We start from the raw sequence: 115343 nt of genomic DNA on the forward strand, positions 1-115343 counted from the left end.
ACTGCGACTACTGATCCAATACCGCACCGAGGTGTTCACCACCCACACCATCGAGGCCCTCACCACCGCGCTGCAACACATCCTCACCGCGATGACCACCGACCCCACCACACCGGCAACCACCCTGACCACCCACACCCCCACCGGATCCACCCCGCCACCACAACCACCCCCACCGCCAGGACCGCACACCCCCGCACCGAACACCACCCATCACCACCCCCTGACCGACACCCTGACCAGCATCTACACCCACACCCTGAACATCGACCACATCCACCCCGACGACAACATCTTCGACCACGGCGCCAACTCCCTGACCGCCATCACCCTCCAACACGCCATCAACACCACCCTGAACCGCAACCTCCCCCTGGCCACCATCATCAACGCACCCACCATCAACACCCTCACCCAACACCTCTGAACACCCGCACGGAATCGGCCGCGCGGGAGCGGGTTTCAGGGGGCGGCGGCGGTCACCACATGCCGGGAACGAGCCGGTACCGGACCTTCTGTGTGTACTCCTGGTACCCCTGCAGTTCATCCCGCAGCAGGCCTTCTTCGTCGCGGATGCGCACCGTGATCACCACGACGAAGAGGATGACGAAGATCAGCCCCCAGTACGACCCGAGTGCCAGCGGAATACCGACCATCACAAGGAGATTGCCGGTGTACATGGGGTGGCGCATCAGCCCGTACAGGCCGGTCGAGACCACGGTCTGACCTTCCTCCACCCGGACGACCGCGGCCGCGTAGCTGTTCTGGATGATCACGAGCGAGACGACGAACAAGCCGAGCGCGGCCACGATCAGACCCACCACGCAGACCGCCGTGGGTACCCGCGACCACCCGAAGCGATGGTCCAGCGCGCTGACGACGAACTGGGCGCCGACAGCCAGCCAGAGGCCCGCCATCACGCCCTTCTGGACGCTTCGGCCCTCTTCGGTCGGCCCGCCGCGCAGTCTGCGCTCGAGCGCAGCGGGATTCCTGCGCATCAGATAGATCGACGGGAAGCAGGTCGACACCACGTACATGACCGCGAGGAGCGCCCATGCCTGCCAGTAATCGATCGTCCACGCCGGGATGAAGGACAACGCGCCGTAGATGGCGAGTCCGACAAGACCAGACAACAACATCTTGGGACCGGGACTCACGGAACCTCCTCATGATCGCGCGGATCGGCGCAGGCCGCCGAGACTGCCGGAGCTATCGGACTATTGAAGGACGGTGAACGACTCGAGCGCCGGGGTCGGCGGTCAGGCGGCATCTACGGGTACGAGCTCGTCGTGCAACATCCCCGCCAGATCACGCACCGTGGTCGTCATGTCCTTGGGACTCACCCGCACCCCCGTTTCGCTCTCGATGCGAGTGCGCAACTCGAGTGCTCCCAGGGAGTCCATCCCGTACTCGGCCAGCGGGCGGTCGGGGTCCACGCTGCGCCGCAGGATCAAGCTCACCTGGTCGGAGATCAGCCGTCGCAGTCGGACCGGCCACTCCTCGACGGGGAGCTCGTCGAGCTCGGCACGGAATTTGCTTGTCCCCGAGGCATTCTGTGCAGACGACCGGAACGCCTCCGCGAATGGGCTGTGCGCCGCGAACGCGTCAAGCCAGGGGGCACCCATGATCGGCGCATACCCGGTGTAACCCCGGTCATGGCGGAGCAGCGCGTCGAATGCGTACGCGCCCTCCTCTGGCGCGATCGCCACCCCGGAACCCTGCGCCAGAGCCGTGCCCGCACCGATCTCGCCCCAGGCGCCCCACGCGATCGCCGTCGCCGGAAGGCCCAGCGAGCGCCGCCACTGGGTGAACGCGTCCAGCCAGCTGTTGGCTGCCGCGTAGGCACCCTGTCCCGGCGAGCCCACCAGGGCGGCCGCCGAGGAGAAGGAGCAGAACCAGTCCAGAGGCTGGCCGTCGGTCGCCGCGTGGAGATTCCACGCACCCGCGACCTTGGCCGTCCAGTCGTGCTCGAGCAGTTCGTCGGTGATGTTGGCCAGCGTGGCGTCCTCGATCACCGCCGCGGCGTGCAGCACACCTCGGACGGGCAGCCCGCCGGCAGTGGCCGTCGCGACCAGCCGCTCCGCCGTGCCGGACTCGGCGATGTCCGCCGACTCGACGACCACGTCTGCGCCGTGGGCCCCCATCCGCTCGATCGCCGCCAGCGCCTCGGGCGATGGCTGCGACCTCGACGACAGCACGATCCGCCCGCAGCCGGCCGCGGCCATCTTCTCGGCGAGGAACAGTCCGAGCCCACCGAGCCCGCCGGTGATCACGTACGCACCGTCACCGCGGAACACCGGAGCCTGCGCCGGCGGCACCACGACGCGGCTGTGCCCGGTGTGCGGCACCTCGAGCACGAGCTTGCCGGTGTGATTGGCACCGCTCATCACCCGGATGGCGGTCGCCGCGTCACCGAGCGGGTAGCGCGTGCACTCCGGCTTCGGCAACGAGCCGTCCGCGGTGAGCTGGTACACCGTTCTCAGCAGCTCACGGATCCGCCCCGGATGGCTCACCGACATCAACGCCAGGTCCACGGCGTAGAAGGAGAGATTCCGCCGGAACGGGAACAGCCCCAGCCGGGTGTCGCCATAGATGTCACGCTTGCCGATCTCGACGAAGCGGCCGCCGAACGCCAACAGCTCGAGGCCGGCCTTCTGAGCGGCCCCGGTGACGGAGTTGAGCACGATGTCCACCCCGTACCCGTCGGTGTCTCGTCGGATCTCGTCGGCGAAATCGGTGCTGCGCGAATCGTAGACGTGCTCGATACCCCTGTCGCGCAGTAGCTGTCGCCGTTGCTCGCTGCCGGCGGTCGCATAGATCTCTGCGCCGGCGGCACGGGCGATGGCGATGGCCGCCTGTCCCACACCACCGGTGCCGGAGTGGATCAGCACCTTGTCTCCGGAGGAGATGCGGGCCATGTCGTTGAGTCCGTACCAGGCCGTGGCGGTGGCGATCGTCAACGCGGCGGCGTCCACGTCGCCCAGTCCGTCCGGCAGCGCCACCGCCAGGTCGGCGTCGCACGTGATGAAGGTGCCCCAGCACCCGTTCGCGGACAGACCGCCGACATGGTCGCCGACCGCGAGATCGGTCACTCCCGGCCCGACGGCCGTGACCTCGCCGGCGAAGTCGATGCCCAGCTGCGGAAGTCGCCCTTCGAATGAGGGGTAGCGACCGAACGCCACCAGGACGTCGGCGAAGTTGATGCTGGACGCGTTCACCGCGACCTCGATCTGGCCGGGCCCCGGCGCCACCCGCTCGGTGGTGACCAGTTCGGCCGACTCGAGGTCGCCCGGCGTACGGATCTGCAGCCGCACGCCCGCACTGTCGAGATCGACGACGGCGCTGCGCCGTTCCTCGGGGAGCAGGGGGGTGGGCGTCAACCGCGCGACGTACCACTTGCCGTCCCGCCACGCGGTCTCGTCCTCTTCGGACCCGCTGAGAAGCTGCTGCGCCAGTCGCTCGGCGTCGGGCGTCTCGTCCACGTCGATCTGCGTGGCGCGCAGGTGCGGATGCTCGGTGCCGATCACCCTCAACAAGCCGCGGATGCCCGCCTGCTCCAGGTTCAGCTGGTCGTCGGCCGCCACCGCCTGAGCGGAGCGCGTCACGACGAAGAGCCGGGGCGGCTCGCCGGTGGTCTCCGGCAGTTCGCGGGTGATCCGCACCAGATGCCGGACATAGTCGCGGCCCAGTTGCGGCGTCTGGTCGTCGGAGTGGCCGTTGCGGGGTCCGGTGAGGACCACCACCCCGGTCAGCCCGCCGCGCAGGTGATCCTTCAATTCGTCGGTGTTCGAACCGAAGTCGCCGTGCTGCGGCCAGACCATGGTGGTGCACGCGGCGCCGGAGGTCTTCAGAGCATCGGTCAGTGCCGTGGAGACGACGTCGGCGGTCGGGCTGGTGCTGATCAGCAGCCACGATCCGCCGTCGGCGTACTCCACCTCGGGTAGTTCCCGGTGCCGCCACTCGATGGTCAGCAGCCGGTCGGCGAAGGTCCGGTCCTGCTGCGCCGCATCGGAGACGCCGGTGCCCAGCAGCAGACCCTGGACGGCGAGCAGCACCTTTCCGTGCTCGTCGAGCAGGTCGATGTCGGCCTCGACACCGGAGGCATCGGCCTTGGTGACCCGGGTGTGGCAGTAGTGGATGTTGCGGGCGGCGCCATAGGAGCGCAGCCGGCGGATACCAAGGGGCAGCCCGAGTGCGCCCTCACCCAGAGCCCGCACCTTCGGATGGGCTTCGACCGACTGGAAACATGCGTCGAGGAGTGCCGGGTGGACTCCATAGGCATCCTGTTGCGAGCGGATCTGCCGGGGCAGCGCGACTTCGGCCACCACGGTGTCGGAGTTCTCGGCAGAGGTGTGCACGTCACCGAGACCCGAGAAGGCCTGACCGTACTGGACGCCCCGGGCGTCCATCCGCCGGCGCACGGCGTCTCCGTCCTCGGCGTCCGGGTGCGCGGCGAGCAGTTCGGCGACGTCGTAGGACGGTGGCTCCTGCTCTTCGGCTGCGTGCAGGATCGCCGACGCCTGCCGCGTCTGTTCGCCCGATTGCGTGGTCTCCACCGTGAAGTCGACGACTCCGGGCGCGGACACCGAGGCGGACGCGCCGACGGTGGTCTGCTCGTCGAGGAGCAGCGCCTGCTCGAACTTGACGTCCCGCACGTCGACGGGTCCGTCGAACACGACCTGAGCTGCTGCCAGCGCCATCTCGCAGTAGGCGGCCCCGGGCAGCACGGCCACGTTGCGGACCTCGTGATCAGCGAGCCAGGGCTGGGCGGCGGTGCCGACCTCGCCCTGCCACACATGACGTTCCGGCTCTTCCTGCAGGCGAACGTGTTCGCCCAGCAGAGGATGTACGGAGACCGTGCACGCGCCGTGCGTGATGATCTCCTGCGCGCCGCCGGTCAGCCAGTGCTTCTGGTGGGTCCAAGTGGGCAGCGGCGCATCGACCAGCCGGCCGTTCGGGTAGAGCACGGAGAAGTCGACGGCCGCACCGGCAGCGTGCGTGTCGGCGACAAAATTGCGAAGACCGTGCGGCAGTTGCTGTTCGCGGCGCATACCGGCCAGTGCGACCAGCGGTGCGTCGACACTCTGGGCGGTCTGCTCGAGTGCGCGAACCAGCAGAGGGTGCGGTGACAGCTCGGCGAAGACGCGGTGGCCGTCTTCCATCGCGGCCTGCACCGCCGTGGCGAAGCGCACCATGCGGCGGCAGTTGTCGGCCCAGTAGCGGGCATTGAACGCGGGCTGCTCGCGGGGGTCGAACGAGGTCGCGGAGTAGAACGGGATCTCCGGCTTCATCGGCGCGAGATCCTTGAGTGCGTCCTTGAGCTCACCGAGGATCGGGTCGACCTGCGGCGAGTGGAAGGCCACGTCGGTGGGCACCTCGCGGGCCATCACATCGCGTTCCTCCCAGCCCGCGACCAGGTCGTGCACCGTCTGGGCGGCGCCGGCGATCACCGTGGACTGCGGTGAGGACACCACGGCCACCACCACGTCCTTGACGCCCCGCGCCGTCAACTCGGAGAGCACCTGTTTGGCAGGCAATTCCACGGCGGCGGTGGCCCCGGCGCCCGCCACCTTCGTCATGAGCCGGGAACGCCGGCAGACGACGCGCGCGCCGTCCTCCGGCGAGAGCGCGCCGGCGACGACGGCGGCCGCGGCCTCTCCGAGCGAATGCCCGACGACCGCAGCCGGCCGGACGCCGTAGGACTTCAGCGTGGCCGCGAGGGCGACCTGCATGGCGTAGAGCGTCGGCTGTACCCGGTCCTGTCCGGTGACGGTCTGGGTCGCCGACATCGCCTCTGTCACAGAGAATCCGGACTCACCGGCGATCACCGGCTCGATCTGGGCCACGGTCGCCGCGAACACCGGTTCGTTCGCCAGCAGTTGCGCACCCATTCCCGCCCACTGTGAGCCCTGGCCGGAGAACACCCAGACCGGGCCGCGATCGTCGCGTCCGACCGCCGGCTGATACGGGGCGTCACCGTCGGCGACCTCGCGTAGGGCCGCGACGAGTTCGCCCGCGTTGCTCGCGACGACAGCCGTGCGCACCGGTCGATGCGCACGCCGGCGCGCCAAGGTGTAGGCGAGATCCGCCGGGGAGACGTCCTCGTTCGCCGCCACCCAGTCGGCGAGTCGGCCTGCAGTGCGGCGTAATTCGTCGGCCGACGTGGAGGAGAGGTTGAACAGGAGCGGAGCGGTGCCCGACGACTGGGCGGATTGCTCCTGGCTCTGGGGAGCCTGTTCGAGGATGGCGTGGACGTTGGTACCCGAGACGCCGTAGGCCGACACCGCCGCACGCCGGGGCGCGTCGCCCTTGCTCGGCCAAGCCGAATTCGCTTGCGGTACGAACAGATTGGTCGGGATCTCTGCCATCACGTCAGGCAGACGTTCGAAGTGCAGGTTCTGGGGGACGACGCCACCCTGCAGCGACAGCACCGTCTTGATCAGCCCGATGGCCCCGGACGCGGACTGTGTGTGCCCGAAGTTGGTCTTCGACGACGCCAGCGCACACGGACCGTCGACGCCGTACACCTCGGCGAGGCTGGCGTATTCGATCGGATCGCCGGTCGGGGTCCCGGTGCCGTGCGCCTCCACCATGCCCACGCTGGTGGGGTCGACGCCCGCCGCGGTCAGCGCGTCGCGGTAGGCCGCGACCTGCGCGGTCCGCGACGGAGTTGCGATGTTCACGGTGCGACCGTCCTGGTTCGCAGCCGTGCCGCGGATGACGGCCAGGATCCGGTCTCCGTCGCGCTGCGCGTCCGACAACCGCTTGAGCACGACGACGGCGCAGCCTTCACCGGCCACGAAGCCGTCGGCAGCCACGTCGAACGCGTGGCAGCGTCCAGTCGGGGACAGCATCCCCTCAGCCGATCCCGCCGCCCACTTGCGGGGGTCCAGTGCCAGCGTCACACCGCCGGCGAAGGTGAGGTCACTCTCACCCTCGTGCAGGCTGCGGCAGGCCAGGTGCACGGCGGTCAGGCCCGAGGAACATGCGGTGTCCACTGTCAGCGCGGGACCGCGGAGCCCGAGGGCGTAGGCGATGCGGCCGGACGCCAGGCTGGGGTTGTTCGCGATGAAGCCGTAGGGCTTCTCCACGGCGCCGGCTTCGGCGGCCACCAACTGATAGTCGGTGTGGGTCAGCCCCACGTAGACACCGGTCACCGATTCGGCCATGGCCTCCCGGCTGAGACCCGCGTGTTCCATGGCTTCCCATGACGTCTCGAGAAGGAGCCGGTGCTGGGGATCGCTGACGGTCGCCTCGCGGTCGCCCATGCCGAAGAACTCGGAATCGAAGCCGGCCACGTCATCGAGGAAGGCGCCCCATTTCGACACCGATCGACCCGGCACACCGGGCTCCGGGTCGTAGTAATCCTCGGCATCCCATCGGTCGGCGGGGATCTCTGTGACGAGGTCCTCGCCTCGAAGCAAGGCGTCCCACAGCCGTTCAGGGGAGTCGATCCCGCCCGGAAGTCGACAGGCCATTCCGATGACGGCAACCGGGGTGACGACCTGACGCGCCCCCGATCGCGCAGAAACGGTGGAATCCGATTCTGACAGCGAATTCCGGCCGGTGTCGAGCGAAGTCATCTGTCCCCCATTGTCAACGCCGGCAACGGCATTGCCGCAGCCGGAGTGAAGCTCTTGCGCTTGCAACTTCTACCAGGAATCGAAGTGGATGTCGCGACGGCGTTCCCCTACGTTTCCCGCGTCCAGCAAGCTACTGCCAGCAAAGACGTTAATTGCGGCCGGGGGAGTTGTCTCGGGTTCCGCACAATCCATCGCCGGGCGGGTATCGGCGACAAGAACTTTGCCAGACCTTCCCGGGTCGGCGAAACCGCGACCCAAGAGCGGTCAGATATCGACGGACCCGAGGTTGCTCGTGTCACCCCTTCTCACCGGCTGGCCACCGCCACTTCCCAACGGCCGCGGAGATTGAAGGCACTTCTGCGCACCTCGACACGGATGTCCGGATCGGCGTAGCGGGCCAGCGTCCGCAGCGCCGAGGGACTGTAGGCGCGCAATGCGCTGATGTATCCGTCATGCACGACCGGGAAGACCAATGCGAGTGGGAGCAGCAGCGGTGACTGCAGGATGTGCCGCCAGGGAGGCAACCGCGGCAGGTCGATGATCAGCAGCTTGTCGGCGACCCGGGTGCCCTCCGCGAACACCCGCGCTGCCGGTCGGGGTGGCAGGTGGTGGAAGGACTGCGCGAAGACGACGAGGTCGTAACTGCGGTCCGGAGAGTCGATCTCGGTCGCGTCCATCTCGCGAACAGTGGCACGCGGGTGGCTGCCGAGATCGCCTGCGGCGATGTCGGCCACGGAGGTGGCATCGATGTCGGTGACCGTGACCCGAGCGGACTCGTGCAGCGCGAGTATCGCCCGCGACAGTCCACCGTGGCCGGCGCCCAACTCGAGGATGCGGGGATCGGGTATGCCGCGGATCTCGTCCAGCACGATGCCCGCCATCAGGTCGTGCTGGCCCAGCCGCTTCTCGCCGCGATCCAGCGCCCGGATCACGCGTCGCTTCCGGTCATCGGCATCGTCGCGGTCGAGATACTCCAGACGGTCGGTCTGCATCCGGCGGTCGAGCCAAGAGGCGTCGGGGCCGCCGCGGGGCATGTTGTCGATGTCGAGTGTCTCGCTCACCATGCGACCCATCATGGACGACCGCCCGAGCAAATTGCGTCCGAGCCCTCGAAACGCTGACCGAATGCGGTCTCGGTACTATTCCGGGGCTGTCCGCATTGGGATATCGAGTTGTCGAAGGACTGACATGACCGCACACGTCGAGCAGCTGGAATTTCAGGCAGAAGCGCGCCAACTGCTGGATCTGATGATCCACTCGGTGTACTCGAACAAGGACTCCTTCCTCCGCGAGTTGATCTCGAACTCCTCGGATGCGCTCGACAAGCTGCGGCTGGAGTCGCTGCGGAACAAGGACCTGGACGTCGACGCCTCTGATCTGCACATCGAGCTCGAGGTGGACGAGGAGCAACGCCTGCTGACCGTCCGGGACAACGGCATCGGTATGACGCGCGCGGAAGTCGTCGACCTGATCGGCACCCTCGCGAAGTCGGGCACCGCGGAGGTTCGTCGCAAGCTGCGGGAGGCCAAGAACGCCGCCGCCTCCGAGGAACTCATCGGCCAGTTCGGCATCGGTTTCTACTCGACGTTCATGGTCGCCGACGAGGTCGTGCTGCTCACCCGCAAGGCAGGCGAAAGCGACGCGACCCGGTGGGTGTCCAGCGGTGACGGCACCTACACCGTCGAGTCCGTCGACGACGCCCCGCAGGGAACGTCGGTCACACTGCACCTCAAGCCCGAGGACGCCGAGGACGAGCTGCACGACTACACCTCGGAGCGGAAGCTCCGGGAGCTGGTCAAGAAGTACTCCGACTTCATCGCCTGGCCCATCCGCATGCAGGTCGAGCGGCGCAGCCCTTCCACCGAGGAGGGCGGCGAAGAGCAGGTCACCGTCGAGACGCAGACCCTCAACTCCATGAAGGCGCTGTGGACCAAGTCCAAAGACGAGGTGCCCGAGGACGAGTACAAGGAGTTCTACAAGCACGTCGCGCACGCGTGGGACGACCCGCTCGAGGTCATCGCGATGAAGGCCGAGGGCACCTTCGAATATCAAGCCCTGCTGTTCATCCCCTCGCACGCACCGTTCGACCTGTTCACCCGCGACGCAAGGACCGGGGTGCAGCTCTACGTCAAGCGCGTGTTCGTGATGGACGACTGTGATCAGCTCATCGCGAGCTACCTGCGTTTCGTCAAGGGGGTCGTCGACGCAGAGGACATGTCTCTGAACGTCTCCCGCGAGATCCTCCAGCAGGACCGGCAGCTCACCGCGATTCGGCGCCGGCTCACCAAGAAGGTGCTCTCGACGATCAAGAGCATGCAGTCCGAGCGGCCACAGGACTACGCCACCCTGTGGACGCAGTTCGGTGCGGTCCTCAAGGAGGGCCTGATGTCGGATGTGGACAACCAGGACACCCTGCTGCGCATCTCGTCGTTCGCCTCGACGCACAGCGAGGACGAGCTGACGACGCTGACCTCGTATGTCGAGCGGATGAAGGACGGTCAGGAACAGATCTTCTACGCCACCGGACAGTCGCGTGAGCAGCTCCTCAAGTCCCCGCATCTCGAGGCGTTCAAGGCGAAGGGCTATGAGGTGCTGCTGCTCACCGACCCGGTCGACGAGGTCTGGGTCGGTTCGGTGATGGACTTCGACGGCAAGCCCCTGCAATCCGTCGCCAAGGGTGAGGTCGACCTCGACTCCGACGACGAGAAGGCCGCGCACGAAGAGGAGCGCGAGGAACAGCAACGGGATTTCGAGGACCTGCTGAACTGGTTGAAAGAGACTCTGACCGAACATGTCAAGGAAGTGCGGTTGTCGACGCGACTGACCGAGTCGCCGGCCTGCCTGATCACCGACAACTTCGGCATCACGCCGGCGCTCGCCCGGATGTACAAGGCATCGGGACAGGCGGTACCCGTCGGAAAGCGCATCCTCGAACTCAATCCGAAGCACGCACTCGTCACCGGCCTGCAACAGGCGCATCAGAGCCGCGGCGCCGATGACCCCACTCTCGGCGAGACTGCCGAACTGCTCTACGGCACTGCACTTCTGGCCGAGGGCGACGTCCCCGACGACCCGGCGAGGTTCGCCGGGTTGCTCGCCAACCGACTGTCGCGCACCGTATAGCGCCCGTCACACCGTGCGAAGGTGGTGCCAAGTGAGCCAGCAAACGTCATTCCGGCGTGTTCGGAGAGTCGTCGCGGTAGGTTGTGCACGTGACTGAGACCTCTATTCCCAGTGTGCTGCTCGAACGTGCGAGCCTGCAGCCCAATGAGACGGCATTCACGTTCGTCGACTATGACAAGGACTGGAACGGCGTCGCGGAGAGCCTGACGTGGTCACAGCTCTACCGGCGCACAGTGAACGTCGCCAACCGTCTCGAGGAGTGCGGATCCGAGGGTGACCGCGCCGTCATCCTCGCGCCGCAGGGAATGGATTACGTCGTCGCCTTCCTCGGCGCGCTGCAGGCCGGCCAGATCGCGGTCCCGCTCTCGGTGCCGATGGGCGGAGCCACCGACGAGCGGGTGAGTTCGGTGATGACCGACGCATCGCCTGCGGTGCTGCTCACCACGTCGGCGGTCGCCGGCGTCGTCGGCGAATACGCCGGGCCGCTGGCAGACGGGCCCGCCCCGGCCGTGGTCGAGATCGACTCGCTGGACCTCGACGGACCCATGGGTTCCGGTGCAGGCCGAGAGGACTTCCCGGACACCGCCTTCCTGCAGTACACGTCCGGTTCCACCCGTACGCCCGCCGGCGTCGTGATGTCGCACAGCAACATCCTGGCCAACTTCGGACAGTGGACCACGGGTTACTTCTCGGACCACGGGAACACGGCGCCGGCCGGAACCACCGTGGTGTCGTGGCTGCCGTTCTATCACGACATGGGTCTGTACCTGGGGGTGTGCGCACCGGTGCTCCTGGGCATCCCCGCCGTCCTCACCAGCCCGGTGGCGTTCCTGCAACGCCCCGCCCGGTGGATGCAGATGGCGGCAGGCAACACCAAGGCCTACACCGCGGGCCCGAACTTCGCCTTCGAGGTGGCGGCGCGCAAGACCTCGGATGACGACATGTCCGGACTCGACCTCTCCGACGTCCAGGTCATCGCCACCGGTGCGGAGCGGGTGCACCCGGCCACCCTGGAGCGCTTCACCCAGCGGTTCACGCCGCTGGGCCTGGACGCATCGGTGATCCGGCCCTCGTACGGACTCGCCGAGGCGACCGTTTACGTCACGACGAACACCGACCCCGCGCCGCCGTCGATCGTGCGCTTCGAATCGGAGAAGTTGACGGCGGGCAAGGCCGAGCGCAGCGCGGACAAAGGCGGCACGCCGCTGGTCAGCTACGGAATACCGACGTCACCGATGGTGCGCATCGTTGATCCCGACACCGGCACCGAGTGCCCGGCCGGCACCGTCGGAGAGATCTGGGTGCACGGCGACAACGTCGCGAAGGGTTACTGGCAGAAACCGGAGGAGACCGCCAAGACCTTCGGCGCCTCGATCGTCTCGCCGTCCACCGGGACGCCGGAGGGTCCGTGGCTGCGCACCGGGGACTCGGGCTTCCTGTCCGAGGACGAGATGTTCATCATCGGCCGTATCAAGGATCTCCTGATCGTCTACGGCCGCAACCACTCTCCCGACGACATCGAGGCGACGGTCCAGGAGATCTCGCGAGGCCGCTGCGCGGCGATCGCGGTCCCGGACAGTCAGACCGAGAAGCTCGTGGTGATCGTCGAGGTCAGGAAGCGGGGCACGACCGACGACGAGGCGGCCGAGCACCTGAACCGGCTCAAAGGCGAGGTGGCGTCGGCGATCTCGAACACGCACGGACTCAGCGTGGCCGATCTGGTGCTGGTGGGCCCCGGTTCGATTCCGATCACGACGAGCGGAAAGGTCCGGCGGGCGTCCTGTGTCGAGCAGTACCGACACGGTCAGTTCGCCCGCGCGGACGCTTAGCCGCCCGTCGCCCCGCTACTTCTCGATCGAGTCGATCTCCACCTCGGCGGTGGCCTGGATCAGGGCCAGGAGTTCCTTGTCCAGGCCCGGCGCGAACTCCTCGCGGCGCTCCGGCGCGATGGTGATGGGAACGCCCTCGGGCATGATCGCGGTGCTGAGTTCGGTGCCGTCGTTCGAGGGCGAGGCGCCGCGGTAGAGCTTGGCCGCCTGGCTCGCGTCGTCGGCGTCGAAGGTGTACTGGATGCTCTGCAGCCCGCGGTCGAGCAGCTTCTTCACCTCGGGGAACTTCTCGGCATTCGTCTTCGGGATCGGCAGCACCGCGCCCCAGTTCACGCCGAGACTCTCGAGTGCCTTCGCGAAGGCGTTCTCGTGGGCCTGATCGCGCACGATCAGGTAGGAGATGGTCGAGCGCGCCGTCTTGTTGTCGGTCATCTCGTAGATGCGGCACTTCTGCAGCCGCCCGGTCGACTCGAGCATCAGGTTGTAGAGCAGGTCGAGCACCAGATTGCCGCTGTTGTACACATAGGACCCCAGCCACGGATTTCCTGCTGCGTCGACCGGCATCGCACCCTGTGCGCCGACCAGATAGTGGTGAATGTTGCTGTGGTCCAACGCGATCTTCAGCGGCGTCGCGCCCTTGGCCCCCGGCTTGTCCACCGGATCGGTCGGCTTGCCCTTGTATTCGGGAGACCCGTCGAGGAGCCGGGAGATGGTCGTGCCGATCAGCTCCACGTGGCTGATCTCCTCGGTGCCGACGCCCTGCAGCAGGTCCTTGTAGGGCTTGGCCGTCACGTCGCCGCGGAAGTTCATGCTCTGGAACAGGTACTGCATCATCGTGCGCATCTCGCCGAACTGGCCGCCGAGGCCCTCCTGCAGTGCGTTCGCGGCAGCGGGATCCGGTTCGTCGACGGCGATCTCGTTGATCAGTTGCTGGGTGTGAAGGTACATCGTGCTCTCTCCCTGTGGTCGCCACCGCCCGTGGAGTTGGGCAGCGCGTAGAGGACTACCCAATCCCTGGAGTCGAACCCGAATGTGTCCCACCAATCTTGAGATTGCCCGCGGACGCCACCGGGTACTGCTGGACGGACCGATCATCGAGAAGGAGCGCAGCAAATGACGTCCCAGGAACCGACCACACCCGCCACCGAGGCCGCCGACGACGAGGTACTCGCACCGGCCACACCCGGCGCGGAGGCACTTCCGGCGGATGACTCCGGCGACTCCGCACAGAAGTAGCCGACGTAGAACGCAGAACGGGTCGCTGTGTGAACAGCGACCCGTTCTGATGTGCGCCTGGTCAGGCCTGCTTGGAGTAACGGATGAGGAAGGCGGCCGACACCACCGCCGCACCGCCGCCGACCGCGACCCAGATCACCGCCGAGAAGATCAGCGACGCCGCCGAGAACCCGACTCCGGAGAGCACCGACGCCGAGTACAGCAGCCAGAACACACGGTAGAGAGACCACAGTGCGGTCATTCCGGCGAAGATGCCGAGCACCAGGCTGGGGGTGCGCTCGACCCGGTCGACCTGCTCCTGGACGCGGGTGGGGATGATGTTCATCGCTTGCTTCCTTTCGTCATGCGCGCCGCTGCGGCGTCGCCATGACGGCAAGTGAAGTCGCGGGACGCGGCTACCGATCCCAAGTCGGTCGAGCGCCGGCCACGCCGAGTGCCACCGTGAGTTCGAAGACCGTGCGTGGATCGTCGAGCCGGTCGCCGTAGAGCTCCCGCAGCTGGGTCATCCGGTACCGGACGGTCTGAGCGTGCACGAACAGGTCGGCGGCGACGGCTTCGCGCTGCCCCTGATGAAGCACCCAGGACCGCAGGGTCTCGGTGAGCCGTTCGGCGGCGCTGGGACGCAGCCGCTCCAGGGGGGCGAGCACCTGTCGACGCAGGTCGTCGGCTGCTTCCCGGTCGGCGGTGAGGATGAGTTCCGCCAGGTGGTCGTCGGTGTCCACCACGTCGACGTCGTCGGGCACCGACAGGTCGCGCGCCCGCAGCGCACGCCGGTACGAGGACTGCACCAGCGACCACGGCCGGGCGGGGCCCACGAAGGCCCGCCTTCCCTGTAGCGCCGACCGCAACTGTCGGCGCGACCGGCCGTCCAGGTCGGGAACCAGGAGCACGGCCAGTGCATCGGCGGGCTCCACACCGGGCAGATCGACGGTGAGTTGCAGTGTCGCCTGCCCGAACCTCACCGCCAGGCCGCGAATGTGCTTCTCGGCCAACACGATAGCGGTCAACGTGGCCGGCGGCTGCCAACCCGCCCGCTCCGCGCTGGCCCGCAGCGTCTCGGCCGGCTCGCCGTCGAGCAACTGGAGTGCCAGCCGCTCCAGATAGCGTTGCCGGACCCGACCGCTGACGGCCAGTTCGTCGGCATGCCCGGCCACACTCGACGCCGACAGCTCGTCGATGAAGGCGAACACCATCTCGGCGAAGCGTGCGACGGCCTCGGCGGTCAGGCCGGCGCCGACCGCGGCCGCGGACAGTTCACGCCAGGCGACCCGCGCGCCGACGCGATAGGCCGACAGCAGGGCATCCATGGAGCGGCCCTGGCGCGCCTCACCGCGGCCCAACTCGTAGGCGCCGTCGAGTGCGGGCGACAGCGTCTCCGCCAGGTCTGAATCCTCGGCACGCACGGCCAGCCGCAGGAAGGCGCCGAGCGCCATCTGCACGGCGTTCTCGATGTTGCGGCCCATCCGACCGCTGAAGGCGTCGGCATAGCTGGGGACCTCGACGGTCACCGCACTGACGGTGCGCTCCGCCATCTGCGGGAGCACCGCCAGCAGCGCCGAACCGACGTCCTGGCCCAACTCCAAGCCCGCGAACCGGGCGCCTTCGTCAAAAACTAGTCCTCACGAACAAATTCGTAGTCGGTATTCACCCTTGATGACCAAGAGTTTATACCGCTGACTCAGCGAGAGTGGTGACATGACAACCACGGCACCCCGACCCACCGCGGTCGGCGCGATGCGTGACCGGATCCTGCGGCTCGCCGAGCGGGTGACCACGCCGCTCGTCCCCACCGACTACCTCGACGTCATCGACCCGCTTCGATCCCCGACCGACCTGCGCGGGCGCATCGTCGCGGTGCACCCCGAGACGCGGGACGCGGTCAGCCTGATCATCAAGCCGGGCCGCGCGTGGCGCGGTCATGTACCGGGCCAGTACGTCCGGATCGGTGTCGACGTCGACGGCGTCCGGCAGTGGCGGGCCTACTCACTGACGTCGGTCGCCGGCCGTCCCGACGGCCACATCGCCATCACCGTCAAGTCGACGCCCGGCGGCGTCGTCAGCAACCACCTGGTCCGGCGCGCCACCGTGGGCACCGTCGTGCAGCTCGAGCAGGCGGCCGGCGACTTCACTCTCGGCGTACGGCCGCCGGCGCGAATCCTGTTCGTCACCGCGGGCAGCGGCATCACCCCGGTGATGGGCATGCTGCGCAACCTTCCCGACGGGTCCGACGTGGTGGTGGTGCATTCCGCACGGACCGCCGAGGATGCCGTCTTCGGAGGTGAGCTCCGGATGATGGCGAGCCGGGGCCGGATCTCGCTCCTCGAGCGGCACACCGATCTCGACGGCAGGCTCGACGTCGCCGACATCGCCCGCCTGGTCGGCGACTTCGCCGACCGGCAGACCTGGGCGTGCGGCCCCGCCGGGATGCTCGACGCGCTGCAGGCGCGCTGGGACGCCGACGGGATCGCAGACCGCCTGCACATCGAGCGGTTCCAGACCGCCGTGATCGCCGCCGGTGACGGCGGCACCGTGACGTTCGCGAAGTCCGACACCACCGTTCACGCCGACGGCGCACAGAGCCTGCTCGACGCCGGTGAGGCCGCCGGTGTGCTGATGCCCTCCGGCTGCCGGATGGGCGTGTGCTTCGGCTGCGTCGTCCCGCTGCGCCGCGGTGCCGTGCGCGACCTGCGCAGCGGCGACGTGACAACGGCGGCGCCGGGCGACGGCGTGGCCATCCAGACCTGTGTGTCCGCCGCCGCGGGCGCCTGCGACATCGACCTCTGAGGGAGCACCGACATGACCGCCCTGCAACGCAAGCACGACAATCCGATCGCGCACCTGAGCGCGGAGGACATCGAGACTCTCGGCGCCGAACTGGATGCCATCCGCGCCCAGGTGATCGCCGGCCGCGGGGAGCGCGACGCCGCCTACATCCGCACGGTCATCGACGCGCAGCGCAAGCTCGAATTGACCAGCCGCGCACTGCTGCTGTTCTCGCTGTTCCCCCCGTTCTGGGTGGCGGGAACCGCCGGCCTGGCCGTCTCCAAGATCGTCGAGAACATGGAGATCGGTCACAACGTGATGCACGGCCAGTGGGACTGGATGCGCGACAGCAAGATTCACTCGACGACCTGGGAATGGGACAGCGCGTCGCCTTCGGAGATGTGGAAGCACTCACACAACGAGCTGCACCACACTTACACCAACGTCCTCGGCAAGGATCAGGACCTGGGCTACGGCATCATGCGGGTCGACGAAGACCAGCGCTGGAAGCCCTTCTACCTCGCCCAGCCGCTGACGAACTTCGTCAACGCCTGCATCTTCCAGTACGGCATCGCCGGGTACGACCTGCAGATCGGCAGGTACCTGAAAGGCAAGACCGACAAGGACGTGTTCCGCCGCCAGGCCAGGGACGTCCTGTTCAAGATCGGCAAGCAGATGCGCAAGGACTATGTGCTGCACCCGCTGCTGTCCGGTCCCTCGGCGGTCACCACGCTGACGGCCAACCTGACCGCCAACCTCGTCCGCAATCTGTGGACCCACTCGGTGATCATGTGCGGCCACTTCCCCGAGGGCGTGCAGACCTACGAGAAGACGTCCATCGAGGGTGAGACCCGCGGTGAGTGGTATCTGCGCCAGATGCTCGGCTCGGCCAACATATCCGGAAGCCCGGCAATGCATTTCATGACCGGGAACCTGTCGTTCCAGATCGAGCACCACCTGTTCCCCGATCTGCCGAGCAACCGGTACCAGGAGATCGCTCCGAAGGTCACCGAGCTGTTCGAGCGCTACGGACTCGACTACGTCAGCGGTCCGCTGCCCAAGCAGGTCGCCTCGGCGTGGAAGAAGGTGTTCCGGCTCTCGCTGCCGAACGACTTCGCGCGCAAGGCGACGACGGCCGTCAGCCCGGCGAACGTGACGCGGGCGGTGTTCGGGCGGGTGACTCCGACCCGGACCGCCGGCACGGCGGCGTGATCGTGGCAAACGAGGGACTTCACAGGACGGATATCCTATGACGATGGACCCGCTGAGCGAGGTCTCCGGCGAAGGGGCCGGGTGGTCGGCGCCGCACGAGGAGCTGCGTGCAGGCGCCCGCCCGGTGCTGCCGGGTGACGACCCGTTCTACCAGCCGCCGCCGGGATTCGAGCGCACCGCACCGGGCACCGTGCTGCGCTCGCGCGACGTGCAGCTGGCCTTCCTGGGATTGATCCCGCAGCGCTTCACGGCCACCCAGTTGCTGTACCGGACCACCGACCTGAACGACGGCGCATCCACCACCGTCACCACCGTGCTGACGCCGTCGGAGCGGACACCCGGCACGGCCTGCCCGATCCTGTCCTACCAGTGCGCCATCGACGCCGTGACGGGCCGCTGCTTCCCGTCGTACGCACTACGGCGGCGCGCGAAGGCGGCCGGCTCGCTCGCGCAGTTCGAGCTGCTGCTGATCGTCGCCGCACTCGCCGAGGGCTGGGCCGTCTCGGTACCCGACCACGGCGGGCCCCACGGTGTCTTCGGCGCTCCCTTCGAACCCGGGTACTGCGTGCTCGACGGCCTTCGTGCGGCACTCAACTTCGCACCCCTCGACCTCTCGGCGTCCGCGCCGATCGGCCTGTGGGGATACTCCGGGGGCGGGCTCGCGGCTGCCTGGGCCGCCGAGATGTACGACGGCTACGCACCGGAACTCAACATCGCCGGCGCCGTACTCGGTTCGCCCGTCGGTGATCTGGGCAGCACGTATCACCGCCTCAACGGCAAGTTCTTCTCCGGCCTGCCGACCATGGTGGTGGCCGCCCTGATGCACAGCTATCCCGACCTGAAGCGGGTCATGGACGAACACGCCAGCGCCGAGGGCAAGGCGCTGTTCGAGAAACTCACGAAGATGACGACCGCGCAGGCGGTGATGCGGCTGAGGAAGCAGGACATGGCCGGCATGCTGGACCACCCGCTCGAGGAGATCCTGCAGTTGCCCGAGGTCCAGCACGTCTTCGACAACATCAGACTCGGCATCGCCGCCCCGACCATGCCGGTGCTGATCGTGCAGGCGGTGCACGACCGCATCATCTCGGTCGACGACATCGACCGGCTGGCAGCCACGTACGCCGCCGGGGGCACGAACGTCACCTATCACCGGGACAAGTTCTGCGAGCACATCCTGCTGCACCCGTTGTCTGCGCCGATGGCGTTGCGGTGGCTGCGCGACCGCTTCGAGGGCAGGCCGGTCGACGACCACCGCCTGCGCACGACGTGGCCCACGGTGTTCAACCCGTCGACCTACCGCGGACTGGGCAGACTCGCCGTGGTGAGCGCCAAGGTGATCACCGGGCGTGGCGTCGAGCGTCGCTCCATCTCCGAGACCGACCGCTGACACGGCACCCTTGACAGAGGATTACTCGGTAACAGTAGAGTGATCCTCGTGCCGAGGCCGAGTGGTGACGCCCGGAACCGGCTGCTGACCACCGCCCGTCGCCGCTTCGCCGCCGATGGACCATTGTCGCCGACCCTCGACGAGGTGCGGCGCGAGGCCGCGGTCAGTGTCGGCGCTCTGTACCACCACTTCCCGGACAAGCAGGCCCTGGCGGCGGCGGTGTTCGCCCAGCTGATCGGCGAGTACCAGGAGGGATTCCTCGAGGCGCTCGTCAAGCAGCCCACCGCGGAGGGCGGCATCCGGGCGGGAGTGGCCCACCACCTGCGCTGGGTCGTCGCGCACCGCTCGGAAGCCGTACTGCTGCTGGGGGATCGGCTCGACAGCCCCGAGTTGCAGGACGCCAACCGCAGATTCTTCGCCGCCGTCGGCGACTGGTGGCGGCCCCACCACGCCTACGGAGTGCTGGGCCCGATGCAACCCGGGATCACGTCGGCCCTGTGGCTCGGCCCCGCACAGGAGTACAGCAGGTACTGGCTGGCAGGCACCGCCGCGAAGATCTCCGGCCGCACCGTCGACACGTTCGCCGCCGCCGCGTGGGCGGCCCTGAGACAACACCCCGAGGAGTGAGACCCGTGGCCGATGACCGTGTTTCGCTGTACCGCAAGATCCTCGCCGAGGGCGACGACCCGTCGGCCCCGGAGCGGGTGCACGTCGAGAGGCGCGGCGATCGCGCGGTGATCACCCTCGACGAACCGGACCGCCTCAATGTGCTGTCGGCGCCGCTGGTCCGCCAGCTGCGGCGCGCACTGGTACAGCTGGCCGACGACGTCGACGTCCGCACCGTCGTGCTGACCGGCGCCGACCCCGGCTTCAGTGCCGGTGGCGACCTGGAGATGATGCGCACCGCAATCGACCATCTCGACGCCGACGAGGGCGTCACCGACATCTGGCGGTGGATCCGGCGCGAATTCGGCGGCGTCGCAAGGACCATCGCCGGGTCGGACACCATCTTCGTCGCGGCGCTCAACGGGCCGGCCGCGGGCGTCGGACTGGCCTGGGCCCTGACGTGCGACGTCGTCATCGCCAGCGAGCGGGCGGTGCTGGTGCCGGCCTTCGGGCGGCTGGGACTCATCCCGGAGGTGGGCACCAGCTGGGCGCTCACCCGCAGGCTCGGCTACCAGGGTGCGCTGGCCTTCTTCCTGCGCGGCGAACACCTCGACGCGCGAACCGCCCTCGAACTCGGGCTGGTGCAGGAGGTGGTCGAGCACGACCGGCTGCTGCAGGCGGCCGACGACTGGTGCTCGCGCGTCGCCGAGCTGCCTGCCCACACGGTGGCGATGAGCAAGTCACTGCTGCGCGGAGCCGCCGACGCGAGCTGGCACCAGTCCTTGACGTTCGAGGAGTTCGCCGAGCCGAACTGCTTCTCCACCGCGGCATTCGCGGGCAGCGTCGGCGCAATGCTCGGACGCTGACCCGTCACCGGGGCACACCGCGTCGATGCACCGAAACGCCCACCACGGCGCTAAGCGAGCGCTTAGCATGGCGAGGGCCTCGTCGCTCTGACCGGCTCTCCTCGCACGGGAGGTTCGCCTTGCCGAATCAGCTCCACCACGTCGTCATGCGCAGCCATGCCGCCGAAACCTTCATCCGCTTCCTGACCGACGTCGTCGGGATGGAGGTTCAGGGCGCGTTCCACGTTCCCGGCGAGGTATTGCAGGCCACGTTGGGCTGGCCACCCTCCGACGGCGCCGAGGTGACGATGGTCGGCAGCGGTGACGCCGGCCTGATCGAGGTTCTCGACGTCCCTGCGCACCTCCGCGAGGTGGCGCCGGAGGGGCTCGCCGCACTGTCCTTCCTGACCGACGACTACCGCAACGTGCAGGACAGGGCCCGCACGATGACCGACGACGTCACGGTCCTCTTCGGCGACGTGCCCGGCGTCGACCTGTTCTTCTGCACCATGGGCGGCGTGCCGATGGAGTTCATGGGCGGCTACGACGCCGACAGCGCCGCGACGGTGGCGGCGAGCGGCGGAGCGCAGTGAGTCGACGTCCGGATCGGTGGTCACGGTGGACGATGCCGCGGCACTGACGGACATCGAGGCGATCAAGCTGCTGAAGGCCCGGTACTGCCGATACCTCGACGCCAAGGACTGGGTCGCGTGGCGAGACCTGCTGGGTGACGAGTTCACCAGCGAGATCGCGGGAACGGGAGGCAGGCAGACCGTCGGCGCCGACGAGTTCGTCGCCTACACCCGCAGAACCATCGGGAAGCCGTCGCAGCCGACCGTGCACCATGTGCACGCCCCGGAGATCACGATGACGTCGGCGACGACCGCCCACGGTGTGTGGGCGCTCAACGACGTCGTGCGCCTCATCCCGATGATGACCCTGCACGGCTACGGCCACTACCACGAGACCTACGAGAAGTGCGACAACCGTTGGCGCATCACCTCTTTGCGCCTCACCCGGCTACGCGAGGACGTCGCGATCTCACCACTGCCCGCCGCACTCGCCACCCGGCTACGCGTCGCCGCAGCGAGGCTGGCGCGCCGCACCTCGCGCATCGCACGGAGTTCTCCGACGAACGAAGAAGGCTGACATGAACAAGATTTCGGGACGCAGGGTCCTCGTCACCGGAGCCAGTGGGGTGGTGGCCTTCCCCGTCGCCGTCGAGCTCGCAAAGCACAACGAGGTGTATGCGGTCTCCCGGTTCTCCGATCCGGAGCAGAGTCGGCGCCTCGAGCAGGCGGGCGCCCACCCGATCCCGTTCGACCTCGCGAATCCCGACCTTTCGGCGCTGCCCGAGGCGGTCGACGTCGTGATCAACTACGCGGTGCTGCCGCCGACCCACCCGGACGCCTACGAGGTCAACGCGGGCGCCACCGGACGCCTGGCCCGGCGCTACCGCGACTGTGAGGCCTTCGTCCACGGCAGCACCGGATCGCTGTACGCCTATCAGGGCGAGCGTCCGCTGCGGGAGGACGACGCCTACGGCCTGCACGCGTCGGCGGAGAACTACGCCGCGAGCAAGATCGCGGCCGAATTCCTGGTGAGGCATCTGAGCACGGATTACCAACTGCCCGTGACCATCGTCCGCATCTTCTCGTTCTACGGTCCGCGTGGTGGCGGTGTCACCCAGCGGATCGACCAGATCATGCGCGGACAGCCGGTGAGCGTCTATCCCGGCGTGCGTAACGTGCACACCCCGCTGTACGAGGACGACTACGTCGAGAAGACCATCGCCGCGGCCGGAATCGCCGAGATCGGTGCGAACGTCGTCAACGTCGGTGGCACCGAACCGGTGACGACGCAGGAGTACTGCCGGATGGCCGGGGAAATCCTCGGCAGGGAGCCCATCTTCACGGAGAACAGCAAGGCGTGGCCGATCTGGGCCGACACGACGAAGATGGTCGAACTGCTCGGGCACAACAAGGTCTCGGTGCGCGACGGTGTCCGACGCACGATCGACGCGGCGCAGAACCGGCTCAACACCTCCCATCACGTCATCGGCGAACCGGCGCCCACCCGGTGATCACGTTCATCGTGCACCTGCGGGTGCCGCCCGAGAACGCCGCCGCATTCGAGAACCTGATGACCGTCGTCGCCGCCGACTCCAACGACCGCGAGCCGGGCGTCGCGTACTACGGCTTCGCCAAGAGCGTCGACGAGCCCGACACCTATGTGGCCGTCGAGGTGTACCGGGATCAGGCGGCCGTCGCCGCGCACGGTGCGGCCGAGTGGGTGACGGACTCGATACCGGAGATGTTGCGCCTCGTCGAGGGCATGCCACGGATCGAGCAGTACGTCAGTCCCGGTACCGAACCCGTCGCCACGCAGTTCGAGGAACTGACGTGACGGGAACCAGCCTGGCTGTCGTCAGCCGGTTCGGCACCGCACTGAACGAGAACAATCTGGACGAGGCCTGCGCGCTGTTGCACGAGGATCTCGTGGTGCACGAGGCAGGCGGCCTGCCCTACAGCGGGGACTATCACGGCCCGCAGGGTTTCGTGGACCTGCTGACGGCGATGACCGAGAACCTGGAACTGACCCCGGGACCGATCAACCGTGCGCCGCTGGACGACGACACCGTCGTGTCCCGGTTCCGGCTGCGGTTCACGGCGCGCCTGACCGGGCGATCCACCGAGATGAACCTAGTGGAGCTCTACACGGTCTCGGACGGACTGATCATCGCGCTCGACGTCTACTACAAGGACCCGTCGGCCGTGACGGCCCTGCTCGCGACGTAGCCCGCGGGTGATCGCCGAATTCTCCGGCCGCGATGTCGAGAACGGGCCGACGGCTCCGTCCCAGGGGTGAGCGACCGACTAGGGTCGCCACGTCGAAGGGAGAAACACATGGCCAAGTACCTGTTCCTGAAGCATTACCGGGGTGCACCCGCGTCGGTGAACGACGTGCCGATGGACCAGTGGACGCCCGCCGAGATCGACGCACACATGCAGTACATGCAGGACTTCGCCGACCGGCTCAAAGACAGCGGCGAATACGTCGACAGCCAGGCCCTGGCGGCCGACGGCGCCTGGGTCCGCTCCGACGGCGAGGGCAAGCCGCCCGTGACCGACGGGCCGTTCGCCGAGACGAAGGACCTGATCGCCGGCTTCATGATCATCGACGTCGACTCCTACGAGCGCGCCGTCGAGTTGGCCGGCGAGCTGTCCGCGGCGCCCGGTGCGGGAGGCCGACCGATCCACGAGTGGCTCGAGGTGCGGCCGTTCATGGGCTCTCCGGCGACCGTCACCGAGTAGTCGTGCGCACGGTGGACGAGGCGCGGCTGCGGGACCTGATCCCCCAGGTCCTGGCCGTCCTCGTGCACCGCGGCGCGGACTTCGCGACCGCCGAGGATGCCGTGCAGGAAGCCCTGATCAACGGCATCGAGACGTGGGCGGACCGGCCGCCCGACGACCCCAAGGGCTGGCTGATCACCACCGCGTGGCGCCGCTTCCTCGACCTGGCCCGGTCCGACGTCGCCCGGCGCGACCGGGAGACCCGGGTGTCCGAGGAGCCGCCACCCGGGCCGGCCGAAGCCGCCGACGACACGCTGGCGCTCTACTTCCTGTGCGCACATCCCAGCCTGAGCGCCGCATCCGCCGTCGCACTCACACTGCGCGCCGTCGGCGGGCTGACCACCCGCCAGATCGCCGAGGCCTACCTCGTCCCGGAAGCGACGATGGCTCAGCGCATCAGCCGCGCCAAGCGCACCGTCGCCGACGTCCGGCTCGACCGCCCCGGCGACCTGCGCACCGTGCTGCGGGTGCTCTATCTGGTGTTCAACGAGGGCTACGGCGGCGACGTGGACCTCGCGGCGGAGGCGATCCGGCTGGCCCGGCAGTTGGCCGGTTCCACCGACGACCCCGAGGTCGCCGGGCTGCTCGCGCTCTTCCTGCTCCACCATGCACGACGCTCGGCGCGGACCCGGGCCGACGGCAGCCTGGTGCCGCTCGCCGACCAGGACCGCGGCCTGTGGCGGCGCGACCTCATCGCCGAGGGCGTGGCCGTGCTGCAGGCGGCGCTGGCCCGTGACCGGCTGGGGGAGTATCAGGCCCAGGCCGCGATCGCGGCGCTGCACGCCGACGCACCCACCACCGGTGAGACCGACTGGCCGCAGATCGTCGAGTGGTACGACGAGCTCGTCGCGCTCACCGACACCCCGGTGGTGCGGCTCAATCGCGCGGTCGCCGTGGGCGAGGCGGACGGACCGCAGGCGGGTCTCGCCGCGCTCGCCGAGCTGGACCCGGGCCTGCCGCGGCACACCGCGGCGACCGCCTACCTGACCGAGAAGGCGGGCAACCTCGCCACCGCGGCCGAGCTCTACGTGATGGCCGCCGACCGGGCGCAGAACATCGCCGAGCGGAACCACCTCACGCTCTGCGCCGCCGCGCTGCGCCAGCGCATCGCTGCCGGGGATCGCCCAGCGCGGTGAGCACCCGGCCCGCGACACGGTCGGCGCTGCGAAGGACACCGGTGCGCCGCGCCGCGACGACGTGCCGGGTGACGGCGCCGAGCACCTGCCGACTGGAGCCACTGCGTGCGAGCAGCGCAGTGGTCGCCGCTCCGCACAGGAATCCGACCACGAAGACACCGCGGGTGCGGCGTCTGTTCCGCCTGGCGGCCACCGCGGCGACCAGCGTGCGCGCGGTGGCGAGCACGGCGAGCGCCAGCAGCAGCCACCCCAGTGCCGGTCCCACCGCCTGCATGGCGCCACCTCCCGCCGCCCCTGCGCGGGCCGCCCGGCCGATCAAACATCGGTTCGGTCTGCGGCGGAAGACCCTGCGCCGCTTCGTGACCCAATCGACCGCGAAGCGTTAACCGATGGGTGTCGGTGACAGACCGCCGTCGCACCGGCTCAGGCCTCACGCCGACGGCTCGTCCTGCCACTCTCTCCACGAGACACGATGTCGCACAACGTCGTCGGCCACCTCGGTGATGCGCCGATCGCGGGCGAACGCGTACGCCCGCATCCGCACCAGAGCCTCGCCCACCGACACCCCCAGGCGTTCGGCGATGACGCCCGCCGCGATGTGCACCTGTGACCTGGTGAAGGGGTCGGACTCCGTCAGCGCGGTCAACGTGGCTCCGTTGAGATCCTCGTCGTCGGCCACCCGATGTGACCACCGGGTGTACGTCGAGCCGATCACCGCACCGATGGCCGCCGCGCATCCGAGCGCCGCGTCGTACTCGTCGACGGTCATCGGGCCGGCGTCGCGCCGGTAGAGCTCCAGCACACCCACCGGCTGATCGCCCAGCCGCACCGGGAAGTTGAAGGCGGCGCCGACACCGAGCGCGACCGCCTCGCGGCAGAACACCGTCCAGCGCTCCTCATGTGCGAGGTCGGTGACGCACTTCGGCAGGCCGGTCCCGTAGCACTCCAGGCACGGACCCTCACCGAGTGCGAACTGGAGTTCGTCGATGCGCTGGGCGAGTGCGTCGGTCGCGAACACCAGCTCACGGCTGTTCGGTGCCTGGGAGAGCAGCGCGAGGCTGGCACCGTCGACTCTCGACCACCCCACCGCGCTGTCGCAGAACGGCGCCGTGGAGGCGAACAACGACGCGGGTTCATCGCGCCAGGCGCCGTCCGCGTCGTCATCACTGGCCCACGGCTCAGCCATCGCGACCTCGCGCGACGTCAGCAGCCATGGCCGGTATTTACCCTCCGGCGCGGCCCGTAATCCTGCGGCCGCGCGTCGTCCCGCCGAGTCCGAGGCTTGCCCGCGCGGCAGGCCGGGTACATGGCTGCGAACGACGGAAGTGGTGGGGGGTGAGGTCGTCGATGGAACCGGACTGTCCCAAGCGCATGGAGTTCGGGCCATGCGGCGGTGTGCGTCCCGACGGTCAGTGCGAGATGCGGCCGGGGCCGTGCGCGTTCCACGATGTGGTGCCGTGGTCCGGAGTGCCGCCCGTCGCCCGGCCGGCCCGGGCCCCGCGGGTGCTCACCGATTTCAGCGCCGTCCCGTTCGACCAGGCCGACATCGCTGCGACGGCGGCGATCCTCGCGGCGTCGTGTGACGCCGTGCTGGTCGGCGAGCACCAGAACAAACCCGATTTCCCGCCGACACTCATGGGCCGACTGCTGCTCGACGCTGGGGTGACGCCGTGGATCACCCTGTCGTGCCGGGACCGCAACCGCGTGGTGCTCGAACAGGAGCTGCGCGGACTGTGCGCCATCGGCGTCCCGACCGTGATGTGTGTGACCGGTGACGGCCGCGGTTACGACGTGCGGCCCGAGGTCACGCAGACCTTCGATCTCGACGGCCCGCGGTTGGTCGCGCTGGCCGCGTCGGCGGGCGCCGTCGCGGCGGTACCCGAGACACCGACCGCACCGCCCGTCTCCGCGCGGCCGCTGCGGCTGGTGCAGAAGCAGCGGGCGGGCGCCAGCATCGCGGTGCTCAACCACGTGCCGTTCCCCGCCGATGTCTCCGCCTTCATGGCGTCGGCCCGGTCAGCGGGCCTGCACATCCCGGTGGTCGCCGCGGTCGCGGTGTTCACCGACAGCATGTCCGCGTCCGTGCTGCAGAGCCTGCCCGGTCTCGACCTGGATCAGGACGTCGTCGCCGAGGTGCTCGGTGCGGCCGATCCGGTGGCGGCCGGGATCGACGCGGCCGTCGCGGAGGCCAGGGCGCTGCTGGCCATCGACGGCGTCGAGGGCGTCAACGTCTCGGGGCTGGCGTCGGCCGCAGGTGGCCACGTCGGCGCCGAGATCAAGGCCGAGGTGGGCCGCCGAATCCGGGAGGAGTTGTCGTGAGCGAGGCGATGGAGGCCGAGTTCGACACGGTCGCCGAGTGGACGGCCCAGGTGGCGGTGAAGCTGGGAGCGGAGTACCACGTTCCGGCGGGCTGCCGGGGCAGCGGGAGTCCCGCGGCGCTGGACTGGCTCGGCGAACACATGCGCCTGGCCCCGGGGCACCTGCTGGTGGACTGCGGAGCGGGAGTCGGTGGCCCCGCGGCTTATGCGGCACAGACGCATTCGGTGAAGCCCGTGCTGGTCGAACCCGAAGCAGGGGCGTGCCGCGCGGCGCGCACGCTCTTCGACCATCCGGTGCTGCGTGCGCTCGGGTCGGCGATGCCCGTCGCCGACGCGAGCGCCGACGCGGCCTGGTCCCTCGGTGTGCTCTGCACGACTCCGGATCAGCGCGCGCTGCTCGAGGACCTGCGGCGGGTGGTGCGGCCGGGCGGGCGGATCGGGCTGCTCGTCTTCATCGCCCACGGGGCCATCGCGAGCGATCAGCTCCCCGACAATCACTTCCCCACGGACGACGCACTCGATGACCTGCTGGCCGAGGCCGCCCTCGATGTCGAGCACCGCCTCAGCACCGCCGACCTGCCCGCCATCCCGAGCGACTGGGACGAGCGCGTCGATGCGGTGACCGATGCGCTCACCGAGCGGCACGGGCACGAGCGGGCCTGGCAGCTGGCCGAGCGGCAGAGCGCGACGATCGGGCGGCTACTCGGGGACGGGACGCTGACCGGCGAGCTGCTGGTGCTGCGGCACCCGTGACCGGCGGTCAGACCGGCGCGAGCCGGTCGGCCCACGGCATCGCCCGCTCGAGTTGGGCGGCCAGCCGGATCAGCGTCGACTCACCGGCGAGCGGCGCCACGAACTGCACGCCGAGCGGCAGGCCGTCGGCGGTCCAGTGCAGCGGCAGCGTGATCGCGGGCCTGCCGGTGAGATTCGCCAGCTGCGTGTACGGCACCCAGCCGAGGTTCTTGTCCACCATGTCGTCGACGATCCCGGTGAGACCCAGCAGTCGCGCGGTACGCGTCTTGATCAGCACATCGGCCCCCCGCTGTATCGCCACCGGAAGGTCGAACTCACCGACCTTCGGCGGCGGCGTCGCCAGGGACGGTGTCAGCAGCAGGTCGTAGGACTCGAAGTACGTCGTCAGCCGGCGGGTGTGGTCGTGGCGCCGCTGCACGGCGTCGACGTAGTCCACACTGCTGGTCGCCCGGCCGAGGGCGGCGAGGATCAGCGTGTCCCGCTCGAACTTGTCGTCACCGGCGCCTGTCCGCCGCTTGGCGTCGTCGAGCTCCCACGCGGTGTAGACGAACCACGTGAGCAGGAAGTCGCGGGCAAGTGCGGCGTCGTCGAACGGCGCCTGCGGCAGCTCCTCGACGTGGTGGCCGAGGTCGGTCAGGCTCTTGACCGCCGCCTCGACGGCGGCGAAGGCCTCCCGATGCGGTGCCGGGTTGATCGCCGACGGCACCCGCACCCCGATGCGCAGGGCGCCGGGCTCGGCATCCACGCACGACGCGAACGACGCGTCGGGCACGCCAGGAACGAACGGCCCGCCCGGTTCGCCGCCGGCGAGCACGTCGAGCATCGCGGCCGTGTCGCGCACGGTGCGGGACACGACGCCCTGCACGGCGGCGCCGTGCATCGACTCGCTCGTCGCCGGCCCCGACGGCGTGAGGCCGCGGCCCGGTTTGAGTCCGACCAGGCCGCAGCATGCCGCCGGGATGCGGATCGAGCCGCCGCCGTCGTTCGCGCCCGCGCAGGGCACGATTCCGGCGGCGACCGCGGCGGCCGACCCGCCCGACGAACCGCCGGGCGTGCGCTGCAGGTCCCACGGATTACGGGCCGGGCCCCAGGCGACCGGTTCGGTGATCCCCTTCGCCCCGAACTCCGGGGTGTTGGTCTTGCCGAAGATGACCAGGCCGGCGTCGATCCAGCGCTGCACCACCGTCGCGTGCTCGGTGGCGTTCGTCGACATCCACGCCCGGGAACCCGCCGAGGTGGGCAGGCCCGCAAAGTCCTGCGCCAGGTCCTTGATGAGGAACGGCACGCCGGCGAACGGCCCGCTCAGTTCGTCCGCCGCCCGGGCGTCGGCGGGGACGTCGCGCACGATCGCGTTGATCCGCGGATTCACCGCGGCCGCCCGGTCCCGCGCGAGGCGCAGCAGCTCCGCCGGGGTCACGTCGCCGTCGGCGACGAGCTTCGCCAGCGAGGTGGCGTCATGGGAGCGGTATTCGTCGAAGTCCACCGACAGACCGTATGTCGCGGAGTCCGCGCCCGTGGCGAGTACCTCCCTCCGGACCGGGTACTCACCGCTCACGGTTCTCGAGGAGGAAGCTCATGGCGAAGGATCACGGATCGAGCGTCAAGAACGACAAGCAGTACGAGGGTCTGCGCAAGAAGGGCATGAGCAAGTCGCGCGCGGCCGCCATCGCGAACACACCGGACGCGTCCAAGAAGGGCGGCAAGAAGTCGGGCGGGAAGAACTCGAAGTAGCGCTTACCCGCTCGCCCCGTGTGCCACGAATCGTGTCACGATGCCGCGGGGAGGGCAACGCCGGAGTCGTAAAGCCCACTCTGCGATCGGAATCCGCGACGTCGCCGGTGACGCGCAGGCCGGACCGCACCCGCCGAAGCGTCGGTCGGCGATTCGGGGCGCGGAACCGCTTGCTGCTCAACTGATTTCATCTCGTCGTGGCCCACCCTCGCCGGCCTGTCCGGGAGTGCGAGCGTGTGGATGGTGCGCAGCGTCTGCAGATACTGGTGCAGCAGCGACCCGGTGGTGTAGGGCAGGCCGAATCGCTCGCACAGTGGCCGCACGCGTCTGGCGATCGCGGCGTAGCGGTTGCTGGGCAGATCCGGGAAGAGGTGGTGCTCGATCTGGTAGCAGAGGTTCCCGCTGGCGAACGCCAGCAGTGGGCCGGCATCGAAGTTCGCGGAACCCAGCATCTGGCGGAGGTACCACTGCGGTTTGGTCTCTTCATCGAGCACCGCGGCGGCGAACTTCTCTGCACCGTCGGGAAAGTGGCCGCAGAAGATCACGACGTAGGCCCACAGGTTGCGGACGATGTTCGCGGCGACGTTCGCCCCGAGTGTGCGGCGCCATCGTGACCGGCCCAGCACCGGGAACATCACGTAGTCCTTGACCATCTGGCGGGTGAGCTTCCGCCGCGCGGCCCGGGAAAGGGCGGTCTTCTCGGACTGCGTCGTGGCGCGGTCCTGCGCGGCGTGCAGGTCGTGCTGGGCGATGCCCCACTCGAACCCGAGAGCCAGAATGACATTTCGCAGCGGCTGCAGCAGATGGCGGGGCTCCCACGGCTGGTCGCGGGTCATCCGAATCACGCCGTAGCCCAGGTCCTCGTCCACGTCGAGAACGTTGGTGAAGACGTGGTGGATGTAGTTGTGGGAGTAGCGCCACTGCGACGACGGGCCCGCCATGTCCCATTCCCACGTGTTGGAGTGGATCTCAGGGTCGTTCATCCAGTCCCACTGGCCGTGGCCGATGTTGTGCCCGATCTCCATGTTCTCGACGGTTTTCGCGAAAGCCAGCGCAGCGACCCCGGTGGCCCAGCCAATCTTGGAGCGGCTCGCCGCGATGAGCAGTCGTCCACCGATCTCCAACGTGCGCTGGAAGGCGATGGTGCGGCGAATGTAGGCGGCGTCGCGGGCGCCGAGGGACTCTTCGACCTCGAGGCGGATCGCGTCGAGCTCGGCTCCGAGCTCCGCCATGTCGGATTCGGTCAGGTGCGCGTACTGCGCGACGTCGGTGATGGCCATGAGGTGTCCTTGGTGTGAGGCAGCGGACCGTGACACGGCCGACCACGAATGAAGACGACGATCAAACGATTCCCACTGCCTGAGAATTCGGGACAGTGGGCGCGACTGACTGGGAGTCGCGGCGCCCACGCCTGTTGCCACGGGAATACCCGGACAGAGGGCGAGAAAACCCTTTCAACCGTTACGCCCTGCGCAGCGTCAACAGCGTGATCTCGCTGGGTGCGAACACCCGGAACGGTGGACCCCAGAAGCCGGTGCCACGGCTGGTGTAGAGCTGCGTGCGCTCGCCGTGCCTGCTCAGCCCCTGCACCACCGGCTGGTCCAGCCGGACCAGGAAGTTGAACGGCCAGATCTGCCCGCCGTGGGTGTGGCCCGAGATCTGCAGGTCGACGCCCGCCCGCACCGCGTGTGGCACCTGCTTGGGCTGGTGCGCCAGCAGCAGGACGGGCAGCGCCCGGTCGGCGCCTTCGAGCGCGGCCTGCAGATTCGCGCCGTGGCCGTGCACACCCGAGCCCGCCGCGGTAGCGTCGTCCACCCCGGCGACCACGAGCCGGTCACCGCCGCGCTCCACCACGACGTGCCGGTTGTGCAGCGCCGCCCAGCCGATCGACTCCATGTAGTCGAGCCAGCCCTGCGCCTCGGAGAAGTACTCGTGATTGCCGGTGACGTAGACGCGCGCCGACGCCGCCCGCACCGACGCCAGCGGGCTCGCCTGCGCCTCGCGCACCGCCACGGTTCCGTCGGCGATGTCGCCGACGTGACACGCCACGTCGGCGTCCAGCTCGTTGACCCGCTCCACCACCGCTGCCGACCAGCGCGCCCGGTCGATCGGCCCGTAGTGGGTGTCGGTGATCATCGCGACCCGCAGACCGTCCAGTCCGGCGCCCAGCCCGGCGATCCCGACGTCGACCCTGCGTACGCGGGGGACCCGCATCGCCTCGAAATGACCCCACCCCAGCAGCGCCACCACCACGGCCACCACCGCAGCGGCGACCACCCGCGAGCGCACCGGATCCTCGACACCGGCGATCACCAGCGCCAACTCCAGCAGGTGGCCGAGCACCGACCAGACGAACAGCACCCACGCGGCGCCGAGCAGTGCGTCCCCGGCGGCGGCCGCCCGGTCGAGGTGCCTGCGTCCGTGCCCGAGCATCATCAGCAACGGCAGCCCGGCGCAGGCCGCGACGAACAGCAGCGTGCCTGCCACCACGACGACCACCGGCCACGCCGCTCCGGCCGCCAGCAGTGTCCACCAGGGCACGCCGAACAGCAGCAGCAGGACGGCCAGCACGACCGCGTGGCGCCGCCATCGACGCCGGGGCCTGCGCGGTGGATCGTCGTTCTCGACCACGTCGGCCGGGGTGTCTGTCACTCCGTCGACGGTACCCACGTCGGCGCGCAGCTCACGTCCGCAGCAGTACCTTGACGACGTCACCGGTCCGGGCGGCCACGGCGCGGTAACCCTCCGGTGCGGAGTCCAGCGGCAGTTCGGTGGTGAAGATCCCGTCCACCTCCAGCCGGCCTGCCTGCAGCAGCGGGATCAGCTGCGGCCAGGTCTGCTGCACCGGCGCGGTGGTCATCCGCAGCGTGACGCTGCGCAGCAGGGCCATCGTCGCGGGGAACGGGAACGGCTGCAGATCGTGCACGCCGACCACCGACACGGTGCCGCCCGCGCGGACCGCGGTCAGCGCGTCGGCGATCGTGATGTCGTTGCCGACCGCGTCGATCACCGCGTCGACGCCGCGGCCGCCGGAGTGCTCCATCGCCGCGGTGGTCGCCGACGGCGCCACCGGCGTCGCCCCCATGGCCGCCGCGCGGTCACGGCGCTGAGGCACCGGATCAACCGCAAGGACCGTCGCGGCGCCCTGGAAGAGCGCGCTGCGCACGGCACAGAGCCCGACGGCGCCGAGGCCGATGACGACGACGCTGCCGCCTGCCGGGAAGTCGGCGCGCTGCGCCGCGGCCCAACCGGTCGCCAGGTTGTCGGTGAGCAGCAGGGCCTGCTCGTCGTCGATGCCGTCGGGGACGGCGAGCAGCTGGAAGTCCGCGGCCGGGACGGCCAGCAGCTCGGACTGCGCGCCACCGAGCACGCCGGTGCCGAAGATCTGCGGGCCGGAGTGACAGCGAATCGGGTCGAGTGTCGCGCAGCCCCCGCAGTGACCGCAGCCGGCCACCGAGGAGACCAGCACCCGGTCGCCCACCCGGACGGTCCGGACGTCGGGTCCGACGTCGACGACGGTGCCGACGGCCTCGTGGCCGAGCGCCACCGGCTCGAACATCGGGTAGTCGCCCTCGTAGAAGTGCAGGTCGGATCCGCAGATCCCGGACGCGCTCACCGCGACGACGGCGCCGTCGGGCTCCGGCAGGACCGGGTCGGGCAGGTGGTCCACCCGGATCGCCGCCGGTCCGTCGATCAGCACGCTACGCATGCCGCGCCACCTCCGAACCCGCCGTCACCGGGGCCGACCGCAGCACGAAGTCGTCCCAGATCGGCTCCCGGACCGCGGCGTGGTACTCGTAGAGCTTCCACGGGCTGACCGTGTGGATCTCGCCGAACGAGTTCTTGAAGTACGAGTGGGCGATCGAGGGATGCGCCCACACCGTCTGCCGGATCGCCTCCTGCGAGCGGCGCCGCCATTCCTCGGTGGCCTCCGGCGTCGGCTCCATCGAGTGCAGCCCGTCGGCCAGCCTGGCCAGGCACTGCCCGATGTAGCGCATCTGCAGTTCCGAGTTGAGGATCAGGCTGCCGCCGTGGGCCAGGTGCGTGCCGGGGCCGTAGGTGAGGAAGAAGTTCGGGAAGCCGGGCACGGTGATCCCGCGGTACGCGTAGGGCCGCTCACCCCACACCTCGCGCAGGTCCGCTCCGTCGCGGCCGGTGACGGTGATCGGCCACAGCACCTCGGTGGCGCGGAAGCCGGTGGCGTAGACGATCACGTCGGCCGGGTGCTCGTGCCCGTCCGCGGTGACGACACCGGTGGCGGTGATGCGTTCGATGGGTGTGCGGACCAGGTCGACGTTGTCGCGGCGCAGCGTCCGGATCCAGCTGCCGTTGTCCTGCAGCGTCCGCTTGCCGGTCGCCGGGTAGTCGGGCAGCACCTTCTCCAGCAGCGCGGTGTCGCCGTCGACCTGGGTGGTGATCCAGTCGGTGAACATCAGCCGCGCCATGGCGTTGATCTCGCTCACCGCGTGTTCCTGCGGCGTGTAGCCGGGATCGACGCGCGCCGCGTCGAGGCCCTTGTCGGCGCCGGGCCACAACACCAGGAAGCGGTACCAGCGGCTGTAGAAGGGCAGGTGCTCCATGGCCCACCGGGTGCCGTCGCCGACGCGGTCGTGGTACATCGGGTTGGGGAACATCCACTGTGCGGTGCGCTGGAACACCGTCAGGTGCGCGACGTCATCGGCGATCGCCGGTGCGATCTGGAAACCGCTGGCGCCCGCGCCGATCAGCGCCACCCGGCGGCCGGCCACGTCGACGCCGTGATCCCAGCAGGCGGAGTGGAAGGCCGGGCCGGTGAAGTCCGCCGCGCCGGGGATGTCGGGGACGTGCGGCCGGTTGAGCTGGCCGACGGCGCTGATGACGGCGCGCGCCGCCACCGTCGAGGTGGTGCCGTCCGCACCGCGCAGCGTCACCTGCCAGACGCCGCCGTCGTCGTCCCATGCCGCCTTGACCACCTCGGTCCGCCAGCGCACCTGCTCGGCGATGCCGTGCCGGGCCGCAACGTCGGCGAAGTACCGCCGCAGTTCTGGCTGTTCGGCGAAGTAGTGGCTCCACGCGTTGCTCGGCTCGAAGCTGTAGCAGTAGAAGTGGTTCGCCACGTCCACCCGGGCGCCCGGATAGGTGTTCTCCCACCACGTACCGCCGGGTCCGGCGTTCTTCTCGACCACCGTGAACGGCAGGCCCGCCTGCTTCAGTCGGATCGCCGCCAGCAGCCCCGACTCCCCGCACCCGATCACCAGCACCGGGAGGTCGGACGCGGCGACGGAATCGAGCGGCTGCGGGCGGCGCGGATCGGTGCCGTCGAGGTCGAGTTCCTCGGACATCAGCGGCAGGTACTCCTCACCCACCGGCTCGCAGGCGGCCCAGTCCATCATCCGCCTGATCACGGCCGGGTCCAGCGGCGCCGGCTCCGGGCAACCGCGGTCGCGGTAGTCGGTGATCACGTCGAGTGCCACCGCCCTGGCCCTGGCCCTGTCCTCCTCGGACATGAAGCCCTGGATCTCGTTGAGGAACAACCCGGCCTGGGCGAACTCGTCGAGGTAGCGGGTGTCACCGGTGATGTGCACCAGGCTGAGCAGCAGCGTGGGGACACTGACGTCGACCAGTGCCGCGGCGATGTCCTCGGTGGAGGTGGTGAACGGGGTGCCGGCATACCGACTCCGCATGGGTTCCTTCCCGGTGCATCGGCGATAAATACGCTACGCGCCGTATCGTAACGGGGCGGGGCTGGCCGGGGACCGGTTGAGACGCAATCGCCTAGATCGGGTGCGTCAACCCGGGCAGGCAGTTGATGAACGGGATGCACGGCGGCCGCGGCGGTGCCGGCGGGCCGGGCGGCTGGCCGGGGATCATGACCGGCTCCGTCAACGGCGCCGCGGGGTCGAAGTAGAAGCTGTGGCACACGTTCATGTCCCAGTCCGGGATGGGTTCCATCCCTGAACCGGGGCACCACAGCTGGCTGCAGGTGCCCTGGGCGTTGCATTGCATCGGCGGGCCTTCGGGCGGCGCACATGGCGGCGTGTTGGCGTTCGACGGCGAGCAGAATGGCGCCGCCGACGCCGTGTTCGCCGCCGGGCCCACCATGGCGAAGGTGAGACCGCCGGTGACGGCTGCCGCAGCGGCGAATCCCGCGACGACGTTGCGATTCATGACAGCTCCTTTCGGCGTGCCACCTGGTGGCAGGCGAGTGCCCCCATTACACGCCGATCGGCTGCCTACCGATCCCAACTTCGCCCCATCCGGCGGCCTGTCCAGCGCTGATGCCGACGCCGCGGCGTTGCCGTAGCGTGTTGGCCTGGCGCGGGGTGTAACGGCGCCTTCCGGTGCAACGATGCATCAGTGGTGTAGCGCAAAGACGCAGTGCACCAACGTAATCCGTCGTCCAGCTGTGCGGGGGCCAGCTCGTGTGACGGCGGCCACACCGACCCTTTAGGACCAGTGACAGGCCCCCGAGAGCACCTCACCGCAGACCTGCGCGCACCCCGGATACACCGGCGGACCGCGCTCGCGCTGCCTCCGCTGCTGGCAGCGGCCGCGATGCTCACCCAGCCCCCGCGGGCGGGCGCCGAGGCCGGCCGGTGGCCCGCCGAGCGAGCGCACCGCTGGTATCGCGCGCAGGGGTGGCTTGTCGGCGCCAATTACGTCACCTCGAACGCGATCAACCAGCTGGAGATGTTCGGTGCGGGCACCTTCGACCCGCGGCGCATCGACGCCGAACTGCGCGCAGCCCGGCTGATCGGATTCAACACCGCGCGGGTGTTTTTGCACGATCAGTTGTGGGCTCAGGACAAGGCGGGATTCCAGCGCCGGCTGTCGCACTTCGTGACGATCGCGGCGCGCCACCGCATCAAGCCGCTGTTCGTCCTCTTCGACTCCTGCTGGGACCCCTTTCCCGTGCTCGGCCGCCAGCGCGGGCCACGGCCGGGCGTGCACAACTCAGGCTGGGTGCAGAGCCCCGGTGCCGAGCGTCTCGGCGACCCCGGCTATCGGCGGGTGATGCGCGACTACGTCGTGGCGGTGCTGACCCGCTACCGCAACGACGCCAGGGTGCTCGGCTGGGATCTGTGGAACGAGCCGGACAACCTCGCCCCGCAGTACCACCAGGTGGAACGCCGCGACAAGCTCGACCTCGTCGCGGGGCTGCTCCCGCAGGTGTTCGGTTGGGCGCGTTCGGTGGACCCGGATCAGCCGCTGACGAGTGGTGTCTGGCAGGGCGAGTGGCGGGACCCGCTGCGCCGCAGCCCGATCGCCGCCATCCAGCTCGACAACTCCGACGTCATCAGCTTCCACAGCTACGACCATCCGGCCGGATTCGAGGGCCGGATCGGCGAACTGGCCCCGCTCGGGCGACCGATGCTGTGCACCGAGTACCTGGCCCGTTCGATGGGCAGCACCGTCGAAGGCGTCCTGCCGATCGCCAAGCGGCACAACGTCGGCGCGTACAACTGGGGTCTGGTGGCCGGGCGGAGCCAGACGATCTACCCCTGGGACTCCTGGGAGCGCCCGTATCCGGCCGACCCGCCGGTGTGGTTCCACGACCTGCTACACCCCGCGGGCCGGCCCTACCGGCACGACGAGATCCGCACGATCCGAGCGCTGACCGGCCGGCCGCGGCCCACCTGAGGTCACTGCACCGTGGCGGGGTCGCCCTGCGGGGCGGGCAGGTTCAGTGCGTTCACCGCGAAGTCGGCGGCCTGTTCGGTCATCCCGTTGGACTTGTAGGAGCTGTGCGCGGCCCTGTCCAGTCCGCCCGGGGCGCAGACCGGATCACCGGCGGCACACAACTGCAGCGTCTTCGGCTCATACGCCCGGCCGATCGCGATCGGTGGTGCGCTGTGGTCGACGAGGCCCGCGAACCAGCTGTCGGGCAGACCGAACAGCACCACCGCCGCGACATGGGGAGCGACCGAGGCCGGCAGCGGTCCACTGAGACCGGACGGCAGGACCACGCCCGCGGGCACGCTGTCCGAGGTCGTGTAGGCGGCGACCGCTGCGCCCTGGGAGTAGCCGCCGAGAACGATCCTGGTGTTCGGACAGGACGCCGCGATCGCCTCGACCTTGGCTGCGGTGTCGGCGACACCGTTGACGGCCGCCTGGAAGTCCAGTGACGCGGGGTAGTCGACGCCGTAGGCCTCGACGCTGCGGCCGGGCAGGCGGGCGTCGAGCGCATCGACGAACGCCTGGCCCGTCGCCCCGACACCGGGCGCCTCGAACGTCCCGCGGGCGAACACTGCCTCGACATCGGGGCACGACGGCGCGGCGGTGGCCACCCCGGCCGCCTGCGGTCCGAGCACGGCGGCGAACACCGCGACGCCGACGGCGAGTCTGCGGAACAGCGGCGGTACGGCGGTGGCTTTCGATGCGGCGCTGGTGGTCATGGCCGTTCCTTCCGGCAGGGGCTCTCGTGGTCGGCACAAGAGTCCCCCGCGCGGAGATTCAGCACATCGCCGCTGGCATCCGTGACGCGTACCGGCTAGCAGGAAAAGGTCAGCCCTGCGCGACCGCTTCGACGGGTTCGGACTCGCCGCCGGGCAGCTTGCCCACCACGAAGTCGGCGGCCTCGTTGACCATGCCGTTCACCACGTACGCGCCGTGGGCGCCGTTGTTCCCGCCGCCCGGCGAGCAGACGGGATCGTCGACGACGCACAGGTCGAGGGTCTTCGACACGTACTCCGAGCCGACATTGATCGGCGGGGCGCCGGTGTAGATCATCTGCAGGAAGCCGCTCGAGGGTTTACCGAACAGCGTCACCGCGGCGACGCGATCGGCCACTTCCCGCCCCATCGGCCCGGTCATTCCAGGCGGCGGTGTGTAGCCCTCGGGAACGGCGTCCTCGGTGATGTAGGCGGCCACCGCGGCGCCCTGGGAGTAACCGCCGAGCACGATCTCGGTGTCCGGGCAGTTCGCCGCGGTGGCGCGGACCCGGTTGCTGGCATCGATCACCCCGTCCGCAGCCGTGGCGAAGTCCAGCGAGGCGGGGTAGTTCACCGGGTAGACCTCGACCGACTTCCCCGGCGTCTTCGCCCGTAGCGCGTCGACGAACGCCTGCCCGACGCCGCCCACGCCTGCCGGCTCGAAGGTGCCTCGCGCGAAGACCACCTCCACGTTCGGACACGGCGCCGCAGCCGCCGGGGCGGCGACGACGACCGAACCCGCGACCGCCGTCACGGCGGGCACCAGGGCAGCGAACCAACGACCAACTTTTTTCATCCCGACCGCCTGATCTCGAAGTTGACTAACTGCCGGTGCGCTCACGGTGTTTGCACCCCGGCCAACAGCAGGGCCGGCGCTGGCCCTCCTCCAGTTCCTCACGGGTGCGCCGGATGCGGCGTTCCCGGGTCGCCTTCTGCTTGGCGTCCTCCACCCAGCAGATGAACTCGTTGCGCGCCAGCGGCGTGATGTCCTTCCACGCGGCGAGGGCGGTGGCGTCGTCGACCAATGCCTCGCGCAGGTCCGCGGGCAGCTTGTGCACCACCCCGCCGGGCACCCGCTGGCTGCTCACCGAACCAGCGTAACCCCGTCCGCGCCCCTCGTCATGACGTGGGAAGACCACCGCGACAGCACGTTACGGCCGGTCAATTTATTCCCGATTCCGGCAGCGAATTGTCAGCGGTTGTAGGGCTGCTCCTGAACCCAGTTGAAGCCCCGGTCGACGAGTGGGAACGTCGCCGGGTCCATCCGGGTGAACCACGCGTGGATGCGGTGACCGGCGAAGTCCTCGCCGTCGATCACGATCCTGTCGGTGCTGCCCGCATCGGGCCACCAGTACGTGAGCCGGATCGTCGCCGGTGTCTCCTCGTAGGACCCCAGTTCGATCCGGTTGGTCAGATCGATGAAGTGGGTGCGCGCGTCGATGGTCCCGCCGAACACCTCGAACGAGTCGTCCATGTGCTGCACGGTCACCATCACCGGATCCGACATCAGGAACGGCCGGTCGAAGATGACCCGCCGCCAGCGCAGTTCGTCGGTCAGCAGCGGGTCGCGTCGGTAGCCCTCGGCGGAGAACCCGTCGACCTGCCAGATGCCGTAGAGGTTGGGCGTCGGCCGGGTGAACTGCCGCCAGCCCTGCCCGCCGAACGCGGCCAGCAGCATCACCCCGATCAGCACCTGCGCCACCAGCGCCGTCCGGTTCGCCCGCCGGCCAGCGAACAGGTGCGTGGACTCGGCGGCCGCGACCGCCCGGTCGGTGAACAGCGCCGCGAACAACCGGCGCGCATGGGGAGCGAGCAGGAACAGGCTCAGCAGCAGCAACTGCGACGACACCGACTTCAGCCGGATGTCGTAGGTCATGTTCAGGATGAACACCTGGGTGAGGTCGAACGCGCACACCAGCGCGCCGGCAGCGGCCGTCCGCGGCAGCAGCAGGAGCAGCCCACCGAGCACCTCGGCCGCGCCGAGCATCATCTGGTACGGCTGCGAGATGCCGACCTGCGCCCACAGTGCGCCCGTCGGACTGAAGTTCCCGTAGGGCTCGACCAGGCGGTTCAGCACGAACGGCATCTGCGTCGGGATCAGCTTCGCCATCCCGAAATAGAACATCGCCGCGGCGAGCATGAGCCGCAGCACCGTCCACACCCACGCCTGCAGCCGGTCGTAGCGCCCGCGGCGCCGGTCGAGCACCGACCACACCGCCGTCGCCAGCGCCGCGAGTGCGGCGATCAGGACGATCGCCGACCACTGGAATGCGCTGTCACTGCCGACCTGCGTGCCCTGCACACGCAGGCCGAGCAGGTGGGTGCCGGTCCACTCGATCGGCGGGCCCATCACCATGAGCGCTGCGCGCATCGCCGACCAGGGACCGTCGATACCGATGCCCGCGAGCACCACCGGCACCAGCCCGATGCCGAGCGCAAGGCCGAACGCCCCGAAATAGCAGCTGCCGAAGCGGAAGGCGAGCAGGGTCGGCAGGCTCCACGGCGGCCCCGGCGCACCGGGATCGGCGACGTGGGCTGCGTCGACCTCGCCGCCGGGACGGTCCGCGGCCTCGGTGGCGATCATGAACCTATAGTCAGGGCTGCGCGCGGGATCCGCGAACACTTTCTTGCCGACGGAGGTCGACAGTGACGTCAGCCCGGTACTCCAGAGGGCGGTCGCTGGCGATCGTCGCGGTCGCCTACGTGGTGGCCGTCGCCGTCGCGGTGACCTACCTGCTGTGGGGTCCCGGCACCGGCCGGCTCTGGCTGGACGCCCTCATCGCCGACGTGCTCGCCACCCTGGTGATCTTCGGATTCAGCCGGGTGTACCGGAACTCCAGCTTCTACGACGCCTTCTGGAGTGTGATCCCGCCGCTGCTGCTCGCGTACTGGTGGATCGAGGCGCCCGCGCCGGACACGCTGCGGTGCTGCCTGGTGGCGGCTGTGGTGGTGGTCTGGGCGATACGGCTGACCGGCAACTGGGTCTACGCGTTTCCCGGTCTGCACCACGAGGATTGGCGCTACCCGATGTTCAAGGAGCGCGCGGGGCGGTGGGAGTGGGCGGCCGACCTGTTCGCCATCCACCTGATCCCCACGATCCAGGTGTTCCTCGGCATGGTCCCGGTCTATGTCGCGGTGACCCGGCCGGGGCCGGGGCTGACCTGGCTGGCGTGGGCGGCGTTCGTCGTGGGCCTCGCGGCGGTGGCGCTCGAGTACGCCGCCGATGCCCAGATGCACCGGTTCGTCGCGGCCCGGCGGCCCGGCGAGGTGATGGACCGCGGGCTGTGGAGCTGGTCGCGGCACCCGAACTACCTCGGCGAGTTCGCCTTCTGGGTGTCCCTCGCGCTGTTCGGCATCGCCGCCGCCCCCGGTGACTGGTGGTGGCAGATCATCGGCGCCGCGGCGATTCTGGCGATGTTCCTCGGCGCCAGCATCCCGATGATGGAGGAGCGCAGCCTGGCGCGCCGGCCCGACTACGCCAGCGTCGTCGAGCGGGTCTCCCGGTTCGTCCCGCGCCCGCCGCGTGAGCGATCCCGCACCTGACCGCGACGCCATGTGGTGATGTGGTGTAGGTCACAATTCTCTCCGGCCTGTCACGAACGGGCGTCCGCCGGGATCTCGAGGACAAACCCCCGGAGGAACAGGAGACCGAGATGACCGAGAACCGCATCCACGTCGTCGTCATCGGCGGTGGCTACGCAGGCACCCTTGCCGCCAACCGTCTTCAGCAGAATCCCGACCTGGACATCACCCTCGTCAATGCCCGCCCGCAGTTCGTCCAGCGGCTGCGGCTGCACCAGTTCGCGGCCCGCACCGGTGACGCGACCGCCGACTACGGCACGCTGCTCGGCGACAGGGTGAGGCTGGTCGTCGACAGCGCCACCCGCATCGACACCGCCGGCCGCGTGGTGCGACTGGCATCGGGCGGTGCGCTGCCCTACGACTACGTCATCTACGCCGTCGGCAGCACCGCCGCGCTGCCGCCTTCCGTGCCGGGAGCGGCCGAACATGCCTACGCCGTCGCAGAATTCGAGCATGCCGCGCGACTGCGGGCCGCCCTCGACGCCGTTGAGCCGAACGCCCCGGTCACCGTCGTCGGCGCGGGGTTGACCGGGATCGAGACCGCCGCCGAGCTCGCCGAGAGCGGACACGCCGTCACACTGGTCGGCGGCGGGCGGCTGGCGCCGTCGTTCGCCGCACCAGCCCGGCGCTCGGTGGCTGAGTGGTTCGCCGCCAACAACGTGCGCGTAATCGAGTCGGCCGTCGTCGCCGAGGTTCGGCCCGACGCCGTCGTCCTCGCCGACGGCTCTGTGCACCCGAGCGCGGTCACCGTGTGGACGGCCGGCTTCGGAGTGCCTGACCTGGCCGCGCGCAGCGGATTGCGCACCGACACCCTCGGCCGGCTGCTCACCGACGAGACACTGACCAGCGTGGACGACGATCGCGTGCTGGCGGCCGGGGACGCGGCCGCACCGTCGGGACGGCCGCTGCGGATGAGCTGCTACGCCGCGGGCCCGACGGCGGCCACCGCCGCCGACACCGTGCTCAGCCGCGTCGCGGGCGACCGGCCGGCGACGCTGAGCCTGATGTGGACGGTGACCAACGTCGGGCTGGGCCGGCGGGGCGCGGTGTTCCAGCCCACCCGCCGCGACGACACGCCACGCAACATCCACCTCGGCGGCGGGATGGGCAGCCGTGTCGCGGGGGCGGTCAAGGAGGCGGTCACCAGGGGCACGCTGTGGGGCCTGCGCCGCGAAGCACGCAAGCCCGGCTCGACGGTCTGGCCGAAGGCCGCGACGCGGCCCGAACTTGCGGATCCGCCTGTGCAGGTGGTGCCGTCGTGAACGAGCACGCCGAGCGGTTCAGCCTGCTGCGGCCGCTGCTGTTCACCATCGCCTACCAGATGCTCGGCTCGGCGACCGAGGCGGACGACGTGCTGCAGGACAGTTACCTGCGCTGGGCCGACGTCGACCTCGCGACGGTCAGGGACACGAAAGCGTATCTGGCGCAACTGGTCACCCGCCAGGCGCTCAAGGCGCTGCGGTCCGGTGCCCGCCGTCGCGAGGACTACGTCGGCCCGTGGTTGCCCGAGCCGCTGCTGCTCGACGACCGCGATGCGTCGACCGACGTGGTGCTCGCCGAATCGGTGTCGATGGCCATGCTGGTGCTGCTCGAGACGCTCGGCCCCGACGAGCGGGCAGTGTTCGTGTTGCGCGAGGTGTTCGACTTCGAGTACGGCGAGATCGCCGAGGCCGTAGGCAAATCCGCGGTCGCGGTACGCCAGATGGCGCACCGGGCACGCGAACACGTGCGGGCGCGCCGCAAGCGGTTCGATCCCGTCGACCCCGAGCAGACCACCCGGATCACCGAGCAGTTCCTCGCCGCGGCCACCACCGGTGACGTGGACGAGCTGATGAGGCTGCTGGCACCCGACGTCACCTGGACCGCCGACGGTGGCGGCAGGGTCGGCGCGGCCAGACGGCCGATCACCGGCGTCGACCGGTTGATCCCGCTGATCGTCGGCCCCTTCCGCCGGGGGCTGGCGACGCTGCGGACCGCGGTGGTCACGGCCAACGGCGCACCGGCCGTCGCCGTCTACCGTGGCGACCGTCTGGAAGCCGTGCTGGCCGTCGAGATCGTCGACGGCAGGATCACCCACCTCTACGCGATCGCCAACCCGGACAAGCTCTCGACGGTCACGACGGCGCGCACCATCAGCCGGTGAGGTGCGCGCCGCCGCCGGCGTCACGGATTCAGGTTGACCGTGTGAGTACTCGCCAGGTTGGTTCCCAGGTCGGCGCGTCTCGTGCTCACCACATCCCAGGTGGATGTGCCGATCTGGTAACAGGATTCGAACCTGTCATACGGATTGACGTACATCGTCGGACCGTTGGGGTCTCCCCACCAGGCACCGTCGGTGGCCAGTGCGTAGTAGTACGCGTACCTGTTCGTCGTGTAGATGGCCGACTTCGTCTCGCCGGGGGCGAGCACCCACCACCCCTTGGTCGCCCAGCCGCCGTACTGGCCGCAGGCGTCCTGATCGCGTTTCATGACCGCCACCGAGACCGTGCGGCCGTAGTTGTTCCGGAATGCCAGATACATGGTCTCAGCCCCTCTGCTCGTCGATGACGTCTTCGGTCACGGCGACGTCACCGGCGAGATCGCGCTGACGGTCCCGGCGACCCGACGGCTGCTGGTCTTCGGATGTCTCGTAATTTGAGTCGGATTCGTCGTCGGCGGCGAAAGCCTCCGTCGGCGCCAATTGTTTTCCTCGGTCGTTCGTCATTCTGTTCCCCCTGTTGTGTCGGCACGGCTGGTGCCGGGCCGCACGTCGAGTGTGCGCACTATGGGCGGGGCCCACTCGGGTAGTCGACTACCCGAGTTGTCGAGCGCATGCCGCGATCCGAGACGTGTCGGACCCTTCTGCGATGATGGGTTCATGTCCTCGAGCGCAACGTCTTTCGCTCCTTCGGTGAGGCCGAAGGACCGGCTGGCGGAGCTGTTCGACGAGATCGCCGAGTTGTGCGGTCAACGCAACGCGATCGACGGGCGGCTGGTGGAGATCGTCGCCGAGATCGACCGCGGCGGATTGTGGGGCATGGCGGGCGCGCGGTCGGTGGCGGCGATGGTGGCGTGGAAGACCGGCTCGTCACCGAGGAACGCTGAAATCGTCACCGCCGTCGCGCAGCGGTGGGAGGAATTGCCGCGCTGCACCCAACTCTTGCGCGAGGGTGGGGTGTCACTGGATCAGGTCGGGGTGATTGCCGAGAAGGCCGGGCCGGGCTCGGATGCGCACTACGCTCAGTTGGTCACCGCAGCGACGGTGAACCAGTTGCGCACCGCGATCAAGCTCGAACCCCCACCGGAACCGAAACCCGATCCCAAGCCTGAACCCGCCCCGTCGTTCAGCAAGACCACCGACGACAAGGGCACCTGCTACCGGATCTGGCTGTCGCATCTGGAGGCGGCGAAGCTGGACGCCGCCGTGCAGTCACATCTGGACGGGATGGTCGCCGACTGGAAACGCGACCACGGCGACGGCGAGGGCGCTGGCGCGTCGGAGCAGGTTCCGCCGATGCCTACGACGGTCGATGCGTTCCTGAGCGTGGTCGAGGCCGGTTGGGACACCGAGGTGGCGCGGCGCCCGCACGGGCAGCGCACCACCGTGATCGCCCATGTGGACGTCAAGGAACAGGTGGCTTCTTTGCATCTGGGTCCGGTGCTCACTGATGCTGATCGCCGCTTCCTGTTGTGCGACGCCACGTTCGAGGTGTGGTTGGAACGCCACGGGCAACCCATCGGCTCCGGGCGCGACACCCGCCAGATCAGCCGCCGGCTGCGCCGGGCACTGGAGCACCGTGACCGGTGCTGCGTGGTGCCGGGATGCGGAGCCACCCGCGGATTGCACGCCCATCACATCCGGCACTGGGAGGACGGTGGTCTCACTGAACTGGACAACCTGGTCCTGGTGTGTCCGTATCACCACCGGATGCACCACAAAGGCGGCATCACCATCACCGGACCCGCGCAGCACCTCGTCGTGACCGACAGGGACGGAGGGCAATTGAGTTCGGCATCGCTGGCCCGACCACCGACGAAACCGCCACCCGGTGTACCTCCCTGTCCCGGGCCCACCGGCGAACGCGCCGACTGGTGGTGGTACTCACCATTCGAACCACAGCCACCACCGGCAGCCGCCTAGTCCATCCGGCCGGCATCCACCAGCCGGATCACCGGGACGCCCTCCTCGTCGGACGCCTCGAGGTCGACCTCGACGTCGATGCCCCAGTCGCGGTCGCCCGCCGGGTCGTCGAGGATCTGCCGCACCCGCCACACGCCCGGCTGCCGGTCGATGATCAGTAGCGCCGGGCCGCGGGCGTCGGCGCCGATGCCCACGTCGGCGTGCTCGGCGAAGTACTCCCGCCCGGCGTCGGCCCAGCGTTCTGCGTGCCACCCGGAGCCGGAGTCCAACTCGCCCAGCTCATTCCAGCGGCGCCGGGCGAACAGCTCCACCCGGCGGAACAGCGCGTTGCGGACCATCGCGGTGAACGCCCGCTCGTTGCCGGTCAGCGGCCGCGGCCGGACGGGCACCGCCACCGGCTGGTCCAGCGGCTGGTCGGGACTGGTGAGCTGTTCCCACTCGTCGAGCAGGCTGGAGTCCACCTGGCGCACCAGTTCGGCGAGCCACTCGACGATGTCGGTGACCTCCTCGGTGCGCGCGGCGGCAGGCACCCCGGACCGCAGCGCCTTGACGGCGTCGGACAGGTAGCGCAGCACCGCACCCTCGGACCGGGTGAGCTTGTAGGTGCCGACGTATTCGCGGAAGGTCAGCCCCCGCTCCCACATCTCCCGCACGACGGACTTCGGTGACAGCGGTGAGTCCGCCGCCCACGGATTCGTCTGCAGGTACACCTCGTAGGTGTGCTGGAGCAGGTCCTCCAGCGGCCGCGGGTAGGTGACGTCGTCGAGCAGTTCGATCCGCTCGTCGTACTCGATGCCCTCGGCCTTCATCGCGGCCACCGCCTCACCCCTGGCCTTGTTCAGCTGAGCGGCCAGGATCTGGCGCGGGTCCTCCAGCGTCGCCTCGATCACCGAGACGACATCGCGCGCATAGGTTTCCGATTCCGTGTCCAGCACGTCGATCGCGGCGAGGGCAAACGTCGACAGCGGCTGGTACAGCGCGAAGTCGCGGGGCAGGTCGACGGTCAACCGGTAGCGCCGCCCGTCGGGCTCGGGGACCTCGAGGCGTTCGACGACGCCGGCCTGCAGCAGCGAGCGGGCGATGCCGACCGCCTCCCGGATGAGCTGGAGCTGGCGTTTGCGCGGCTCGTGGTTGTCGGTGAGCAACCGCCGCATGGCGGCGAACGGGTCGCCGGGACGGTCGACCACGTCGAGGATCATCGCCGTCGACACCCGCATGTTGCTCGTCAGCTGCTCGGGCACCGCCTCGACCAGCCGCGTCATGGTCTTCTCGCTCCACGGCACCATGCCCTCGGGCACCTTGCGGCGCACCAACTTACGGCGCTTCTTCGGGTCGTCGGCGACCTTGGCGAACTGTTTGAGGTTCTCCACCTCGTGCTCGGGGGCCTGCACGACGACGGTGCCCGCGGTGTCGTAGCCGGCGCGGCCCGCCCGCCCGGCGATCTGGTGGAACTCGCGCGCATTGAGCAGTCGGGTCCGCACACCGTCGTACTTCGACAGCGCCGAGAACACGACGGTGCGGATCGGCACGTTGATGCCGACGCCGAGCGTGTCGGTGCCGCAGATCACCTTCAGCAGCCCGGCCTGCGCGAGCTGCTCGACCAGCCGCCGGTACTTGGGCAGCATCCCGGCGTGGTGCACCCCGATGCCGTGCCGCACCAGCCGCGACAGCGTGGCGCCGAACGCCGAGGAGAACCGGAAGGCGCCGATCAGGTCGCGGATCGCCGCCTTCTCTTCCTTGGTGCTGACGTTGACGCTCATCAGCGCCTGCGCCCGTTCCAGCGCGGAGGCCTGGGTGAAGTGCACGACGTAGATCGGCGCCTGCCGAGTGTCGAGCAGATCGCCGATGGTCTCGTGCATCGGGGTGGTGGCGTAGGAGTAGAACAGCGGGACCGGTCGCTCGGCGTGGGCCACCAGCGCCGTCGGCCGCCCGGTCCGGCGGGTGAGGTCGTCGCGCAGGAACGTGACGTCGCCGAGCGTCGCGGACATCAAGAGGAACTGGGCGCGCGGCAACTCGAGCAGCGGCACCTGCCAGGCCCAGCCCCGGTCGGGATCGCCGTAGAAGTGGAACTCGTCCATCACCACCAGGCCGATCGCAGCGTCCGGCCCTTCCCGCAGCGCGATGTTGGCCAGCACCTCGGCCGTGCACGCGATGATCGGCGCGTCCGCGTTGACCGCCGCGTCGCCGGTCAGCATCCCGACGTTCACCGCGCCGAACACCCCGCACAGCGCGAAGAACTTCTCGCTGACCAGTGCCTTGATCGGCGCGGTGTAGTAGGTGCGCCGTCCCGCGGCCAGCGCCGCGTACTGAGCGCCGGTGGCCACCAGTGACTTGCCCGAACCGGTCGGCGTCGCCAGCACCACGTTGGCCCCGCTGACCAGTTCGATCAGCGCCTCCTCCTGCGCGGGGTACAGCGCGGTGCCGTTCGCCTCGGCCCACGCGGCGAACGACGCGAAGAGGCCGTCGGCGTCGTCGCCCATCGCGCGCAGCGCCGACAGGTCGTCGGGGTCGTCGAGCAGGGGCGTGGGTGACATGGCCCCACCAGCGTGCCCGACACGCATTTGGGATCGGTAACCGGAGCCGCGGGTGTGCACTTGGCGGCATGACACGCACACACGCGCGGTTCGTCGGGTTCGCCGCGACACTCGCCGCACTGGCGATGACGCCCGCATGCTCGACGGAGACGCCGCCGACGGCGCCGGGCACGGTCACCGTCACCACCACGGTCGCCGCGCCGACGAGCACCGCGCCGACCGTCACACAGACCGTCACGCCGCCAGCCGAGCCGACGGCGCAGCCGGCCGGGGACTGCGCCGTCAGCCCGCAGAACTGGCCGGTGCCCCACGACGAGCCCTACGGATTCGTCCCGGAGGAGTACCGCCTCTCGGTCGCGATGAGCGGCCTCGCCTCCGGCACCGTCACACCCGGCGCCCCGCCGACCGACGTCGAGGTGACGCTGTGCAACGACACCCCGGTCGACTACCCGTCGGTCGGTATCGGGCTGGTGCTGGACAACTGCAGCTGCGCGCCGGTCCCGGGCATCGCGAAGGGAACCGTCGAGCGCTACGACGCGGCGGCCGGTACCTGGGTGCCGGTGCAGAACCCGGCGGCGGGCCTCGGCATGGACCACCTCGGGCAGTTCGCCGACCTCGGGGCCTTCCCGAAGGGCAGGGCCGTCACGCTGCGGTACCGGATCGCCCTCGACGCGTCCATGACCGACGGCGAGGGCGGGATCTCCGCGACTGCGGTCACCGCCGACGGATCACTGATCCAGATCGGTGACGCGCGGCTGCCGTTCGCGGTCACGACGGGCTGATACTCGCCCTCGCCTATGGTCGAGCGGTGACGATCCCCAGCCAGATCAGCTACGACGAGGCGTTGCGGAGCCGCATCACCACGCACCTGGCCGGGCATGACCGGCGCACCGTGACCGACCCGACCAAGCGGCACGCCGCCGTCGCCGTGGTGCTCGTCGACTCCGACCTCGGCGAGGACCGGGTGGACCCGGCGCCGGTGGACGACTGGATCGCCGGGCGGCCGATGCCCGAGGCCGGCCTCGACGGCCGCATGGTCGACGTTTCGGGCGGTGCGGCGTTTCTGTTGTGCCGCAGAGCATCCCGGCTCAACACCCACGCCGCGCAGTGGGCGTTGCCCGGCGGCCGGCTGGACCCGGGCGAGACGGTGGTCGAGGCGGCGCTGCGCGAACTCGACGAAGAGGTCGGCGTCGCGCTGCCCGAGCAGAACGTGCTGGGCCTGCTCGACGACTACCCGACGCGGTCCGGTTACGTCATCACCCCGGTGGTGGTCTGGGGCGGCGGCCGGCTCGACCCCCGACCCGCCCCCGACGAGGTGGTCGCGGTGTACCGGGTGGGCCTGCACCAGCTGCAGCGCGCCGACTCGCCGCGGTTCATCACCATCCCGGAGAGCCCGCGGCCCGTCGTGCAGATCCCGTTGGGCAACGACCTGATCCACGCCCCGACCGGTGCGGTGCTGCTGCAACTGCGGTGGCTCGGCCTCGAAGGCCGCCACGATCCGGTCGACGAACTGGAGCAACCGGTGTTCGCCTGGACGTAGAGCGGGTAGACACAGCCCCATGTCGGTGCTCGTTCCCGGTGAGACGTGCTGGCGGGTGGAGCGCGCGCAGCGGTTCGCCTGCATCGTCGACGCCGCCGACTACTTCCACCACGCGAAGACGGCGATGCTGCGCGCGCGGCACCAAATCGTGTTGATCGGCTGGGACTTCGACACCAGGATGACCTTCGAGCGTGGCGGCAAACGGATCGCCGGGCCGAACGAACTCGGCGCCTTCCTGCGGTGGATCTCCCGGCGCAGGCCCGAGCTCGAGGTCCACGTGCTCAAGTCGAACCTCAACATGTTCCCTGCGCTGCAAGGCATCTGGCAGGGCATGACCCCGGTGGTGGTGAAGAACTGGTTCAGCAACGAGCGGCTGCAGTTCGCCATCGACGGTGCCCACCCCACCGGTTCGGTCCATCACCAGAAGATCCTCGTCATCGACGACGCGATCGCCTTCTGCGGCGGCATCGACTTCACCCTCGACCGCTGGGACACCCCGGATCACGAGCACAACAGCCGGTTCCGCCGCGCGGCGGGCCGCACCTACGGCCCTCGCCACGAGGTCGCCGTCGCTGTCGACGGCGACGCCGCGCAGGCGCTCGGCGAGCTGGCCCGCGACCGCTGGCGCGCGGCCACCGGACGGCGCCTGGAACCCGTGCACGCCGCGCACAGGACGTGGCCGCGCAGCCTCGATCCCACCCTGACCGATGTCGACGTCGGGATCGCCCGCACGCTGCCCGCGCTGGAGAACCAGACCGAGGTGCGCGAGGTGGAGGCGCTGAACCTGGAGGCGATCGGGGGGGCCCGGGACACCATCTATCTGGAGAACCAGTACCTCGCCTCCCGGACACTCGTCGAGGCGCTCGCCGCCCGGTTGCGCGAGGCCGACGGTCCGGACGTCGTCGTCGTGATGCCCAGGCACTCGGAGAGCCGGCTGGAGCAGACGTCGATGGACAGCGCCAGGCAGCGGCTGCTGCACGTGCTCTGGTCGGCCGACGAGTACGGCCGGTTCGGCGTGTACTGGCCGGTGACCGACGGCGGCGCCCCGGTGTACGTGCACGCGAAGGTGATGGTGATCGACGACCGGCTGCTGCGCGTCGGGTCGTCGAATCTCAACAACCGGTCGATGGGATTCGACAGCGAGTGCGACGTGGCCATCGAGGCCGGCGCAGAGGCGGCCGACGGCAGCGATCAGGACGACGTCCGCGCGACCATCGTCGCGGTGCGGCACCGGCTGATCAGCGAGCACCTCGGGGTGTCGGCCGGCGAGTTCGAACGGACGCTGACCCGCCGCGGATCGTTCCTGCAGGCGGTCGAGGAGCTGCGCGGGCACGGCAGGACGCTGCGGGTGTTCACCGAGGAGACGGTGGCCAAGGAGGCGGGGCCGCTCGCCGAGAACGACCTGATGGATCCCGACCGCGTGCCGGACTCGCTGACCCGCAGCGTGCAGCGGTTCTTCACCGGGTTGAGCGAGTGACCTCGCGGTTCCGGTTACGCACCAGGGTGACGGCGAACGGCACTGCCACCGCCCCCATCAGCAGCCCTCCGGTGACCGCGGAGCCCGGCAGGCCGAAGAACACCGCGTGCGCGAGCACCGAGGAGAAGTACACCCACAGGTACAGCGCCGCCGCCGGGCCCGAGGGGCGTTCCTCGCGGCGCAGCAGCGCGTGCAGTGCCGCCACCACCAGCGCCGACACCAGCAGCCAGCCCGCGTAGTTGGTCAGCGGTATGCCCGGGACCAGCGGCAGCCCGGGCTCCGGGCGGAACCAGGTCCAGTGGCCGGCGTCGACCATCTGCGGGTCGAGGAACACATCCCACACCGTCAGGGCCACCGCACCCACTGCGACGACGGCCGGGCCGCGCACCGCGAGCGTCCGTGCCACCACCAGCGCGGGCCAGGCCATCATCACCCAGGCCATCGGCACCACCAGCGGCACACCGAGCATTTCGGCGCCGAGGGTTCCGGTGTAGGCGTAGGGCCCGAACGGCCAGCCGGTGGCCACCCCGACCGCCTCCGCCAGCAGCCCGCCACCGCCCGCGACCGCGATCAGCAACGCAGCCCCGGCGGCGCCGTGCAGCCGCGCGACGTCGGCGACGGCAGCGAGGAAGAAGACCATCACACTGCCGACCGTGACCTCGGTGCGCCACATCTCGGGGGTCAACGGGTAGGCGATCTGCACGAGGACAGCGGCGGCGACGAGCGCCCACACCAGGCGGTCTGCGGGTATCCGCACCCGCGCTCCGAGCAGGGGGCCGGCCAACGCCACGCAATACCTCCGCTGGTCGACGGTTCCGTAGAGTTTGCAGGTGCCCGCTGCGCGCCCGCCCAAAACTCTACGGGCACTCGTCGCCGCCGGATCGGCGCTGGCCGCGGCGGGGACCGCGCATGCGCTGGTCAACCGGCGGCTGCTGCGGCGCCCGCCGGACGTGCCGCCGGAGGTGTCCGCCCCGGTGTCGGTGCTGGTTCCGGCCCGCGACGAGGCGCACCGGATCGCGCCGACGATCCGCTCGCTGCTCGCCCAGCGGCGCCTTGCCGACGCCGAGATCCTGGTGCTCGACGACGGCTCCACCGACGGCACCGCCGACCTGGCGCGGCGGCTGGCCGGGTCCGACCCGCGGTTGCGGGTGCTGACCGGCGCGGCGCCGCCGCCCGGATTCCTGGGTAAACCGCACGCGTGCGCGCAACTGGCGGCCGCGGCCCGCGGCGAGATCCTGGTGTACGTCGACGCGGACGTGGTGCTCGCCCCGCATGCCGTCGCGGCCGCGGTGGCGATGCTGCGGGGGCCGCGGCCGCTGGACCTGGTGAGCCCGTGGCCGCGACAGGTCGCGGCGGGCGTGGCGGGCCGGCTGGTGCAGCCGCTGCTGGCGTGGTCCTGGCTGACCACCCTGCCGCTGCGGATCGCCGAGCGGTCCGCGCGGCCGTCGATGGCTGCGGCCAACGGGCAGTTCTTGCTGGTCGAGGCCGCCGCGCTGACCCGGGCGGGCGGCTGGCAGGCGGTGTCGGGCGCCGTCCTCGACGACATCGGGCTGGCCCGTGCGGTGCGCTGCACCGGCGGCCGGACCGGCATCGCCGACGGGTCGGCGCTGGCCACCTGCCACATGTACGCCACCGGACGCGAACTGCGCGAGGGCTACCGCAAGTCGCTGTGGGCGGCCTTCGGGTCACCGGCGGGAGCCGTCGCCGTCGCGGCGGCCCTGAGCGTGGTGTACGTCCTTCCCGCGGCCGCCGCGCTGACCGGGTCGCGCACCGGGGCGCTCGGCTACGGCGCCGCGGTCGCCGGACGCGCCCTGGCGGCGCGGTGGGGCGGTGGACCGGTGGACGCATTCGCCCATCCGCTGTCGGTGCTCGCCCTGCTGGGATTGCTGGCGTCGTCCTGGGCCGGCCGGGTGACGGGATCGCTGAGCTGGAAGGGCCGACCGGTATGAGCCGCATCGTCGTCGTCGGCGCCGGTCTGGGCGGACTGGCCGCCGCCGCCCGCCTCGCCGCGGCGGGGCACCGCGTCACGGTGTTCGAGAGCGCCCCGACCGTCGGCGGCAAGCTCGGCGTCGTGTCACGCGAGGGCTTCACCTTCGACACCGGCCCGTCGCTGCTCACCGTGCCCGACGTGCTCGAGCAGCTGTTCGCCGACACCGGCGGACCGGCCGACCTGCCGCTGACCCGCGTCGACCCGGCATGCGCGTACACGTTCGCCGACGGCACCACCCTTGCGCTGCCGCACGCCGCGGCCGACGTGCCCGCCGCATTCGATCGCGCCCTCGGCCAGGGTGCGGGGGAATCGTGGCGGCGGCTGCACGAGCGGTCGCGGCGGCTGTGGGAACTGGTCGGCGAGCCGGTGCTGCGCCGGCCGATCTCGGTGCCCGCGCTGGCCCGGATGAGTGCACGGCCGGCGGATCTACGGGCGGTGGCGCCGTGGTGGACGATCGACGGCCTCGGCCGCCGCATGCTGCCCGATCCGCGAATGCGGATGTGGCTCAACAGGTATGCCACCTACTCCGGGTCCGACCCGCGCCGCACGCCCGCGGTGCTCGGGGTGACGGCGTTCGTAGAGCAGGAGTTCGGCGCCTGGTATGTGCCCGGCGGGCTGCGCCGCATCGTCGACGCCGTCGAGAAGCGCTGCGGTGACCTCGGCGTCGAGATCCGCACCGGGACATCGGTCGACGAGGTGCTGGTGTCCGGCGGCCGGGTCCGCGGCGTGCGGGCCGCAGGGGCCGAGGTGGCCGCCGACATCGTGGTGAGCAACGCCGACGCGACGGTGCTGTACGACCGTCTGCTGCCGTCGGGCACCGCCACGGCCATGCGGCGGCGGGTGCGTCGGCACACCCGGTCGATGGCCGGATTCGTGCTGCTGCTCGGACTTTCGGGCCGACGGCCGGGAGCCGCGCACCGGGTCTACTTCCCGCGCGACTACGACGCGGAGTTCGACGCCATCTTCGGCCGCGTGCCGCAACCGGTCACCGACCCCACGGTGTACGTGCACGCCCCCGACGACCCCGCGCTACGCCCGGACGACGAGTCGGAGGGCTGGTTCGTCCTGGTCAACGCGCCCGCCCACGACCCGGGCCGGGGCGTCGACTGGGACGAGCCGGGCCTGCGCGAGCGCTACGCCGACCGCGTGCTCGACGTGCTGGCCGATCGCGGCGCCGACGTGCGCGATCGCATCCGGTTCGTCGAGGCGTCGACGCCTGCCGATCTGGAGCGCCGCACCGGCGCACCGGGTGGGGCGATCTACGGCTCGGCGTCGCACGGCCCGCGGGCGGCGCTGCGGCGGCCGGCCAACCGCGGCCCGCTGCCCGGGCTCTACCTCGTCGGCGGATCCGCGCACCCCGGCGGCGGCATCCCCCTGGTGCTGATGTCGGCCGAGATCGTCGCCGGCCTCATCGGGCGGGCGGGAACTCCGGCGGCATCGACCGCCGCACCCCGACCGTCAACTGGGCGAGCCCGACCACTCCGACGGCGGTCCACGTGACGGCCATCAGCAGGCCCCACCCCCAGCCGGGCGGCGGTACGCCTGCGGGGAACGCGGCGGCGCCCGCCGCCGCCAGCCCGACGACGATCAGCCGGGTCGGCCGTTCGGCGACGGTGACGGTCCCGACGCCGGGCATGCCGACGGCCTGCGCGCGCGCCCGCAGGTATTCGAGCAGGAACACCAGCGCCAGCGCCGCCGCCACCCACGCCGGCGGGGCGCCGAGCGCCAGCAGCACGCCGCCGAGCAGCAGATCGCCGAGGCGGTCGGCCATCGCGTCGACCACCGCGCCGAGCGGGCGGGCCCGGCCGGTGCGCAGCGCGACCGCGCCGTCGAGCCCGTCGAGCACCCCCGCGGCCGCGATCAGCGGCACGGCCACGGCGGGCCAGCCGGGGCCCGCGACAGCCGCCAGCGCAGCGCCGAGCGCGAGCACCCCGGTCACCGACAGCACGTCGGGCGGGATGCGGAGCACCGGACCGGCGGCCAGCGCGCGGACCATCCGCAACCAGCCTCGCACCACCGGAGACGGCCGCACCCCGTCGTGGCGTGCCGACCAGCCCTCGTCGTCGGCGGGGTCCTGCGGCCTCATGACGCCAGCCTGCCAGGGCGCGCGATGAGCCGGCTGCGCGACTTCGGGTCGGGGGTACGCAAGACCTTCCCGGGCAGCGACCTCGCCCTGTGGGCGGCCGGCGCCACCTACTTCGGGGTGATCGGCCTCGTCCCGCTGGCGCTGGCGTCACTGTGGGCGGTCGGCGGGCTCGTCGGCCACGACACCGTCACCGCCGCGATGGAGGACGCGATCGGCGGGCTGCCCGGCGGGCACGGGACGCCGGAGGCGCTGCGCACGCTGACGTCCGTCGCGCTGTCGATGTCATGGCTGCAGGCGCTGGTCGTGCTCTTCCCCGCCAGCCTCTACGGCGAGGGGCTGCGCCGGGCGTTCGTGCAGATGTCGGCCGCACGGGACACGCTGACGGGCTGGCGCGGCCGGGCGGGCCTGCTCGCGGTCGCGGCGGTCGCGCCGTTCCTGGTGCTCGCCGTGCTGGCCTCGGCCCGCTACGTCGGCCCGCTCTACGCCGCCGAGGGCTGGTCACTGGTGTGGGGTGTGGTGGTCGCGTTCCACATCGTCTGGGTCACGGTGTCGACCGCGCTGGTCGGGGTGTTCGGCCTGATCGGCCCCGGCCGGATCGGCCTGCGGGCGTTGCTGATCGGCGCGTTCAGCACCGGGGCGATCCTGGCCGGCTTCCTGCAGGGATTCGTGCTGTTCCTGGCGATCCCGATCGAGTGGTCGGCGCCGTTCGGCGGGCTGCCGATCGTCGGCGCCGTCTCCGCCCTCGCGCTGTGGCTCTACCTCGTGCACATCCTGGTGCTGTGCGGGTTCCGGGCCACGGTGGTGCTCGACGAGACGCTGCGCGCCCGGTGAGTCATTCGGGCCAGCCGTTGTCCAGCACGATGTCGACGAAGTCGTCACGGACGAACGTGTCGTCGTAGCGGGCGAGCACGTCGGCGTTCATGGTGCCGAACGTCGTCTCGGGGCGGTGCCGCATGCCCTCGGTGAACGCATGCAGGATCCGGCGCTTGAAGTCGGGCCGCGGGTGAGCCGCGGTGACGGCGGCCAGCGCATCTTCGGACAGGTCGTCGCGGCCGATGCCCACCACGTCGGTCTCCACGCCGGCGATCACCAGCGCGGTCTCCGGGTCGAGGAACTCCGGGACGCCCGGGGTGGTGTGCAGCGCGATACCGAGCCACACCTTGCGGGCGGCGGCCTCGTCGACGCCGTGCTGCAGCAGGAAGTCCCGTGCCGCGTCGGCGCCGTCCACCTCGAAGCGCAGCCGCGAGGAGGTGCGGTACCGCTCGGTGAGCCCGAGGTCGTGAAACATCGCGCCGACGTAGAGCAGTTCGAGATCGGGTTCGAGGCCGCGGCGGCGGCCGTGCAGGGCGCCGAACAGGAACACCCGGCGGGAGTGGTGGAACAGCAGGTCGTCCTCCGCCTCGCGGATGACGTCGGTGGCGGCGCGCACCAGCGGGGTGTCGGGAATCTCGATGCCCGCGACGGTCGACGGGCCGGTGAGTGAATTGGTCATGACTCCAGGCTGCGCCCGGCAGAACCCATCGTGCCGTGGCGCAACTGCCGTCTTCCCCACAGAAACGGACACCGGGGTCACACTGGGTGCGTGGCCCAACTCGACGTCGTGCTGGTGGTGTTCGACGGGGTCAAGCTGCTGGACGCGGCGGGACCCGCGGAGGTGTTCGCGGAGGCGAATCGCTTCGGCGCGGACTACCGGCTGCACTTCGCCTCGGTGGACGGCTGCGACGTGACCACCTCGATCGGCACCAGACTCGCTGTGTCCGAACAACTCTCGTCGATCAAGGGAGCCGACACCGTATTGGTGGCCGGTGGCGACGAGCTGGTCGGCCGGCCCATCGACCCGCTGCTGGTCGACGCGGTCGGTGCGGTGGCCGCCAGGACGCGGCGGCTGGCCTCGATCTGCACGGGTGCGTTCATCCTCGCCAGGGCCGGCGTGCTCGACGGCAGGCGCGCGACCACACACTGGCGCCACACCCGCCGCCTCGCCAGGGCCTACCCGGCCGTCACCGTGGAACCGGACGCGATCTTCGTCCAGGACGGCGACGTGTACACCTCCGCCGGGGTGTCGGCGGGCATCGACCTCGCGCTGGCGCTGGTGGAGCAGGACCATGGCAGCGACCTGGTGCGGGAGGTGGCGCGATCGCTGGTGGTCTACCTCAAGCGGGCGGGCGGCCAGTCGCAGTTCTCGGTACTCGTCGACGCCGACTCGGGGTCGACGTCGGCGCTGCGGGTGGTCACCGACGCGATCAAGGCCGACCCGGGCGGGGACCACAGCGTGGGCAGGCTGGCCGCCACGGCGTCGTTGAGCACGCGGCAGCTGACCCGGCTGTTCCACGCCGAACTGGGGACGACGCCCGCGCGCTACGTCGAGAGCGTCCGCGTCGACATCGCCCGGGCCGCGCTCGACGCAGGCCACAGCGTCGCCGACAGTGCGCGACTGGGCGGGTTCGGCAGCACGGAGACGTTCCGCCGGGTGTTCGTCGGCACCCTCGGTGTCTCCCCGAAGGCCTACCGGGACCGGTTCCGGACCGCCGAACCGGCCTGAGCGCCACCGGTACGGGACAATCGGGACATGCCGGTGCGACAGCAGCCCCTCGGTCTGAGGGCGCGCAAGAAGATCCGGACCCGCGCCGCCATCCGGCGGGAGGCCTTCCGGCTGATCGAGGAGCAGGGCTTCGGCAACACCACCGTCGAGCAGATCGCCGATGCCGCCGAGGTCTCGGCGAGCACCTTCTTCCGGTACTTCCCCACCAAAGAGGCGGTGCTGCTCTCCGACGACCAGATCGCCCCCATCGTCGCGGCCTTCGTCGACGCCCCGGCCGACCTCGCGCCGGTCGCCGCGTACCGGTATGCGGTCGACGCGGTGTTCGGTGCGATGACGGCCGACGAACGCGACGACGCCATCGCAGGCCAGCGGCTGATGTACACGGTGCCCGAGGCCCGCGGACTGGTCTACACCGAGTACGTGCGGCTCATCGGGCTGATCACCGACGCCCTGGCCCTTCGGATGGGGCCGGACGTGGACGCCTTCGAGCGGCGGGTGATCGCCGGAGCGATCGTCGGGGTGCTCATCGCGACGTCCGACAACGAGCCGATGCCCGATGACCCGCTCTCGCGGGCACTGGAACTGCTCGACGCCAAGACCGACGCGGGCGCCCGCCCCTAGCGCGCCGCCCGGTTCCGGGCGGGGGAGTGGGGCGCCGGGCGGACGCCGTGGGCCAGGCCGTTGGCGGCGTGCAGTCCGGCCACGAAGTCGAGCAGCGGCCGCACCGTGCGGAATCGGTCCCTGCGAGAGGGTGCTTTGTACAACATCTTTCGATCGTGAACCGTCGCGCACGCCGATGACAGTGGCACTGAAGCCACACTTCGTTAACATAGTGACATGCACTCGGTGGCGGTCCTGGCCTACGACGGCATGTCGGGCTTCGAGTCCGGCATGGCCGCCGAGATCTTCGGCATGACCGAACTCTCCGAGCCGTTCTCCGCAGGCATCGAGCGGCCCTGGTACTCGATGAAGCTGTGCACCGCCACACCGGAGATCCGGATGCTGGGCGGCGCCACCGTGCGGTCCCCGCACGGACTCGACGGGCTGGCCGCCGCCGACACCGTGATCATCCCGAGCGTGCGCGACGTCACCGATCCCGCGTCGCCCGAACTCGTCGAGGCGATCGGCGCGGCCCACGCCCGCGGCGCGCGGCTGGTGTCGATCTGCTCGGGCGCATTCGCCCTCGCCGCGGCCGGTGTGCTGGACGGCCGCTCGGCCACCACGCACTGGATCTACGTCGACCAGCTCGCGCAGCGCCATCCCGCGGTCGACGTCGACCCCGCGCCGCTCTACGTCGACGGCGGCGACGTGCTCACCAGCGCGGGCTGCGCGGCCGGCCTCGACCTCTGCCTGCACATCGTCCGGACCGACCGCGGCGCACGGGTGGCCAACGACGTGGCCCGCCGGCTGGTGATCTCGCCGCACCGCGCCGGCGGGCAGGCCCAGTACATCGAGACGCCGGTGCCGGAACCGGCCACCGACGGCCGCATCGCCGCCGGAATGGCCTGGGCGCTGGAGCATCTCGACTCACCCATCACCCTCGACGAGCTGGCCGCCCGCTCGGCCTTGTCGCGGCGCAGCTACCTGCGGCAGTTCACCAAGGCGACCGGCACCACGCCGATCAGGTGGCTGATCGAGCAGCGCATCCAGGCCAGCCTGGCGCTGTTGGAGTCGTCGTCGCTGTCGATCGAGCAGATCGCCGCACGGGTGGGCTTCGAGTCGGCCGTCACCTTCCGGCACCACTTCGTGCGGCAGCTGCGGACCACGCCGAGCGACTACCGCGGCGCCTTCACCGGTCAACCGCGATTCGACGGCGGTGCTGCCGGGTACAGGACGGTTCGCGGGAGAAGCGGCTGATCGGCCCGCAGGCACAGCCGGTCCGGCCCTAATGTGGTCCCCGGCGTCGTCCTCACCCGAGGACCACGTGCAGACGGCGGAGAGGACGTGCGGTGGTCGCTGAGCACACGCCGCCGGACTCCGCCGAGGCGGCGATCTTCACCGTCGACAAGGTCGTCGGCCGGGACCTCGCCAGGGTGAACTGGGCGGCGACCCCACTCGGGGTGCCCGCGCAGTGGCCGCAGAGCCTGCTGACCGCCGTGAGCATCCTGCTGTCCTCGCGCTTCCCGATGTGGATGGCGTGGGGACCGGAGCTGACGTTCTTCTGCAACGACGCCTACCGCCGCGACACCCTGGGCCGGAAGTACCCGTGGGCGCTCGGCAGGCCCGCCAACGAGGTGTGGTCGGAGATATGGCCGGACATCGGCCCCCGCATCCAGCGGGTGCTCTCGACGGGCGAGGCGACCTGGGACGTCGCGCTGCTGCTGTTCCTGGAGCGGGCGGGCTACCGCGAGGAGACCTATCACACGTTCTCCTACAGCCCGCTGCGCGACGACGACGGGGACGTGGTCGGCATGCTGTGCGTGGTCAGCGAGGACACCGAACGGGTGATCGGCGAACGGCGGATGGCCACGCTGCGCGACCTCGGCTCCGACACCAGTGTGGTGCGCTCCGAGCGGCAGATGCTGAACTTCGCCGCCACCCAGCTCGAACGCAACCTCAGCGATCTCCCGTTCAGCCTGACCTACCTGTTCGGCGACGACGGTGCGGCGCGGCTGGTGGGCGCCAGCGGTGTGCCCGCCGGCCATCCGGCCGCACCGGAGGTGCTGGCGGCCGACGGGTTCGGGGTGTGGCCGATCGACGAGCCCGCCCTCGGCCGGTCGGTGCTGATGAATCTGGACTCCGAGTCGCTGACCCTGCCGACCGGCACCTGGACCGAGCCGCCCGCACAGGCGCTGGTGGTGCCGCTGCAGCAGCAGGGCGACGCCCCGCTCGGATTCCTGGTGGCCGGGCTGAACCGGCACCGCAGGCTCGACGAGAGCTACCGCGGCTTCGTCGAACTGGTTGCCGGGCACGTGGCCGCAGGCGTCGGCAGCGCGCGCAGCTACCAGTCCCAGCAGCGCAGGGCCGAGGAGCTCGCGGAGCTCGACCGGGCCAAGACGACGTTCTTCTCCAACATCAGCCACGAGTTCCGCACACCGCTGACGCTGATCCTCGGGCCGGTCAACGACCTACGCGGGCGCACCTCGGATTTCGACGACCAGACCCGCGACGAGCTGGAGCTGGTGCACCGCAACGGACTACGGCTGGCCAAGCTCGTCAACACGCTGCTCGACTTCTCCCGCATCCAGGCCGGCCGGATGCGGGCGCATTTCGAACCGGTCGACCTCGGCGTCGTCACCGCCGAGCTGGCCAGCGTCTTCCGGTCGGCCGTCGACCGCGCAGGCCTGGCGTTCCACGTGGACTGCCCGGCGCTGCCCGAGGACGTCTACATCGACCGCGACATGTGGGAGAAGGTGGTGCTCAACCTGCTCTCCAATGCGCTGAAGTTCACCTTCGACGGCGCGATCTCGATCCGGGTGAGCGCCGACGACGCCGGCGCGGTGGTCACGGTCACCGACACCGGCACCGGCATCCCGGAGGCCGAGATGCCGCGCCTGTTCGAACGGTTCCACCGCATCGAGAACGCCAGGGCGCGTTCCACCGAGGGCAGCGGAATCGGGCTGGCCCTGGTCAAGGAGCTCGTCGGGCTGCACGACGGCACCATCACCGCCGACAGCACCGAGGGCGCGGGCACCACCTTCACCGTCCGGTTGCCGTTCGGGGCGGCGCACCTGCCGGTGGCCGACCTGATCTCGCCCGACGCCGCGCGGCCCGCGTCGGGCATCGCCGACCCGTACGTGCAGGAGGCGCTGCGCTGGCTGCCCGGCGGAGCGGATTCCGAGGCGGCCCGCGTCGGGACGGGCATGCCCGTGGCCGTCCCGTCCTCCGGCCCCCCTGCGCGCGTGCTGGTGGCCGACGACAACGCCGACATGCGCGAATACCTGACCAGCCTGCTGCATTCGGCCGGCTACGAGGTCAGCACCGTCATCGACGGCCGCGAGGCACTGGAGGCGGTCCGTTCGGAGCCGCCGGACCTGCTGATCAGCGATGTCATGATGCCGCGGCTCGACGGGCTCGAGCTGCTCGCCGCCCTGCGCGGCGACCAGCGAACGGCCGCCCTTCCTGTGCTGTTGCTGTCGGCGCGGGCCGGCCAGGAGGCCTCCATCGAAGGCCTGCAGGCCGGCGCCGACGACTACCTGGTCAAGCCGTTCGCCGCCGCGGAGTTGCTCGCCCGGGTGCGCGCCAACGTGGAGATGGCGCGGTTGCGCAACCACCACGCCGACTGGCGGTCGGCGTTGATCGACTCGCTGCAGGAGGCGTTCTTCGTCTGCGACGAGAACGGGGCCTTCGTCGAGGTCAACTCGGCGTTCGCCGACATCCTCGGCTACGGCGCCGACGGGCTGCCCTACGAACCCGTGCAGCCGTGGTGGCCCGACGCCGACACCGACCCTGAGGCGCACCGCCAGAGCGCCGAGGTGCTCGAGGCGCTGCTGAACCAGACGCACGGCAACCACAAGATCCCGGTGAACCACCGTGACGGCCACCGGCTCTGGATCACCGTGAGTTTCAACCAGGCCGAGGACCCCGACAGCGGCCGGCGGGTGATGGTCGGCACCATCCGCGACGTCACCGCCGAGCACTATGCGGTGCAGCGCGAGACCGCGCTGGCCGCGCTGAATCAGGAACTTTCCCAGGTCGACACGTTCGACCAGGCGATACGGGCGGCCGCCGAGGTGCTGCGCGGCGTCTGGCACGCCCGCCGGGTGCTCGCGCTCATCTTCCCGGCGCGGCGCGAGGTCCGGGAGACCGCGGGCCCGCCGGCCCTGGTGTGTGCGGGCGAGCCAGCGGAATGGACGGAACTGCCTGCCGCGCACAGGGATTCGATCCTGGCTCTCTGCGACGCGGAGACGCTGAACATCAGCACGTCGGAACCCGGCACCGTCGGCATCGCGCTGCGCAACCCGCGTGGACTGCTCGTCGTCTGGATCGAGCTGTCGGAGGACCGGCCGTTCACGCGGCAGGACCACACCCTGCTGACGGTGCTCGCCGGCCGGCTCTCCCAGGGGTTGCAGCGGGTGCACCAGTTCGACACGCAGCGGGAGACCGCGCTGGCCCTGCAGCACGCGATGCTCGGTCCGTCCCGGCTGCCCGGCGGGTTCACCGTGCGCTACCACCCGGCGAGCAGTCCGCTGCAGGTCGGCGGCGATTGGTACGACGTCGTCAACCTCGACGACGGCCGGGTGGCGATGATCGTCGGCGACTGCGTCGGGCACGGGCTGGCGGCCGCCACGGTGATGGGACAGCTGCGCAGCGCCTGCCGGGCACTGCTGCTCGACGAGCCGAGCCCGGCGGCGGCGCTGGCGAAACTCGACCGCTTCGCTGCCAGGCTGCCGGGGGCACGCTGCACCACCGCGTTCTGCGCGGTGCTCGAACCCGGGACCGGTGAGCTGGTGTACTCCAGCGCCGGCCACCCGCCGCCCGTGATGGCGCAGGCCGACGGCGAGCTGACGATCCTCGACGACGGCCGTGGCTTCCCGCTGGCGGTGCGCCCCGGCGAGCCCCGCCCGGAGGTGCGCCGGACGATACCGGCGCGCGCCACCCTGCTGCTCTACACCGACGGCCTGGTGGAACGGCGCCGGGTGTCGCTGGACCAGGGCATCGCCCGGGCCGCCGAGGTGGTTCAGCAGGGGCGTCCGGCGCCGCTGGAGGAGCTGGCCGACGAGATCATGGACCGGCTCACCCCGGTCGACGGCTATCAGGACGACGTCGCGCTGCTGCTGTACCGGCAGCCCGGTCCGCTGGAGATGGAGTTCCCCGCCGAGGTGGGGCAACTCGCGCACACCCGCACCGCGATGCGCGAGTGGCTGGATCGCGCAGGCGTGGCGCCGGAGCAGGCATACGACACGCTCATCGCGACGGGCGAGGCGGTGGCCAACGCGATCGAACACGGCCACCGCGACCGGCCGCACGGCACCGTGACGCTGAGTGCCACCGTCCTGGTCGACCGGCTGAGGGTGCGGGTGGTCGACACCGGCGCGTGGCGGCCGCCGCGGGCGGTCGCCGACGTCAGCAGGGGCCGGGGGATCACCCTGATGAAGGGCTTGATGGACGATTTCGCGATCGACAGCGACGAGGCAGGTACCACGGTTAATCTGTCGACGAGGATCATGTGATGGCCACCCCACTGAGTCTGGACACCCAGCGGATCGACGGCACCGTCGTGTTGACCGCTGCCGGGGAGATCGACCTGAGCAATGTCGAGGAATTCAGCCAGGGCCTGACCGGTGCCGCGCAGACCGCGGGCGCGGGAGCGGTGACCGTCGACCTCAGCGCCGTCCGCTACGTCGACAGCGCCGCCATCAACGCCCTGTTCACCATCGCCGATGTGTCGGACCGGCTGCGCTTGATCGTGCATCCCCTGCTGATGCGGGTGCTCGACATCAGCGGGCTGACCCAGCTCGCGACCGTCGAGGCAGCCCGGGTGGACGGCGCGGGTTAGGTTCCGCCGCGGTGTGACGACCGCGATATTGTTAGGGCACTAACTAAGCGGGTACGATCTAGTCGTGCCCCCATCCACCACCGCGGAGATCGATCCGCTCGCCCTCGAGCAGCAGGTGTGCTTCGCGCTCGCGGTGACCAACCGTGCCGTGCTCGGGGTGTACCGGCCGCTGCTGGAACCCCTGGGGCTGACCCACCCGCAGTACCTGGTGATGCTTGCGCTGTGGGATCACCGCAAGGCGGCCGCCGCGGACGACCCGCCGCTGTCGGTGAAGCAGATCGCCTCGGCGCTGCAGCTGGATTCGGCCACGCTGTCGCCGATGCTCAAGCGGCTGGAAGCACTCGGGTTCATCTCCCGCACCCGTAGCGCCGCCGATGAGCGGTCCACCCACATCGCGCTGACCGAGGCGGGGGCCGCCCTGCGCACCCGTGCACTCGAGATCCCGCCCGCCGTCGTCGCGCGGCTCGGAGTCGACCTCGCCGAACTCGAGGAACTGCGCCGGGTGCTGACCCGGATCAACGCCGCCGCCGTCGCGGCGGGCGCCCTCACCCCCTGACCACCGACCACCACCAGGAGCCACCATGGCCACCACCGAACCCACACTGTGGCAGCGCATTCCCTACGCCTACGGACGCCGCCTGCCGGACGCGATGCGCGCCTGGGTCGCCGAGGACCTGGCCGGGCAGGGCGCGGTGCGCCGGCACATGATCCGGATGGCGATCCCGCCGTTCCTCGTGCTCGCACCGTTCTGGCTGTTGCCCACGTCGTTCTACGTGCGGCTGGAGATGACCGCGCCGATCTTCATCTGGGCGGTGCTGATGTCGCTCGCGCTGAACAAGGTCTGGCGACGGCACCGGCTGGCGCAGCACGGGATCGACCCGAATCTGGTCGACCAGCTCAAGCGGCGCAGGGACGCGCACATCCATGAGGACTACGCACGCCGGTTCGGGCCACGCCCGGAGGAAGCGAAGTGGCAGTCCAACAGCAGTCCGTTCTGACCTCCGCTTCACGGAGGGATGCAGGCGCCGGCCGCCGGTAGGCTGCGGGCGCCCATGTTCATCGTCATCCTGACCGCCGTCCTGGCCCTGATGCATCTGTACCTGTGGAAGCGGCTGATCAGGGACACCACCCGGCCGGGGCGGGTGCGATGGGCGCTCACGGCCGCCCTGGTGGTCTGCGCACTGCTGCTGGTCGCCGCACTGGTGGTACCGCGGACCTTCGGGGTGACGAGCCTCGGCAGGTTCGCGTGGCCGGGCTTCCTGTGGTTCGGCCTCGCCGCCTACCTGTTCCTGACGTCGCTCGTGCTCGAACCCGTCCGGCTGCTGCTGCGCGGCTGGGTCCGGCGCGGCGCGACGGAGGCTGCCGAGGCTGCCGAGCCCGAAGCCGCCGAGCCGTCGTCGCCGGTGAACCGCAGGCTCTTCCTCGCCAGGGCCGGCGCCGTCGCCGCCGGAGCCGCATCCGTGAGCCTGGTCGGTGTCGGCGCCACCCGGGCGCTCGGCCCGCCGGACGTCCTGGCTGTGCCGGTGCGCCTGCGCCGCCTCGACCCCGCGTTCACCGGCTTCCGCATCGCGGTGGTGTCCGACATCCACCTCGGCCCGCTGGCCGGCCGCCGCCACACCGAGCGCATCGTCGAGACCATCAACGCAGCCGAGCCGGATCTGGTGGCGATCGTGGGCGACCTGGTGGACGGCAGCGTCGCCGAACTCGGCTCGGCGGCCGAACCGCTGCGCGATCTGGCGTCGCGCGAGGGCACGTTCTTCGTGACCGGCAACCACGAGTACTTCGTCGACGAGCCGGCCCAGTGGCTCACCGAGCTGGACCGGCTCGGCGTGCACGTGCTGCGCAACGAGAACACCCCGATCCGCCGCGGGGCGGCGGCCTTCGACCTGGCCGGGATCAACGACCTCGCCGGCAGGTCACGCTCCGACCCGCCCGACTTCGACCGCACACTCGCCGGCGTCGGCGAGGCCAGGCCGACGGTGCTGCTCGCGCACCAGCCGATCATGGTCGGCGAGGCCGCCGCCCGCGGCGTCGACCTGCAGCTGTCGGGCCACACGCACGGCGGGCAGATGTGGCCGTTCCACTACGTGGTGCGGCTCGTGCAACCCTCGCTGGCCGGGCTGTCCACCGTCGACGACACCCAGCTGTACGTGTCGCGGGGCGCGGGGTTCTGGGGGCCGCCGGTCCGGGTGGGCGCGCCGCCGGACGTCACGGTCCTCTCGCTGAGCCCGCAGGCCTGATCCGCCGTCACACTTCCCGCGGCGCATTCGGGTCCGCGACGCTGAGCGACCGCCTAGCATGCATCGATGCCATCAACGACGACGCGGCCGGGCATCTGCCGGATCTGCTCCGCGCACTGCGGCGTGCTCGCGACGGTCACCGACGGGCGGCTCACCAAGGTCACCGGCGATCCGGACAACCCGATGTTCAAGGGCTACAGCTGCGCCAAGGGCCGTGCGCTGCCCGAGATCCACAACAACCCCGCCCGGCTGCTGCACAGCCGCAAGCGCAGGCCCGACGGTGAGTACGAGCCGGTCGAGTCCGGCGTCGCGATGGACGAGATCGCCGCCCGGCTGCAGGCGCTGATCCAGGCGCACGGACCCCGGTCGGTGGCGCTGTACCTGGGGACCAACGGGCTGCCCTACCCCGCCTCGGCGCTGATGGGCAACGCCTTCATCCGGGCGATCGAATCGCCGATGTTCTTCACCGCCAACACCATCGACCAGCCCGGCAAGCAGATCGCGCTGGCCGCCCACGGCCACTGGCTCGGCGGTGACGTCGATTTCGGCGAGGCCGACAGCTGGCTGCTGATCGGCACCAATCCGCTGGTGTCCAAGGCGATCGGGATCCCGGGCCAGAATCCGGCGCAGAATCTCAAGGCCGCCGTCGGCCGCGGCATGAAACTCATCGTCATCGACCCGCGCCGCTCACAGACGGCCGCGCGTGCGGCGATCCACATCCAGCCCCGACCAGGCACCGACGCGGTGATCGTCGCGGGCATCATCAACATCATCATCAACGAAAAGCTCTGCGACTGGGACTTTCTCACCGAGAACGTCGACGGCTTCGAGGCGCTGGCCGAGGCGGTGTCCGGGTTCACCCCGGCCTACGTCGCCGACCGCGCGGACATCCCGGAGCAGCAACTCGTCGACGCGGCAAGGATGTTCGCGACACACGGCACGCGCGGCGGCATGGTCAACGCGGGCACCGGCGCGAACTTCGCGATGCACGGCAGTGTGCTCGAGTATCTCTGCCTGTGCCTGACGACGATCTGCGGGCGCTGGCAGCGGGCAGGCGAACGGGTGACGCGGCCGAACACCCTGTTGCCGGCCTTCACCGCGAAGGCTCAGCCGCATCCGCCCTACGAGGGCTGGGGCTACGGCGAGCGGCTGCGGGTGCGCGGGCTGACCGACACCGTGGCGGGGATGCCGACGGCCGCACTGGCCGACGAGATCCTGCTGGAGGGTGAGGGGCAGGTCAAGGCGCTGATCTGCATCGGCGGCAACCCGATGGCGGCGTGGCCGGATCAGCGGAAGACCTTGCGGGCGCTCGAGGGACTCGACCTGCTGGTCACCCTGGACACCGAGATGTCGTTGACGTCGCGGCTGGCCGACTACGTCATCGCTCCGCGCATGCAGATGGAGACGCCGGCGATGACGATGGGCAGCGAGCTCATCAAGTACTACGCCAGCGGAACCGGCATCCCGGCGGCCTATGGGCAGTACGTGCCGCGGCTGATTGATCCGCCCGCCGGCTCGGACCTCATCGAGGAGTGGCAGTTCTTCCTCGGCCTGGCTCAGCGGATGGGGCTGGACATGTGGTTCGTGAACTTCTTCGGAGGAGGCGGCGGCCGGTTCATGGAGTCGCCGCCGATCGTGCTGAACATGAACGGCGACACCCGGCTCACCACCGAGGAACTGTTCGAGCAAATGTGCGCGACATCGCGCATCCCGTTCGACGAGGTGCGCAGCCATCCGCACGGAAAGATCTTCGACGTCGACGCGGTGGTGGCGCCCCGCGACGCCGACTGCACCGCCAGGCTCGACATCGGCAACGGCCAGCTGCTCGCCGAACTCGTCGCCATCCGAGCCGAGGAATCCCTTGCTGCGCAGCATGACCCGACATTCCCGTTCCGCCTCATCCCGCGGCGGCACGGCAACTTCATGAACTCCTCCGGCACCAATCTCGCCGCCCTGCACCGCGGCAAACCCTACAACCCCACCTACATGCATCCCGAGGCGATGGCGGCGCTCGGGCTTCTGACCGGGGCCCTGGTCACCGTGACGTCGCCGCACGACAGCATCCCCAGCGTCGTCGAGGCCGACGACTCGCTGCGTCCCGACGTCGTCGCCATGCATCACGCCTTCGGCGGACTGCCCGCCGAGGACGACGAGGTCCGAGACCGCGGCAGCAACGTCGGCCGCCTGGTGCCCACCGATGTGGAGTACGACGCGATCACCGGCCTGCCGCGGCAGGGCAACATCCCGGTCAGCGTGACGCCACGCACCTGAGCTGTTGTCAGGCAGCGCGTGTCATCGTCACCGGTTTCGCGCGTCTGCCGGGCGGTGGTGGCGCGGTGGAATGGTGGGTGGCACCGGTGGGGGTGGTGAAGGCGGCGGTGTGGGTGCCGTCGATCTCGGTGGTGGTGACCTGCCAGCCGTCGGCTTCTTTGGTGTAGTTGCAGGCCGCGCATTCGCCGAGGCCGTTGAGTGCGCTGGTGGGTCCGCCGTGGTGGTGGGGCTGGGCGTGGTCGTGGTGGCGGATCGGGGCGTCGCAGTACGGCGTGCGGCAGGTCTGGTCGCGTAGGTCGATGAACGTCGCGAGTGCTTTGGGGAAGCAGCGGGATCGGGACTCCATCGCCACCAACGCATTACTTCGCGGGTGCCGGTAGAGCCGGCGCAGGGTGGCCTCGGACCGTTTGTCGGCGACGGCGTCGTGGACCATTCGGCGGGCGACGGGAGCGGGGATCGGTCCGTGGCCCTGCAAGTGCGCGGGTTCGGTGTCGCCGCCGAGCAGGGTCTGATCGGAGATCACCAGGTTGACCGCGACCGGCGCCGCGACGTCGGCGGGGGTGCCGGTGATGCGTTCGACGAGGGTGTCGGCCATGACCTGTCCGCGGGAGCGGTCGTCGAAGGTGGTGTCGGCGGCGCGTTTCAACGCGGCGTAGACACCGACTCCTTGGGCGACGGGCAGCAGCGCGGTCACGTAGGTCATGGTGTCGGGGGCGGGGCGGATGGTCACGGTGCGTTCGGTGACCGCCTTGGTGGCGCGGTCGACCACTGCGCGAGCATCCAACCGGTAGGCGATTTTCTTGGCTTCGGCTTCGATCCGTGCGTCGCCGAGACCCTCGAGCGCGCGGATGTCCCGGCACATCTCGTTGTCGAGTGCGCGGCGGTCTTCGACGGACAGGCAGGCCGATTCCCGCACGATGAGGGTGGCCCGCCACTCGGAGAGTGCCCCGCACTCCAGTGCGCGCAGGGTGTGGGGCATTTCGTGGACCAGGGCGCGGGCGAATCCGAGGTGCCGCCCACCCTGGTTGGGTGACGCCCGCCGGGCGAGGGCGACTTCGCCCGCCAGGCCCCGACCTCGCTTGGCGGCGGGCACTCCGGCCGCGGCTTCGGCGGCGCGACGCATCTGGTCCAGTTCTGCGGCCACCTTGGCCTGTCCGGCCGCTGCGGCGGCTTTCGCCGATTCGAGTTCGGTCAGGCGTGTGATCAACCGGGCCTCGTCGGCGCCGTTCGGCACGATAGCCAGCTCTTCGAACATGCGTGCGAGTCTATCGGCAACCACCGACAAGCCGAGCTGCTTCGTCCACGGCCTGATATCGGCCGCCTAACGATTGAGTCATCCTTCGATGTCGGCCCTCGCGCAACGGGAGTCGCCGTGGTCAGGTGGACGGTGATGACCGCTACCCGTTCCGCGTTGCGCCGCCCGGCCCTGGCCGCGGCGGCGGTCCTCGCGCTGGTGTTCGCCGGCGCCGACCAGCTGGCGACGGCCGCGCCGTCTTCCGACGCACAGGGCTTCGTCGACTCCACCGCGCGGTGCGCCGCGCCTGACACGGCAGTCGCCTTCGGCCGGACCGACAGCTCGCGGATCGCGATCTGCGAGAGCCCGGACGGTGAACTCGAATACCGCGGCGTGCGGGTGCGCGACGGCGCCAAGCTGATCCTGTCCGCGACCCGGTCGGGCGACGACTTCGTCGCCGAGAGCGGCGACGCCGCCTACACCGTCTCGCGCTCGGCGCTGATGGTCAGCATCGAGGAGAAGATCGTCCGCGACGAACCGATGGTGGAGTACCACGGCCCGGACTCGGCCGAAGCCGAGCCGTCGCCCACCCCGTCGAAGCCCCTGCCCCCGCCGCTGCCCGCCGAGGTCGGCGGCAGCAGCTAGGCCGCACGGCCGCCGCCCCGCCCTGACGCGGGCGTCGATCTTGAATTAGGTGCTCACTGTCCGCCGTGGGCGACCTATAGTCGTCTGGGCAACTCGTGTGGGGGTGAGAGCGTGAACAGCGATCCGCAGGATCCAGGGACTCCGGGACCCGATCCCGCCGGTCAGAGTGGCTCGGGTGCGGACCCGACGCCGCCCACCGTCGGCTCGGCGGCCGGGCAGCCGCCCGAGGTTCCGCCGCCACCACCGCCCACCCGCGGCGTCATCCGGACGCAGGAGCCGGGCATGACGCGGCCCCGCCAGCCCACCGTTGCCGAGGCCCGCGCCCGCGACAAGGCGAAGAAGGCCCGCGAAGCGGCGGAACGGTTCGCCGCCGAGCAAGCCGAGAAGCAGGCCGAGAAGGCACGTAAACGCCGCAAGGCGCTGATGGGCACCGCGGCGGTGGTCGGCGTCGTCGGCGTCGTCGCCCTCGGCTACACCCTGCTCAGCGACGACGACGAAGAGGTCGCCGCCAGCTGCGTGCGCGACGGCAGCAACGAGGTGGTGCCCGACAGCTACTGCAGCTCCGGCAGCAGTTCCGGGTCGGGCGGCGTGTTCATCTACGCGGGTTCGCCGTACCGGTACTACTACGGCGGGTCCAACCGCGGCGTCGGAACGATCGCCTCCGGCGGCACCCTCGAGCTGCCCAAGGGCACCTCGGCCAAGACCAAGTCCGGCACCTCCATCAAGCGCGGTGGCTTCGGCTCATCGTCGAGTTACGGCAGTTCGGGCAGCTGAATGCGACGTGAACGACGCGCTCCCCGGCCGGACTGGGAGCAGATCGTCGCCGCCCAGGGGATGTGCTTCGGCACCCCGGCCCGCCTCGCCGACGGCAGCGCGCGCCCGTACTGGGACGAATCGGTGCACTACGTCTTCGACATGGACGAGGTGCTGTCCATCGAGGCGAGCGTCGAGGTGCTGCACTCGATGTGCCTCAACGCCGTCGAACACGTGGTGCTCACCGAGCGTTTCGCCGACTTCGGCCTGCCGGACTGGAGCTGGGAACCCATCGCCGCGTCGTGGCGGCGCAGCGATCCGCACCTCTACGGCCGCTTCGACCTGCGCTACGACGGCAGGCGTCCGCCCGTGCTGCTGGAGTACAACGCCGACACCCCCACCAGCCTGCTCGAGGCCGCGATCCTGCAGTGGCACTGGAAGACCGACGTCTACCCCGAGGGCGACCAGTGGAACTCGCTGCACGAGAAGCTGGTCGAACGGTGGGGTGAGATCCGGCCTCAATTGATGGGCGCCGAAACACATTTCACGTGGTCATCGGCCGACGAGAGCGGCGAGGACAACGTCACCCTGGCCTACATCCAGGAGTGCGCGGCCGAAGCGGGCCTGCACACCGTCGCGCTGGCCATCGAGCAGATCGGGTTCGACGAGGAGCTCAACCGCTTCGTCGACCTCGAGGAGGCGCCCATTTCGTCACTGTTCAAGCTCTACCCGTGGGAGTGGGTGCTCGACGACGACTTCGGCCGTCGGGTCGTCGAACTGCTGCCCGAGACGATGTGGGTGGAGCCGCTGTGGAAGACGCTGCTGAGCAACAAGGCGATCCTGGCGGTGCTGTGGGAGATGAACCCCGGCCATCCGAACCTGCTGCCTGCCTACCTCGACGACCCGCACGAACTCACCGAGTACGTGCGCAAGCCCAAGCTCGGCCGTGAGGGCGCCAACATCACGATCGTCGGCCCCGGCTTCGAGACCCAGACCGGCGGGGTCTACGGCGAAGAGGGCTACGTGTACCAGCTGCTCGACCCGCTGCCCGAGTTCGACGGCATGCGCCCCTGCCTGGGGACGTGGATCGTGGGCGACGAATCGGCCGGGCTGGGCATCCGCGAGACCGCGGGACTGATCACCGACGACGGCGCAGCCTTTGTGCCACATCGCATTCCACTATGACCCGAGGAGAACCCATGTTGCTGGCCGCCGAGCTCGAGCCCGGATACTGGTCGATCGTCGGCCACGGTGTCGCGGCGATCGCGCTCTACACGATCGTCGGCATCGCCCTGATGGTGCTGGGCTTCTTCATCATCGACTGGACCACCCCCGGTCCGCTGCGCACGCTGGTGCAGGCCGGCAGGCCGAACGCCGCGGTGGTCGCCGGCTCGGGTGCGCTGTCGATGGCGCTGATCGTGGTGCTGGCCATCTTCAGCTCCTCCGGGGATCTCATCGAGGGGCTGCTGCGCACACTGGTCTTCGGTCTGGTCGGCCTTGCCGCGCAGGCGCTTTCAGTGCGGTTGATTCACGTGGGCACCGGGATCGACATCGGCGACGTGCTGGCGGCCGAGGTGTACGTGCCGCAGGTGTGGGTGATCGCGGCGTCCTACTTCGCCTTCGGCATCATCATCGCTGCGGCGATTCTGTAGCAGGCTCTCCCGGCTTCGGATCCGACGGCTTCTCCTCCGCCGGTTCGGCTCTCGAGTCGAAGTGCACGCTGACGCGTTGAAAACCCTTCACCCGCTCCGCTTTCGCCTTGCGGGTGTAGGTGCGCCGGTCCGCTGAGGTGAGGTCGACGGCGTCGGTGAACGGGGTGAGCAGCGCCCGCGGGTACAACCGGTCGACGAGCACCACGTTGATCTGCGCGCACATCACCAGGCTGACCGAGAGCAGGTAGAGGAACGCCAAAAGCCCCAGCACCAGGGCGAACACACTGTTGGTGGCGCTGGACCTCGCCACCACGCTCCCGACGTAGCCGGTACCGAACGACTGCAGGAGCTGCCACAGCACCGCGGCGGTCAGCGCGCCCGGCAGCACCTGGCGGTAGGTCACATGCCGGGCCGTGGTGACCCGGAACGCCACCAGGCAGATGAACGCGTTGATCACGACGGCCGACACGATCAGGCCGGCCTTGCCCCACCAGCCGAGGGTTTCGGTGGCCCGGCCCGCCGCGGACAGCACGGTCGCGGTGATCGCCGCCGTCCCTAGCACGAGCAACAGCAGCAGGCTGCGCAGCCGCGAGCGGATCGGGTCGGGCCGGTTGTTGCGCGGCACCGCCCACACCGTGTCCATCGCGTTCTGCACGGCCTGCCCGACGCCGAGCCCACCGTAGAGGGCACCGGCGATGCCGATCACCACGGCCACCGCGCCGCCGCTGAGCTCCTCGGGTGTCTGCAGCTGACTGCCGATCACCGGCAGCTGTCCGATCGCGGACTGCACCACCTGCTGCTGCAGGTCGGGCTGTCCGACCAGCAGCACACCGACCGCCGTGGTGAGCAACAGCAGCAGCGGGAACATCGACACGAACGCGTAGTAGGTGATCAGCGCGGCGAGGTAGCCACCCTGGTCGTCGATGTACTTGTAGACCACCGCGATCGCGAAACCGACAGCGCGGTTGCGCTGCTGCAGTCTGTCGAGCCAGCCCACCATGTACGGACTCCCTGACGTGCGGATGGCCGGTTGCTGCGCTCGGAACTACCCGTTATCGCGGCGGTCCAAGCGCCCGGCCCGCCAGTGCCGGAATCCGCGGTGTGCGGCGAACGCGCCGGCGACGGCCGTCACGCACCAGACGGCGATGGCCGCATAGATCAGCGGTGAGGACAGGTCACCGATGGAGGCGCCGAGCGCGGTGTAGACGAACGCCCGCGGCACCGATCCGATCAGCGCACCCGCGGCCATCTGCCAGACCGGCACCCCGAACGCGCCGAAGGCGTAAGAGGCCAGCGCGTCGGAGATGCCGGGAACGAAGCGCTGACCGACGACGGCCCACAGCCCGTGCCGGGCGATCTGGGCCTCGATGCGTCCGGCGCGCTCCGGCCCGAGAAGGCCCATGGCGCTGTCGCGACCCGCCCGCCGGCCGAGCAGGCTGGTGATGACGGCCGTGCCGACCGTCGCGCCCAGCGTGACGAACAGGCCGAGCACCGGGCCGAACAGCGCACCGCTGCCTGCGGCGAGCAGCGGCCCCGGCACGAACACCGCGCCGAGCACCGCCGACACCACCACATAGGTCAGCGGTGCGACCGGGCCGGTGGCGGCCACCGCCTGCCGCACTCCCTCGACGTCGACCACCCGCGTCACCGCGACGACGTAGAACAGCGTCAGCAGCAGCGCGGCGAAGAGCGCCAGTCGCAGGATGTGCCTGCGCCGGTTCGGCGCCGCGGCGCCGTCGTCGTCGTCGGCGGAGTCGGTCATGTCATCCGCGATCCTGCCGCACCGGCACTCAGAAGCTGAGCTGCCGGTAGCGCTGCAGCCTGCGCAGCCCGGCCGCGGACACCGCGCCCTCGGCCGGGCGCAGTGCGGTCGTCATCTGCGTGCGCACCTCGTCGGTGTCGAACGACGTGCCGATCGCCACCAGCCCGTTGACCGCGGGCGCACGGTCGGCGGTGCTCACATGGATCGACGTGCCGACGACGTTCACCACGTAGCCGCGCGTGCGGGCCCGGAAGCGGACGGCGACGGTGCCCTTGAGCCGGTAGACGCCTGCGGGCCGCTGCTCGAGCAGGTCGACCAGCGCGCCGGGGTCGACGCCTCCGCTGCCGGTCACCGTCACCGAGTCGGCGTGCACGTGGTGGTGTTGATCTTCGATCAGCAACTCCCGGAAGGACAACTGCCCGAAGGCTTCAGCGGTGCCCGCCGCGTCGTACAGCAGCGTGGGGTCGACCCTGCCGCCCACCGCGCCGACGACGTGCGCATCGGGGTTGCGCTCGCGGACCCGCGCCTCGATCCGCTCCAAGGCGGCGCCACGACCGTCCTCGGGGATCCGGTCGAGCTTGTTGACCACCACCAGTGACGCCGCACCGTAGCGGGCCGGCGCGGTGCCGCCGCGGTCGACAGTGTCGAAATGCATTGCGGCGTCGATGACGTCGACGATGCCGCCCGGGCGCACGTTGTCGACGCCGCTGAACCGGATGATCCGCGAGATGGCGACCGGGTCGGCCAGTCCGCTGGCCTCGACGATGATCGCGTCGAGATTCAGCCTCGGGTCGGCCAGCTTCTGCAGCGCGACGTCGAGCGCCCCGTCGTCGGGCAGGCAGCAGATGCAGCCGCCCGCGATCGAGGCCGGCTCGTCGACCTGCCCGGTGACCAGTGCGGCGTCGACGTTGAGCTCACCGAAATCGTTGATCACCACGCCGATTCGGGCGTCCGGGGCCCGCAGCACATGGTTGAGCAGCGTGGTCTTCCCGGCGCCGAGATAACCGGTCAGCGCGATGACCGGTACGGCCCGCACCGGCGGTCAGTCGGCCTGCGCGGGCCGCGCCGCCGACTTCTTGAATCGGGGTGCGAGCTGGACGAACTCGGGGACGACGGTCGGGTTCGCGTGCGCCGCGGCGATGAGGGTGAGCAGGGTGTCGGCCACGTCGTCGAGGGCGGACATCCTGGCGGGCAGCTGACCATCCTGGACCCAGGACTGGAACAGCTGGGCCAGCAGGTCGCGGTCCGCGCCGCGCAGGATCTCGGTGTCCTCGGTGGGGCCGATGCCGACCCGGATGACCGACAGCTCCGGGTGCTCGCCGCGCCAGGACCGCAGGATCTCGTCGAGTGCGGCCTTGCTGGCGCTGTAGGCGGCGACTCCGGCCCGCGGCCTGCCGACGTTGTGGTCGGACGCGATGAGCACGACGCCGCTCTCCGACAGGTGGGGCAGCGCGGCCCGCAGCACGTTGCTCGCGCCGACGGTGTTGACGGTGAACGCGTGGATCCAGGTGGCGACGTCGGTGTCCTCGACGAAGGCGAACGGGATCACGGTGCTGGTGAACACGACGGCGTCCAGGCCGCCGAGTGCCTCAGCCGCGGCGGAGACCACCGAGGTGATGGCCGACGGGTCGGCCACGTCGAGCTCGAACGCCAGGCCGCCCACCGACTCGGCCAGCTCGGTGAGCAGGTCGATCCGGCGCGCCGCGACGGCCACCCGCGCGCCGTGCCTGCCTGCCCCGGTGGCGACGGCGTGGCCGATCCCCGACGACGCCCCGACGACGAGAAGGCGCAGACCCGCGACGTCGGCATGGGGAGCGTTCATTTAGGCAAGCCTTTCGTAAGTGTCAGTCCATGGAACCAGTGCCGCGCGACGAAGGGCAAACCGCTACCCCGCGAGGCGGTCCTGGAACGCCGCCCGGTAGCTGCGCGGCGGCACCCCGGCCAGCCTGCGGAACTGCTCGCGGAAGTTCGCGGGCGAGCTGAAGCCCACCCGCCTGCCGATCGACTCCACGCCCAGGTCCGACGTCTCGAGCAGCTCCTGGGCGTGGCGCACCCGGACGCCGGTGACCCACTGCATGGGGGTCTGGCCGGTCTCGGCCTGGAAGCGGCGGTTGAGCGTCCGCACGCTCATCGCCGCCCGCGCCGCGATCTCGCCGAGCGTCAGCTCGCGGTGTGCCTCGGTCTCGATCCAGGCCAGCACGGAGTCGAACTCGCGGCGGACGCCGGAGGTGGGCAGCGGAACCCGGTTGCGGACGATGAACTGCGCCTGGCCGCCGCTGCGGTGCAGCGGGGCCACCGACAGCCGGGCGGCGTCGGCGGCGATGGCGGCGCCGTGATCGCGCGCCACGATGTGCAGGCACAGGTCGATGCCGGCCGACGCGCCCGCCGAGGTGAGGATCTGCCCGTCGTCGACGTAGAGCACGTTGGGATCCAGCAGCACGTCCGGGAAGGCGGCCCGGAACGCGTCGGTGCCGATCCAGTGGGTGGTCGCGCGGCGGCCTGCCAACAGTCCGGCGGCGGCCAGGGTGAAGGCCCCGGTGCAGATCGAGACGATCCGGGCGCCACGGGCGTACGCCGCGCGCAGCGCGATCACCAGCGCAGCGGGCGGGGACGCCGTCACGTCTCGGCGGCCCGGAACCACGATGGTGTCGGCCTCGGACAGCGCGTCGAGGCCGCGGTCGGTGGCGATGCGGAACGGGCCTGCGCTGACGACGGGTTCGGTGCCGCACACCAGGACCCGGTAACCCGGCTCGCCCGAGGCGAGGGTGACCCAGCCGAACACCTCGACCGGCGTGCTGAGGTCGAACGCGATGGTGTCGGGCAGCGCCACCACCGCCACCGTGTGCGGCGGGCTATTCACCGAACATCTCCCGTCGCACCACCGCGGCGAGCGCGTCGCGCAGCGCGTCGGGCACGGCCAGCGCTCGGTCACAGTCGGCCGCGGCGTCCGCGGCGACCGTGAGCAGGTGCCTGCCGTGCGCGGTGAGCCGCGGGTACGACGCCCGGCCGCGGCTCTCGATCACGACGGCGCCGGCGTCGGCGAGCTGGATCATGGTGGCCTGCATGCTCTGTGGGGTGATACGGGCCCGTCGCGCGAGGTCGCTGTAGGACAGGTCCTGCGCACGCGACAGGTGGCCCAGCGCACCGAGGTGACGCAGCGTCAGGCCGTGTTCGGCCAGCGCGTCCTCGAGACGGCGCTGCGCGGCGCGACCCGCGCCGATGAGCAGCATGGTGGTGCTGTCGATCAGGGGACTCCGGGTCACCCCGCCACTATAAGCCTGACTGTAAGTCGGACTGAAGCTCAGTCCTCGTCGAGATCCTCGACCGGCGCCTCGACGAGCAGCGACATGCCGTGGTGCGCGGGCATCTCGACGGCGAAGCTGTGCAGGTCGTCGACCGTCGCGAAGGCCTTGCCGGTGAACATGTCCGACACCGACGAACCCGGCGGCAGCTTCTTCGAGCGCACCGATCCGGCGATGTCCTCGTTGGCGAAGTTCAGCACCGTGAGCTGGTACCGGTTCTCGTCGGCGAGTTGGTGCACGAGCACCAGCATCCCGCGGTGCGAGACCTCGGGGATGTCGATCTGGCGGCTGGTCGCGATGCCGTAGTGCGAGCGCACCCGCAGGATCGCCTGCAGCTGACGCAGGAAGCTGGTCTCGTCGGCCATCTGCTCGGGGATCGGGCCGTAGAGGCTGCGTCCCCGCGGCATCCCGGCCTGCGACTGCGTCGCCGTCGGGTTGACCCCCATCAGGTCGTGGGCGGCGCGGTGGATCCAGCGGGTGTCCCCGCCGCGCAGCAGTTCGGCGACCTTGCCCGCCGGCAGCGTCAGCATCCCGCACAGGTCCCAGCCCGACAGCGCGAACACCCCGGGCTGCAGCGCGTTGAACATCGCCAGCAGCAGGTGGGCCCGGCGGATCCGGTCGACGTCATGGATCTGGTCGAGGTCGGTGACGCCGAGGGTCGCGGCGATCACCGTCGCGGTGGTGCAGGCGATGCCGTTGGTGGTGAACACCAGGTTGTACGGGGCGTTCTCACCGGTCAGCCGGTCGGACAGGTCCCGGCGGACGGTCTCGCCGAGCACCTCACCGGTGATCTCCTCGCCCTTGTAGGTGTAGATGTCGTCGCGGTGCCCGGTCGACCAGTGCACGAGTTCGTAGGTCAGCTCGTCGTGGTTCTGCAGCGCGTGCACCAGTGACGCCGGGTCCACGTTGAGTTCCAGGGTGGTGCGCAGCGTCAGCCGCAGGAACTCGGTGTCGGCGGTCGCGAGCGCGTGGTGGTAGGCGGGCCGGTTGACGAAGTCGTAGGACAGGTCGGCGCCCGCCTCGCCGATCTCGCGGATGTCGTCGATGGTGAGGTTGAGCTCCTGGAAGGTGAACCCGCCGACCTTGCGCACCATGCTCGCGATCAGGTGGTTGGCGGCCTCCGACAGCGGGTGGCCCTCCGACCAGCCGACACCGTCCTCGGCGGCGGTCTTCTCCGCGCCGAGGAAGCCGTTCGCGTCCAGCCGCAGGCCGCCGGTGCCGAGGTCGGCCAGCGAGTGCAGCGCGTCGCCGATGACCAGTCGCATGCCTGCGAATGACGGGTCGAGCCAGTTGATCGACGGCTGCCCGTCCTTGAAGTAGTGCAGGTAGACCCAGCGCCGTTCGACGCCGTCGATGCCGACCACGGGACGGGTGACGCTCCAGTTGGTCTCCTTGACGCCTTCGGCGTAGAAGATCACCCGCTGCAGCCTGCCGATGATGTAGCCGGCCTTGTCCAGCCACTCCTCGGTGGTGGGGTCGATGTTCACCGAGTCCTGGCCGGCCGGGACCGCAGGCAGGTGCTCCCAATCCCGCGGGTCGATCTCGACCATGTGGTAGATGCCGGGGTAGTCGGCGTACTTCAGCTCGGCGAGCCGGAAGTCGGCGCCTTTGCCGGTGTGGCCGGGCACGATGTCGTCGATGATGGTGCCGCCGTACCAGTTGGCGGTCCCGCACATGTGGCGGAACTCCTCCTCGGTGCCGAACGCCGGATCGATCTGCGTGCTGATGCGGTCGAAGTGCCCGTCGACGCTCGGCGTCAGCTGCCAGCCGGAGATGCCGCCCGCGCGTTTCACCGGGCCGGTGTGGATGGCCTCGATGCCGATCTCGGAGAACGCCTTCCACATGTCCTCGTCGGCCATCGCCTTGAGGAACGACTCGTTGGACCGGGTGATCAGCGACAGCGGGTAGGCAGTGAACCACACCGATGCGGTCTCGACGGCGCCGCGCGGACTGGGGGTGGCGTAGGGGTTCTGCCACATCGAGCCCTGCCCGGAGAACTGCTGGCTGATCTCGTTGGCGTCGGCCAGCATCGACTGGGACAGCAGCCAGGACACGTACGCCGGGTTGTCGCCGGTGGGGGAGCCGTCCTGGGACAGCGAGCGGCGGGTGAACGGCGCCTTGACGCGCGGCCGGAACCGCAGCGACCGCGGGCGCGCCGGATGCAGGTACTCGTCGAAGGTGACTTCGGTGGGCTCGTTGGGCTGGTCGTCCGGGGCCTGCTCGCCGGTGGCCTGTTCGTCGAGAGCCGTCAGCTGATCGTCGGGCTCCGACTCTGCCGCCTGAGACATGAATCCCCTTCACTGGATGTGGTGACCGGCCGGGTGCCGTTCCGACGGAGTATTGCCAGCGCACCTCGGTGTCGAAACCGGTCGCGTTCAACCCTACGTATCGGCACCGGGCGCCGCCGGGTCACCGGCCCGCCGTGCGCGGGCCCGGCGCTTGCCCTCGTGCATCGCCGCAACGCGCGCCACCGGGATGGTCCGGCCGTGCGCGACGAGGTCGTCGGGCAGCCGTTGCGGCGGCGGCATCGACTCCGCCCACGGGTCGCCCGCCCCGAGCGCGTCGATCGCGGTGTGCACCGTGAAATCGGCGGGCGTCACCCGGTCGAGGTCGGACCACGGCACCGGGAACGACACCGGCGTGCCCGGCCGCAGCCGCGGGCTGTACGCGGCGGCGACGGTGGCCCCGCCGGCCCTGGTGGAGTCGACGAACACCTTGCCGCCCCGGTCGGAGACGATGAACGCGGTGGTCGCGATGTCCGGGTCGAGCGCCTCGGCCCGTGCGGCGAGCGCGCGGGTGGCGCCCGCGACGTCGTCGACCGGGGTGTGGTCGTCGATCGGCACGAACACGTGCAGGCCCTTGGCGCCGCTGGTCTTGACGGCGCCCGCCAGCCCGCTGTCGGTCAGCGCCTGACGCACCAGGTGCGCGACGGCCACCACCGCGGAGAAGTCGGCGCCCTCGGGCGGGTCGAGGTCGAGGATCAGGTGCGTCGGCCGGTAGATGTCGGCGGCCAGCCCGAGCGTCGGGTGGTACTCGACGGCGCGCTGATTGGCCAGCCACAGCAGGGTCCGGCGGTCGTCGCACAGCGCGTAGCGCACCTCGCGGTGGGAGGACTCGGCCCAGATCGACGCGGTGCGCACCCAGTCCGGTGTGTACTTCGGGACGTTCTTCTGCATGAACGGCGCCCGGCCGCGCAGCACCCGCAGCACCGTGAGCGGGCGGCCGGCCAGGCGTGGCAGGATGCGGTCGGCCACGGCGTCGAGGTAGTCGATCAGGTCCCGCTTGGTGGCTCCGGCGTCCGGTGTCAGGGCCTGGTCGAGGTTGGTCAGCTCGACGCCGTCGCGGTGCTCGCCACCCATCAGCCCACCCTAGAACCCGCGCGGCGCCACCAGGGCGGTCGCGGGGCCTGCGCCGCCGCGCGGTGGGCGAGGCGGCACACCACCCCGAAGTGGTCGGACGGGAAGACCCGCGGCAGCGCGGCGGACACCGGCCGGGTGCCGAGCAGGTCGATGCCGACCGGCTCCCACCGCCTGCCCTTGACCAGCACCCGGTCGAACCGGACGTGGCGGTGCTTGTTCTTGCTGTCGAACCGCATCAGGTTGATCGACGTGTCCTCGGTGAAGCCGTCCTCGCCGGGACGCAGCGCCGGCCAGACGTCGGTGAACGGCGCGGTGATGCGGCCGTTCTCGGTGTCGCGCATGTTGAAGTCGCCGAGCAGCACCGCCTCGTCGACCCCGCGCACGGCGCGAAAGAGTGAGCGCAGCTGACGGGCCCGCAGCCGCGCCGACCGCTTGCCACTGTCGAGGTGCACGCAACAGACCGCCACCGCGGCGCCGTTGACCGTGAGATCTGCGCGCAGATAGCCGCGGTCCAGCCGCGTCGGCAGCCGCGTGTAGGTCACGCCGTCGACCGGCAGCCGGGTGAGCAGCAGCATCCCGTAGTTGCCGACGCCGTCACCGGTGATCGAACTCGCCAGGTAGTGCTCGCGGACCCAGGACTGGGTGAGGAAGACCTCCAGCGCCGGCGCCGTGACCTCCTGGAAGACCATCACGTCCGGCATGGCGTCGCAGAGCAGGGCGGCCATCGCGCGGTAGCGGTGATCGGCGAAGTGTTCGTCGAACCACATGTTGAAGGTGGCCAGGGTGAGTTCGTCGCACTCGACCGGCGCGGGCGCGTGCACCTCACGCCACCGGCCGCCGGCAGCATCGAACCGCTCGACCGGGAGGCGGCGACGACCCCTCACGGCACCATGCGGATCAGCGCGGCGCGGAGGAGTCGGACAGCCCTGTGCGCAGTGCGATCGCCTGCTTGGTGCCGACGTCGGTGACCACCTCGGGCGGGGTGGGCTGGCCCAGCACGCTGCCGAACTCGATCCGGACCACCGCGGGACCCTGGGTGAAGAACAGCAGGGTGACGTCCTTGTTGCCGTCGGGCGCGGTTCCGCTGATCACCGTGCCGCCGGTGCCGACCGGCGAGGGCTGCGGGGTGCCGCCCACCACCGAGGCGGTCAGGGACTTCACGCTGGCGTCCAGGGCACTGGTCGCGGCGGCCTCGTCGGGGGTGACGTTGATGGTGACGCCGACGGCCTTGGTGTCGTCCTGGTTCACGAACAGTGCCGAAACCCCTTGGCCGCCACGACGGTTGGGCACCGACGACCGCGGGGTGAAGGTGTCGCCGGGGCTGTCGATGTCACCGGGCTCGATGAGCAGACTCGAGTAGTCGACGGCGCTGCTGTTCTCCTTGGGTGCCGAACTGGGCGCCGTGGTGGTGGCCGCGGGCAGTCCCGTCGGGGCCGTCGCCTCTTGACCGGACGGCGGCGTGCAGCCGGCCAGGACGGCGGCGAGAACGGCCGCTGCGGCGATGGTGACGGTGGTGCTCGACAAGACGCGCATGGAAATCTGCTGGTTCCCCCGATTGTGGTTCATGAGCTGGACATATACTGGACACGATGTCCACAAAACACGGTACACGCGCCGTCGAGGGGGGCGCAAACACCGCCGGACCGGCGCGCCGCGGCAGACCCCGCGACGTCACCGTCCGCGACGCCGTGCTGCGCGCCGCCGCCGACCTGGCGCTTTCCGGCGGCCCCGGGGCGGCCACCATCGACGCGATCGCCAAGCGCGCCGCCGTCAGCCGCACCACGGTCTACAAGTGGTGGCCGTCGTCGGCGGCGATCGTGCTCGAGGGCCTCCTGGGCTCCACCGTGGGATCCATCATCCGGCCGCAGGGCAGCAGCACCCGCGAGGCGCTCACCCACCACGTGCACTCGCTCAACGCGATCCTGTCCGACACCGGCACCGGACCGCTCGTCCGGCGGGTGATCAGCGCCGCCGACTCCGACCGCGCCGTCGGCACCGCGCTGCTCGACCAGTGGCTGCTGCCGCGGCGGGCCGCACTGATGGGGGTGCTGCACGACGCCGCGGCCCGCGGTGAACTGCGCGACGGCGCCGACCCGGAGGTGGTCGTCGACGCGCTGGTGTCACCGGCGTACTACCGCCTGGTGTTCGGCCTGCCCGCGCTCGACGACGACGCGCTGACCGGCCTCGTCGACACGGTGTGGCGGGGCTGCGCCCGCAGGCCGTGACCCGCGCGCCCGGCGAAACTGCTGCGCCGAAGGGGCCTGACCCGCGGCGATACTGAGCACATGTCGCAGCATCCGCCGTACCCGCCCGCCCCGTCGCCCGCTCAGCGGCAGGACAGCAGGAGGACCAGCATCCTGGCTCCGCTGGTGGTCCTCGCCGGTTGCGTCTCGGTGTTCTGGTCGATGCTCGCCGGGGCCACCGCTCTCGACGTCTGCCGCAGCGGCTGCGACACCGGCGTCAACCTCACGGTCTTCGGCTGGGTGTGGGGCGGCGCCGCCGTCGCCTTCGTGCTGATGACGGTCGGCATCCGGCGGGCGCGCAGACAGGGCAGGCCCACCGCGCCGTGGCCCGCCGCGGCGCTGGCGATCATCTGCTTCACCGCGGTGTCGGGCGTCTACCTCGTCAGCGCGATCGCCGGGATGCTGTGACGTCACGTGTGAGCCCCGTGCCAGCGGGTACGCCTCACCCGATGACAGCCCAGCCCCCAGACCCGGATCCCGTCGACACCCCGGGGCTCGAACCCGGCGGCGGCGTGGCGCCAGGCGACACCCCGCCCGACTCGGCGCACGTCACCCAGTCGGCGAACACCGACCCCACCCCCGCACGCCGGTTCACCCCCGGCGCGATCGCCGCGTTCGCGATCGTCGGGATCATCGCGGCGGTGTTCCTGGTGGTGGCGGTGCTGCGGCTGCTCGAGATAGCGGGCGTGTTCCGCTGATCCTCAGCGGTTGACCTTGCGCACCTTGTAACTGGACGGCCAGGACATCCGGTCCTCGTCGCCGACCAAGGGGGTGCCCTTGCCGCCGACCCTGACGTCGTAGGCCTCTTCGCCCGCGCCCGTCTCCCGGTCGGCGTGCTCCTTGGCGAGGTAGTACAGCTCGTCGATGGTGGCCTCGCCGTAGGCGACGAACGTGGTGTTGCGCTGGGCGTCGTCGATGCCCGCGGTCATCCGGTCGGGCAGCACCTTCGACGCCAGCGCCGCCAGGCCGAGCAGTACGAACGGGATCACCCAGTAGCAGACGAACGACAGCGGGGTGTCGGCGTCGAAGATGGTGGCCCGGCAGACCAGTGGCGGGATCACCGACGAGATCGTCATGCCGGCGAACGCGGCGATCCAGATCCAGGTCAGCAGTGTCGTGATGCGCTCGAACAGCTCGCTCTTGAGCACGTTGGCCGGACGGCCCACCTCGGCGAACTCGCGGACGAAGGGCCGGCCCGCCAGCAGGCCGATCAGCGCGACTCCGAAGATGCCGAGGTTGCCGAGCGGCTGCAGCCACTCCGCCATGAACGCCTCGCTGGTGGTGAACGTCAGCACCGTCAGCACCGCGAAGACGATCACCGCGCCGAGCTCCAGGGTGCGGCCCGGCCAGTGCAGCGCCCGGCCGATCCCGAACCCGGCGGCCGCGATCGCCAGCGCCGCCAGGACGGCGGTGCTCGCCGGCACGTTGCCGACGAGCACCCAGTACACGATCCACGGCGCGAAGCCGAACAGTGTGCTCACGGTCGGTCAGTCTATGGCCGGTGGCCGTCGGCCGGGCCGCGTCCGGTCATCGAGTCCACGATGGTGCGGGTCGCGAACTCCGCCCGGTGGCGGGGATACGAACGGCCTTCGCGCAGAACGGCATACACGATGCCGCCGACGATGGCGTCGGCGGCGGCCTCGGCGACCGCCTCGTCGACCCCGTCGGCGAGCAGCCGTGACCGCACCGCCTCCTGCAGCGGACCGCTGAATCCGCTGCGCAGCCGGTCCGCGGTGTCGTCGTGCTCGATGGAGGCGACCGTGAGGATGCGCAGCATCGCCGAACCCCGCGCGGTGGTCAGGGTGGCCGCCAGCCTGCCCGCCCACCGGGCGAGGTCGGTCGTGACGTCGTCGGAGTAGGCGACCGGGCGAAGGATCCGGTCGGCGTCCTCGAGCAGCACGTCGGCCACCAGCGCGGGCCGGCTCGGCCACCAGCGGTAGATGGTCTGCTTGCCGACACCGGCGCGGGCCGCCACGGCCTCGATGCTCAACCCGTCGAAGCCGCGCTCCAGCAGCAACTCCCGCGTGGCGGTGACGATCGCGGCGCGCGACTTCTCGCTGCGCCGTCGCGGCGCGGTGTCGAGCTGTGGCACAGCCACCCCCTGCGCGGTCGTCGGCCGGATCCGGCTAGCGTAACCTAGCGCGAGACGAGACGGTCCGTCTCGCCAGGCGACGACGGAAGCGGTGGGAGTGGCCTCGAGGAGTCTGGTCATCGGCGCGAGCGGGTTCCTCGGCTCGCACGTCACCCGGGCACTGGTGGCCGCCGGTGAGGACGTGCGGGTGCTGATCCGCACCATCAGCTCCACCCGCGGCATCGACGGCCTGGACGTCGAACGTCGCTACGGCGACGTCTTCGACACCGCGGCGGTGCGCGACTCGATCGACGGATGCGACACCGTGTACTACTGCGTGGTCGACGCGCGGCCGTGGCTGCGCGACCCGGCACCGATGTGGCGCACCAACGTCGACGGCCTGCGCAGCGTGCTCGACATCGCCGCGCAGGCGCCACTGCACCGGTTCGTGTTCACCAGTTCCATCGGCACCATCGGCCGCGTCCGCGACGGGCCGGCCACCGAGGCGACTGCCCACAACTGGCTCGACGAGGGCGGCGAGTACATCCGCACCCGGGTGGCGGCGGAGAATTTGCTGTTCGACTACTGCCGCGACCGCGGGCTGCCCGGCGTCGCGATGTGCGTGGCCAACACCTACGGCCCCGGCGACTGGCTGCCCACCCCGCACGGGGGTCTGGTGGCGGCCGCGGTCCGCGGGAGGCTGCCGTTCCACGTCGCCGGGGCGCAGTCGGAGGTGGTGGGTGTCGAGGACGCGGCACGCGCCATGCTGCTGGCCGGCCGGGTCGGACGCGTCGGCGAGCGCTACATCGTCTCCGAACGGTTCATGAGCGCCCGCGACGTCTACCGCTGCGCCTGCGACGCCGTCGGGACGACGCCGCCCCGGGTCGGCGTGCCGCTCCCGGTGATGTCGGCGCTCGGTGCGGCCGGTGAGGCGGCGGCCCGGATCCGGGGCCGCGACACCCGGCTGACCCGGATCAGCGTGCGGCTCATGCACATCATGTCGCCGATGGACCATTCCAAGGCGGCCCGGGAACTCGGCTGGCAGCCCCGGCCCGCGACCGAGGCGATCGCCGACGCCGCCCGATTCTTCCGCGACCGGCGGCGCCGCGACACCACCGCGGCAGAGGAGGCGTCATGACCATCGGGCTCACCCCGGAGCAGCAGCACCTGACCGACGCCGTCGCGCAGTTCGCGGCGCGGCACGCCCCGGTCGGCCACACCCGCGAGCTGCTCGACCAGCTCGCCGGGGGCGAACTGCCGCCCTGGTGGAACGAACTGGTGGCCAACGGCTTCCACGCCGTGCACCTGCCGGAGAGCTGCGGCGGGCAGGGCGGCACGCTGGCCGACACCGCGTGCGTCGTCGAGGCGGCCGCGCAAGCCGCGCTGCCCGGACCATTGCTGCCGACCGTCGCCGCGGGCGCGGTGGCCCTGCACGCCGACCCCACCCCCGCGGCCACTGGCCTGCTGACCGCCCTCGCCGACGGCGCCCCCGCCGCGGTGGTGCTGCCCGAGTACTCGGACCTGCGGGCCGAGCCGAGCGACGGCGGCTGGCGCGTCAGCGGCGTCACCACCGCCATCCCCGGCGCCTGCTCGGCACGAATCCTGCTGCTGCCCGCCCACACCGGCGACGCGGCAGTGATCTGGCTCGCCGTGCCCGCCGACGCGCCGGGCGTCACCGCAGAACCGGTGGGCGGCACCGACATCACCACCGACGCAGGCATCCTGCGCCTCGACGGGTATGACGCGCCCGCATCCGCGGCCCTCACCGGTATCGACGACGACCGGGCGCGCTGCGTCGTGGTGGCGCTGACGGCCTGCGCGTCGGCGGGCATCGTCGGCTGGTGTGTCGGCGCGGTGACCGCGCACCTGCGCACCCGCGAGCAGTTCGGCAGGCCGATCGGCGCTTTCCAGGCCCTGCAGCACCGGGCGGCGATGCTGCTCGTCAACGCCGAACTGGCGGCGGCCGCGGCGTGGGACGCGGTCCGCGCCGACGGCGACTCCACCGAGCAGCACCGCATCGCCGCGGCGGGCGCGGCCGTGACGGCCGTCGCGGCGGCCCCCGAACTGGTGCTCGACGCGCTGACCATGTTCGGCGCGATCGGCTTCACCTGGGAACACGACCTGCACCTCTACTGGCGGCGGGCGACGAGCCTGGCAGGCGCCGTCGGGCCGATGAGCAGGTGGACTCGGCGGATGGGCGAGCTGGCCACCACCGCGGTGCGCGACATGGCGGTGAATCTCGGTGCGGCCGAGGCGGATCTGCGTGCCGAGGTGGCCGACACCCTGGACCGGGCGCTTGCGCTGCGCAACGACGGCACCGGTAGGCAGGGCGATTACGAGCACTTCATGACCGGACCGCAGCGCACCCTGCTCGCCGACGCCGGGCTGATCGCCCCGCACTGGCCTGCGCCCTGGGGTCTGGACGCCACGCCGTTGCAGCAGTTGGTGATCGACGAGGAGTTCGCCAGGCGGCCGGATCTGGTGCGTCCGTCGCTGGGCATCGCCGAGTGGATCGTGCCGAGCCTGGTGCAGTCCGCCCCGCCCGACGTGCAGCAGCGGCTGATCCCGCCGACGCAGCGCGGCGAGTTGGGTTGGTGCCAGCTGTTCAGCGAGCCCGGCGCGGGGTCGGACCTGGCCTCGCTGTCCACCCGGGCCACCCGCGTCGAGGGCGGGTGGCGCATCAACGGCCACAAGATCTGGACGTCGTCGGCCGACCGCGCGGACTTCGGCGCCCTGCTGGCCCGCACCGATCCCGACGCGGCCAAGCACCGCGGCATCGGCTACTTCGTGCTCGACATGCGCTCACCCGGCGTCGAGGTGCAGCCGATCAAACAGGCCAACGGCGAAGCGCATTTCAACGAGGTGTTCCTGGCCGACGTGTTCGTCCCCGACGAGATGCTGCTGGGCGACCCGGCCGCGGGCTGGCAGCTGGCCATCAGCACGATGGCCACCGAACGCGTCGCCATCAGCGGCTACGTGAACAACGACCGCGCCACGGCGTTGCGCGCCATGGCATCCGGACCCGACGGCGAGGACGTGCGGCGCGCGCTCGGCGAGATCGACGCCTACACCAACGCGATCAGGGCGCTCGGTGTGCGCGAGACGCTGCGCCTGCTCGACGGCCAGGCCGCCGGGCCCGCGTCGAGCATCGCGAAGGTCGCCACCACCGTGCTGCTGCGCAAGGTGTCCCGGCACACGCTCGACCTGGCCGGCCCGCTGGCGGTGACCGAGCAGTCCGACCCGCCGGTCGTGACGCCGTACCTGCACCTGCCCGCCGAGTTGATCGGCGGAGGCACGCCCGAGATCCAGCTCAACATCATCGCGCAGATGATCCTGGGCCTGCCGCGGAAGTGACCCCGAACGTGATTGCAGCGGAGAGGAGTTCGAATGGGACTGCGCGGTGAGGCCGCCATCGTCGGCTATGTGGAGCTGCCGCCCGAACGGATGAGCAAGGCGTCCCCCGCGCCGTTCACCCTCGAGCAGTGGGCGGAGCTGAGCGCCGACGCGCTGGCCGACGCCGGGCTGACCGGTGACGCGGTGAACGGCATCGTGACCTCGCACCTGGCCGAGTCGGAGATCTTCGTGCCGTCGACGATCGCCGAATACCTCGGTGTCGGGGCGAATTTCGCCGAGTTGGTGGATCTCGGCGGCGCTAGTGCCGCAGGCATGGTGTGGCGGGCCGCTGCGGCCGTCGAACTGGGGCTGTGCGACGTGGTGCTGTGTGTGCTGCCCGCCCGCTACATCACCCCGATGTCGGACCGCAAGCCCAAGACGCTGTCCGACGCGGTGTTCTTCGGCTCGTCGAGCAATCAGTTCGGTTCTCCCCAGGCCGAATTCGAGATCCCGTACGGCAACCTCGGGCAGAACGGGCCGTACGGCCAGGTGGCGCAGCGCTACGGCGCGGTGTACGGCTACGACGAGCGGGCGATGGCCAAGATCGTCGTCGACCAGCGGGTCAACGCCAATCACACCGACGGCGCCATCTGGCGCGACAAGCCGCTGACGGTCGACGACGTGCTCGCCAGCCCCGTGATCGCCGACCCCCTGCACATGCTGGAGATCGTCATGCCGTGCGTCGGGGGAGCAGCCGTCGTGGTGGCGAACGCCGACATCGCGCGGCGCGCCAGCAACCGGCCAGTGTGGATCAGGGGATTCGGCGAACACGTCCCGTTCAAGACCCCGACGTATGCGGCCGACCTGCTGCAGACGCCGATCGCCAAGGCCGCCGACACGGCGTTCTCGATGACCGGCCTGCGCCGCGAGGACATGGACATGGTGTCGATCTACGACTGCTACACCATCACCGTGCTGCTGTCCCTGGAGGACGCGGGCTTCTGCGAGAAGGGCAAGGGCATGGGCTTCGTCGCCGAGCACGACCTGACGTTCCGCGGCGACTTCCCGCTCAACACGGCGGGCGGCCAGCTCGGCTTCGGGCAGGCCGGTCTCGCCGGCGGCATGCACCACGTCTGCGACGCCACCCGCCAGATCATGGGCCGGGCAGGCGCCGCGCAGGTCGCCGACTGCCACCGCGCGTTCGTGTCCGGCAACGGCGGCATCCTCTCCGAACAGACCACGCTGATCCTGGAGGGCGACTGACATGAGCGAAATGACGTTCGAGCGGCCGATGCCGGTCAAGACGCCCACCACGGCGCCGTTCTGGGATGCGCTCGCCGAGCACCGCATCCGCATCCAGTACTCGCCGTCGTCCGGCGCGTACGTGTTCTACCCGCGGGTGCGCGCGCCGCGGACCCTCGCCGACGACCTGGAGTGGCGGGAGATCTCCGGCATGGGGACGCTGTACTCGTTCACCGTCGCCCGGCGTCCCGTCGGTCCGCACTTCGCCGACTCGGTGCCGTTGCTGCCCGCGATCGTCGAGTGGGACGAGGGTCCCCGGTTCTCCACCGAGATGGTCGACGTCGCACCCGAGGATCTGCGCATCGGGATGCGGGTGCGGCCGGTGTTCTTCGATTATCCCGGAGACCACCCCGACCACGACGTGACGATGCTGCGGTACCGGCCCGCCTGACGGTGGCGCAGCTCACACGAAGGTTTGAACATCCGCCCTGGTGGAACCTGTCAGCTCGACAGCCAAAGCCAGGAGGGGACACATGTCCGAGCACGAAAAGGCCGATCAGGCCCGTAAAGGACTGGTCGACGCGGTCAAGGGCAAGGCCAAGGAGATCGCCGGCGCGGTGACGGGCAACGACTCGCTCACCGCAGAGGGGCAGCTCGACCAGACCCAGGCGAAGGAACGCCGGGAGGCCAACGCCCAGGAAGCCGTGGCCGACGCCAAAGCCACCGAGGCGCAGTCCGAGGCCGCCGAGGCCAGGGTCGCCGCCGCCGAGGAGCGCACCACCGTCGACGCGCAAGCCCAGACCATCGAGAACGCCGCACGCCAGCAGCAGCTCGCGGAGAAGCAGACCGCCGAGCAGGCCGCCCAGGCCGAGGTCGCCAGGACCGCGGCCAAGGCCCAGACTGACGCGCAGCGCGAGGTGGCGCAGGCCGAGGGTGAGGCGCGTGCGCAGGCCACTGCGGCGGCCGCCGAGGTCGTGGACGCCGACGCCGAACATCGGGCCGCACAGCAGGCCGCGGCCAGCGCCCACGCCGAGGCCGAGCGGATTCGCCAGCAGGCGCCGCCCGCGGACCAGTCCTGACCCGACCCACATCCAGGAGAATCTTGTGAAGATCACCGAATTACCCGTGGCCGTGCTGCGGTTCCAATATCAACTCGCCCGTTTCCCGCTGCAGCTGATCGAGCAGCGCGTGGTGTCCCGCCTGAACGAGGAGACGCCTGCGCGGCTGTTCTACGAGCGTTCGCTCGGCATCCTCGACGCCACCGTCGGCGGCGCGCTGAACGATCCGGACCTCGTGCAGCGCGGTGCGGCCTCGGTCGAACGCAGTGACGCGCTGAGCCGGGCAGCCCGGCTCGACACGGCTGCCGAGGCGAAGAAGGCGAAGGCCGACGCCGAGTTCGAGGCCAAGCGCGATCAGGCGGCGCAGGAGCGCAAGGCCGCGCAGGAGAACAAGGTCGAAGAGGTCCGCGAGGCCCGCGAGACCGCCCAGGAGCGCACCCGCAACGCCGCCGAGGCCGCGCGTAAGCGCACCGACGCGGTGAAGGACCGGGCTGACGACGTCGCCGCGAAGCGGGTGAAGACCGCCGAGGCGGCCAAGCGTCAGCAGAAGGACGAGATCACTGCCGCCGAGCGGAAGGCCACCGAGCAGGCCGCGGCCAAGCGGGAGGACGCGCAGGACAAGCGTGCCGCCGCCGCCGAGCAGAAGCAGCAGGCCGACCGCATCGAGGAACTGGCCGACGTCGAGAAGGACAAGCGCAAGGCCGACTAGCGCCTGCGGGTCAGCCGTCCAGGGGGCGGCGCAGCCATGCGACCAGCACGTCGGTCATCTCGGGGATCGCCCGTCGGGTGATCACCTCGTAGCCGTGCGTGCTTAGCGTGGGCAGGCACAGCAGTCCCGCCCGCGCCGCAAGGCCGCCCGCCTTCACGTGCGAGGCGTCGGACTCGAAGGCGCCGAGCACCGCACCCTGTGGTGATAGCCCCAGTTCGGCGGCGACGTCCATCAACCGGTCGGCGATCTCCCGGTCGTAGACGCAGAGTGCGTCGCTGTAGGCGACGATCGGCCCGCCGCTGCAGGTGGTCCCGTACTCCTGCTCGGCAGGGCCGACCTCGAGTGCCACCGTGATGCCGTCGGGCAGGGTGCGTGCGGCGTACGCGCCGCCGACGCCGCCGATCTCCTCGTCGGTGGTGAACACGAAGTAGATGTCGCCGCCCGGCCGTTCGCCACTCGCGTGCAAACTCTCGGCCGTCCGGAGCAGGGCGGTGATCGGCGCCCGGTCGTCGATGAAGTAGCAGCCGTAGTAGTCCCCGAACTCGACCAGCGTGCGCTTGCTCCGATCGACGCAGACCCGGGTTCCGGGGGCCACCCCGGCGTCAGCCAGTTCGTCGGGAGTGCGCCCGGTGAACACATAGACATGGGTCCAGTCGAGCGCCTTGTCGCCCTGGTCGGGCTTGGTCTCCCAGATCCGTTGGCTCTCACTGGTGGTGTGCTCCGACCCCAGCGTCAGCACCCCGGTCAGCCGCTCGCGGCGGCCGAGCACCGCGACCGGTCCCAGCCCGAAGTTCCCCCGATACATCGTGCCCAGCGGGGTGAGGTGCAGGCTGCCGTCCGGCTCCACCCGCTTGACGAGCATCGACAGCTCGTCCATGTGTGCCATCAGCCGGATCGGCGGCGCGTCTCCGCCGTCGCCCCGGATGACCCCGACGACGTTGCCCGCGTCGTCGGTCCACATCTCGTCCACGGCGGGCGCCAGTTCGCGACGGCAGATGTCGCGCACGGCGTCCTCCTGCCCGCACGGCCCGTACGCCCACAGCAGTTCCTGCAGCAGTTCGCGGAAATCCGCCGGGTCCTGCCCGGTCATCACGCGTCGCGCACCCGTCAGCGCAGCGCCGGCGCGGGCGGCGGTTGTGTCATGCGAGTCAGTCTAGGGAGCCGACGGCGACTATCGGGCAGAACCCCGGGCCGTGTGAGCACCGGCGCGGGCGAGCTGCGTCAGGTGCCGCAGAACGTCCGGTAGTTGCCGAAGTCGCCGGGCGCGGGTTCGGCGTAGCGGTCGAGGCCGGGGCGCTCGTAGTACGGCCGGGCCAGCACCTCGAGCAGCTGCTGAACGGGGGTGAGGTCGCCGGCCGTCGCGGCCACCAGCGCCTCCTCCACCAGGTGGTTGCGGGGGATGTAGACCGGATTGGCGCGGTCCATCAACGCCGGGTCGGGATCCGCGGCCCGCCACGCCGCCGCCCACGCGTCGAAGCCGGCCAGGTCGGCGAACAGCGCCCGCGCCGGTTCGGCGTCGCCGCGCGCCGCCGCGCCGAGATGGCGGAAGAAGGACGTGTAGTCGACCTGGCTGGCGTGCAGCAGGGCCAGCAGGTCGGTCACCAACGGCGTCGACGTGTCGGCGGCCAGGCCGAGCTTGGCCGCCATGCCCGCCGACCAGGCCGCCTGGTAGCGCTGGGTGAATCCGCCCAGTGCCTCCGTCGCCATCGCGACGGCCCGTTCCTGGTCGTCGGCGAGCAGCGGGAGCAGCGCCTCGGCGAAGCGGGCGAGGTTCCACTGCGCGACGGCAGGCTGGTTGCCGTAGGCGTAGCGGCCCCAGCTGTCGATCGAGCTGAACACCGTCTCCGGGTCGTAGGCCTCCATGAACGCGCACGGGCCGTAGTCGATGGTCTCGCCCGAGATGGTCATGTTGTCGGTGTTCATCACGCCGTGCACGAAGCCGACGAGCATCCACTGCGCGATCAGCCGGGCCTGCGCGTCCACCACCGATTCGAACAGCGCGAGGTAGGGGTGCTCGGCAGTGGCAGCCGCGGGGTGGTGGCGGGCGATGGCGTGGTCGGCGAGGCGGCGTAGCACCTCCGCGTCGCCGGACGCGGCCGCGTACTGGAAGCTGCCCACCCGCAGGTGACTGCTCGCCACCCGGGCGAGCACGGCGCCGGGCAGCACCGTCTCGCGCTGCACCTGCCTGCCGGTGGCGACGACCGCCAGCGACCGGGTGCTCGGGATGGCGAGTGCATGCATGGCCTCGCTGATCACGTACTCGCGCAGCATCGGTCCGACGGCGGCCAGCCCGTCGCCGCCACGGGCGAACGGTGTGCGACCCGAGCCCTTCAGCGCCAGGTCGCGCAGTCGGCCGTCGGCGTCCTCCCGTTCGCCGAGCAGCAGCGCGCGGCCGTCGCCCAGCCGCGGCACGTACCCACCGAACTGGTGCCCGGCGTAGCCCTGGGCCACCGGCACGGCGTCCTCGGGCACCCGGTTGCCGGTCAGCAGTCCGACGCCGTCGGCACTGCGCAGCCACGCGGGGTCGAGGCCGAGGTCGGCGGCCAGCGCCTCGTTCAACAGCAGCAGCGCAGGCGCGGGAGCCTGCTCGGCACGCCAGCGGACGGCCAGCTCGGGCAGCTCGTCGGCGAATCGGTGCTGCAGGGCGACGGTGGTGGCAGGTTCAACACTCACCCTCTCCAGGGTACGGAGCGCAGCCGCCGCTACCAGGTGTCGACGAACCGCCGCGGCGGCGCGGTCTGCGCGTGCGCGGTGGCCGTGGCGAGGGTCGCCGCGATGAGCGCGCGGGTGTCGGCCGGATCGATCACGTCGTCGATCTCGAACATCGCCGCGGCGTTGAGCGCCCGCGCGTTCTCCTGGGCGGCCGCCGTCGCCTCGCGCACGCGCTCCTCGCGCTCCGCGTCGTCGGCGATCAACTCCAACTCCTTGCGCATGCCGAGCCGCACCGCGCCCTCGAGGCCCATCGGCCCGAGGTGGGCGCCGGGCCAGGCGACCGTGAGCACCGGCTCGTGCAGCCCGCCGCCGGTCATCGCCTGCGCGCCGAGCCCGTAGCCGCGGCGCAGGATCACCGCGATCAACGGCACCCGCAGCGCGGCGCCCGCCACCAGCAGCCGCGAACCACGCCGCACCAGCCCCTCGGCCTCCGCGGCCGGCCCGACCATGTAGCCCGGGCAGTCGACCAGCGACACCACCGGTAGGCCGAACGCGTCGCACAGCTGCAAGAAGCGCGCGGCCTTCTCGGCTCCGGCGGCGGTGATGGCGCCGGCCATGAAGCGGGTGTCGTTGGCGACGACGCCGACGGGGCGGCCCTCGATGCGGATCAGCGCCGTCACCATCTCGCGGGCGAAGCGGCGCCGCAGGAACGTCACCGAGCCCTCGTCGGCCAGCGTCTCGATGATCGGGGCGACGTCGTAGGCGCGTCTGGCGCGCTCGGGGATGGCGGTGCGCAGCGGCGTCTGGTCGGCTGCGGCGCCGGGCGGTGTCGATCCCTGGAAGTAGCCGAGCAGTGTCCTGGTCACCCGCACGGCCTGCGCCTCGTCGGGCGCCACCACGTCGACGACGCCGTTGGGTTCCTGCACCGAGATCGGCCCGACCTCGTCGGGATGCACATCGCCGAGGCCCCCGCCGGCGATCATCGCGGGCCCGCCCATGCCGATCGAGGTGTCCGCGGTGGCGACCACCAGGTCGGAGCAGCCGGCGAGCACCGCGTTGCCGGCGAAGCACCTGCCCTTCACCACCGCGATGCGCGGCACCACGCCGGACAGCCCGGCCCACAGCTTGAACGCCCGGACCTCGAGTGAGGACACCGTCGCGTGGTCGGTGTCGCCGGGCCTGCCGCCGCCACCCTCGGCGAAGATCACCGTGGGCAGCCGCAGCCGCTCGATCAGGTCGAACAGCCGGTCCTTCTTCAGGTGGCCGTACACCCCCTGGGTTCCGGCCAACACGGTGTAGTCGTAGGACAGCACCGCGCACGGGCTGCGGTCGCCGAAGAGGTCGCCGTTGATCCGGGCGGTGCCCGCCACCAGGCCGTCGGCGGGGGTGCGGGCGATGAGGTCGTCGATGTCGCGGCGCCTGCGCTGCGCCGCGATCGCGAAGCGGCCGTACTCGACGAACGACCCCTCGTCGACGAGGTCGGCGATGTTTTCCCGGGCCGTTCGGCCACCGGCGGCGTGTCTGCGGGCCACCGCATCGGGCCGCGCGGCGTCCTCGGTGAGGGCGCGGCGACGCAGCAGTTCGGCCTGTTCGTCACGCATGGGTGCCCCTCTGCGTCGGTGTCGGTGGAACGGCCGCCGGGCGGGCGGCTACGCACCCGTCCAGGAAACACCGGTATCGTTGGCAAATCCCGGCGGGGTCGACGTAGCCACCGTCGGCCGATCCGCCCGACGTCAGATGCCGGAGCTTTCACACATGAGCCTCAACACCGTCGCGCTCGAACTCGTCCCGCCGAACGTGGAGTCCGGCCGGGAGAAGGCGCTGGAGGACGCGCAGAAAGTGCTGCGATTCTCCGGCGAGTACGGGCTCGGCGACCGGCTGTCCCACGTGCTGATCCCGGGCATGATCGCCGAGGACGACGACCGCCCGATCGAGATGAAGCCCAAGCTCGACGTGCTGGACTTCTGGCACATGCTGCAGCCGGAGCTGCCGGGGGTGAAGGGCATCTGCACCCAGGTCACCTCGTTCCTCGACAAGGCCGCCCTCGATCAGCGGCTCACCGTGCTCGGCGACGCCGGCTTCGAGGGCATCGTGTTCGTCGGCGTGCCGAGGACCATGAGCGACGGCGAGGGCTCCGGCGTCGCGCCGACCGACGCGCTGTCCCTCTACGACGCGACGGTGCCGAACCGCGGCGTCATCTGCATCCCGACCCGCGACGGCGAGCGCGGCCGGATGACGTTCAAGTGCGAGCAGGGTGCGACGTTCGCGCTGACGCAGCTGCTGTTCTCCGACACCATCGTGCCGTTCCTGCGCGAACTCGCCGACACCACCGACCACCGGCCCGAGATCCTGCTGTCCTTCGGGTTCGTGCCCACGGTCGAGACGCGGGTGGGGCTGATCAACTGGCTGATCCAGGACCAGGGCAACGCCAAGGTCGCCGCCGAGCAGGAATTCGTGAAGCAGCTGGCGGCCAGCGACCCCGATCGCAGGCGGGTCATGATGGTCGACCTGTACAAGCGCGTCGTCGACGGCGTCGCCGAGCTGGGCTTCCCGCTCAGCATCCACTTCGAACCCATCTACGGGGTGTCGGGCGCCGCCTTCCGCACGTTCGCGGAGATGCTCGACTACTGGTCGCCCTCGGGAGCCTGACTCTCGGCCGTTCCCGGCGCGTCGGGCGGCGGCGTCGAATATGCGGGCGCCACCGGTGGCACCTCCTGGCCGGCGAGGTCGCCGGCTCCGTCGTCCTGCTGGGGCGTGGGTTCCGGTGCGGTCATGCCTCGTCGGCTACCCCCGCGGCCGAGCGCGAAACGCTTGATCGCGGAACCGGAATCGATATTGACGTTTCCGTAGACCCGTCCGCCGGGTAACCCCCCGGTGGACAAGGAGGTCACCATGCCTGACTGGGGATGGATAGTCATAGCGGCGGTCATCGTCATTGCAGTGATCGCATTCATCGTCGCCCGACCGGCGATGCGACGCAGGAGGTCGGAGCGGCTCAAGGGCACCTTCGGCCCCGAGTACGAACGGACGGTCGCCGAGGTGGGCGACCAGAAGGCGGCCGAGGCGGAACTCGCCAAGCGTGAACAGAAGCGCAAGAAGCTCGACATCGTCCCCCTCAGTCATGAGGCGGGCGAAAGGTACACGCTGCGTTGGCGTTCCGTGCAGACGGCGTTCGTCGACGACCCGGCGGGCACGCTCGCCGAGGCGGACCGGTTGGTCATCGAGGTGATGAACGAACGCGGTTACCCGGTCGACGACTTCGACCAGCGCGCGTCTGACATCTCCGTCGACCACCCGCAGGTGGTCGAGAACTACCGGGCCGCGCACGAGATCCATCTGGCGCAGCAGAGCCGGCAGCTCAGCACCGAGGAGCAGCGACAGGCGTTCGTGCACTACCGCGCCCTGTTCGAGCGGCTCCTCGACGTCGCGCAGCACCAGCCGCACGACACAGGCAACAACTCGCAGGAGGCACGCGCATGACCACACACGAAGACCGCACCCAGTTCACCGATCCGCAGTACCGGGATCCGCAGGCCGGCGATCCGCAGGCCACCGAGCCGCAGTTCCGGGATCCCCGGCGTGCCGATGCGCAGTACTCGGACCCGCAGAACCCGGGGGCCCAGTACTCGGACCCCCAGAACCCGGGGGCCCAGTACTCGTCGACGCAGCAATCGGGTCAGCAGTACGGCGACCCACAGCACGCGGATGCACAGTACGCGGACGCGCAGCAGGCCGGCGTGCAGCAGAACGACTCGCCGTTCGACGACGCGCCGCGTGGTGCCGGAGCGCCGGTGCAGTCGACGGAGACGGCAACGTCCACCGGTCACCCGGGGATGGCCCGGCCCTCGTCGGAACATGATCGGCCACAGTCTGATTCGTCTGACACCGACACCGATCTGTCCCTGTTCGGCGAGACGGAGATGTCAGGATTCCGTGCCCGCTGGAACGACGTGCAGGCCGGATTCGTCGACGATCCGAAGCAGTGCGTCCAGACGGCCGACGCGCTGGTGTCGGAGGTCGTCGATCAGCTCACCGCCGGCTTCTCCGAGGCACGCACGCGGATGGAGGCGCAGTGGGCGAAGGGCGAGGACGCCTCGACGGAGGATCTGCGTGTGGCGCTCAAGCGCTACCGCGAATTCTTCCAGCGGCTGCTCTCCGTCTAGACCCGAACGATGAACAGGCCGGCCACGCGGGGTCGGCCTGTTTCTCGTTGCGCCTTTACCGAACCTTGACCGGTCGTTGAAGTGCCTGTCCGACGATCACTCGGTGACTAGTGTTCATACGGTGGAGCTGGGGGTTCTGGGTCCTCTGCACGTCCGGCAGTACGGTCTGCCGGTCGCCATCCCGGGTGCCAAGCCCCGTGCCCTGCTCTGCATGCTCGGCCTGCGTGGTGGCTCCGTCGTCGCGGCGGACACGCTCGTCGAGCTCCTCTGGGGCGACGATCCGCCGCGCACCGTCGCCAAGGCTCTGCAGACCCACATCTCCGCCCTGCGACACACGCTCGGCGACGGGTTCGTCACAACGGAGGGAACCGGCTGGAGACTGAGCGCCACCGAGATCGACGCCACCCGCTACCTCGCCGCCCTCAAGCTGGGCCGCGACGCGATGACCGCCGGTGACACCACCGAGGCGGTCACCCGCTTCGACGAGGCGTTGGCACTGTGGCGCGGTTCCCCCGAGCTGCCCGAGGGCCGACGCGGGACGTCGGAGAAGACGCGCTGGGTCGAGGGCCATGCGGCCCTGGTCGAGGATCGGGCCGAAGCGCTGCTCACCATGGGGCGTGCGGCCGAGATCATCGGCGAACTCGAAGCGGCGATCGCCGACGCGCCGCTGCGCGAGCGGCGTTGGGGTCATCTGATGCTCGCCCTCTACCGCGCAGGAAGGCAGGGTGAGGCCCTCGGCGCGTATCAGCGGGCCAGATCGCTGCTGGCCGACGAGTTGGGCGTCGACCCGGGACCGGATCTCCGCCGACTCGAGTCCGCGATCGTCGCGCAGGACGTCTCGCTGGAAATAACGGCCTCACAACGACATTCGGTGGTGACACGCGCGGTCACGTTCCTGCTCACCGACATCGAGGGGTCGACGGCCGCCTGGGAGAAGGACGCCGCGGCCATGGCGGTGGCGCTGGCCCGCCATGACGAGATGGTGGAGCAGGTCGTCACGTTCCGCGGCGGACGGCTGATCAAGACCCGCGGCGAGGGCGATGCGACGTTCTCGGTGTTCGACCGGCCATCTGCCGCGGCCGCCGCCGCGATCGAGCTGCAGGAGGCCGTGCGTCGCGAGGCGTGGGTGCTCGCCGAACCGATGCGCATCCGCGTGGTCCTGCACACCGGTGAAGTCGAATTCCGCGACGGCGACTACTTCGGCCGGGCCGTCAACCGCGCCGCCCGGCTGAGGTCCCTGGCGTCCGGTGGCCAGATCCTGTGTTCGGGAGCCACGGCCGAACTCGTCATCGACACTCTCGCCGACGACGTCGTGCTCACCGACCTCGGACTGCGTCAGCTCAAGAACCTCGCGCGTGCGGAGCGGGTGTTCGAACTGCGCCTGCGGACCACCGACGACGACACCGGCGATCCCGCGACCGGACCGCCCATCGAGCGGCCGGTCCTGCCCGCCGCGCTGGCGGGCCCCGGACCGTTCGTCGGCCGCGGCAGCGAGCTCGAACGCATGCTCGCCACCTGGCAGACCACGCTTGCCTCGGGCACGCGTGCGGTGCTGATCGCCGGCGAACCCGGTGTGGGCAAGACGCGGCTGGCCGCGGAGTGGTCCGGCCGGGCACACGCGCAGGGCGCCGTCGTCCTCTACGGCCGCTGCGACGAGGATCTCGGGGCGCCCTACCAACCCTTCGCCGAAGCGCTGCGGTCGCTGGTGCCGTGCCTGGGGACCGACCGGCTGCGCCGGCTGCGTGGCGTCGAATCGCTGTTGCCGTTGGTTCCCGGGCTGATCGACGTCCTGCCCGAGATCGCGGTGCCGACCCGCGCCGATGCGGACACCGAACGCTATGCGCTCTTCGACGCCGTCGTCGGCCTCCTGGCGGCGGTGTCGACTGAGGCGCCCGTCGTCCTCGTGCTCGACGATCTGCACTGGGCCGCCAAGCCCACGCTGCTGCTGTTGCGGCATGTCCTGCGCTTCGGAGAACACGGTCGCGTGCACATCGTCGGAACGTATCGCAGCACCGACCTCGACCGGTCACACCCGCTGGCGGCGATGCTCGCCGACCTCCACCGCGACGGCTCCGCGGACCGCCTCATCCTCGGCGGGCTCGACGAGGGCGACGTGACCGCATACGTCGCGGAAGCCGGGTACGACGACGACGAACTGGCCCGCGCGCTCGCGGCGGTCACGGGTGGCAATCCGTTCTTCCTGATCGAGGCGCTGCGCCATGTGGACGAGAGCGGCGGCCGGTGGGATCCGAGCACCCTGCCGCAGGGCGTACGGGAAGCGGTGAGTCGCAGGCTGTCCCGGCTGCCCGCACAGGCGAACAAGGCGCTGGCGGCGGCCGCGGTGGTGGGCAGCCGCTTCGCGCTGGACCTGGTGGAGCGAGTGCTCGGCGACGATCTGGTCGATGCGTTCGACGAAGCGGCCAAGGCCGGCCTGCTGATCGAGGAGCCCGGCGGGCACTACCGGTTCAACCACGCCCTGGTGCGGCAGTCGCTGCTGGCCGAGTTGGCATCGGTCCGCAGGATGCGGCTGCACCAGAAGATCGCGGTGACGCTGGAGACCGAGCCGGGGGCCGACGACGAGTTGCTGGCCGATCTCGCTCACCACTACTTCGAATGTGCGTGGGCGGGCAACGCGGACAAAGCCGTCGACTACTGCCGGCGTGCCGCGGACCAGGCGATGGCCCGGCTGGCCTACGAAGGCGCGGCCGATCTCTACGGCAGGGCGCTGCATGCCCTCGATGAACTCGACGAGCCGCTGCCCGATGACCGGCAGGCCGAACTCCTCATCGCCCGTTGTGAGGCGCTGCTGGCCGCGGGTGACGTGGTCTCGGCTTCGGACGTGGTCGCGCACCTACGGGACAGCGCGGGCGACTCCGGCCGTCTCGCGGCATGGGGGACGTGCTTCGACGGCCAGCTGTCGATGTTGACGAACCCCGAGCGCCTGGAGGAGATCGAGGCCGAATTAGCATCTGCTGCTGCGCAGTTGGCCCAGCTGGCGGACGCCGCGGGAGAGGCGATGGCTCACACGGTGCGGGCCGGATGTCTGGGTCGCCTCGGGCGGGTCGGCGCCTGCGAAGCCGCCTTGGATCAGGCGCTGACGGCGGCGCGGGGTGCCCGTGATCACCGCCGGGTGAACGCCGTGTTGGCCGGAGCGCCCATGGCGGCGCTGTGGGGCCCCAACCCGGTTCCGCGGGCCGGCGGCCGGTGTCTCGACGTGGTGCGGCTGCTGCGCATCACCACGGGTTCACCGGTCGTGGAGGCGACGTCGATCCGTTGTCAGGGCGTGCTGGACGCGTTCCGGGGACGGACGTCGGCGGGCCGCCACCTGATCGAGTCCGCGCGACGCTCACTCTCCGAGCTCGGCATGCGGCACGCGTTGCTCGAGGTGGATCAGTTCGCAGGCATCGTCGAGCTGGTGGCCGGTGAGCCCGCTTCGGCTGAAGTCCTTCTGCGGCGGGCCTACCTGGGGTTTCGCCGCATGGGCCTTGAGGCGGACACGGCAGAGACGGCGGCGCTGCTGGCGAAGGCGTGCCTCGCGCTCGACCGCGAAGCCGATGCCGACGAATTGTGTACCGAGAGCGAGCGTCTCGCCGGCCACGCGCTGAGGGCATCGATCGCCTGGCGGACGGTGCGCGCGCAGCTGTGCTCGCGCGGTGGTGACCACGACGCTGCCCGGCGCGTCGCCGAGGAGGCGGTGGCGATCGCCGAGCGTACCGATGCCCTGGTCGATCACGGGGACGCGTGCCTCGCACTGGCGACGGTGCTCGCCGCCGCAGGTGACGCCGTGGACGCACGTGCCGCCGCCGAGCGGGCCGTCGGCCTGTACGAGCTCAAAGGTGCTGCGGCACTTGTGGCCAATGTGCGCGGACTCCTCGACGTCGATGTGTCGGCGCCGATCCTGGCGCTGTCATCTGAGTGCACCGGCGAGGAGCCGGACAATCGTTGCGTTCGAGCGTTACGAAGTTTGGAAGATGCGCACGACCGCGAAGACTGGGATGGGTTCGGGCGGGTGTACGCACCGGGCGTGGTCGTCGAGATCCGACGGAAAATCATCGGCTTTACGCAGGAGGATCTCCCGTCGAGCGACTGGCCACGGCAGGTGAGGCGATTCCTCGAAGTCGGCGGTTCGTACCGGCTCCAACGGGTGATCGCGATACGAGGTGAGCATTTGGCTCTCGTCCGACTCGAATGTAGAACCACCGACACCAGTCCCGGGGCGCCGCGGGACGAGTCGCTCCTTCTCGCAGGGCTCGACGAAGAAGGGCGGATTACGCTCCAGGTGTCGTTCGACGTCGAAGACATCGACGCTGCATTGGCCGAACTGGAAGCGCAGGGCGTCTCGTTCGGCGAGCAATCGTCGCAGGTCCCGCACTCACCCCGAGAAAATGCCGCGAGTCGAGCCGACGCACGGTGCAACGTGCTCTACGCGGACGAACGCTGGGATGAGGTTGCGTCGATGTGGGCCGAGGTCGTGACGGTCGAAGACCGGCGCCGCGGATTGCATAGAGAGGTCACGTACGACCGAACCACCGGCGTGGCGGAATTGAAGGGAATGGTCGCCTTGGGCGTCCGGACCATGACATCCCGCGTAGTTGCGACTCGCGGTGATCGCCTGGCCCTCTGCCGAACGCGCTACTCGGGCCGGGATAAGCGGCCCGACGCCTTCTACACCGAGATCCTCCGCATCACCGAGCTCGACGTCGACGGGCGGCCCACGGCGTCCGTCGCCTTCGATCCGGACGACATAGACGCCGCGTTGGCCGAACTCGACGTCCGTTATCTCGCCGGTGAAGCTGCGCCGCACGCGCGGGTGTGGTCGATCACCGTCGACGCCTACGCGGCGTTCAACCGGCGGGAGTTGACTGGCATCACGCCGGACTGGGTCAGCATCGACCACCGGCGCGGAGCTGCGTTCGAGCAAGGCGAGATGTCGGCGTATCTGTCTGCAGCGTGGGATGACTCGCCGGGAACGAGGATCCGGATCGAAGAGGTGCACCGGCTGAGCGACTTCGGCGTGGTGGTGACGCACTCTTCGACGGGAACGTCGCGCGACGGCTTCGAGGCCGAATGGCGTGACGTCAACCTGATGATGATGGACGGCGAGTTGATCGACCGCAGTGAGTTGTTCAACGAGAGCGACCTCGATGCCGCGTTGGCGCGCTTCGACGCACTGAGCCGCTCGGCGGTGCACGTGGAGAACGGGGCGAGCCGGGCGTACCACCGCCTGCAGGCGTACTTCAGAAAACGCGACTGGAGTGCGATCGGCATGATGCTCGCGGATGGCATCACCAACGATGATCGCCGACATACCATCAACGCCGGAGTGCAGCAGGGTCGGGACGCGATCATCGCTGAGATGTCGAGCATCGCCGACGTCGGGGCCGACACGTGGACTTCACGGGTCGTCGCGACCCGCGGCGGGTACCTGGTTCTCAACTGGGCCCGGGCGTCGAGCGGCGAGAGCTCCGACGCATTCCGGTCGGATGTCCTGGACATCATCCAGACCGATGTCGACAACCAAATCATTGCCCGAGTTGTCTTCGACGACGACGACATCGACGCCGCATTCGAGGAGCTCGATGCGCGCTATCTCGCCGGCGAGGCAGCGCCACTCGCGAACACGTGGTCGGCTGTCACAGCGGCCGTCGAGGCACTCAAGAGGCGTGAAGTCCCCGAACTGACGCCCGACTGCGTCACCGTCGATCATCGCCGCGGAATAGGTTTCGCGCCAGGTGGTCTGACCGCCTACATGGACGCGACGCTGAACGATTTCCCGGATTTCAGCATCTACCTCGAGGAGGTGCACCGGATCACCAGTTCCGGAGCGGTTGTGACCTTCACGTCATCGGCTGCCTCGCGCGAAGGCTTCGACGCCGAATGGAGGATGGTTCAACTGGTGACGGTCGAGGGTGACCTCATCAGCCGCCTTGAAGTGTTCGACGAGTCGGATCTCGATACCGCACTCGCTGGCTTCGACGCACTCAGCCGCCCTGCGACACAACTGGAGAATGCGGCGAGCCGGGCATACCAAGGCTTCAACATGAGCTACCTCGCGGGCGACTGGGAAGCGCTGCGCTCGACGATGGCCAAGGATTTCGCCGCTGACGACCGTCGCCGACTCGTGGGGTGGGGACGACAGGCGGGTCGCGAGGCTGTGCTCGAACACGCGCGGGTGACCGCCGAGATCGGCGTCACCCATGCGGCATCGTCGGTGATCGCGACCCGCGGCCAGCGCCTGGCTCTCATGCGTGCCAGATTCCGTGGGCGCGATGCGCGACCCGACGCATTCGAAGCCGAAGTCCTCCATCTGGTCGAGATCGATGCCGGAGAGGAGATCACGGGGTTCGTCGCCTTCGACGTCGACGACATCACCGCCGCCTACGAGGAGCTCGACGCGCGCTTTCTCCCCGGCGAAGCGGCGCCCGACGCGAAGACCTATTCGGCCATCGTAGGAGCCTTCGCTGCGGTCAACCGACACGAACTGCCGTTGACGGCGCGGGATTTGGTGAGCATCGATCACCGGCGGCCGATCGCATTCGCGCCTGGAGAATTGATGTCGTATCTGCAGGCCACCTTGAACGATGCGCCTGACATCCGGATCAGGATCGACGCCGTTCATCGCTTGAACGGCATGGGCGCGGTCACCACCCACGTCTGGCACAACACGTCGCAGCAGGGCTTCGACGCAGAATGGCGGGTGATCGGGGTATCGACGCTCGACGGCGATCTGATCAATCGATGCGAGCTGTTCGACGAGTCAGATCTCGACGCCGCACTCGCCCGGTTCGACGAGCTGAACGCCGCAACGCCCGACCTTCAGAACGCCGCCACGCGCACGCGGGCGCGGGTGGCGGATGCCTACAACCGGCGAGATATGGACGCCTTCGCCGCAATCACGCGAGGGCGCTACGAAGACCACCGCAGAGGGTTGCTCGACGCGGGTGCAGCCGGCCGGGAGTATGCCCTCGCGGTGTTGTCTGTTTCATCCGCCAGCTGGCAGATGACGATCGAGCCGGTCGCCATCCGAGGGGAGCGCTTGGCGCTGACCCGCGAAACAACCTGCGACATAAACGATCCCGATATGGCGGTCATCTTCGAGATGTTGACACTCACAGAAGTCTCCCGCGACGACAACATCTCGTACACAGCGTTCTTCGATGCCCATGACGTCGACGCCGCCTTCGACGAACTCGACACACGCTATGCCGCCGGAGAAGCGGCGAAACATGCGAACACATGGTCTGCGATCGTGAAGGCCAACGCGGCGTTCAACTCCCGTGAGATGCCACCGACGACCCAGGACTGGGTCAACGTCGACCACCGTCGGGGCGGCATGGCCTTCGCACCCGGTGACCAGTCGGCATACATCCGCGCCACGTGGGACGTCGCGCCCCACGTCACCAACCGCATTGTGGTCGTGCACCGGTTGAGCGACCGCGGAGCGGTTTTCACTCAGGTCGTCCAGGCGAGGTCTCAGGACGGATTCAACGGCGAGTGGCGGGACGCCGTCATACTGACCGTCGACGGCGACATGATCGACCTCTGCGAGGCGTTCGACGAATCGGATCTCGACGCCGCGCTCGTCCGCTTCGACGAGCTGAACGCCGCAGCGGCTGGCCTTCATAACACCGCGACCCGCGTGCGGACCCGGGTAGCCGACGCGTTCAACAGCCGCGACCGAGCCACCTTCCTCGCCCTCGCCGACCCGGACGGGCGTTACGAGGACCGGAGGAAGGGACTGCGGGACGAGGCGACGAGCACAGGACTGGCCAAGGTTGCGCACACGCTGTTTGATGTGGTGCCTGTCGATTGGCAGTTGGAGGTGAAACCCCTCACCCTCGGGGGATCCGACCTGGGGCTGACCCATGACACCTACCGGACGACAGACGAAGATCAGTCGATCACCGCCGAGCACCTGACCCTCACCGAGATCGGCGAAGACGGACTGGTGCGACTCACCATATTGTTCGATGTCGACGAGATCGACCTCGCCACCGCTGAACTCGATGCTCTTCACTCAGCCGGGGAGGCTGCTTCGCCTCCTGGCGCCGTATAACCACAACGGCGCAAAGGTATGCCCGAATCAGGCGGCAGCCGGTGGTGGCTGTGGTTCGAATGGTGAGTACCACCACCAGTCGGCGCGTTCGCCGGTGGGTCCGGGACAGGGAGGTACATCGGGTGGCGGTTTCGTCGGGGGTCGGGCGAGTGATGCCGAACTCAATTGCCTTCCGTCCCTGTCGGTCACGACAAGGTGCTGCGCCGGGCCGGTGATCGTGATACCGCCGCGATGGTGCATCCGGTGGTGATACGGACAGACCAGGACGAGGTTGTCCAGTTCGGTGGCGCCGCCGTCCTCCCAATGCTTGACGTGGTGGGCGTGCAATCCGCGGGTGGCGCCGCATCCGGGCACCACGCAGCAGCGGTCCCGGTACTCCAAGGCCCGGCGTAGTCGGCGGCTGATCTGACGGGTGTCGCGCCCGGAGCCGATCACCTGCCCGTGGCGTTCGAGCCACACCTCGAACGTGGCGTCACACAACAGGAAGCGCCGCTCGGCGTCGGTCAGCACCGGACCCAGATGCAAAGAGGCGCTCTTCTGCTCGACGTCCACGTGGGCGATCACGGTGGTGCGGTGTCCGTGCGGGCGACGCGCCACTTCGGTGTCCCAGCCGGCGTCGACGAGACTCATGAACGCATCGACCGTCGTGGGCATCGGCGGCGCCTGATCACTATCGCCCTCGCCGTGGTCGCGTTTCCAGTCGGCGACCATCCGGTCCTGATGCGACGCCACCGCGGCGTCGAGCTTGGCCGCCTCCAGATGCGGCAGCCAGATCCGGTAGCAGGTGCCCTTGTCGTCGGTGGACTTGCTGAACGACGGAGCGGGTTCAGGCTTGGGGTCGGGTTTCGGATGCGGTTGGGGTGGGGGTTCGAGCTTGATCGCGGTGCGCAACTGGTTCACCGTCGCTGCGGTGACCAACTGGGCGTAGTGCGCATCCGAGCCCGCCCCGGCCTTCTCGGCGATCACCCCGACCTGATCCAGTGACACCCGACCGTCGCGCAAGAGTTGGGTGCAGCGCGGCAATTCCTCCCACCGCTGCGCGACGGCGGTGACGATTTCAGCGTTCCTCGGTGACGAGCCGGTCTTCCACGCCACCATCGCCGCCACCGACCGCGCGCCCGTCATGCCCCACAATCCGTCGCGGTCGATTTCGGCGACGATCTCCACCAGCCGCCCGTCGATCGCATTGCGTTGACCGCACAACTCCGCGATCTCGTCGAACAACTCCGCCAACCGGTCCTTCGGCCTCACCGAAGGAGCGAAAGACGTTGCGCTCGAAGACATGAACCCATCATCGCAGAGGGGTCCGACACGTCAGCCCCCGTCGGTTGTCGCGCCCGACACCTCAGCTAGGCTCAGTCATTGCCTTATTGTGACCTTAGATATGTCTTAATTTTCTTAGAGACTCGTGTACGGTTCAACCCAGGCGCACGCAGCACTGCGACGGAAGGAACCCGACATGAATCAGGCACCCGCACGGATCGTCCTGGTCACCGGCGGCTCGAGGGGCGTTGGCGCGGAGGTCGCACAACGGCTCGCCAGTCCCGACACCCATGTCGTGGTGAACTACCGCGAGAAGGCCGAGCGGGCGGAATCGATCGCCGAGGCCATCCGCAGTGCAGGCGGCCACGCCTCGACGCTGCGAGCCGATATCTCCGACGAGATCGAGTGCGCGGCGATGATCGACACCGTCGCGGCGCGATTCGGGCAGCTCGACACCCTGATCCTCAACGCGTCTGCCGGGCTCGAACTCGGTGTCGACCTCGGCTACGCGAAGCGTGTCAACCGCGATGCCCAGCGCCGTCTTGCGCTGCGGGCGGTGCCGCTGATGCCTGCGGGCGGCCGCATCGTTTTCGTCACCAGCCACGCGGCCCACTTCTTCCCCCATCGGGCTGTTCCCAAGGGACAAACGGCGATCGCCGCGAGCAAGTGGGCGGGCGAAACAGCGCTCTACGCGATGCGATCGGAGTTCCGCCGCGCCGGTGTGCACTTCACCGTCGTTTCCGGCAATGAGGGGGACGCGACCTTCGCCGGCGCGATCATCAACGCCGTCGACGCCGCGAATCCGTCGGGCATCGTGTACGTCGGCGGCGCCGACTCCTTGATGAACGCCTAGTCCTCAGTTCAGCGACGGCAGGTTCAGGCCCGCGCGTACCGCTCGACGAACCTCCGCAGGATCTCCGGCGGATACGTCACATTCCACTGCAGCGCAGCGACTTTGAGTTCCTTCGCGGATTCGGGCGCGAAGTACCCGTAGTCCTTGTAGACGTCGATTCGCGTACGGACGCCGTCGACGTCGAGTTCGGGATGGAACTGCGTGGCGTACACATTGGCCTTCACCCGGAACGCCTGCACCGGGCTGTCGGGCGATGACGCGAGGCAGACCACATCGGGCGGCAGTGCCGACGCCGCCTCCTTGTGGCCGCCGTAGGCATCGAAACGCTCTGGCGCGTCACAGAACAGCGCGTCGTCCCGGCCGGCGGCCGACACCGAGACCGACATCCCGCCGACCGGTTCGGGATAGGTCTTGTCGATCGTGGCACCGACGACCGTGCCGAGGGTGCCCACGCCGTAACAGCAGCCGAGGAAGGGGAAGTCGGCATCGACGATGCGCTCGATCAACGGAAGCAACTCGCCCTCGACGCGGCGCTGCGTCGGCGACTTGGTCGCCGGATCGTCGCTGACGTTGTACGGCCCGCCGCCGAGGATCACACCGGACCAGTCCACGAGGTCGATGTCCCCCAACGGCTCGTGCGTCAACCGGATGCGGTGCATCCCTTCGCGATCTGTTCCGGCGAAGCGCATCATCGCCAGGTACTCGTCGTCGGCGGCGGCGTCCTCACCGCGGATCGACAGCAGCAGGAACGGCCGCGGAAGCACGACACCCCGCGAGCTCGAGGAGCCCGCGGGGTGCCGCATCATGCCGGTGACGATGTCGCGCGTCAGGCCAGTTCGAACCGGTCGTTGTTCATGACCTTCACCCATGCCGCGACGAAGTCCTCGACGAACTTGCCCTTGTTGTCGTCCTGGGCGTAGACCTCGGCGATCGCCCGCAGCACCGAGTGCGAACCGAACAACAGGTCGTTGACGGTCGCCGTCCACTTGGTCTCCCCGGAGGCCCGGTCGACGCCCTCGTAGACGTTCTCGCCGATCGCCGACGACTTCCACTCCGTGCCCATGTCGAGCAGGTTCACGAAGAAGTCGTTGGTCAGCACACCCGGCTTGTCGGTGAACACGCCGTGCTTGGTGCCGCCGTGGTTGGCGTTGAGCGCCCGCAGGCCGCCGATCAGCACGGTCAGCTCCGGTGCGGTGACATCCAGGAAGTAGGCGCGGTCGAGCAGCAACTCCTCCAGCTGCGCCTTCTCACCCGGCCGGACGTAATTGCGGAACCCGTCGGCGCGCGGTTCGAGCACCGCGAACGACTCCACGTCGGTCTGCTCCTGCGACGCGTCGGTGCGGCCCGGCGCGAAGTGGACGTCGATCTCGAATCCGGCGTCCTTGGCGGCCTTCTCGACCGCCGCGGAACCCGCCAGCACGATCAGGTCGGCCAGCGAAACCTGCTTGCCGCCTGCGCTGTTGAACTCCTGCTGGATCCGCTCCAGCACCGGCAGCACCCTGTCCAGCTCGGAGGGCTCGTTGACCTCCCAGCTGCGCTGCGGCTCCAGCCGCAGCCGGGCGCCGTTCGCGCCGCCGCGCTTGTCGGTGCTGCGGAAGCTGGCCGCCGACGACCACGCCGTCTTCACCAGCTGCGGCACCGACAGGCCCGAGTCCAGCACCGCGCTCTTCAACTTCGCGATGTCCGCGTCGTCGATCAGCTCACCCTCGACGGCGGGCACCGGGTCCTGCCACAGCTGCGGCTCGGCCACCCACGGGCCGAGGTAGCGGCTGATCGGGCCGAGGTCGCGGTGCAGCAGCTTGTACCAGGCCTTGGCGAACGCCTCGTTCAGCTCCTCGGGATGGTCGAGCCACCGCCGGGTGATCTCGCCGTAGATGGGGTCGACACGCATCGAGACGTCGGTGACCAGCATCGTGGGCTTGCGCGGCGGGCCGCCGAACGGATCGGGGATGATCGCCTCGGCGTCCTTGGCCTCGAACTGCCATGCGCCGCCGGGGCTCTTGGTCAGCTCCCACTCGTTGCCGTAGAGGATCTCCAGGTAGCGGTTGCTCCACTGCGTCGGCTTGTCCGTCCACACCACTTCGAGACCACTGGTGATGGTGTCGCCGGCGTTGCCGCTGCCGAAGGGGCACTTCCAGCCGAGGCCCTGCTGCTCGATGGGCGCGCCCTCGGGCTCCGGGCCCACGTCGTCGGCGCTCGCGCCGTGCGTCTTGCCCAGGGTGTGGCCGCCGACGATCAGCGCCGCGGTCTCCTCGTCGTTCATCGCCATCCGGCCGAAGGTCTCGCGGATGTCGATGGCCGCGGCCAGCGGATCCGGCTTACCTTCCGGGCCTTCGGGATTGACGTAGATCAGGCCCATCGTGGTGGCGCCGTAGCGCTCCTCGAGCTGGCGTGCGGTGGCGTCGGCGCCGGCGTAGCGCTTGTCGGTACCGAGCCACTCCTCCTCCTCGCCGAAGATGACCTCTTCGGGCTCCCAGAAGTCGGGGCGGCCGAACCCGAAGCCGAACGTCTCGAAGCCGGCCGACTCCAGGGCGGCGTTGCCGGCGAACACCAGCAGGTCGGCCCACGAGATCTTGTTGCCGTACTTCTTCTTGACCGGCCACAGCAGGCGGCGGGCCTTGTCGAGGTTGGCGTTGTCGGGCCAGCTGTTGAGCGGCGCGAAGCGCTGCATGCCCTGGCCGCCGCCGCCGCGTCCGTCATAGGTGCGGTAGGTGCCCGCTGCGTGCCAGCTCATCCGGATGAACAGGCCGGCGTAGCTGCCGTAGTCGGCCGGCCACCAGTCCTGCGAGGTGTTGATGACCGAGATGACGTCGGCCTTGAGCGCCTCGACGTCGAGCTTTGCGAACTCCGTGGAGTAGTCGAAGTCGTCGCCCAGCGGGTTGCCCTTGTTGGAGTGCGCGTGCAGCACCGAGACGTCGATCTGCTCGGGCCACCAGTCCTGGTTCTTCCGCGGAGCGCCGCCCTTCACCTCGGGCGACTTGATCGCCGGGTTCTCGCTCTCGCTGCCCTTGCTCTGGGTCGGCGCCTCGGGCTTCGGCGGCTTGGCGTCAGAAGTATCGGATGACACTGTGTTTCCCTTCGTATTCCGTAAACATCATGTGGGTGATGGGGCTGATCACGGGTGTGATCGGGAGGGTGCTGGAGCGGTGGAGCATTCGGGACACAATCCCCAGTAGATGACCTCGGCCTCGTCGATGACGAAGCCCTGATCATCCGACGCTGTGAGGCACGGCGCTTCGCCGACCGCGCAGTCGACATCGGCGATGGCGCCGCACCCGCGGCACACCACGTGGTGGTGGTTGTCGCCGACGCGCGACTCGTAGCGCGCCACCGACCCGGCGGGCTGGATCCGCCGCACCAGTCCGACGGCGGTCAGCGCGCTCAGCGAGTCGTAGACCGCCTGGTGCGAGACCTCGGGCAGATCGTGGCGGACGGCGCGGATGATCGAGTCGGTGTCGGCGTGCGGCAGCGCGTGCACCGCGCCCAGCACGGCGAGCCGGGGCCGCGTCACACGCAGCGCGGCGGCGCGCAGCATGTCCGGGAATTCGGAGGCGGCGGGCACGGGAACGAGTCTTGTCCCTTTTCTGGAATCAGTCAAGAGTCGGTCCGCCCGGATTCGCTGCGGGCGAACCCGGGCATTACGCATCTGTGACCACGCGACGGTTACCGTGGGATGACTGCGCCGCCCTCCTATCGTGAGGGTGGCCAGGGGGAACGACGACGAATGACGAGCCAGTGACGCAGCGATACGACATCGTGATCGCCGGGGGTGGACCGGCAGGATCCGCCGCCGCATGGCAGGCGGTCCAGACGGGCGCCCGTGTGGTGGTCCTCGACAAAGCCGAATTCCCGCGGGACAAGCCGTGCGGGGACGGGCTGACGCCACGCGCCGTCAGCTACATCCAGAAGATGGGGCTGGCCGACGCCGTCGACAAGTTCCACCGCGTCAACGGCGCGAGGATCTTCAGCCCGAGCGCGTGGGAGCTGGGCTTCCCGCGCAGGCCGGGGATGCCCGACCACGGATATGTCGCCCGCCGCACCGAGATCGACGGTCTGCTGCTGGAGAGGGCGGCGTCGGCGGGGGCCGAGGTGCGTCAGGGCGCCGAGGTGGCCGCGCCGGTCGTCGAGGACGGCAGGGTCACCGGTGTGGTGCTCAAGGGCGGCGAACAGATCGCGGCCGACGCGGTGATCGCCGCCGACGGTGCGTACTCGCCGACCCGCCGGGCGTTGAACCTGACCTCGCCGTACACCAACTACGCCGCGATCGCGATCCGTGCCGAGATGCCGCTGGAGGGTCCGGACGGCGACACCCTCGACATTCATCTGAAGCTGACCTTCGACGGGGACCAGCTGCCCGGCTACGGGTGGGTGTTCCCGGTCGGCGGCGGCCGGGCCAACATCGGCCTCGGCTACGCCACCAGCTACCGGCGCTGGCACGAGATCAACGCGACGGACCTGCTCGGCACGTTCATGGCGACGCTGCCCGCCGAGTGGCGGCTGCCGAAGATCGATGAGCTGAAACGGTCGAAGGCGCTGCAGGCCTGGCGGCTGCCGATGGGGTTCTCCGCGTGGCCGCCGTGGCGGCCCGGAATCCTGTTCGCCGGTGACGCACTCGGTGCGGCCCGTCCGGTGTCGGGTGCGGGCATCTCCAAGGCCCTGCAGTCCGGGATGGCGGCCGGGGAGTGCGCGGTCGCCGCGCTGACCAACGGCGGGCCGGACGACTTCACCAACTACACCCAGCAGATCCGGGCGGCCTGGGGCCGGGAGTACCGGCGCGGCAGGTTCTTCCACCGCGTGGTCGGCCAGCCGGCGATCGCCGGGGCCGGGGTCAAGGTGCTGGACAAGGTCGCCCACCCGAAGCTGCGGGCGAACCTGTTGTTCTGGGAGGACTGGGGCACGCCCGCGGGCCGGGGCACCGGGCGCTGAGCCCGGTCACCGCATCGCGCCGGGGATCGCGGCGACGAGTCCGCCGTCGATCACCAGGTCCTGGCCGTTGACGTAGGACGCCTCCGTCGAGGCGAGGAAGGCCACCGCCGACGCCACGTCCTCGGGTGTGCCGAACCGTCCCGCGGCGATCGCTGCCAGCACCGCGGGCTGGGCGTCGGGCGACACGTTGTCGTGGAACATCGGCGTCTCGATGTAGCCGGGGCTCACCGAGTTGACCCGGATCCGTCGTGGCGCCAGCTCTGCGGCCAGGGTGTGGGCGAGGTTGTGCACGGCGGCCTTGGTGGCCGAATACACCGCGGCCCCGGCCATTCCGCGGTGAAGGCTCCACGAGGCGTTGATCACCACGGCGGCGCCGTCGGCGAGCAGCGGCAGGGTCCGCGCGACGGTGAAGAACACCCCCTTGAAGTTGGTGTCGGCGATGCGGTCGAACTCGGCCGCGGTGACGGCCTCCGTGGCGGCGAAGGTCGCCGTCCCGGCGTTGGCGAACACCACGTCGAGCCGTCCGAACCGATCACCGACGGCCGCGCGCACCGCGTCCAGCGCCGCCGGGTCGGTGACGTCGGCGACCAGCGGCAGCACCCTGGTTCCGCCGACGAGTGCGTCGGCCGCGGTCTGCAGGCGGGTGGCGTCGCGGCCGGTGATGACGACGGTCGCGCCCTCGGTGAGCAGCCGGCGGGCGGCGGCCAGGCCCATGCCGCTGGAGCCGCCGGTGATCAGCGCGATCTTGTCGTCGAAGCGGGATTCGGTCACGGGTCCAGCGTCGCGGGCATCCGGCCGCCGCGGCAGTGTGTGGTTGTCCTGGTGTTCACACCACCAGGCTGGGCAGCCGGTCGAGGCGCTCGCGGGTGTCGGTGCCGGGCAGTGGGTTCGACAACTCGAGATGCCAGTCCGGGTGGTCGGCGACCAGCAGCGTGGTGGTGTCGAAGTACAGCTCGC

The 115343-nt window shown here is 70.1% G+C and carries 106 protein-coding genes (1 of these 106 running past the window's edge); 58 read left to right on the plus strand and 48 right to left on the minus strand.

The genetic code is table 11. The features are described from left to right. Window positions 1-427: acyl carrier protein (locus AB0K11_RS22195; RefSeq protein ID WP_364981940.1), on the plus strand; the 427-nt coding region annotated here is incomplete at its 5' end. A gap of 52 nt (window positions 428-479) precedes the next feature. Here the strand turns inward: AB0K11_RS22195 and AB0K11_RS22200 are convergent. The 3 genes from AB0K11_RS22200 to AB0K11_RS22210 all read right to left on the minus strand — a co-directional run bounded on the left by AB0K11_RS22200 (window position 480) and on the right by AB0K11_RS22210 (window position 8656). After that, the gene (locus AB0K11_RS22200) at window positions 480-1139 is read right to left on the minus strand and encodes an isoprenylcysteine carboxylmethyltransferase family protein (RefSeq protein WP_364983089.1); all 660 of its coding nucleotides are present in this window, start codon (window positions 1137-1139) and stop codon (window positions 480-482) included. A 120-nt stretch (window positions 1140-1259) separates the two neighbouring features. Beyond that, complete coding sequence (pks2, locus tag AB0K11_RS22205; RefSeq protein ID WP_364983092.1) at window positions 1260-7553, minus strand: sulfolipid-1 biosynthesis phthioceranic/hydroxyphthioceranic acid synthase; 6294 nt, start codon at window positions 7551-7553, stop codon at window positions 1260-1262. A 335-nt stretch (window positions 7554-7888) separates the two neighbouring features. Then, the gene (locus tag AB0K11_RS22210) at window positions 7889-8656 is read right to left on the minus strand and encodes a class I SAM-dependent methyltransferase (RefSeq protein WP_364981943.1); all 768 of its coding nucleotides are present in this window, start codon (window positions 8654-8656) and stop codon (window positions 7889-7891) included. A 115-nt stretch (window positions 8657-8771) separates the two neighbouring features. On the opposite strand from AB0K11_RS22210, the gene htpG reads away from it, so the two are divergent. Both htpG and AB0K11_RS22220 read left to right on the plus strand, forming a co-directional pair. Beyond that, window positions 8772-10706, plus strand: a complete 1935-nt coding sequence (htpG, locus tag AB0K11_RS22215; RefSeq protein WP_364981946.1) for a molecular chaperone HtpG — start codon at window positions 8772-8774, stop codon at window positions 10704-10706. Window positions 10707-10795: 89 nt separating this feature from the next. After that, window positions 10796-12535, plus strand: coding sequence for an AMP-binding protein (locus AB0K11_RS22220; protein WP_364981949.1), 1740 nt, complete (start codon window positions 10796-10798; stop codon window positions 12533-12535). A gap of 15 nt (window positions 12536-12550) precedes the next feature. On the opposite strand, the gene AB0K11_RS22225 is transcribed toward AB0K11_RS22220, so the two are convergent. After that, complete coding sequence (locus AB0K11_RS22225) at window positions 12551-13483, minus strand: manganese catalase family protein (protein WP_364981952.1); 933 nt, start codon at window positions 13481-13483, stop codon at window positions 12551-12553. 165 nt (window positions 13484-13648) lie between these two features. Between AB0K11_RS22225 and AB0K11_RS22230 the strand changes: the two genes are divergently transcribed. Further along, window positions 13649-13771, plus strand: coding sequence for a hypothetical protein (locus AB0K11_RS22230; RefSeq protein WP_264013698.1), 123 nt, complete (start codon window positions 13649-13651; stop codon window positions 13769-13771). A gap of 61 nt (window positions 13772-13832) precedes the next feature. Here AB0K11_RS22230 and AB0K11_RS22235 read toward each other — a convergent pair whose 3' ends face one another. Further along, window positions 13833-14096 carry a hypothetical protein gene (locus AB0K11_RS22235; protein WP_364981956.1) on the minus strand — a complete coding sequence of 88 codons (264 nt, stop codon included), beginning with the start codon at window positions 14094-14096 and terminating at the stop codon, window positions 13833-13835. 70 nt (window positions 14097-14166) lie between these two features. Next, window positions 14167-15354, minus strand: a complete 1188-nt coding sequence (locus tag AB0K11_RS22240) for a helix-turn-helix domain-containing protein (protein WP_364981959.1) — start codon at window positions 15352-15354, stop codon at window positions 14167-14169. Window positions 15355-15466: 112 nt separating this feature from the next. On the opposite strand from AB0K11_RS22240, the gene AB0K11_RS22245 reads away from it, so the two are divergent. The 12 genes from AB0K11_RS22245 to AB0K11_RS22300 all read left to right on the plus strand — a co-directional run bounded on the left by AB0K11_RS22245 (window position 15467) and on the right by AB0K11_RS22300 (window position 25076). Further along, the gene (locus tag AB0K11_RS22245; RefSeq protein WP_364981962.1) at window positions 15467-16555 is read left to right on the plus strand and encodes a ferredoxin reductase; all 1089 of its coding nucleotides are present in this window, start codon (window positions 15467-15469) and stop codon (window positions 16553-16555) included. 12 nt (window positions 16556-16567) lie between these two features. Further along, entirely contained in the window at window positions 16568-17746 is a 1179-nt protein-coding gene (locus AB0K11_RS22250) for an acyl-CoA desaturase (protein ID WP_364981965.1), read from the plus strand. 43 nt (window positions 17747-17789) lie between these two features. Further along, the gene (locus tag AB0K11_RS22255) at window positions 17790-19136 is read left to right on the plus strand and encodes a lipase family protein (RefSeq protein WP_364981968.1); all 1347 of its coding nucleotides are present in this window, start codon (window positions 17790-17792) and stop codon (window positions 19134-19136) included. A 48-nt stretch (window positions 19137-19184) separates the two neighbouring features. Beyond that, window positions 19185-19763, plus strand: a complete 579-nt coding sequence (locus tag AB0K11_RS22260) for a TetR/AcrR family transcriptional regulator (RefSeq protein WP_364981971.1) — start codon at window positions 19185-19187, stop codon at window positions 19761-19763. A gap of 5 nt (window positions 19764-19768) precedes the next feature. After that, on the plus strand, window positions 19769-20608 hold the full coding sequence (locus AB0K11_RS22265; RefSeq protein ID WP_364981974.1) for an enoyl-CoA hydratase/isomerase family protein: 840 nt from the start codon (window positions 19769-19771) through the stop codon (window positions 20606-20608). Window positions 20609-20727: 119 nt separating this feature from the next. Next, window positions 20728-21180 (plus strand): VOC family protein, encoded by a 453-nt coding sequence (locus AB0K11_RS22270; protein ID WP_364981977.1) that lies wholly within the window; start codon window positions 20728-20730, stop codon window positions 21178-21180. A 25-nt stretch (window positions 21181-21205) separates the two neighbouring features. After that, window positions 21206-21736: a nuclear transport factor 2 family protein gene (locus AB0K11_RS22275; protein WP_364981980.1), complete on the plus strand. Its 531-nt coding sequence runs from the start codon at window positions 21206-21208 to the stop codon at window positions 21734-21736. A 1-nt stretch (window position 21737) separates the two neighbouring features. Next, window positions 21738-22670, plus strand: coding sequence for an NAD(P)-dependent oxidoreductase (locus AB0K11_RS22280; protein WP_364981983.1), 933 nt, complete (start codon window positions 21738-21740; stop codon window positions 22668-22670). Further along, window positions 22667-22993, plus strand: a complete 327-nt coding sequence (locus AB0K11_RS22285; protein WP_364981986.1) for an antibiotic biosynthesis monooxygenase — start codon at window positions 22667-22669, stop codon at window positions 22991-22993. Before AB0K11_RS22280 ends, AB0K11_RS22285 begins: the two co-directional genes overlap by 4 nt. Next, window positions 22990-23385 carry a nuclear transport factor 2 family protein gene (locus AB0K11_RS22290; protein WP_364981989.1) on the plus strand — a complete coding sequence of 132 codons (396 nt, stop codon included), beginning with the start codon at window positions 22990-22992 and terminating at the stop codon, window positions 23383-23385. Before AB0K11_RS22285 ends, AB0K11_RS22290 begins: the two co-directional genes overlap by 4 nt. 108 nt (window positions 23386-23493) lie before the next feature. Continuing rightward, window positions 23494-23901: a YciI family protein gene (locus AB0K11_RS22295; protein WP_364981992.1), complete on the plus strand. Its 408-nt coding sequence runs from the start codon at window positions 23494-23496 to the stop codon at window positions 23899-23901. An 11-nt stretch (window positions 23902-23912) separates the two neighbouring features. Beyond that, entirely contained in the window at window positions 23913-25076 is a 1164-nt protein-coding gene (locus AB0K11_RS22300) for a DUF6596 domain-containing protein (protein WP_364983095.1), read from the plus strand. On the opposite strand, the gene AB0K11_RS22305 is transcribed toward AB0K11_RS22300, so the two are convergent. Beyond that, the gene (locus tag AB0K11_RS22305; RefSeq protein ID WP_364981995.1) at window positions 25015-25350 is read right to left on the minus strand and encodes a hypothetical protein; all 336 of its coding nucleotides are present in this window, start codon (window positions 25348-25350) and stop codon (window positions 25015-25017) included. The two genes, AB0K11_RS22300 and AB0K11_RS22305, sit on opposite strands and share 62 nt — an antisense overlap. Window positions 25351-25506: 156 nt before the next feature. Beyond that, complete coding sequence (locus AB0K11_RS22310) at window positions 25507-26262, minus strand: GAF domain-containing protein (protein WP_364981998.1); 756 nt, start codon at window positions 26260-26262, stop codon at window positions 25507-25509. 161 nt (window positions 26263-26423) lie between these two features. On the opposite strand from AB0K11_RS22310, the gene AB0K11_RS22315 reads away from it, so the two are divergent. Next, entirely contained in the window at window positions 26424-27395 is a 972-nt protein-coding gene (locus AB0K11_RS22315; protein ID WP_364983098.1) for a methylenetetrahydrofolate reductase, read from the plus strand. Further along, a complete protein-coding gene (locus tag AB0K11_RS22320; RefSeq protein ID WP_364982001.1) occupies window positions 27392-28147 on the plus strand; it encodes a methyltransferase domain-containing protein in 756 nt (251 codons plus the stop codon). Before AB0K11_RS22315 ends, AB0K11_RS22320 begins: the two co-directional genes overlap by 4 nt. 7 nt (window positions 28148-28154) lie before the next feature. Here the strand turns inward: AB0K11_RS22320 and AB0K11_RS22325 are convergent, their stop codons facing one another. Then, window positions 28155-29630 carry an amidase family protein gene (locus tag AB0K11_RS22325; RefSeq protein WP_364982004.1) on the minus strand — a complete coding sequence of 492 codons (1476 nt, stop codon included), beginning with the start codon at window positions 29628-29630 and terminating at the stop codon, window positions 28155-28157. A 92-nt stretch (window positions 29631-29722) separates the two neighbouring features. Between AB0K11_RS22325 and AB0K11_RS22330 the strand changes: the two genes are divergently transcribed. Further along, window positions 29723-29878, plus strand: a complete 156-nt coding sequence (locus AB0K11_RS22330; protein WP_364982007.1) for a hypothetical protein — start codon at window positions 29723-29725, stop codon at window positions 29876-29878. 35 nt (window positions 29879-29913) lie between these two features. Here AB0K11_RS22330 and AB0K11_RS22335 read toward each other — a convergent pair whose 3' ends face one another. From AB0K11_RS22335 to AB0K11_RS22355, 5 genes are all read right to left on the minus strand, one after another. Then, on the minus strand, window positions 29914-31158 hold the full coding sequence (locus AB0K11_RS22335) for a fatty acid desaturase (protein WP_364982010.1): 1245 nt from the start codon (window positions 31156-31158) through the stop codon (window positions 29914-29916). A gap of 181 nt (window positions 31159-31339) precedes the next feature. Beyond that, window positions 31340-32530 carry a metallophosphoesterase gene (locus AB0K11_RS22340; RefSeq protein ID WP_364982013.1) on the minus strand — a complete coding sequence of 397 codons (1191 nt, stop codon included), beginning with the start codon at window positions 32528-32530 and terminating at the stop codon, window positions 31340-31342. 31 nt (window positions 32531-32561) lie between these two features. Continuing rightward, window positions 32562-33587: an alcohol dehydrogenase catalytic domain-containing protein gene (locus AB0K11_RS22345; RefSeq protein ID WP_364982016.1), complete on the minus strand. Its 1026-nt coding sequence runs from the start codon at window positions 33585-33587 to the stop codon at window positions 32562-32564. Beyond that, complete coding sequence (locus AB0K11_RS22350; RefSeq protein WP_364982019.1) at window positions 33580-35541, minus strand: NAD(P)/FAD-dependent oxidoreductase; 1962 nt, start codon at window positions 35539-35541, stop codon at window positions 33580-33582. The genes AB0K11_RS22345 and AB0K11_RS22350 overlap by 8 nt, the downstream gene beginning before the upstream one ends. Window positions 35542-35632: 91 nt before the next feature. Next, the gene (locus tag AB0K11_RS22355) at window positions 35633-36025 is read right to left on the minus strand and encodes a hypothetical protein (RefSeq protein WP_364982022.1); all 393 of its coding nucleotides are present in this window, start codon (window positions 36023-36025) and stop codon (window positions 35633-35635) included. Window positions 36026-36361: 336 nt separating this feature from the next. Here AB0K11_RS22355 and AB0K11_RS22360 point away from each other — a divergent pair, with 336 nt between their 5' ends. Continuing rightward, the gene (locus AB0K11_RS22360) at window positions 36362-37498 is read left to right on the plus strand and encodes a 1,4-beta-xylanase (RefSeq protein ID WP_364983101.1); all 1137 of its coding nucleotides are present in this window, start codon (window positions 36362-36364) and stop codon (window positions 37496-37498) included. Window positions 37499-37500: 2 nt separating this feature from the next. Here AB0K11_RS22360 and AB0K11_RS22365 read toward each other — a convergent pair whose 3' ends face one another. The 4 genes from AB0K11_RS22365 to AB0K11_RS22380 all read right to left on the minus strand — a co-directional run bounded on the left by AB0K11_RS22365 (window position 37501) and on the right by AB0K11_RS22380 (window position 40873). Further along, a complete protein-coding gene (locus AB0K11_RS22365) occupies window positions 37501-38253 on the minus strand; it encodes a cutinase family protein (protein ID WP_364982025.1) in 753 nt (250 codons plus the stop codon). Window positions 38254-38362: 109 nt separating this feature from the next. Continuing rightward, window positions 38363-39085 carry a cutinase family protein gene (locus tag AB0K11_RS22370; RefSeq protein ID WP_364982028.1) on the minus strand — a complete coding sequence of 241 codons (723 nt, stop codon included), beginning with the start codon at window positions 39083-39085 and terminating at the stop codon, window positions 38363-38365. 25 nt (window positions 39086-39110) lie between these two features. Next, window positions 39111-39377 (minus strand): YdeI/OmpD-associated family protein, encoded by a 267-nt coding sequence (locus tag AB0K11_RS22375; RefSeq protein WP_364982031.1) that lies wholly within the window; start codon window positions 39375-39377, stop codon window positions 39111-39113. Between the two features lie 104 nt (window positions 39378-39481). Further along, window positions 39482-40873, minus strand: a complete 1392-nt coding sequence (locus AB0K11_RS22380; RefSeq protein WP_364982034.1) for a DoxX family protein — start codon at window positions 40871-40873, stop codon at window positions 39482-39484. 62 nt (window positions 40874-40935) lie between these two features. Here AB0K11_RS22380 and AB0K11_RS22385 point away from each other — a divergent pair, with 62 nt between their 5' ends. The 3 genes from AB0K11_RS22385 (at window position 40936) to AB0K11_RS22395 (ending at window position 44014) form a co-directional block, all read left to right on the plus strand. Continuing rightward, window positions 40936-41832, plus strand: coding sequence for a DUF1295 domain-containing protein (locus AB0K11_RS22385; protein ID WP_364982037.1), 897 nt, complete (start codon window positions 40936-40938; stop codon window positions 41830-41832). 110 nt (window positions 41833-41942) lie between these two features. Beyond that, window positions 41943-43133: an FAD-dependent oxidoreductase gene (locus tag AB0K11_RS22390; RefSeq protein ID WP_364982039.1), complete on the plus strand. Its 1191-nt coding sequence runs from the start codon at window positions 41943-41945 to the stop codon at window positions 43131-43133. Further along, on the plus strand, window positions 43130-44014 hold the full coding sequence (locus tag AB0K11_RS22395; RefSeq protein ID WP_364982042.1) for an RNA polymerase sigma-70 factor: 885 nt from the start codon (window positions 43130-43132) through the stop codon (window positions 44012-44014). The genes AB0K11_RS22390 and AB0K11_RS22395 overlap by 4 nt, the downstream gene beginning before the upstream one ends. Before the next feature lie 20 nt (window positions 44015-44034). Here AB0K11_RS22395 and AB0K11_RS22400 read toward each other — a convergent pair whose 3' ends face one another. Continuing rightward, window positions 44035-44391, minus strand: coding sequence for a DUF1036 domain-containing protein (locus tag AB0K11_RS22400; protein ID WP_364982045.1), 357 nt, complete (start codon window positions 44389-44391; stop codon window positions 44035-44037). Between the two features lie 4 nt (window positions 44392-44395). Continuing rightward, window positions 44396-44575 carry a hypothetical protein gene (locus AB0K11_RS22405; RefSeq protein WP_364982048.1) on the minus strand — a complete coding sequence of 60 codons (180 nt, stop codon included), beginning with the start codon at window positions 44573-44575 and terminating at the stop codon, window positions 44396-44398. Window positions 44576-44728: 153 nt separating this feature from the next. Between AB0K11_RS22405 and AB0K11_RS22410 the strand changes: the two genes are divergently transcribed. Continuing rightward, entirely contained in the window at window positions 44729-45991 is a 1263-nt protein-coding gene (locus AB0K11_RS22410; RefSeq protein ID WP_364982051.1) for an HNH endonuclease signature motif containing protein, read from the plus strand. Here the strand turns inward: AB0K11_RS22410 and AB0K11_RS22415 are convergent. After that, on the minus strand, window positions 45988-48525 hold the full coding sequence (locus AB0K11_RS22415; RefSeq protein WP_364982054.1) for a DUF3516 domain-containing protein: 2538 nt from the start codon (window positions 48523-48525) through the stop codon (window positions 45988-45990). The two genes, AB0K11_RS22410 and AB0K11_RS22415, sit on opposite strands and share 4 nt — an antisense overlap. A 68-nt stretch (window positions 48526-48593) precedes the next feature. On the opposite strand from AB0K11_RS22415, the gene AB0K11_RS22420 reads away from it, so the two are divergent. From AB0K11_RS22420 to AB0K11_RS22430, 3 genes are read left to right on the plus strand one after another with little or no spacing between them, the layout of a single operon-like run. After that, window positions 48594-49307 carry a hypothetical protein gene (locus tag AB0K11_RS22420; protein WP_364982056.1) on the plus strand — a complete coding sequence of 238 codons (714 nt, stop codon included), beginning with the start codon at window positions 48594-48596 and terminating at the stop codon, window positions 49305-49307. 26 nt (window positions 49308-49333) lie between these two features. Beyond that, window positions 49334-50065, plus strand: a complete 732-nt coding sequence (locus AB0K11_RS22425; RefSeq protein ID WP_364982059.1) for a CoA pyrophosphatase — start codon at window positions 49334-49336, stop codon at window positions 50063-50065. Window positions 50066-50084: 19 nt separating this feature from the next. Continuing rightward, window positions 50085-51542, plus strand: a complete 1458-nt coding sequence (locus AB0K11_RS22430) for a phospholipase D-like domain-containing protein (RefSeq protein WP_364982062.1) — start codon at window positions 50085-50087, stop codon at window positions 51540-51542. On the opposite strand, the gene AB0K11_RS22435 is transcribed toward AB0K11_RS22430, so the two are convergent. Continuing rightward, a complete protein-coding gene (locus AB0K11_RS22435; protein WP_364982065.1) occupies window positions 51523-52332 on the minus strand; it encodes a carotenoid biosynthesis protein in 810 nt (269 codons plus the stop codon). The two genes, AB0K11_RS22430 and AB0K11_RS22435, sit on opposite strands and share 20 nt — an antisense overlap. 40 nt (window positions 52333-52372) lie before the next feature. Here AB0K11_RS22435 and AB0K11_RS22440 point away from each other — a divergent pair, with 40 nt between their 5' ends. Then, a complete protein-coding gene (locus AB0K11_RS22440) occupies window positions 52373-53491 on the plus strand; it encodes a glycosyltransferase family 2 protein (protein WP_364982068.1) in 1119 nt (372 codons plus the stop codon). After that, on the plus strand, window positions 53488-55032 hold the full coding sequence (crtI, locus tag AB0K11_RS22445) for a phytoene desaturase family protein (protein WP_364982071.1): 1545 nt from the start codon (window positions 53488-53490) through the stop codon (window positions 55030-55032). The genes AB0K11_RS22440 and crtI overlap by 4 nt, the downstream gene beginning before the upstream one ends. On the opposite strand, the gene AB0K11_RS22450 is transcribed toward crtI, so the two are convergent. Next, window positions 54941-55618 (minus strand): CDP-alcohol phosphatidyltransferase family protein, encoded by a 678-nt coding sequence (locus AB0K11_RS22450; protein WP_364982074.1) that lies wholly within the window; start codon window positions 55616-55618, stop codon window positions 54941-54943. The genes crtI and AB0K11_RS22450 overlap by 92 nt on opposite strands. A 24-nt stretch (window positions 55619-55642) precedes the next feature. On the opposite strand from AB0K11_RS22450, the gene AB0K11_RS22455 reads away from it, so the two are divergent. Continuing rightward, window positions 55643-56449 (plus strand): YhjD/YihY/BrkB family envelope integrity protein, encoded by an 807-nt coding sequence (locus AB0K11_RS22455; RefSeq protein WP_364982077.1) that lies wholly within the window; start codon window positions 55643-55645, stop codon window positions 56447-56449. 1 nt (window position 56450) lies between these two features. Here AB0K11_RS22455 and AB0K11_RS22460 read toward each other — a convergent pair whose 3' ends face one another. Then, on the minus strand, window positions 56451-57110 hold the full coding sequence (locus AB0K11_RS22460; RefSeq protein WP_364982080.1) for an HD domain-containing protein: 660 nt from the start codon (window positions 57108-57110) through the stop codon (window positions 56451-56453). Window positions 57111-57200: 90 nt separating this feature from the next. On the opposite strand from AB0K11_RS22460, the gene AB0K11_RS22465 reads away from it, so the two are divergent. Next, window positions 57201-58160, plus strand: a complete 960-nt coding sequence (locus AB0K11_RS22465) for a GlxA family transcriptional regulator (RefSeq protein ID WP_364982083.1) — start codon at window positions 57201-57203, stop codon at window positions 58158-58160. A gap of 27 nt (window positions 58161-58187) precedes the next feature. Beyond that, a complete protein-coding gene (locus AB0K11_RS22470; protein ID WP_364982086.1) occupies window positions 58188-58781 on the plus strand; it encodes a TetR family transcriptional regulator in 594 nt (197 codons plus the stop codon). Here the strand turns inward: AB0K11_RS22470 and AB0K11_RS22475 are convergent. Then, window positions 58778-58927, minus strand: coding sequence for a hypothetical protein (locus tag AB0K11_RS22475; RefSeq protein ID WP_364982089.1), 150 nt, complete (start codon window positions 58925-58927; stop codon window positions 58778-58780). The genes AB0K11_RS22470 and AB0K11_RS22475 overlap by 4 nt on opposite strands. Window positions 58928-58997: 70 nt before the next feature. Between AB0K11_RS22475 and AB0K11_RS22480 the strand changes: the two genes are divergently transcribed. The 7 genes from AB0K11_RS22480 (at window position 58998) to AB0K11_RS22510 (ending at window position 69110) form a co-directional block, all read left to right on the plus strand. Further along, entirely contained in the window at window positions 58998-60017 is a 1020-nt protein-coding gene (locus AB0K11_RS22480) for a helix-turn-helix domain-containing protein (RefSeq protein WP_364982092.1), read from the plus strand. A gap of 92 nt (window positions 60018-60109) precedes the next feature. Continuing rightward, the gene (locus AB0K11_RS22485) at window positions 60110-64273 is read left to right on the plus strand and encodes a SpoIIE family protein phosphatase (protein WP_364982095.1); all 4164 of its coding nucleotides are present in this window, start codon (window positions 60110-60112) and stop codon (window positions 64271-64273) included. Further along, window positions 64273-64599, plus strand: coding sequence for an STAS domain-containing protein (locus tag AB0K11_RS22490; RefSeq protein WP_364982098.1), 327 nt, complete (start codon window positions 64273-64275; stop codon window positions 64597-64599). Before AB0K11_RS22485 ends, AB0K11_RS22490 begins: the two co-directional genes overlap by 1 nt. A 64-nt stretch (window positions 64600-64663) precedes the next feature. Continuing rightward, complete coding sequence (locus AB0K11_RS22495; protein ID WP_364982100.1) at window positions 64664-65155, plus strand: MarR family transcriptional regulator; 492 nt, start codon at window positions 64664-64666, stop codon at window positions 65153-65155. Between the two features lie 25 nt (window positions 65156-65180). Continuing rightward, window positions 65181-65597: a DUF5313 domain-containing protein gene (locus AB0K11_RS22500; protein WP_364982103.1), complete on the plus strand. Its 417-nt coding sequence runs from the start codon at window positions 65181-65183 to the stop codon at window positions 65595-65597. 54 nt (window positions 65598-65651) lie between these two features. Beyond that, complete coding sequence (locus tag AB0K11_RS22505) at window positions 65652-66839, plus strand: metallophosphoesterase (RefSeq protein ID WP_364982106.1); 1188 nt, start codon at window positions 65652-65654, stop codon at window positions 66837-66839. A gap of 66 nt (window positions 66840-66905) precedes the next feature. Beyond that, entirely contained in the window at window positions 66906-69110 is a 2205-nt protein-coding gene (locus AB0K11_RS22510) for a molybdopterin-dependent oxidoreductase (RefSeq protein WP_364982109.1), read from the plus strand. 7 nt (window positions 69111-69117) lie between these two features. Here AB0K11_RS22510 and AB0K11_RS22515 read toward each other — a convergent pair whose 3' ends face one another. Continuing rightward, on the minus strand, window positions 69118-70365 hold the full coding sequence (locus AB0K11_RS22515) for a DUF222 domain-containing protein (protein WP_364982112.1): 1248 nt from the start codon (window positions 70363-70365) through the stop codon (window positions 69118-69120). A 135-nt stretch (window positions 70366-70500) separates the two neighbouring features. Between AB0K11_RS22515 and AB0K11_RS22520 the strand changes: the two genes are divergently transcribed. The 4 genes from AB0K11_RS22520 to AB0K11_RS22535 all read left to right on the plus strand — a co-directional run bounded on the left by AB0K11_RS22520 (window position 70501) and on the right by AB0K11_RS22535 (window position 73394). Beyond that, entirely contained in the window at window positions 70501-70989 is a 489-nt protein-coding gene (locus AB0K11_RS22520; protein WP_364982115.1) for a hypothetical protein, read from the plus strand. 261 nt (window positions 70990-71250) lie between these two features. Beyond that, window positions 71251-71763: a hypothetical protein gene (locus AB0K11_RS22525; protein WP_308214653.1), complete on the plus strand. Its 513-nt coding sequence runs from the start codon at window positions 71251-71253 to the stop codon at window positions 71761-71763. Then, window positions 71764-72927 carry a glutathionylspermidine synthase family protein gene (locus AB0K11_RS22530; protein WP_364982118.1) on the plus strand — a complete coding sequence of 388 codons (1164 nt, stop codon included), beginning with the start codon at window positions 71764-71766 and terminating at the stop codon, window positions 72925-72927. 14 nt (window positions 72928-72941) lie between these two features. Next, complete coding sequence (locus tag AB0K11_RS22535) at window positions 72942-73394, plus strand: DUF350 domain-containing protein (RefSeq protein ID WP_364982121.1); 453 nt, start codon at window positions 72942-72944, stop codon at window positions 73392-73394. Here AB0K11_RS22535 and AB0K11_RS22540 read toward each other — a convergent pair. From AB0K11_RS22540 to AB0K11_RS22585, 10 genes are all read right to left on the minus strand, one after another. Then, window positions 73372-74394 (minus strand): YihY/virulence factor BrkB family protein, encoded by a 1023-nt coding sequence (locus tag AB0K11_RS22540; protein WP_364982124.1) that lies wholly within the window; start codon window positions 74392-74394, stop codon window positions 73372-73374. The genes AB0K11_RS22535 and AB0K11_RS22540 overlap by 23 nt on opposite strands. A gap of 45 nt (window positions 74395-74439) precedes the next feature. After that, window positions 74440-75156, minus strand: a complete 717-nt coding sequence (locus tag AB0K11_RS22545) for a TVP38/TMEM64 family protein (RefSeq protein ID WP_364982127.1) — start codon at window positions 75154-75156, stop codon at window positions 74440-74442. Between the two features lie 28 nt (window positions 75157-75184). Further along, window positions 75185-76192, minus strand: coding sequence for a GTP-binding protein (locus AB0K11_RS22550; protein WP_364982130.1), 1008 nt, complete (start codon window positions 76190-76192; stop codon window positions 75185-75187). A gap of 6 nt (window positions 76193-76198) precedes the next feature. Then, window positions 76199-76978: an SDR family oxidoreductase gene (locus AB0K11_RS22555; RefSeq protein ID WP_364982133.1), complete on the minus strand. Its 780-nt coding sequence runs from the start codon at window positions 76976-76978 to the stop codon at window positions 76199-76201. A 63-nt stretch (window positions 76979-77041) separates the two neighbouring features. Continuing rightward, complete coding sequence (locus AB0K11_RS22560; RefSeq protein ID WP_364982136.1) at window positions 77042-78016, minus strand: helix-turn-helix domain-containing protein; 975 nt, start codon at window positions 78014-78016, stop codon at window positions 77042-77044. Further along, window positions 78009-78419, minus strand: a complete 411-nt coding sequence (locus AB0K11_RS22565) for a MarR family transcriptional regulator (protein ID WP_364982139.1) — start codon at window positions 78417-78419, stop codon at window positions 78009-78011. Before AB0K11_RS22565 ends, AB0K11_RS22560 begins: the two co-directional genes overlap by 8 nt. A gap of 38 nt (window positions 78420-78457) precedes the next feature. After that, window positions 78458-80746, minus strand: a complete 2289-nt coding sequence (treS, locus tag AB0K11_RS22570) for a maltose alpha-D-glucosyltransferase (protein WP_364982142.1) — start codon at window positions 80744-80746, stop codon at window positions 78458-78460. A gap of 93 nt (window positions 80747-80839) precedes the next feature. Next, on the minus strand, window positions 80840-81817 hold the full coding sequence (locus AB0K11_RS22575; RefSeq protein ID WP_364982145.1) for an ATP-dependent DNA ligase: 978 nt from the start codon (window positions 81815-81817) through the stop codon (window positions 80840-80842). Beyond that, on the minus strand, window positions 81817-82701 hold the full coding sequence (locus AB0K11_RS22580; RefSeq protein WP_364982148.1) for an endonuclease/exonuclease/phosphatase family protein: 885 nt from the start codon (window positions 82699-82701) through the stop codon (window positions 81817-81819). Before AB0K11_RS22580 ends, AB0K11_RS22575 begins: the two co-directional genes overlap by 1 nt. A gap of 13 nt (window positions 82702-82714) precedes the next feature. Beyond that, complete coding sequence (locus AB0K11_RS22585) at window positions 82715-83350, minus strand: hypothetical protein (protein WP_364982151.1); 636 nt, start codon at window positions 83348-83350, stop codon at window positions 82715-82717. Window positions 83351-83406: 56 nt separating this feature from the next. Here AB0K11_RS22585 and AB0K11_RS22590 point away from each other — a divergent pair, with 56 nt between their 5' ends. The 3 genes from AB0K11_RS22590 to AB0K11_RS22600 are packed head-to-tail and all read left to right on the plus strand — an operon-like array spanning window position 83407 to window position 84758. Beyond that, window positions 83407-84042 (plus strand): TetR/AcrR family transcriptional regulator, encoded by a 636-nt coding sequence (locus AB0K11_RS22590; protein ID WP_364982154.1) that lies wholly within the window; start codon window positions 83407-83409, stop codon window positions 84040-84042. Between the two features lie 60 nt (window positions 84043-84102). Next, on the plus strand, window positions 84103-84468 hold the full coding sequence (locus tag AB0K11_RS22595) for a hypothetical protein (protein WP_364982157.1): 366 nt from the start codon (window positions 84103-84105) through the stop codon (window positions 84466-84468). Between the two features lie 41 nt (window positions 84469-84509). Next, window positions 84510-84758, plus strand: coding sequence for a DUF6480 family protein (locus tag AB0K11_RS22600; RefSeq protein WP_364982160.1), 249 nt, complete (start codon window positions 84510-84512; stop codon window positions 84756-84758). 3 nt (window positions 84759-84761) lie between these two features. Here the strand turns inward: AB0K11_RS22600 and AB0K11_RS22605 are convergent, their stop codons facing one another. Then, window positions 84762-85541: a hypothetical protein gene (locus AB0K11_RS22605; RefSeq protein WP_364982162.1), complete on the minus strand. Its 780-nt coding sequence runs from the start codon at window positions 85539-85541 to the stop codon at window positions 84762-84764. Window positions 85542-85552: 11 nt separating this feature from the next. After that, window positions 85553-86152, minus strand: coding sequence for a TetR/AcrR family transcriptional regulator (locus AB0K11_RS22610; protein WP_364982165.1), 600 nt, complete (start codon window positions 86150-86152; stop codon window positions 85553-85555). A gap of 97 nt (window positions 86153-86249) precedes the next feature. Here AB0K11_RS22610 and AB0K11_RS22615 point away from each other — a divergent pair, with 97 nt between their 5' ends. From AB0K11_RS22615 to AB0K11_RS22640, 6 genes are all read left to right on the plus strand, one after another. Further along, window positions 86250-87269, plus strand: coding sequence for an NAD-dependent epimerase/dehydratase family protein (locus tag AB0K11_RS22615; protein ID WP_364982168.1), 1020 nt, complete (start codon window positions 86250-86252; stop codon window positions 87267-87269). Further along, window positions 87266-89485, plus strand: coding sequence for an acyl-CoA dehydrogenase (locus AB0K11_RS22620; protein ID WP_364982171.1), 2220 nt, complete (start codon window positions 87266-87268; stop codon window positions 89483-89485). The genes AB0K11_RS22615 and AB0K11_RS22620 overlap by 4 nt, the downstream gene beginning before the upstream one ends. Before the next feature lie 33 nt (window positions 89486-89518). After that, a complete protein-coding gene (locus tag AB0K11_RS22625; RefSeq protein ID WP_364982174.1) occupies window positions 89519-90727 on the plus strand; it encodes a thiolase family protein in 1209 nt (402 codons plus the stop codon). Window positions 90728-90737: 10 nt separating this feature from the next. Beyond that, entirely contained in the window at window positions 90738-91157 is a 420-nt protein-coding gene (locus AB0K11_RS22630) for an OB-fold domain-containing protein (protein ID WP_364983105.1), read from the plus strand. Between the two features lie 82 nt (window positions 91158-91239). After that, on the plus strand, window positions 91240-91785 hold the full coding sequence (locus AB0K11_RS22635; RefSeq protein ID WP_364982176.1) for a CsbD family protein: 546 nt from the start codon (window positions 91240-91242) through the stop codon (window positions 91783-91785). A gap of 25 nt (window positions 91786-91810) precedes the next feature. Next, window positions 91811-92473, plus strand: a complete 663-nt coding sequence (locus AB0K11_RS22640; RefSeq protein ID WP_364982179.1) for an IF2 family translation initiation factor — start codon at window positions 91811-91813, stop codon at window positions 92471-92473. Between the two features lie 10 nt (window positions 92474-92483). Here the strand turns inward: AB0K11_RS22640 and AB0K11_RS22645 are convergent, their stop codons facing one another. From AB0K11_RS22645 to AB0K11_RS22655, 3 genes are all read right to left on the minus strand, one after another. Next, window positions 92484-93563, minus strand: a complete 1080-nt coding sequence (locus AB0K11_RS22645; protein WP_364982182.1) for a M20/M25/M40 family metallo-hydrolase — start codon at window positions 93561-93563, stop codon at window positions 92484-92486. 131 nt (window positions 93564-93694) lie between these two features. Next, window positions 93695-95146, minus strand: a complete 1452-nt coding sequence (locus AB0K11_RS22650) for a protein adenylyltransferase SelO (RefSeq protein ID WP_364982185.1) — start codon at window positions 95144-95146, stop codon at window positions 93695-93697. Window positions 95147-95175: 29 nt separating this feature from the next. Then, the gene (locus AB0K11_RS22655) at window positions 95176-96726 is read right to left on the minus strand and encodes a carboxyl transferase domain-containing protein (protein ID WP_364982188.1); all 1551 of its coding nucleotides are present in this window, start codon (window positions 96724-96726) and stop codon (window positions 95176-95178) included. Between the two features lie 154 nt (window positions 96727-96880). On the opposite strand from AB0K11_RS22655, the gene AB0K11_RS22660 reads away from it, so the two are divergent. Continuing rightward, entirely contained in the window at window positions 96881-97774 is an 894-nt protein-coding gene (locus AB0K11_RS22660; RefSeq protein WP_364982191.1) for a mycobacterial-type methylenetetrahydrofolate reductase, read from the plus strand. On the opposite strand, the gene AB0K11_RS22665 is transcribed toward AB0K11_RS22660, so the two are convergent. Next, complete coding sequence (locus tag AB0K11_RS22665; protein ID WP_364982194.1) at window positions 97750-97899, minus strand: hypothetical protein; 150 nt, start codon at window positions 97897-97899, stop codon at window positions 97750-97752. The two genes, AB0K11_RS22660 and AB0K11_RS22665, sit on opposite strands and share 25 nt — an antisense overlap. Window positions 97900-98017: 118 nt before the next feature. Here AB0K11_RS22665 and AB0K11_RS22670 point away from each other — a divergent pair, with 118 nt between their 5' ends. The 3 genes from AB0K11_RS22670 (at window position 98018) to AB0K11_RS22680 (ending at window position 107344) form a co-directional block, all read left to right on the plus strand. After that, window positions 98018-98605 (plus strand): hypothetical protein, encoded by a 588-nt coding sequence (locus AB0K11_RS22670; RefSeq protein WP_364982197.1) that lies wholly within the window; start codon window positions 98018-98020, stop codon window positions 98603-98605. After that, window positions 98602-99288 carry a hypothetical protein gene (locus AB0K11_RS22675; protein WP_364982199.1) on the plus strand — a complete coding sequence of 229 codons (687 nt, stop codon included), beginning with the start codon at window positions 98602-98604 and terminating at the stop codon, window positions 99286-99288. The genes AB0K11_RS22670 and AB0K11_RS22675 overlap by 4 nt, the downstream gene beginning before the upstream one ends. Before the next feature lie 211 nt (window positions 99289-99499). Then, window positions 99500-107344, plus strand: a complete 7845-nt coding sequence (locus AB0K11_RS22680; RefSeq protein ID WP_364983108.1) for a BTAD domain-containing putative transcriptional regulator — start codon at window positions 99500-99502, stop codon at window positions 107342-107344. Window positions 107345-107371: 27 nt separating this feature from the next. Here the strand turns inward: AB0K11_RS22680 and AB0K11_RS22685 are convergent, their stop codons facing one another. After that, window positions 107372-108628, minus strand: a complete 1257-nt coding sequence (locus tag AB0K11_RS22685) for an HNH endonuclease signature motif containing protein (protein WP_364982202.1) — start codon at window positions 108626-108628, stop codon at window positions 107372-107374. A gap of 175 nt (window positions 108629-108803) precedes the next feature. Here AB0K11_RS22685 and AB0K11_RS22690 point away from each other — a divergent pair, with 175 nt between their 5' ends. Then, window positions 108804-109460: an SDR family oxidoreductase gene (locus tag AB0K11_RS22690; protein WP_364982205.1), complete on the plus strand. Its 657-nt coding sequence runs from the start codon at window positions 108804-108806 to the stop codon at window positions 109458-109460. A 23-nt stretch (window positions 109461-109483) separates the two neighbouring features. On the opposite strand, the gene AB0K11_RS22695 is transcribed toward AB0K11_RS22690, so the two are convergent. The 3 genes from AB0K11_RS22695 to AB0K11_RS22705 are packed head-to-tail and all read right to left on the minus strand — an operon-like array spanning window position 109484 to window position 112995. Then, window positions 109484-110263, minus strand: a complete 780-nt coding sequence (locus AB0K11_RS22695) for a glutamine amidotransferase (protein ID WP_364983111.1) — start codon at window positions 110261-110263, stop codon at window positions 109484-109486. 23 nt (window positions 110264-110286) lie between these two features. Beyond that, on the minus strand, window positions 110287-112527 hold the full coding sequence (gene katG, locus AB0K11_RS22700) for a catalase/peroxidase HPI (RefSeq protein ID WP_364982208.1): 2241 nt from the start codon (window positions 112525-112527) through the stop codon (window positions 110287-110289). Window positions 112528-112575: 48 nt separating this feature from the next. Further along, complete coding sequence (locus AB0K11_RS22705) at window positions 112576-112995, minus strand: Fur family transcriptional regulator (RefSeq protein WP_364983114.1); 420 nt, start codon at window positions 112993-112995, stop codon at window positions 112576-112578. Window positions 112996-113195: 200 nt separating this feature from the next. Here AB0K11_RS22705 and AB0K11_RS22710 point away from each other — a divergent pair, with 200 nt between their 5' ends. Continuing rightward, window positions 113196-114386 (plus strand): geranylgeranyl reductase family protein, encoded by a 1191-nt coding sequence (locus tag AB0K11_RS22710; protein WP_364982211.1) that lies wholly within the window; start codon window positions 113196-113198, stop codon window positions 114384-114386. A 6-nt stretch (window positions 114387-114392) separates the two neighbouring features. Here AB0K11_RS22710 and AB0K11_RS22715 read toward each other — a convergent pair whose 3' ends face one another. Beyond that, on the minus strand, window positions 114393-115157 hold the full coding sequence (locus AB0K11_RS22715) for a glucose 1-dehydrogenase (RefSeq protein ID WP_364982214.1): 765 nt from the start codon (window positions 115155-115157) through the stop codon (window positions 114393-114395). Between the two features lie 55 nt (window positions 115158-115212). After that, a protein-coding gene (locus AB0K11_RS22720; protein ID WP_364982217.1) for a helix-turn-helix transcriptional regulator crosses the window boundary here: on the minus strand, window positions 115213-115343 show its end. 679 nt of this gene lie beyond the right edge of the window; 131 of the gene's 810 nt are visible here — the last part of the coding sequence; its start codon lies off the right edge, out of view; its stop codon occupies window positions 115213-115215.

The sequence above is a fragment of the Mycobacterium sp. NPDC050551 genome, from assembly GCF_040674075.1.
GTDB lineage: Bacteria > Actinomycetota > Actinomycetes > Mycobacteriales > Mycobacteriaceae > Mycobacterium.

Bases quoted from the DNA above. Each gene is read 5' to 3' on its own strand.
- AB0K11_RS22470 (WP_364982086.1), top strand. From the start codon at position 58,188: ATGCCGGTGCGACAGCAGCCCCTCGGTCTGAGGGCGCGCAAGAAGATC.
- AB0K11_RS22655 (WP_364982188.1), bottom strand. From the start codon at position 96,726: ATGCGTGACGAACAGGCCGAACTGCTGCGTCGCCGCGCCCTCACCGAG.
- AB0K11_RS22675 (WP_364982199.1), top strand. From the start codon at position 98,602: ATGACCACACACGAAGACCGCACCCAGTTCACCGATCCGCAGTACCGG.
- AB0K11_RS22415 (WP_364982054.1), bottom strand. From the start codon at position 48,525: ATGTCACCCACGCCCCTGCTCGACGACCCCGACGACCTGTCGGCGCTG.
- AB0K11_RS22670 (WP_364982197.1), top strand. From the start codon at position 98,018: ATGCCTGACTGGGGATGGATAGTCATAGCGGCGGTCATCGTCATTGCA.
- AB0K11_RS22245 (WP_364981962.1), top strand. From the start codon at position 15,467: ATGACAACCACGGCACCCCGACCCACCGCGGTCGGCGCGATGCGTGAC.
- AB0K11_RS22695 (WP_364983111.1), bottom strand. From the start codon at position 110,263: ATGCGGCACCCCGCGGGCTCCTCGAGCTCGCGGGGTGTCGTGCTTCCG.
- AB0K11_RS22335 (WP_364982010.1), bottom strand. From the start codon at position 31,158: ATGGCCATCACCGACGTCGCGCAGTACGCGCACCTGACCGAATCCGAC.
- AB0K11_RS22230 (WP_264013698.1), top strand. From the start codon at position 13,649: ATGACGTCCCAGGAACCGACCACACCCGCCACCGAGGCCGCCGACGAC.
- AB0K11_RS22250 (WP_364981965.1), top strand. From the start codon at position 16,568: ATGACCGCCCTGCAACGCAAGCACGACAATCCGATCGCGCACCTGAGC.
- crtI (WP_364982071.1), top strand. From the start codon at position 53,488: ATGAGCCGCATCGTCGTCGTCGGCGCCGGTCTGGGCGGACTGGCCGCC.
- AB0K11_RS22490 (WP_364982098.1), top strand. From the start codon at position 64,273: ATGGCCACCCCACTGAGTCTGGACACCCAGCGGATCGACGGCACCGTC.
- AB0K11_RS22535 (WP_364982121.1), top strand. From the start codon at position 72,942: ATGTTGCTGGCCGCCGAGCTCGAGCCCGGATACTGGTCGATCGTCGGC.
- AB0K11_RS22410 (WP_364982051.1), top strand. From the start codon at position 44,729: ATGTCCTCGAGCGCAACGTCTTTCGCTCCTTCGGTGAGGCCGAAGGAC.
- AB0K11_RS22460 (WP_364982080.1), bottom strand. From the start codon at position 57,110: ATGACCAATTCACTCACCGGCCCGTCGACCGTCGCGGGCATCGAGATT.
- AB0K11_RS22295 (WP_364981992.1), top strand. From the start codon at position 23,494: ATGGCCAAGTACCTGTTCCTGAAGCATTACCGGGGTGCACCCGCGTCG.
- AB0K11_RS22645 (WP_364982182.1), bottom strand. From the start codon at position 93,563: ATGACCGGGCAGGACCCGGCGGATTTCCGCGAACTGCTGCAGGAACTG.
- AB0K11_RS22405 (WP_364982048.1), bottom strand. From the start codon at position 44,575: ATGACGAACGACCGAGGAAAACAATTGGCGCCGACGGAGGCTTTCGCC.
- AB0K11_RS22480 (WP_364982092.1), top strand. From the start codon at position 58,998: ATGCACTCGGTGGCGGTCCTGGCCTACGACGGCATGTCGGGCTTCGAG.
- AB0K11_RS22200 (WP_364983089.1), bottom strand. From the start codon at position 1,139: ATGTTGTTGTCTGGTCTTGTCGGACTCGCCATCTACGGCGCGTTGTCC.
- AB0K11_RS22625 (WP_364982174.1), top strand. From the start codon at position 89,519: ATGGGACTGCGCGGTGAGGCCGCCATCGTCGGCTATGTGGAGCTGCCG.
- AB0K11_RS22540 (WP_364982124.1), bottom strand. From the start codon at position 74,394: ATGGTGGGCTGGCTCGACAGACTGCAGCAGCGCAACCGCGCTGTCGGT.
- AB0K11_RS22255 (WP_364981968.1), top strand. From the start codon at position 17,790: ATGGACCCGCTGAGCGAGGTCTCCGGCGAAGGGGCCGGGTGGTCGGCG.
- AB0K11_RS22690 (WP_364982205.1), top strand. From the start codon at position 108,804: ATGAATCAGGCACCCGCACGGATCGTCCTGGTCACCGGCGGCTCGAGG.
- AB0K11_RS22420 (WP_364982056.1), top strand. From the start codon at position 48,594: ATGACACGCACACACGCGCGGTTCGTCGGGTTCGCCGCGACACTCGCC.
- AB0K11_RS22595 (WP_364982157.1), top strand. From the start codon at position 84,103: ATGTCGCAGCATCCGCCGTACCCGCCCGCCCCGTCGCCCGCTCAGCGG.
- AB0K11_RS22235 (WP_364981956.1), bottom strand. From the start codon at position 14,096: ATGAACATCATCCCCACCCGCGTCCAGGAGCAGGTCGACCGGGTCGAG.
- AB0K11_RS22660 (WP_364982191.1), top strand. From the start codon at position 96,881: ATGAGCCTCAACACCGTCGCGCTCGAACTCGTCCCGCCGAACGTGGAG.
- AB0K11_RS22585 (WP_364982151.1), bottom strand. From the start codon at position 83,350: ATGCGCGTCTTGTCGAGCACCACCGTCACCATCGCCGCAGCGGCCGTT.
- htpG (WP_364981946.1), top strand. From the start codon at position 8,772: ATGACCGCACACGTCGAGCAGCTGGAATTTCAGGCAGAAGCGCGCCAA.
- AB0K11_RS22455 (WP_364982077.1), top strand. From the start codon at position 55,643: ATGAGCCGGCTGCGCGACTTCGGGTCGGGGGTACGCAAGACCTTCCCG.
- AB0K11_RS22450 (WP_364982074.1), bottom strand. From the start codon at position 55,618: ATGAGGCCGCAGGACCCCGCCGACGACGAGGGCTGGTCGGCACGCCAC.
- AB0K11_RS22705 (WP_364983114.1), bottom strand. From the start codon at position 112,995: ATGCTGCGCGCCGCCGCGCTGCGTGTGACGCGGCCCCGGCTCGCCGTG.
- AB0K11_RS22500 (WP_364982103.1), top strand. From the start codon at position 65,181: ATGGCCACCACCGAACCCACACTGTGGCAGCGCATTCCCTACGCCTAC.
- AB0K11_RS22505 (WP_364982106.1), top strand. From the start codon at position 65,652: ATGTTCATCGTCATCCTGACCGCCGTCCTGGCCCTGATGCATCTGTAC.
- AB0K11_RS22620 (WP_364982171.1), top strand. From the start codon at position 87,266: ATGACCATCGGGCTCACCCCGGAGCAGCAGCACCTGACCGACGCCGTC.
- AB0K11_RS22590 (WP_364982154.1), top strand. From the start codon at position 83,407: ATGTCCACAAAACACGGTACACGCGCCGTCGAGGGGGGCGCAAACACC.
- AB0K11_RS22280 (WP_364981983.1), top strand. From the start codon at position 21,738: ATGAACAAGATTTCGGGACGCAGGGTCCTCGTCACCGGAGCCAGTGGG.
- AB0K11_RS22600 (WP_364982160.1), top strand. From the start codon at position 84,510: ATGACAGCCCAGCCCCCAGACCCGGATCCCGTCGACACCCCGGGGCTC.
- AB0K11_RS22210 (WP_364981943.1), bottom strand. From the start codon at position 8,656: ATGGGTCGCATGGTGAGCGAGACACTCGACATCGACAACATGCCCCGC.
- AB0K11_RS22310 (WP_364981998.1), bottom strand. From the start codon at position 26,262: ATGGCTGAGCCGTGGGCCAGTGATGACGACGCGGACGGCGCCTGGCGC.
- AB0K11_RS22575 (WP_364982145.1), bottom strand. From the start codon at position 81,817: ATGGGTGGCGAGCACCGCGACGGCGTCGAGCTGACCAACCTCGACCAG.
- AB0K11_RS22475 (WP_364982089.1), bottom strand. From the start codon at position 58,927: ATGTTGTACAAAGCACCCTCTCGCAGGGACCGATTCCGCACGGTGCGG.
- AB0K11_RS22665 (WP_364982194.1), bottom strand. From the start codon at position 97,899: ATGACCGCACCGGAACCCACGCCCCAGCAGGACGACGGAGCCGGCGAC.
- AB0K11_RS22365 (WP_364982025.1), bottom strand. From the start codon at position 38,253: ATGACCACCAGCGCCGCATCGAAAGCCACCGCCGTACCGCCGCTGTTC.
- AB0K11_RS22305 (WP_364981995.1), bottom strand. From the start codon at position 25,350: ATGCAGGCGGTGGGACCGGCACTGGGGTGGCTGCTGCTGGCGCTCGCC.
- AB0K11_RS22330 (WP_364982007.1), top strand. From the start codon at position 29,723: ATGGCGAAGGATCACGGATCGAGCGTCAAGAACGACAAGCAGTACGAG.
- AB0K11_RS22390 (WP_364982039.1), top strand. From the start codon at position 41,943: ATGACCGAGAACCGCATCCACGTCGTCGTCATCGGCGGTGGCTACGCA.
- AB0K11_RS22685 (WP_364982202.1), bottom strand. From the start codon at position 108,628: ATGTCTTCGAGCGCAACGTCTTTCGCTCCTTCGGTGAGGCCGAAGGAC.
- AB0K11_RS22400 (WP_364982045.1), bottom strand. From the start codon at position 44,391: ATGTATCTGGCATTCCGGAACAACTACGGCCGCACGGTCTCGGTGGCG.
- AB0K11_RS22350 (WP_364982019.1), bottom strand. From the start codon at position 35,541: ATGCGGAGTCGGTATGCCGGCACCCCGTTCACCACCTCCACCGAGGAC.
- AB0K11_RS22530 (WP_364982118.1), top strand. From the start codon at position 71,764: ATGCGACGTGAACGACGCGCTCCCCGGCCGGACTGGGAGCAGATCGTC.
- AB0K11_RS22545 (WP_364982127.1), bottom strand. From the start codon at position 75,156: ATGACCGACTCCGCCGACGACGACGACGGCGCCGCGGCGCCGAACCGG.
- AB0K11_RS22370 (WP_364982028.1), bottom strand. From the start codon at position 39,085: ATGAAAAAAGTTGGTCGTTGGTTCGCTGCCCTGGTGCCCGCCGTGACG.
- AB0K11_RS22225 (WP_364981952.1), bottom strand. From the start codon at position 13,483: ATGTACCTTCACACCCAGCAACTGATCAACGAGATCGCCGTCGACGAA.
- AB0K11_RS22520 (WP_364982115.1), top strand. From the start codon at position 70,501: ATGACCGCTACCCGTTCCGCGTTGCGCCGCCCGGCCCTGGCCGCGGCG.
- AB0K11_RS22355 (WP_364982022.1), bottom strand. From the start codon at position 36,025: ATGAATCGCAACGTCGTCGCGGGATTCGCCGCTGCGGCAGCCGTCACC.
- AB0K11_RS22680 (WP_364983108.1), top strand. From the start codon at position 99,500: ATGCTCGGCCTGCGTGGTGGCTCCGTCGTCGCGGCGGACACGCTCGTC.
- treS (WP_364982142.1), bottom strand. From the start codon at position 80,746: ATGTCTCAGGCGGCAGAGTCGGAGCCCGACGATCAGCTGACGGCTCTC.
- AB0K11_RS22380 (WP_364982034.1), bottom strand. From the start codon at position 40,873: ATGATCGCCACCGAGGCCGCGGACCGTCCCGGCGGCGAGGTCGACGCA.
- AB0K11_RS22315 (WP_364983098.1), top strand. From the start codon at position 26,424: ATGGAACCGGACTGTCCCAAGCGCATGGAGTTCGGGCCATGCGGCGGT.
- AB0K11_RS22510 (WP_364982109.1), top strand. From the start codon at position 66,906: ATGCCATCAACGACGACGCGGCCGGGCATCTGCCGGATCTGCTCCGCG.
- AB0K11_RS22635 (WP_364982176.1), top strand. From the start codon at position 91,240: ATGTCCGAGCACGAAAAGGCCGATCAGGCCCGTAAAGGACTGGTCGAC.
- AB0K11_RS22555 (WP_364982133.1), bottom strand. From the start codon at position 76,978: ATGAACGCTCCCCATGCCGACGTCGCGGGTCTGCGCCTTCTCGTCGTC.
- AB0K11_RS22345 (WP_364982016.1), bottom strand. From the start codon at position 33,587: ATGCGTAGCGTGCTGATCGACGGACCGGCGGCGATCCGGGTGGACCAC.
- AB0K11_RS22630 (WP_364983105.1), top strand. From the start codon at position 90,738: ATGACGTTCGAGCGGCCGATGCCGGTCAAGACGCCCACCACGGCGCCG.
- AB0K11_RS22515 (WP_364982112.1), bottom strand. From the start codon at position 70,365: ATGTTCGAAGAGCTGGCTATCGTGCCGAACGGCGCCGACGAGGCCCGG.
- AB0K11_RS22430 (WP_364982062.1), top strand. From the start codon at position 50,085: ATGTCGGTGCTCGTTCCCGGTGAGACGTGCTGGCGGGTGGAGCGCGCG.